Source organism: Acaryochloris marina MBIC11017 (genome assembly GCF_000018105.1).
Classification (GTDB): domain Bacteria; phylum Cyanobacteriota; class Cyanobacteriia; order Thermosynechococcales; family Thermosynechococcaceae; genus Acaryochloris; species Acaryochloris marina.
Map to the genome: position 1 here is coordinate 4,440,008 of NC_009925.1, position 115,343 is coordinate 4,555,350.

General features: G+C 48.4%; 103 protein-coding genes and 1 tRNA gene (1 of these 104 cut by a window edge). 44 read left to right on the forward strand and 60 right to left on the reverse strand.

The features are described from left to right. Nucleotides 1–98 precede the first annotated feature (98 nt). A complete protein-coding gene (locus AM1_RS19990; protein WP_012164715.1) occupies nt 99–407 on the forward strand; it encodes a late competence development ComFB family protein in 309 nt (102 codons plus the stop codon). Between the two features lie 48 nt (nt 408–455). Here AM1_RS19990 and argH read toward each other — a convergent pair whose 3' ends face one another. The 8 genes from argH to AM1_RS20030 all read right to left on the reverse strand — a co-directional run bounded on the left by argH (nt 456) and on the right by AM1_RS20030 (nt 9,403). Then, nucleotides 456–1,886 (reverse strand): argininosuccinate lyase, encoded by a 1,431-nt coding sequence (gene argH / locus AM1_RS19995; protein WP_012164716.1) that lies wholly within the window; start codon nt 1,884–1,886, stop codon nt 456–458. Between the two features lie 36 nt (nt 1,887–1,922). Next, nucleotides 1,923–2,114 carry a hypothetical protein gene (locus AM1_RS20000; RefSeq protein ID WP_236619003.1) on the reverse strand — a complete coding sequence of 64 codons (192 nt, stop codon included), beginning with the start codon at nt 2,112–2,114 and terminating at the stop codon, nt 1,923–1,925. Between the two features lie 121 nt (nt 2,115–2,235). Beyond that, complete coding sequence (locus AM1_RS20005) at nt 2,236–3,132, reverse strand: carbohydrate ABC transporter permease (protein ID WP_012164717.1); 897 nt, start codon at nt 3,130–3,132, stop codon at nt 2,236–2,238. A gap of 185 nt (nt 3,133–3,317) precedes the next feature. Next, on the reverse strand, nt 3,318–3,710 hold the full coding sequence (locus tag AM1_RS20010; RefSeq protein WP_010475670.1) for an AbrB family transcriptional regulator: 393 nt from the start codon (nt 3,708–3,710) through the stop codon (nt 3,318–3,320). Between the two features lie 1,299 nt (nt 3,711–5,009). After that, a complete protein-coding gene (locus AM1_RS20015) occupies nt 5,010–5,996 on the reverse strand; it encodes an extracellular catalytic domain type 1 short-chain-length polyhydroxyalkanoate depolymerase (protein ID WP_012164719.1) in 987 nt (328 codons plus the stop codon). 186 nt (nt 5,997–6,182) lie between these two features. Then, complete coding sequence (gene aspS, locus AM1_RS20020; protein ID WP_012164720.1) at nt 6,183–7,970, reverse strand: aspartate--tRNA ligase; 1,788 nt, start codon at nt 7,968–7,970, stop codon at nt 6,183–6,185. A 520-nt stretch (nt 7,971–8,490) separates the two neighbouring features. Beyond that, nucleotides 8,491–8,691, reverse strand: coding sequence for a hypothetical protein (locus AM1_RS20025; protein ID WP_012164721.1), 201 nt, complete (start codon nt 8,689–8,691; stop codon nt 8,491–8,493). 55 nt (nt 8,692–8,746) lie between these two features. Beyond that, complete coding sequence (locus tag AM1_RS20030) at nt 8,747–9,403, reverse strand: DUF1361 domain-containing protein (RefSeq protein ID WP_012164722.1); 657 nt, start codon at nt 9,401–9,403, stop codon at nt 8,747–8,749. A gap of 103 nt (nt 9,404–9,506) precedes the next feature. Here AM1_RS20030 and tsaB point away from each other — a divergent pair, with 103 nt between their 5' ends. Beyond that, nucleotides 9,507–10,148: a tRNA (adenosine(37)-N6)-threonylcarbamoyltransferase complex dimerization subunit type 1 TsaB gene (tsaB, locus tag AM1_RS20035; protein ID WP_041660038.1), complete on the forward strand. Its 642-nt coding sequence runs from the start codon at nt 9,507–9,509 to the stop codon at nt 10,146–10,148. 89 nt (nt 10,149–10,237) lie between these two features. Here tsaB and AM1_RS20040 read toward each other — a convergent pair whose 3' ends face one another. After that, nucleotides 10,238–10,402, reverse strand: coding sequence for a Sec-independent protein translocase subunit TatA/TatB (locus AM1_RS20040; RefSeq protein WP_012164724.1), 165 nt, complete (start codon nt 10,400–10,402; stop codon nt 10,238–10,240). A gap of 24 nt (nt 10,403–10,426) precedes the next feature. Next, the gene (psb27, locus tag AM1_RS20045) at nt 10,427–10,837 is read right to left on the reverse strand and encodes a photosystem II protein Psb27 (protein ID WP_012164725.1); all 411 of its coding nucleotides are present in this window, start codon (nt 10,835–10,837) and stop codon (nt 10,427–10,429) included. Between the two features lie 132 nt (nt 10,838–10,969). Here psb27 and cbiD point away from each other — a divergent pair, with 132 nt between their 5' ends. The 3 genes from cbiD (at nt 10,970) to AM1_RS20060 (ending at nt 14,279) form a co-directional block, all read left to right on the forward strand. Further along, a complete protein-coding gene (cbiD, locus tag AM1_RS20050; protein WP_012164726.1) occupies nt 10,970–12,118 on the forward strand; it encodes a cobalt-precorrin-5B (C(1))-methyltransferase CbiD in 1,149 nt (382 codons plus the stop codon). Nucleotides 12,119–12,262: 144 nt separating this feature from the next. Beyond that, the gene (gene guaA / locus AM1_RS20055; protein WP_012164727.1) at nt 12,263–13,888 is read left to right on the forward strand and encodes a glutamine-hydrolyzing GMP synthase; all 1,626 of its coding nucleotides are present in this window, start codon (nt 12,263–12,265) and stop codon (nt 13,886–13,888) included. Nucleotides 13,889–13,967: 79 nt separating this feature from the next. Then, nucleotides 13,968–14,279 carry a hypothetical protein gene (locus AM1_RS20060; RefSeq protein WP_012164728.1) on the forward strand — a complete coding sequence of 104 codons (312 nt, stop codon included), beginning with the start codon at nt 13,968–13,970 and terminating at the stop codon, nt 14,277–14,279. Between the two features lie 23 nt (nt 14,280–14,302). Here AM1_RS20060 and AM1_RS20065 read toward each other — a convergent pair whose 3' ends face one another. After that, nucleotides 14,303–16,510 (reverse strand): hybrid sensor histidine kinase/response regulator, encoded by a 2,208-nt coding sequence (locus tag AM1_RS20065; protein WP_012164729.1) that lies wholly within the window; start codon nt 16,508–16,510, stop codon nt 14,303–14,305. A gap of 311 nt (nt 16,511–16,821) precedes the next feature. On the opposite strand from AM1_RS20065, the gene cobN reads away from it, so the two are divergent. Further along, the gene (cobN, locus tag AM1_RS20070) at nt 16,822–20,628 is read left to right on the forward strand and encodes a cobaltochelatase subunit CobN (protein WP_012164730.1); all 3,807 of its coding nucleotides are present in this window, start codon (nt 16,822–16,824) and stop codon (nt 20,626–20,628) included. Nucleotides 20,629–20,710: 82 nt separating this feature from the next. On the opposite strand, the gene AM1_RS39895 is transcribed toward cobN, so the two are convergent. The 6 genes from AM1_RS39895 to AM1_RS20110 form a co-directional block, all read right to left on the reverse strand. Next, a protein-coding gene (locus AM1_RS39895; RefSeq protein ID WP_148215677.1) for an IS630-like element ISAcma30 family transposase occupies nt 20,711–21,828 on the reverse strand; the annotation gives its coding sequence in 2 pieces (ribosomal slippage) (nt 20,711–21,414 and nt 21,414–21,828; 1,119 coding nt in all). Nucleotides 21,829–21,963: 135 nt separating this feature from the next. Next, nucleotides 21,964–24,735 (reverse strand): hypothetical protein, encoded by a 2,772-nt coding sequence (locus tag AM1_RS37675; protein ID WP_148215784.1) that lies wholly within the window; start codon nt 24,733–24,735, stop codon nt 21,964–21,966. Further along, a complete protein-coding gene (locus AM1_RS20090) occupies nt 24,680–25,063 on the reverse strand; it encodes a hypothetical protein (protein WP_012164733.1) in 384 nt (127 codons plus the stop codon). Before AM1_RS20090 ends, AM1_RS37675 begins: the two co-directional genes overlap by 56 nt. Continuing rightward, nucleotides 25,020–26,681, reverse strand: a complete 1,662-nt coding sequence (locus AM1_RS20095) for a G8 domain-containing protein (RefSeq protein ID WP_012164734.1) — start codon at nt 26,679–26,681, stop codon at nt 25,020–25,022. Before AM1_RS20095 ends, AM1_RS20090 begins: the two co-directional genes overlap by 44 nt. 46 nt (nt 26,682–26,727) lie before the next feature. Beyond that, a protein-coding gene (locus AM1_RS39900) for an IS630-like element ISAcma28 family transposase (protein WP_076611764.1) occupies nt 26,728–27,787 on the reverse strand; the annotation gives its coding sequence in 2 pieces (ribosomal slippage) (nt 26,728–27,309 and nt 27,311–27,787; 1,059 coding nt in all). Nucleotides 27,788–28,632: 845 nt separating this feature from the next. Continuing rightward, nucleotides 28,633–28,995, reverse strand: a complete 363-nt coding sequence (locus AM1_RS20110; RefSeq protein WP_012164735.1) for a TfoX/Sxy family protein — start codon at nt 28,993–28,995, stop codon at nt 28,633–28,635. Between the two features lie 72 nt (nt 28,996–29,067). Between AM1_RS20110 and AM1_RS20115 the strand changes: the two genes are divergently transcribed. The 3 genes from AM1_RS20115 (at nt 29,068) to AM1_RS20125 (ending at nt 31,380) form a co-directional block, all read left to right on the forward strand. Further along, nucleotides 29,068–29,460, forward strand: a complete 393-nt coding sequence (locus tag AM1_RS20115) for a DoxX family protein (RefSeq protein ID WP_012164736.1) — start codon at nt 29,068–29,070, stop codon at nt 29,458–29,460. Nucleotides 29,461–29,482: 22 nt separating this feature from the next. Then, the gene (gene gntT / locus AM1_RS20120) at nt 29,483–30,841 is read left to right on the forward strand and encodes a guanitoxin biosynthesis MATE family efflux transporter GntT (protein WP_012164737.1); all 1,359 of its coding nucleotides are present in this window, start codon (nt 29,483–29,485) and stop codon (nt 30,839–30,841) included. 65 nt (nt 30,842–30,906) lie between these two features. After that, complete coding sequence (locus tag AM1_RS20125) at nt 30,907–31,380, forward strand: hypothetical protein (protein ID WP_012164738.1); 474 nt, start codon at nt 30,907–30,909, stop codon at nt 31,378–31,380. 20 nt (nt 31,381–31,400) lie between these two features. On the opposite strand, the gene alaS is transcribed toward AM1_RS20125, so the two are convergent. Further along, the gene (gene alaS / locus AM1_RS20130) at nt 31,401–34,022 is read right to left on the reverse strand and encodes an alanine--tRNA ligase (RefSeq protein ID WP_012164739.1); all 2,622 of its coding nucleotides are present in this window, start codon (nt 34,020–34,022) and stop codon (nt 31,401–31,403) included. Nucleotides 34,023–34,226: 204 nt separating this feature from the next. On the opposite strand from alaS, the gene AM1_RS20135 reads away from it, so the two are divergent. After that, on the forward strand, nt 34,227–34,916 hold the full coding sequence (locus tag AM1_RS20135) for a hypothetical protein (protein ID WP_012164740.1): 690 nt from the start codon (nt 34,227–34,229) through the stop codon (nt 34,914–34,916). 398 nt (nt 34,917–35,314) lie between these two features. On the opposite strand, the gene msrB is transcribed toward AM1_RS20135, so the two are convergent. Then, entirely contained in the window at nt 35,315–35,818 is a 504-nt protein-coding gene (msrB, locus tag AM1_RS20140) for a peptide-methionine (R)-S-oxide reductase MsrB (protein ID WP_012164741.1), read from the reverse strand. Between the two features lie 771 nt (nt 35,819–36,589). Here msrB and AM1_RS20150 point away from each other — a divergent pair. After that, the gene (locus tag AM1_RS20150; RefSeq protein WP_012164742.1) at nt 36,590–38,407 is read left to right on the forward strand and encodes an ABC transporter ATP-binding protein; all 1,818 of its coding nucleotides are present in this window, start codon (nt 36,590–36,592) and stop codon (nt 38,405–38,407) included. Nucleotides 38,408–38,478: 71 nt separating this feature from the next. On the opposite strand, the gene AM1_RS20155 is transcribed toward AM1_RS20150, so the two are convergent. The 3 genes from AM1_RS20155 to petC all read right to left on the reverse strand — a co-directional run bounded on the left by AM1_RS20155 (nt 38,479) and on the right by petC (nt 41,620). Then, nucleotides 38,479–39,804 carry a hypothetical protein gene (locus AM1_RS20155; RefSeq protein WP_012164743.1) on the reverse strand — a complete coding sequence of 442 codons (1,326 nt, stop codon included), beginning with the start codon at nt 39,802–39,804 and terminating at the stop codon, nt 38,479–38,481. Between the two features lie 255 nt (nt 39,805–40,059). After that, nucleotides 40,060–41,007 (reverse strand): cytochrome f, encoded by a 948-nt coding sequence (gene petA, locus AM1_RS20160; protein ID WP_012164744.1) that lies wholly within the window; start codon nt 41,005–41,007, stop codon nt 40,060–40,062. Between the two features lie 73 nt (nt 41,008–41,080). Further along, on the reverse strand, nt 41,081–41,620 hold the full coding sequence (petC, locus tag AM1_RS20165; RefSeq protein WP_012164745.1) for a cytochrome b6-f complex iron-sulfur subunit: 540 nt from the start codon (nt 41,618–41,620) through the stop codon (nt 41,081–41,083). Between the two features lie 309 nt (nt 41,621–41,929). Here petC and AM1_RS20170 point away from each other — a divergent pair, with 309 nt between their 5' ends. Then, nucleotides 41,930–42,247 (forward strand): DUF3067 family protein, encoded by a 318-nt coding sequence (locus AM1_RS20170; RefSeq protein WP_010475628.1) that lies wholly within the window; start codon nt 41,930–41,932, stop codon nt 42,245–42,247. Nucleotides 42,248–42,253: 6 nt separating this feature from the next. On the opposite strand, the gene tatC is transcribed toward AM1_RS20170, so the two are convergent. Further along, nucleotides 42,254–43,027: a twin-arginine translocase subunit TatC gene (tatC, locus tag AM1_RS20175; protein ID WP_012164746.1), complete on the reverse strand. Its 774-nt coding sequence runs from the start codon at nt 43,025–43,027 to the stop codon at nt 42,254–42,256. A gap of 133 nt (nt 43,028–43,160) precedes the next feature. Between tatC and AM1_RS20180 the strand changes: the two genes are divergently transcribed. Both AM1_RS20180 and AM1_RS20185 read left to right on the forward strand, forming a co-directional pair. Beyond that, complete coding sequence (locus AM1_RS20180; RefSeq protein ID WP_012164747.1) at nt 43,161–43,571, forward strand: DoxX family protein; 411 nt, start codon at nt 43,161–43,163, stop codon at nt 43,569–43,571. Nucleotides 43,572–43,653: 82 nt separating this feature from the next. Then, nucleotides 43,654–44,403, forward strand: a complete 750-nt coding sequence (locus AM1_RS20185) for a hypothetical protein (protein WP_012164748.1) — start codon at nt 43,654–43,656, stop codon at nt 44,401–44,403. Nucleotides 44,404–44,464: 61 nt separating this feature from the next. On the opposite strand, the gene AM1_RS20190 is transcribed toward AM1_RS20185, so the two are convergent. Together AM1_RS20190 and AM1_RS20195 are read right to left on the reverse strand one after the other, a co-directional pair. Further along, a complete protein-coding gene (locus AM1_RS20190) occupies nt 44,465–45,220 on the reverse strand; it encodes a hypothetical protein (protein WP_012164749.1) in 756 nt (251 codons plus the stop codon). Between the two features lie 55 nt (nt 45,221–45,275). Next, nucleotides 45,276–46,178, reverse strand: coding sequence for a S1 family peptidase (locus tag AM1_RS20195; protein WP_010475619.1), 903 nt, complete (start codon nt 46,176–46,178; stop codon nt 45,276–45,278). A 195-nt stretch (nt 46,179–46,373) separates the two neighbouring features. Between AM1_RS20195 and thyX the strand changes: the two genes are divergently transcribed. Together thyX and AM1_RS20205 are read left to right on the forward strand one after the other, a co-directional pair. Continuing rightward, a complete protein-coding gene (gene thyX / locus AM1_RS20200) occupies nt 46,374–47,096 on the forward strand; it encodes an FAD-dependent thymidylate synthase (RefSeq protein WP_012164751.1) in 723 nt (240 codons plus the stop codon). Nucleotides 47,097–47,170: 74 nt separating this feature from the next. Continuing rightward, on the forward strand, nt 47,171–48,406 hold the full coding sequence (locus AM1_RS20205) for a S41 family peptidase (RefSeq protein ID WP_041660978.1): 1,236 nt from the start codon (nt 47,171–47,173) through the stop codon (nt 48,404–48,406). A 299-nt stretch (nt 48,407–48,705) separates the two neighbouring features. Here AM1_RS20205 and AM1_RS20210 read toward each other — a convergent pair whose 3' ends face one another. From AM1_RS20210 to AM1_RS20225, 4 genes are all read right to left on the reverse strand, one after another. Next, nucleotides 48,706–49,437, reverse strand: a complete 732-nt coding sequence (locus tag AM1_RS20210; RefSeq protein ID WP_012164753.1) for an LrgB family protein — start codon at nt 49,435–49,437, stop codon at nt 48,706–48,708. After that, nucleotides 49,430–49,792: a CidA/LrgA family protein gene (locus AM1_RS20215; protein ID WP_012164754.1), complete on the reverse strand. Its 363-nt coding sequence runs from the start codon at nt 49,790–49,792 to the stop codon at nt 49,430–49,432. The genes AM1_RS20210 and AM1_RS20215 overlap by 8 nt, the downstream gene beginning before the upstream one ends. Nucleotides 49,793–49,795: 3 nt before the next feature. Beyond that, nucleotides 49,796–51,310, reverse strand: a complete 1,515-nt coding sequence (gene ilvA / locus AM1_RS20220; protein ID WP_012164755.1) for a threonine ammonia-lyase, biosynthetic — start codon at nt 51,308–51,310, stop codon at nt 49,796–49,798. A 96-nt stretch (nt 51,311–51,406) separates the two neighbouring features. Next, on the reverse strand, nt 51,407–52,060 hold the full coding sequence (locus tag AM1_RS20225; RefSeq protein ID WP_012164756.1) for a hypothetical protein: 654 nt from the start codon (nt 52,058–52,060) through the stop codon (nt 51,407–51,409). Nucleotides 52,061–52,676: 616 nt separating this feature from the next. Between AM1_RS20225 and AM1_RS20230 the strand changes: the two genes are divergently transcribed. From AM1_RS20230 to AM1_RS20260, 7 genes are read left to right on the forward strand one after another with little or no spacing between them, the layout of a single operon-like run. Beyond that, nucleotides 52,677–53,390, forward strand: a complete 714-nt coding sequence (locus AM1_RS20230) for a V4R domain-containing protein (protein WP_010475604.1) — start codon at nt 52,677–52,679, stop codon at nt 53,388–53,390. Continuing rightward, on the forward strand, nt 53,387–53,740 hold the full coding sequence (locus tag AM1_RS20235) for a hypothetical protein (RefSeq protein WP_012164757.1): 354 nt from the start codon (nt 53,387–53,389) through the stop codon (nt 53,738–53,740). Before AM1_RS20230 ends, AM1_RS20235 begins: the two co-directional genes overlap by 4 nt. Before the next feature lie 8 nt (nt 53,741–53,748). Beyond that, entirely contained in the window at nt 53,749–54,234 is a 486-nt protein-coding gene (locus tag AM1_RS20240) for a globin family protein (protein WP_012164758.1), read from the forward strand. An 18-nt stretch (nt 54,235–54,252) separates the two neighbouring features. Next, on the forward strand, nt 54,253–54,924 hold the full coding sequence (locus AM1_RS20245; RefSeq protein WP_012164759.1) for a V4R domain-containing protein: 672 nt from the start codon (nt 54,253–54,255) through the stop codon (nt 54,922–54,924). A 48-nt stretch (nt 54,925–54,972) separates the two neighbouring features. Beyond that, nucleotides 54,973–55,455 carry a 2Fe-2S iron-sulfur cluster-binding protein gene (locus tag AM1_RS20250; protein ID WP_012164760.1) on the forward strand — a complete coding sequence of 161 codons (483 nt, stop codon included), beginning with the start codon at nt 54,973–54,975 and terminating at the stop codon, nt 55,453–55,455. 27 nt (nt 55,456–55,482) lie between these two features. Further along, on the forward strand, nt 55,483–55,950 hold the full coding sequence (locus AM1_RS20255) for a globin family protein (protein ID WP_012164761.1): 468 nt from the start codon (nt 55,483–55,485) through the stop codon (nt 55,948–55,950). 45 nt (nt 55,951–55,995) lie between these two features. Beyond that, the gene (locus AM1_RS20260) at nt 55,996–57,012 is read left to right on the forward strand and encodes a tetratricopeptide repeat protein (protein ID WP_012164762.1); all 1,017 of its coding nucleotides are present in this window, start codon (nt 55,996–55,998) and stop codon (nt 57,010–57,012) included. Between the two features lie 80 nt (nt 57,013–57,092). On the opposite strand, the gene AM1_RS20265 is transcribed toward AM1_RS20260, so the two are convergent. The 5 genes from AM1_RS20265 to AM1_RS20285 form a co-directional block, all read right to left on the reverse strand. Then, a complete protein-coding gene (locus tag AM1_RS20265) occupies nt 57,093–57,596 on the reverse strand; it encodes a DUF302 domain-containing protein (protein ID WP_012164763.1) in 504 nt (167 codons plus the stop codon). A gap of 61 nt (nt 57,597–57,657) precedes the next feature. Beyond that, nucleotides 57,658–58,233 carry a TIGR04376 family protein gene (locus AM1_RS20270; RefSeq protein WP_012164764.1) on the reverse strand — a complete coding sequence of 192 codons (576 nt, stop codon included), beginning with the start codon at nt 58,231–58,233 and terminating at the stop codon, nt 57,658–57,660. A 120-nt stretch (nt 58,234–58,353) separates the two neighbouring features. Continuing rightward, complete coding sequence (locus AM1_RS20275; RefSeq protein ID WP_012164765.1) at nt 58,354–59,493, reverse strand: NAD-dependent epimerase/dehydratase family protein; 1,140 nt, start codon at nt 59,491–59,493, stop codon at nt 58,354–58,356. Nucleotides 59,494–59,656: 163 nt separating this feature from the next. Continuing rightward, nucleotides 59,657–60,658 carry a glycosyltransferase family protein gene (locus tag AM1_RS20280; RefSeq protein ID WP_012164766.1) on the reverse strand — a complete coding sequence of 334 codons (1,002 nt, stop codon included), beginning with the start codon at nt 60,656–60,658 and terminating at the stop codon, nt 59,657–59,659. A 38-nt stretch (nt 60,659–60,696) separates the two neighbouring features. Further along, entirely contained in the window at nt 60,697–61,872 is a 1,176-nt protein-coding gene (locus AM1_RS20285; protein WP_012164767.1) for a DegT/DnrJ/EryC1/StrS family aminotransferase, read from the reverse strand. A gap of 222 nt (nt 61,873–62,094) precedes the next feature. Here AM1_RS20285 and AM1_RS20290 point away from each other — a divergent pair, with 222 nt between their 5' ends. Beyond that, nucleotides 62,095–62,640, forward strand: coding sequence for a GNAT family N-acetyltransferase (locus tag AM1_RS20290; protein WP_012164768.1), 546 nt, complete (start codon nt 62,095–62,097; stop codon nt 62,638–62,640). 22 nt (nt 62,641–62,662) lie between these two features. Here the strand turns inward: AM1_RS20290 and AM1_RS20295 are convergent, their stop codons facing one another. Further along, a complete protein-coding gene (locus AM1_RS20295) occupies nt 62,663–63,718 on the reverse strand; it encodes a hypothetical protein (protein ID WP_041660041.1) in 1,056 nt (351 codons plus the stop codon). Then, nucleotides 63,687–65,744, reverse strand: a complete 2,058-nt coding sequence (locus tag AM1_RS20300) for a recombinase family protein (RefSeq protein WP_315875429.1) — start codon at nt 65,742–65,744, stop codon at nt 63,687–63,689. Before AM1_RS20300 ends, AM1_RS20295 begins: the two co-directional genes overlap by 32 nt. A gap of 247 nt (nt 65,745–65,991) precedes the next feature. Here AM1_RS20300 and pxcA point away from each other — a divergent pair, with 247 nt between their 5' ends. Further along, complete coding sequence (gene pxcA, locus AM1_RS20305; RefSeq protein ID WP_012164771.1) at nt 65,992–67,440, forward strand: proton extrusion protein PcxA; 1,449 nt, start codon at nt 65,992–65,994, stop codon at nt 67,438–67,440. Between the two features lie 612 nt (nt 67,441–68,052). On the opposite strand, the gene AM1_RS20315 is transcribed toward pxcA, so the two are convergent. Further along, on the reverse strand, nt 68,053–71,463 hold the full coding sequence (locus AM1_RS20315) for a WD40 domain-containing protein (RefSeq protein ID WP_012164773.1): 3,411 nt from the start codon (nt 71,461–71,463) through the stop codon (nt 68,053–68,055). Nucleotides 71,464–71,754: 291 nt separating this feature from the next. Here AM1_RS20315 and AM1_RS20320 point away from each other — a divergent pair, with 291 nt between their 5' ends. Beyond that, on the forward strand, nt 71,755–72,273 hold the full coding sequence (locus AM1_RS20320; protein WP_012164774.1) for a pentapeptide repeat-containing protein: 519 nt from the start codon (nt 71,755–71,757) through the stop codon (nt 72,271–72,273). 87 nt (nt 72,274–72,360) lie between these two features. On the opposite strand, the gene AM1_RS20325 is transcribed toward AM1_RS20320, so the two are convergent. The 5 genes from AM1_RS20325 to AM1_RS20345 form a co-directional block, all read right to left on the reverse strand. Beyond that, nucleotides 72,361–72,843 carry an HXXEE domain-containing protein gene (locus AM1_RS20325; RefSeq protein ID WP_238549023.1) on the reverse strand — a complete coding sequence of 161 codons (483 nt, stop codon included), beginning with the start codon at nt 72,841–72,843 and terminating at the stop codon, nt 72,361–72,363. A gap of 116 nt (nt 72,844–72,959) precedes the next feature. Next, on the reverse strand, nt 72,960–73,331 hold the full coding sequence (locus tag AM1_RS20330) for a clan AA aspartic protease (protein ID WP_041660043.1): 372 nt from the start codon (nt 73,329–73,331) through the stop codon (nt 72,960–72,962). Further along, the gene (locus AM1_RS20335; protein WP_012164777.1) at nt 73,328–73,603 is read right to left on the reverse strand and encodes a hypothetical protein; all 276 of its coding nucleotides are present in this window, start codon (nt 73,601–73,603) and stop codon (nt 73,328–73,330) included. Before AM1_RS20335 ends, AM1_RS20330 begins: the two co-directional genes overlap by 4 nt. Before the next feature lie 226 nt (nt 73,604–73,829). Then, nucleotides 73,830–74,780, reverse strand: coding sequence for a DUF7003 family protein (locus AM1_RS20340; protein ID WP_012164778.1), 951 nt, complete (start codon nt 74,778–74,780; stop codon nt 73,830–73,832). A 116-nt stretch (nt 74,781–74,896) separates the two neighbouring features. Then, on the reverse strand, nt 74,897–76,225 hold the full coding sequence (locus AM1_RS20345) for an AAA-like domain-containing protein (protein WP_012164779.1): 1,329 nt from the start codon (nt 76,223–76,225) through the stop codon (nt 74,897–74,899). 179 nt (nt 76,226–76,404) lie between these two features. Between AM1_RS20345 and AM1_RS20350 the strand changes: the two genes are divergently transcribed. The 4 genes from AM1_RS20350 (at nt 76,405) to AM1_RS20365 (ending at nt 81,382) form a co-directional block, all read left to right on the forward strand. Next, nucleotides 76,405–78,531 (forward strand): VIT domain-containing protein, encoded by a 2,127-nt coding sequence (locus tag AM1_RS20350; RefSeq protein ID WP_012164780.1) that lies wholly within the window; start codon nt 76,405–76,407, stop codon nt 78,529–78,531. Next, the gene (gene crtA / locus AM1_RS20355) at nt 78,528–79,343 is read left to right on the forward strand and encodes a cyanoexosortase A (RefSeq protein ID WP_238549024.1); all 816 of its coding nucleotides are present in this window, start codon (nt 78,528–78,530) and stop codon (nt 79,341–79,343) included. Before AM1_RS20350 ends, crtA begins: the two co-directional genes overlap by 4 nt. Further along, a complete protein-coding gene (locus AM1_RS20360; RefSeq protein ID WP_012164782.1) occupies nt 79,340–80,020 on the forward strand; it encodes a cyanoexosortase A system-associated protein in 681 nt (226 codons plus the stop codon). Before crtA ends, AM1_RS20360 begins: the two co-directional genes overlap by 4 nt. 336 nt (nt 80,021–80,356) lie before the next feature. Further along, complete coding sequence (locus AM1_RS20365) at nt 80,357–81,382, forward strand: NAD(P)/FAD-dependent oxidoreductase (RefSeq protein WP_012164784.1); 1,026 nt, start codon at nt 80,357–80,359, stop codon at nt 81,380–81,382. A gap of 216 nt (nt 81,383–81,598) precedes the next feature. Here AM1_RS20365 and AM1_RS20370 read toward each other — a convergent pair whose 3' ends face one another. After that, nucleotides 81,599–82,099 carry a YHS domain-containing (seleno)protein gene (locus AM1_RS20370; RefSeq protein WP_012164785.1) on the reverse strand — a complete coding sequence of 167 codons (501 nt, stop codon included), beginning with the start codon at nt 82,097–82,099 and terminating at the stop codon, nt 81,599–81,601. Nucleotides 82,100–82,333: 234 nt separating this feature from the next. On the opposite strand from AM1_RS20370, the gene AM1_RS20375 reads away from it, so the two are divergent. Both AM1_RS20375 and AM1_RS20380 read left to right on the forward strand, forming a co-directional pair. Continuing rightward, nucleotides 82,334–82,927, forward strand: coding sequence for a DNA-3-methyladenine glycosylase I (locus AM1_RS20375; protein WP_012164786.1), 594 nt, complete (start codon nt 82,334–82,336; stop codon nt 82,925–82,927). Between the two features lie 610 nt (nt 82,928–83,537). Then, nucleotides 83,538–84,362, forward strand: coding sequence for a RodZ family helix-turn-helix domain-containing protein (locus AM1_RS20380; protein WP_238549025.1), 825 nt, complete (start codon nt 83,538–83,540; stop codon nt 84,360–84,362). A gap of 2 nt (nt 84,363–84,364) precedes the next feature. Here the strand turns inward: AM1_RS20380 and AM1_RS20385 are convergent, their stop codons facing one another. Further along, a complete protein-coding gene (locus AM1_RS20385) occupies nt 84,365–84,883 on the reverse strand; it encodes an LOG family protein (protein WP_010472010.1) in 519 nt (172 codons plus the stop codon). Nucleotides 84,884–84,962: 79 nt separating this feature from the next. Next, nucleotides 84,963–85,871, reverse strand: a complete 909-nt coding sequence (gene miaA, locus AM1_RS20390; RefSeq protein ID WP_012164789.1) for a tRNA (adenosine(37)-N6)-dimethylallyltransferase MiaA — start codon at nt 85,869–85,871, stop codon at nt 84,963–84,965. Nucleotides 85,872–86,032: 161 nt separating this feature from the next. Here miaA and gyrB point away from each other — a divergent pair, with 161 nt between their 5' ends. Both gyrB and AM1_RS20400 read left to right on the forward strand, forming a co-directional pair. After that, complete coding sequence (gene gyrB / locus AM1_RS20395; protein ID WP_012164790.1) at nt 86,033–87,973, forward strand: DNA topoisomerase (ATP-hydrolyzing) subunit B; 1,941 nt, start codon at nt 86,033–86,035, stop codon at nt 87,971–87,973. A gap of 8 nt (nt 87,974–87,981) precedes the next feature. Continuing rightward, nucleotides 87,982–88,548, forward strand: coding sequence for a Uma2 family endonuclease (locus AM1_RS20400; protein ID WP_012164791.1), 567 nt, complete (start codon nt 87,982–87,984; stop codon nt 88,546–88,548). A 91-nt stretch (nt 88,549–88,639) separates the two neighbouring features. Here the strand turns inward: AM1_RS20400 and AM1_RS20405 are convergent, their stop codons facing one another. The 3 genes from AM1_RS20405 to AM1_RS20415 form a co-directional block, all read right to left on the reverse strand. After that, on the reverse strand, nt 88,640–88,822 hold the full coding sequence (locus tag AM1_RS20405; RefSeq protein ID WP_010472003.1) for a hypothetical protein: 183 nt from the start codon (nt 88,820–88,822) through the stop codon (nt 88,640–88,642). A 22-nt stretch (nt 88,823–88,844) separates the two neighbouring features. Further along, nucleotides 88,845–89,546, reverse strand: a complete 702-nt coding sequence (locus tag AM1_RS20410; RefSeq protein ID WP_012164792.1) for a diacylglycerol/polyprenol kinase family protein — start codon at nt 89,544–89,546, stop codon at nt 88,845–88,847. Between the two features lie 239 nt (nt 89,547–89,785). Next, nucleotides 89,786–91,450: a formylglycine-generating enzyme family protein gene (locus AM1_RS20415; RefSeq protein WP_238549026.1), complete on the reverse strand. Its 1,665-nt coding sequence runs from the start codon at nt 91,448–91,450 to the stop codon at nt 89,786–89,788. A gap of 349 nt (nt 91,451–91,799) precedes the next feature. Between AM1_RS20415 and AM1_RS20420 the strand changes: the two genes are divergently transcribed. After that, nucleotides 91,800–92,261 (forward strand): Spy/CpxP family protein refolding chaperone, encoded by a 462-nt coding sequence (locus AM1_RS20420; protein WP_012164794.1) that lies wholly within the window; start codon nt 91,800–91,802, stop codon nt 92,259–92,261. Nucleotides 92,262–92,432: 171 nt separating this feature from the next. On the opposite strand, the gene leuC is transcribed toward AM1_RS20420, so the two are convergent. After that, entirely contained in the window at nt 92,433–93,848 is a 1,416-nt protein-coding gene (gene leuC / locus AM1_RS20425) for a 3-isopropylmalate dehydratase large subunit (protein WP_012164795.1), read from the reverse strand. 111 nt (nt 93,849–93,959) lie between these two features. Between leuC and AM1_RS20430 the strand changes: the two genes are divergently transcribed. Continuing rightward, nucleotides 93,960–94,301: a translation initiation factor gene (locus AM1_RS20430; RefSeq protein WP_012164796.1), complete on the forward strand. Its 342-nt coding sequence runs from the start codon at nt 93,960–93,962 to the stop codon at nt 94,299–94,301. 67 nt (nt 94,302–94,368) lie between these two features. Here the strand turns inward: AM1_RS20430 and AM1_RS20435 are convergent, their stop codons facing one another. The 6 genes from AM1_RS20435 to purU all read right to left on the reverse strand — a co-directional run bounded on the left by AM1_RS20435 (nt 94,369) and on the right by purU (nt 96,792). Next, a complete protein-coding gene (locus AM1_RS20435; RefSeq protein ID WP_041660057.1) occupies nt 94,369–94,710 on the reverse strand; it encodes a cupin domain-containing protein in 342 nt (113 codons plus the stop codon). Between the two features lie 109 nt (nt 94,711–94,819). Continuing rightward, nucleotides 94,820–95,041: a hypothetical protein gene (locus AM1_RS20440; protein WP_012164798.1), complete on the reverse strand. Its 222-nt coding sequence runs from the start codon at nt 95,039–95,041 to the stop codon at nt 94,820–94,822. A gap of 35 nt (nt 95,042–95,076) precedes the next feature. Continuing rightward, a tRNA-Val gene (locus AM1_RS20445) sits at nt 95,077–95,150 on the reverse strand. 31 nt (nt 95,151–95,181) lie between these two features. Next, the gene (locus AM1_RS20450; protein ID WP_012164799.1) at nt 95,182–95,544 is read right to left on the reverse strand and encodes a low molecular weight protein tyrosine phosphatase family protein; all 363 of its coding nucleotides are present in this window, start codon (nt 95,542–95,544) and stop codon (nt 95,182–95,184) included. Nucleotides 95,545–95,553: 9 nt separating this feature from the next. Further along, nucleotides 95,554–95,838 carry a hypothetical protein gene (locus AM1_RS20455; RefSeq protein WP_012164800.1) on the reverse strand — a complete coding sequence of 95 codons (285 nt, stop codon included), beginning with the start codon at nt 95,836–95,838 and terminating at the stop codon, nt 95,554–95,556. A 99-nt stretch (nt 95,839–95,937) separates the two neighbouring features. Next, on the reverse strand, nt 95,938–96,792 hold the full coding sequence (purU, locus tag AM1_RS20460) for a formyltetrahydrofolate deformylase (protein ID WP_012164801.1): 855 nt from the start codon (nt 96,790–96,792) through the stop codon (nt 95,938–95,940). A gap of 836 nt (nt 96,793–97,628) precedes the next feature. On the opposite strand from purU, the gene AM1_RS20465 reads away from it, so the two are divergent. Next, the gene (locus AM1_RS20465; protein WP_012164802.1) at nt 97,629–98,924 is read left to right on the forward strand and encodes an HlyD family secretion protein; all 1,296 of its coding nucleotides are present in this window, start codon (nt 97,629–97,631) and stop codon (nt 98,922–98,924) included. 8 nt (nt 98,925–98,932) lie between these two features. After that, entirely contained in the window at nt 98,933–101,083 is a 2,151-nt protein-coding gene (locus AM1_RS20470) for a glycosyltransferase (protein WP_012164803.1), read from the forward strand. 6 nt (nt 101,084–101,089) lie between these two features. Here the strand turns inward: AM1_RS20470 and AM1_RS20475 are convergent, their stop codons facing one another. Then, the gene (locus tag AM1_RS20475) at nt 101,090–101,647 is read right to left on the reverse strand and encodes an NUDIX domain-containing protein (RefSeq protein WP_049783762.1); all 558 of its coding nucleotides are present in this window, start codon (nt 101,645–101,647) and stop codon (nt 101,090–101,092) included. Between the two features lie 260 nt (nt 101,648–101,907). On the opposite strand from AM1_RS20475, the gene AM1_RS20480 reads away from it, so the two are divergent. Genes AM1_RS20480 through AM1_RS20490 form a run of 3 tightly spaced genes read left to right on the forward strand, consistent with a single transcriptional unit; the run spans nt 101,908 to nt 105,037 of the window. Further along, nucleotides 101,908–102,858: a hypothetical protein gene (locus AM1_RS20480; RefSeq protein ID WP_012164805.1), complete on the forward strand. Its 951-nt coding sequence runs from the start codon at nt 101,908–101,910 to the stop codon at nt 102,856–102,858. 26 nt (nt 102,859–102,884) lie between these two features. Further along, a complete protein-coding gene (locus AM1_RS20485) occupies nt 102,885–104,198 on the forward strand; it encodes an FGGY-family carbohydrate kinase (RefSeq protein ID WP_012164806.1) in 1,314 nt (437 codons plus the stop codon). Next, on the forward strand, nt 104,195–105,037 hold the full coding sequence (locus tag AM1_RS20490; protein WP_012164807.1) for a 2OG-Fe(II) oxygenase family protein: 843 nt from the start codon (nt 104,195–104,197) through the stop codon (nt 105,035–105,037). Before AM1_RS20485 ends, AM1_RS20490 begins: the two co-directional genes overlap by 4 nt. Before the next feature lie 38 nt (nt 105,038–105,075). Here AM1_RS20490 and AM1_RS20495 read toward each other — a convergent pair whose 3' ends face one another. Next, a complete protein-coding gene (locus AM1_RS20495; RefSeq protein ID WP_012164808.1) occupies nt 105,076–106,518 on the reverse strand; it encodes a PrsW family glutamic-type intramembrane protease in 1,443 nt (480 codons plus the stop codon). Nucleotides 106,519–106,838: 320 nt separating this feature from the next. On the opposite strand from AM1_RS20495, the gene AM1_RS20500 reads away from it, so the two are divergent. Genes AM1_RS20500 through AM1_RS20510 form a run of 3 tightly spaced genes read left to right on the forward strand, consistent with a single transcriptional unit; the run spans nt 106,839 to nt 109,763 of the window. After that, entirely contained in the window at nt 106,839–107,351 is a 513-nt protein-coding gene (locus tag AM1_RS20500) for an FHA domain-containing protein (protein WP_012164809.1), read from the forward strand. Nucleotides 107,352–107,363: 12 nt separating this feature from the next. Continuing rightward, the gene (locus tag AM1_RS20505) at nt 107,364–109,322 is read left to right on the forward strand and encodes an FHA domain-containing protein (RefSeq protein WP_012164810.1); all 1,959 of its coding nucleotides are present in this window, start codon (nt 107,364–107,366) and stop codon (nt 109,320–109,322) included. A gap of 12 nt (nt 109,323–109,334) precedes the next feature. Then, nucleotides 109,335–109,763, forward strand: coding sequence for a hypothetical protein (locus tag AM1_RS20510; RefSeq protein ID WP_010475571.1), 429 nt, complete (start codon nt 109,335–109,337; stop codon nt 109,761–109,763). A gap of 232 nt (nt 109,764–109,995) precedes the next feature. Here the strand turns inward: AM1_RS20510 and AM1_RS20515 are convergent, their stop codons facing one another. The 3 genes from AM1_RS20515 to AM1_RS20525 form a co-directional block, all read right to left on the reverse strand. Further along, nucleotides 109,996–110,391: a hypothetical protein gene (locus AM1_RS20515; protein ID WP_148215786.1), complete on the reverse strand. Its 396-nt coding sequence runs from the start codon at nt 110,389–110,391 to the stop codon at nt 109,996–109,998. Between the two features lie 174 nt (nt 110,392–110,565). Next, nucleotides 110,566–112,209, reverse strand: coding sequence for a hypothetical protein (locus tag AM1_RS20520; RefSeq protein WP_012164813.1), 1,644 nt, complete (start codon nt 112,207–112,209; stop codon nt 110,566–110,568). A 34-nt stretch (nt 112,210–112,243) separates the two neighbouring features. After that, on the reverse strand, nt 112,244–115,343 hold the 3' portion of the coding sequence (locus AM1_RS20525) for a hypothetical protein (RefSeq protein WP_012164814.1). It continues 137 nt past the right edge of the window; 3,100 of the gene's 3,237 nt are visible here — the last part of the coding sequence; the start codon falls outside the window, past its right edge — the gene reads right to left on this strand; it ends in the stop codon at nt 112,244–112,246.

Sequence of the window (115,343 nt, forward strand, 5' to 3'; positions counted from 1 at the left end):
CGTTGATTTTACGCATTTTTGCGGAAGCGAACATGCCTAAAACTTGATATTCCTAGATTAAGTGCACAAACTTGTTGTCCTTTACCCTTTGAGTTGCTATGGTACCCAGCTATGACATAGCCAATAGCTACAAAAACATTATGGAAATTCTGGTTGACGAAGAAATCGATCAGCAAACTTGTGCTTGGTCCTTAGAGGAGGCTCAACGGATTAACCGTATTGAGGTGGCCGCCCATGCCCTCAATCACTTGCCTCCCCTTTATGCGTCTAGTCAAGAAGGAGTGGCGCTCCAGTATGAACGTGCTCAACGGGAGCATCAGGGTGATATTACAACAGCCGTCACTGATGCCTTAACAGCGGTTAAGCGCATTCCTTGGAAAGGGTCTACCCCTTTTGATGTGCGCTAAAGAGAGAGCTTTGAACGCTGCTACTCAATTTTGCCCTGTGATAAGGGCCTACTTTGATTGTGATAGAAGAGTTTTGGCCTGTTCTAGTGCGTTTTGCACTTGAGTGAATCCTGTTCCACCAAAGCTATTGCGGACGGCAACGACTTGTCGGGGTGAAATGGCTGAATAGATATCGTCAGCGAACTGGGGATGAAACTGCTGCCATTCCTCTAGCGTTAAGTCTTTGAGTAGCTTGTTTTGGGAGAGACATGTTTTCACCACAGCACCAACGATATTGTAGGCTTCCCGAAAGGGCACTCCTTGCTTGGATAAATAGTCTGCGACATCCGTGGCATTGGAAAAATCTTCGCCCACTGCAGATTCAAGACGTGGGGTTTGGAATTCTAAGCCCTCTGCCACCAAAATAGTCATGGCCTCTAAACAAGCCTTAATCGTTGTCACACCATCAAAAATGGCTTCTTTATCTTCTTGTAGATCCTTGTTATAGGCTAAGGGCAACCCTTTCATTACAACCAGTAAGCTTTGCAAATGCCCAAAAACCCGCCCTGATTTGCCCCGTACCAATTCGGGAACATCAGGATTTTTCTTTTGGGGCATGATGCTGGAGCCTGTCGCACAGCTATCCTTCAGTTTGATGAATCCAAACTCTTCCGAGGCCCAAAGGATGACTTCTTCTGAAAAGCGGCTGAGATGCACCATGATTAGACTGGCTGCACAGAGAAACTCAATCGCAAAATCGCGATCGCTGACGCCATCCAAACTATTGCGATACAGATCGGCAAACCCTAGCTTGTCGGCGGTGTATTGGCGGTCGATAGGGAAAGGCGTTCCGGCTAAGGCTCCTAAACCTAGAGGAGAAACATTGACGCGCCGATCAATTTCCCTCAGACGCTGCCAGTCTCGTTCAGCCATTTCAAAGTAGGCCAACAGGTGATGGGCTAAGCTGATCGGCTGAGCCCGCTGTAAATGGGTATATCCAGGAATAAGTGTCTGTACATGATCGCTGGCTAAGATGACGAGTGCTTGTTGCCAGTTCCGAATCAGTGTTTGAACTTGCAGAATTTGATCATGTAGATAGAGACGAAGATCGGTACCTACTTGGTCATTCCGCGAACGCCCCGTATGCAGTTTTTTGCCTGTGTCGCCGATCAGTTCAATTAAGCGGTTTTCGACGGCAAAATGGATGTCTTCCGCTTCAATGCCAGGCTGAAATTGACCTTGGCGATATTCTTGCCGAATGGCCTCTAGCCCTTGATCAATGGCATCGGCTTCTGCTTGAGAAATAATGCCACTGTGGGCCAACATCTGCACATGAGCTTGTGAACCCGTTAGATCATATTCAATCAAGGCGATGTCGAAATGAATGCTGGCATTAAAAGCAGCAATCACAGGATTTAAGGCAGATTCAAATCTTTGACTCCAAACTTTGGAGTCAGAAGAGTCAGAGCTGTTTGTAGGAGGTACGGGAGAAGATGTCAATATATCAGGTCCGAAATAATAGAGATTCAGTCGCTGCTAATAGGATGTAATGCTGCGGAACACATAGCCAACAATAAAACCGATGATCAGGGCCCATACCTGTCCCGATTGGATAAAGTTATCCCAGGTAGATTGGAAAGAAGAACCGAGATTATCTTCAAATTGTTGAGCAATCCAGAGGTTGTGGTTGAGCAAATTGAGGCTGGACTGAAGGAGAGAGAGGTTCATCTGCATTGATCCTTCAAAGAATATCTTCATTTGTTATGAAAGCATGCTCAGAGGGAACAGGAACTGTAGATCTTGTGAAGATTTCTAGAGAAATAGAAGGATAGGAGAGGCATGGGGGGCACTACCCTTTTAATCCGCTCCCAGCTTCAGAAGGAACAATATACCGTTGCATAATCAAGAAAAATAGTAAGACTGGAGCGATGGAAATCACTGAACCTGCGGCAATTAAACGCCAATTGAGTCCAAAGGCACTAAACAGATTGGACACTGCGAGGGGGAGGGTGTAATACTCGGGCTGATCCAGAATGATGAGGGGCCATAAAAATTCTCCCCAAGAGCCAATGAAAACGAATATTGCCAGGGTAACTAGGGCGGGTCTAACCGATGGCAACATAATATGCCACCAAATCCCTAGATCTGTACAGCCGTCGATGCGTGCAGCTTCTTCTAGTTCTTTGGGAACCCCTTGGAAAGCCTGTCGGAGTAGAAAGATACCAAACGCAGATGCGATCGCAGGAAAAATCACGCCCAGATAGGTATTTTTGAGCCCTAACTCAACCACTAAGACGTAAAGCGGGATCATCACAATTTGGAAAGGAATCATAATTGTGGAGACAACGACCGCAAAAATAAAATCCTTACCCTTAAAGTTCAGTCTAGCCAGAGGATAAGCAGCTAGAGAACTGAACAAAACGTTGAGGGTTACAGTGAGAGATGAAACGAATAGACTGTTGAGAAAATACTGCCCAAAAGGCTGTTGTTGCCAAACAGAGACAAAATTGTGCCCAGTGGGATGGATAGGAAATAACTGCTTTAAGAAGAAAACAATATTCTCCAGGGGAGATAAAGACAAGTCTTTCGACGCCGCGACGGGGAAAATATTGTCTTCCTGGCCTTTGAAGGCTGTACTAACCAGCCATAATAAAGGCAATAACATAGCCAAGGCAATGACCCCAAGGAGTGCATAGGTTACTCCTTGTGACAACCATTTCCAATATCGATTTTGCTTGAGCACCATTGGGCTATTGGCTTAATTAATCCCATTATCCTACCAGCGTCTCCGAAGTAGCTGTCGCTCTCAAACTAAAAGACGCATTGATATTGATAAGTAGCTAAGCGCACATCAATGGTGCTGGAGCAGTCTTGGAAAGTAATTATAAATCTAATTGTTGTGCCTCTGACATAGATTGGGGCAATTGCGTCCTAGTCTTCATCATCGGTAATCTGTTTTAAATGGATATGCTTTCGTCCAAGGGAAATTTCAAACTCGTCGCCAGGAGCCAACTCCATCTGCTTGGTATAGGTAGACCCAATCAGCAAATTTCCATTAGATTGAACGCTGATTCGGTAACTAGCATTGCGACCACCCCGACCATTGCCATTTTGGCTTTTGCCATCTAATTCTACGCCTTCAGCATCAATCAACGCATTGAGAAATTTCATCATGCTAATGCGTTCTGACCCATCCTCATTTAGGGTAAAGTAACCGCATTCTTTCGCCTTTTCTTCACGACTTAGGTCTTCAAGTTGTTTGACCTTCTCAACTAAGGCTTGTCCGCTTAAAGGCGTCTTACCTTGTTTTTGCTTTTTAGCCATGAGTTTATCAATCCTATTCTGCAATATCACCTGTTGAGACAAGCATAATATATGCTGCTTCTTGTCATCAATAAAGCACAAATGTAATCGCTAAATTTTTTTTAGACCAAATGCATAGTTTCCCCCCTTGACTTGAATGAGATGCGGCGATGATTATCTATCAAAATTTAGGAAAAATGCGAGAATAACAGTCTTGGTGAGTTTTATGAAGAAAATAAATGATATTTTAGGCTGCTCACTAATAAAACTCTCTTCTGCTGAAGACATGCTATTTTCTCTCCCCCTAAGTCTGTGAACCTTCTCATCTATGAGCTTGAAATCCCACTATTAAGGAATGAAGAGCGGGATTTCTTTGTTAACAAAATAGCAATAAACTCTATAGTTTTTCACGTATAGGGACCTAATCTCAAGGGATAAGTGTGGATAGATATTAGGTTATTTAGAAGTATATCGAAGTGCGATATACTGCCCGCCCGTAAACTAACGGTTGCCGGAGGTCAGGGGCTGCCGACTACTATGTGTAGTTTCAAAAAAGCCGATTAAAACGGCTACCATAAATATCAGCTCATCTACTGTCCAAAATAGGTCAGATTTCTAGCCCATAAACTGAGATTGAGCATCGAGTTTATAGATTTTGCCATTGGCCACAATGATAGGTCAATCTGAAAGGCAACTTTCTGAGAATAAGTAAAAATAGTTACAGGAATAAAATAGATGCTCAAGCAAAATTGTAGTCAATATTGGCTCTCCGGGAATTAGCGTGGTAGCCGCTAGATATAGTGTTTAGGTCACATCAAATGTCTGATACCCATTGAGGTCGAGAGAAATCCTTTGGAAGAGTCTTTCAATATCGAAAATACCGTAGTCCTAGAAATTCCCTGTGACCGTGTTTGTATCTTCAATCTGTGAGTCTACATCTAATAGGCTACTTAGCTCCAGTTCCGCTTTAAGTCGTTCGATAGCTTGCCGGAATGGGATACTTCTTATAATTCACCCAAATCTCCAGTGTTGGTATCGTACTTGTCGATTCAGGCGTATAAAGTACTTTTTGGACTTCAGTACAAAGACACTCTGATGTTTCCCAGCGAAGTCATAGAAGTCGATGAGTAATGGAAAGTGTCCTTTCATAGATTATGAAGTGATTTTCGACCAGCCCAGACTATACTACTGCACGTAATCCTTTTCCTCTAACTTTAGGCGTATGCTGATCCGTCCAGCCAAAAGCCATCATTAACCAGAAAAATAGTTTGATCATCAGCAGCAGCAATCGCTTAAGCGTGAATTTTCGCTCGTTCTTACTTACCGCGAATGTTTGAGGAAAAAGTCAATAATCATGGCACTCGCATTGATATCCTTCGACACCCTGCCAATCAATTTGGGTCTCAGGTACTGCGCACCACCAGGCCAAGTGTGCCCCCCACCAATAACTTTTACAAGAGTCACCTCAGTCTGATCAGCACACCCCGTATATTGTTCCATCTCAACCCTTGTATTATCGTTAGGATCCTTATTTGGAAGTAATGTTTTCTTGGACTTAGCGTGACAGTTGTTGCGAAGACGAAAATGTTCAATGGTGTTGGCTGTGGAGAGTATTTCACCGCGACTGCGGCCAAACTTAAACAGACGAACATGCCCACCCTGATAAGGCACAATCGGATCCTCGGTTCCGTTGATGATCATGACTGAAATCGGCTGATTAGAAGTCTTATGCTGCAGGGCGAGGGGAAGTTGTGCAGTTACAGGTGCGATCGCAGTGATTTTGTCCGATAGATCTAACGCCAAGCGTACTGACATAAACCCACCATTAGAAATACCGGTAACGTAGACCCGTTGGGCGTCAACGCCATAGTCATCTATCATGCGGTCAATGACTTTAGAAATAAAGCCAACATCATCGTGGGATTTATTGCGCTTCAAATGCTGCGTTCGCCCATCACTCCATTGGCGGTTCATACCATCTGGGAAAACCAAAATGACGCCTCGCTGGTTAGCAATGGTCTTGAACTGGCCTTGAGAAAGCGCTTGATCAAACTGGCGTCCTGTTCCACCTCCTCCATGCAGGGCCAATACCAATGGCAGTGACTTCTGTCGGTTAAACCCTTCAGGTAAGTAAATATGATAGGTTCGCTGGATGCCTTCATGCCTAACCCGTTCCGTCAGGCTTTTGGCAGAATGGATCTTTGAGTTTGGGGGAGTTATAGAACTGGCCTGGCATCCGACACACAATAGAATGGATGACGCCATCACACAAACGCCACACCCAATGGCCTGTTCAAATCTCCTCATATCAGCGACTCCTCTGCATCTTTTGACAATTGGGTGACTTGAGTCTCTCACCTAAGTGAGTTTCACCTAGGCTTAGACTTGCTGAGAAAGAGTAGGGTTCAATTCAGGCCAGGCCGTTTGGATTTTAAGCGGATCAAGAGATGTCCCTTACAGATGGTTTTTACGGTTGGAGCAGCAGGATGACCACTAATTTTTAGGTTCAGCCGTGGATTTGATCTGCAATTCTTTAAGCTGCTTCTGATCCACACTGGAAGGTGCTTGTGTTAGCAAACAGCGAGCCTGCTGGGTTTTGGGAAATGCAATTGTGTCTCGAATCGATTCTTCACCACTGAGGAGCATCGCCAAACGATCAATGCCATAGGCAATCCCACCGTGGGGGGGAGCACCAAAGTTAAAGGCATTCAGCAAGAACCCAAATTTATCCTGAGCTTCTTCCTCTGATAAGCCAATGGCGTCAAACACTCGCCGTTGTAAATCTGCTTGATAAATCCTCAGGCTCCCGCCGCCAATTTCTAAGCCGTTATAGACCAAGTCATAGGCTTGGGCACGGGCCGTTTTTAGATCCGCTTCATCTTCAGGGTAAGGCGCTGTAAAGGGGTGGTGGAGCGCCTCAAGCCTCTTTTCATCGGCGTTCCACTCAAACATGGGGAATTCGGTAATCCATAGCAGATCGATTTGGTCCGGATCAATCAGCTTCATTTCTGCGCCCAATGCCAATCGTAATCGGGAGAGAGAGGCGTTCACAATTTCTGTGGGACCTGCGCCAAACAGGAGTAAATGACCTGGCTTGGCTCCCGTTCGCTCTAGCAATTCTGCTGTTTGCTCTGGTGATAGATTATCTTTAATGGCTCCAATCGTATCAATCGCACCATCGTCTTTAACCCGGATATAGGCAAGACCTTTAGCCCCACCTGCACTGGCTTCAGAGAATAAATCACCACCGGGTTTAATGCGAACGTTGGAAATCTTGGCATTGCCATCAGGGATAGGTAGAACTTTAACTTGTCCGCCTTTTTTAATCGCCCCTGAGAACACCTTGAATCCTGAATCTTCGAGCAGATCAGAAACATTGACTAACTCCAGATCAAACCGGGTATCTGGACGATCGGTGCCAAAGCGTTCCATGGCTTCGGCATAGGTCATCTGTGGGAATGTCTTCGGCAAGTCAATATCTTTGAGGGTCTTGAAGACATGCCGCATTAAGTCTTCATTGAGCTGAATGATTTCCTCTTGGGACATGAAGCTCATTTCCATGTCCAGCTGCGTAAATTCAGGTTGGCGGTCGGCTCGTAAGTCCTCATCCCGGAAACAGCGGGCAATTTGGTAATAGCGATCAAACCCAGACACCATCAGCAATTGCTTAAAAATCTGAGGTGACTGAGGCAGGGCAAACCATTCTCCCGGATTGGCTCGACTGGGTACCAAGTAGTCTCGTGCGCCTTCAGGGGTGGAGCGAGTTAAGACGGGGGTTTCAATATCTACGAAGTTCTGCTGATCTTCCAAATAGCGACGAATCGATTGAATTAACCGATGCCGCATCATGATGTTTTGATGCATGCGATCGCGTCGCAAATCCAAATACCGATACTTGAGGCGCAGCTCTTCTTTGACCGATTCCACATCAGCCGTAGAGACCTGAAAGGGCAACTGCTGGTGAACCGCATTGAGCAGCTCAATCTGATCAGCGTAGATTTCAACTTCTCCGGTGGGCAAGCGAGGATTGAGGGAATCATCCGGACGACGACTGACCTCACCATGAATCCGAACCACATACTCATTTCGGAGGGCATCTGCTTGGGGATAGGCTTCAGGGGTTCGTTCCGGGTCACTGACAATTTGGATCAGACCCGTTCGATCGCGCACGTCCAAAAAAATCACGCCACCATGATCTCGACGGCGATCTACCCAGCCACAGAGGGTAACCCGTTCACCCACATGATCATTTCGTAATTCACTGCAATAGTGGGTTCGCATACCTGATTGATCCAGCTCCCTCTTCAAACAACAAGATTCCCCAACTCAGGAGGAAATTATCATTGCACCTTGGCAAACTCACCTATTATCGCAGCTATTAACCTTGGATTTAGATCCGGATCAAAATCTATGAGAAAGGTTATTTTCTTGGGACTTCCTAGCTTCTCAAGGATCAAAATAGGAGTGGTGACTCTGGGTAAAAACTACCCCTTCTCATTGCCAACGTTCCTGGAACACTTGATAAATAGGGCATAGTTTCTAATCACAGCTAAATCCCAAAACGATTCATCTTGCATGGGGTAAATGAATCGTTTCAACTGATTAGCCCGTTAGGAAAAAGAACACTCCCAAGTCCAGCTATGGACGACTCTGCCAAACGACTGATGAGCACACGCAAATATTACTCAGACTGTAATATGGTCCCCGTTCTAGAGTTGCTATGTTTGGCTAGGGTTCCTACTTCTACTTGCGCTTAAGCTTTCGACCCTGAGGTTTTTGGGGTGCCTCATGCTCTCTCCTTTTATTCAGCATCATCGGGATTTTCTTCAGATGGAATGGGAGCCCGTTCTACTAGCCCCATAGTGAAGGCTTCATCTGGCAGCTCACTCACCTTATAACGCCCAGGTTGAAACATCCGGCTCGGCGTTAGGCAAAGCTGTTTCAGAATCACAATCTCATTTTGCAAATATGCATCCCGAGACAATCGACGTTCTAAAGGCATCACTGATTCTCCACATGGGGTTCATGCCCCTATTCTGGCATGACCCAACCAGGGTTCAATACAGATCTTGATCTGGCGCCAAACCTCGGTTCGCTCTGCGAACATGCTGAACCCTCAACACAAGACCCAGGGTAATTTGTTTCATGATCCAATAGAACAGAATCAGCACCACCACAGTAATTAGAACCACGACAACCGGAAACTTTGAAGTGAGTTCATTCATGCTGACCAGCAAGACGTTTTTGGGATTGGTGATCAGATCCCAGCTGTTGAAGCGGATAAACCGCCCCAGATAAATGCCAATGGCACAGAGAATATGCACCAGAATCTCTGCCCCCTTCACAAACTGACCTGCCCCCTGTTTCTTCAGGTAATGTCCCTGATTAATCAAAGAGACGACATAGGCTTCAAACCCCGCCAAAATCGCAAAAGTATGGAGGGGGATAAAAAACAAGGTGACAATCCAAATCGATTCCGTACTGCGCGCTGCCCCCACTAAGTGAATAATGTCTGTTAGCAGATAGGGGGCATTGGGTAAAAAGGCAATAAATGAAACTAACGCAATCCACCAGACCAGGGTTCGCGACTGATGGGGCCATCGAAACAGCCAAAAACTCAACGTCATGGGAATAAAGGCCAAAAAAAGATTCCAGACAATCCAACCGCTATATCCGTTAAATTCTCCTAAATATTCGCCCAGAATGCGTTCCATAGTCCTATTGTGATTGTCCTGTCTACTGCGAACTGCAAGGTCGTGCAACCATCATCCCCTGCCTTATTAGAATGAGAAGGTGATCATTATCACGAAGTTCCAAATGCACGTTCTTGGCCTCGATACGACTAGCTCAGCGTTAACCTTAGGGATCTCCAACTTTGCGCAAATTAACCGTTATCAAACCTGGGATTTAGGCCGTGATATTTCCATTCACCTTCATGACTATTTAAAGGACTTCCTAGCGCCCCTCTCTTGGTCTGACTTGGGGTGGCTAGTAGTTGCTCAAGGCCCTGGCAGCTTTACTGGTACCCGTATTGGAGTGGTAACAGCACGAACCTTGGCCCAGCAGCTCAACATTCCTCTTTACGGTGTTTCCACCCTGACGGCTCAAGCGTATGCCTATGCAAGTAGCCTATCAAAAGTACATGAGGATGAGCTGATAGCGGTGGAGTATCCGGGACAGCGTGGATCAGTCTATGGCAGTCTTTTCACTTGGGACGCATCTACTCAGGCGTTATCGACCTACAAACCCCTCCAGTACGTTGAGCTAGAGGTGTGGCAACATCTTCTATCCACTGAGAAGATTCACCATCATCTCTACCCCGACACCGTTGACCCCCAAGGCATTTGCCAAGCCATGATTTCCTTAGCCCATCAACGATGGCAGGCTGGGCAGCAACCCACCTGGCAAGAAATTCTGCCCTACTATGGCTCTCTCGCAGCAAGTCCACCCTCACGCTAACCCATCACAATATGCAATACCCCCCTTTTCTCAGGTAGAGAAAAGGGGGGTATTGCATTAAACCCAGAAAGGATTGCTGCTGGGCAAATCTAATCTTCAGTTGGCTCTTCTTCTGAGTCACCCTGTAATTCGTCTTTAAAACCTCTCAGGGATTTCCCTAACGAGGCACCGAGTTCAGGTAACTTCTTGGGACCAAACAGGACAACTGCCGCAAGGGCAATGAGTCCAACTTCCAACCAACCTAAACCAAACATATGCAGATTCCTTCAAAGAGGGGGTTAAGCAGCATTTTCCCGTTTGAGGGCAATCTTAGCTTGTTTGAACTCTTGCTCCAAACGATCCTTGAGTCTTTGAGGTAGAGGACGATTGGGATAGGAGTTATAGTGTCCAGCTAAGCCGTTTAATGCCGTTGCCATGGTCATAAAGGAGGCAGACCCTGCTAATTTGGGCTTGCGACGATACCGAGATACATACTCACTAATCAGCGCACCGGCTGCTGCTTGATTTTCTGCTTTATTGGGATCATCATCAGGCAAGGTGATCGCGTTACTGAGGTTGTCAATCACGTAAATGGTGTCTTGCTGATAGTCACCCGATAGAAGGGTCTCAGGAGAGAGAAGCGAGCAACCAGTTAAGAACATCGAGGCTACAAGCATTAAGCTGAGTAGACGGGAGACAAAGCGCTTCATAATGATTATGGGATCTCGTATAACAAAATAATGACGTGGGATTTTGATTGACTCCGGCCTGTCAAAAAGTCCACAGTTTTAAAGGATAAAACATTACTGTTCTGAATGCTCTGGCAAATGGGGCATTTCTTCATGCCAACTCCTCCACCCCGCGCTGGCTATACTTTACCCGTTTTTGCTTGCGCTGCTGCGATCGCAGCCCTGCATCACCTCTACGACTCAATTGCGCCTTCCCAGGTGACCCTGGATTTAATCAATCCTCCGCAGTCTGTTGAAATCCCCATTGAACAGGTCTCAAAATTAGGGCCTCGTCAGGCCCTAGCGATTACCCGTAGCGATCCCGGCGATAATTTAGACCTAACGCGTCATACTCCGATCTGGGCCCTGGTGGAATGGGCTTCACCCGAGCAAACTGAATCAATTGTTCTACTCGGAGGAGAGGGGGTTGGTATCAATCGAAACCAAGGCGATCAAGCTGCCATCTACAGCTATGCCCAACAGCTTCTGTACATCAACTTGGAGCAACATCTCCAGCCAGGAGACCGAATTCAGGTTACGCTGATCTTGCCCGAGGGGCGGGCCTTGGCCAAACGCACCTCCAATGAGGCATTTGGGGTGGTGGAAGGGTTGTCTTTACTAGGAACATCAGGGATCTCTCAGCCCTTGAGTGCCCCTCAACAGTTAGATCAATTTCGACTTGAGCTTCAACAGAAAGCGATTGATCAGAAACATCTGGTGTTTTGTGTGGGGGAGAATGGTCTAGATATTGCTCGTACTTTGGGCATTCCTCCCGAAGTTCAGATCAAAACCGCCAACTGGTTGGGGCCGCTGTTAGTAGAAGCTGGCTTTCAAGGCGTCTCTTCCGTTCTATTACTGGGGTATCATGGCAAACTGCTGAAGCTGGCGGGGGGGATTTTTCAGACTCACCACCATTTAGCAGATGCACGCTTGGAAATTTTAACGGCCTATGCCGCTAATTTAGGACTGCCTTCCCCCCAGATTCAATCCCTATTTGCCAGTCCAACAGCCGAAGCAGCGCTGCAATTCTTAATGAATTTCGATCACCAAACCCAGAATCGCTGGGTGGACACTGTCTATGGGGCCATAACTCAAAGAATCGATGTGCGATCGCAAACTTATATCCATACCCATTGCGATCGCACCGTCCAAGTGGGTTCAGCACTCTTTAACCGCAACCGCCAACTGTTTGCAGTCAGTGCTTTCGGCACCCATTTACTGCAGCGTTTTGTCAGCAATCCCCAGATTGACTTAAACTTGTAAAAATATTTATACCTATTTTCAAAGCCTCCACAGTATATTCTTTCATCGCTAGTTATCCATACTTCGGGTTCTAGGGTTTTCTAATTTTTTGTTTAACTTTTCTATCTAAACCCTGCCCCCTCATCACTCAAAGGGATACCTTCCGTGCCTTCTCAGACCCAGCAACCTCTCTCTGCTCATCCTCAAGACTCCACATTTGCCCAGACCCCTGTCGACCGGCAAATGATTGTCATTCTTGATTTTGGCTCCCAGTACTCTGAACTTATCGCTCGTCGCATTCGCGAGACCCAAGTCTATTCAGAAGTATTGTCTTATCGCACATCTATAGAGCAGCTACGACAGCTTAATCCCAAAGGCATCATCTTGTCCGGTGGTCCTAATTCTGTCTATGCCCAACATGCTCCTGCTTGTGATCCCGAGATTTGGAACCTGGGTATTCCTGTGTTAGGGGTTTGCTACGGCATGCAGCTGATGGTGCAACAGTTGGGTGGGCAGGTAGAAGCCTCTGACGCAGCCGAATATGGGAAAGCCTCCCTAATTATTGATGACCCTACAGATTTACTCACCAACGTCGAAGATCAAACCACCATGTGGATGAGTCATGGAGATTCCGTGACTGCTCTACCGGAAGGGTTTAAAGTCTTAGCTCACACCGCCAACACGCCTCAAGCTGCCGTTGCCCACCATGATCGCCAGCTCTACGGCGTCCAGTTCCACCCTGAAGTGGTGCACTCTCAAGGGGGACAGGCCCTGATCTGTAACTTTGTCTATCATATTTGCGAATGTGAGCCGACTTGGACGACAGAGGCTTTTGTTGAAGAGGCCATTCGCGAAGTTCGGGCCAAGGTCGGGAATAAGCGGGTGCTACTGGCTCTTTCCGGCGGCGTAGATTCTTCGACCCTAGCCTTTCTTCTCCATAAGGCGATTGGCGACAACTTAACCTGCATGTTTATTGACCAAGGGTTTATGCGCAAGCTGGAACCTGAGCGTCTAATCAAGCTATTTCGAGACCAGTTTCACATCCCCGTGGAATATGTGATGGCTCGCGATCGGTTTTTAGAACGGCTGAATGGCATCACCGATCCAGAAGAAAAGCGCAAACGGATTGGCCATGAGTTTATCCAAGTGTTTGAAGAAGAATCCCGACGGCTAGGCCCCTTCGACTACCTCGCCCAGGGCACCCTCTATCCTGATGTGATCGAATCTGCCGACACCAATGTCGACCCAGCCACAGGGGAACGAGTGGCCGTCAAGATTAAGAGTCACCACAACGTCGGTGGACTTCCGAAAGATCTGCGGTTCAAGTTGGTCGAACCCTTGCGGAAGCTCTTCAAAGACGAAGTCCGTAAGGTCGGTCGCTCCCTCGGGTTGCCAGAAGAGATTGTCAACCGCCATCCATTCCCAGGACCCGGCTTAGCCATTCGGATTATTGGGGAAGTCACAGCAGAACGTCTGAATATTCTCCGGGATGCTGATTTAATTGTGCGCCAAGAAGTCAATCGATCCGGAAATTACAGTGAGTTTTGGCAAGCTTTCGCGGTATTATTGCCCGTCCGTAGCGTCGGGGTGATGGGGGATCAACGCACCTATGCCTACCCAGTGGTGCTGCGGTTTGTCTCTAGCGAAGATGGCATGACCGCAGACTGGTCCCGTGCTCCCTATGAACTCTTGGAAACGATTTCCAACCGTATCGTCAATGAGGTGAAGGGCGTCAATCGAGTTGCCTACGATATCACCTCCAAACCTCCAGGAACCATCGAATGGGAATAGAGCATCTTCACGGTATGTTCGCCAAGCCTGGCCACAAGGGCTGATAATAGTGTTATTCAGTACAATGACACGTTAGAACATGACTAGTGGTGAAACCACAACTCAATCGAGTGACTACTTAGACGAGATACAGCGCATCGTGTATGCTCAGGCTCAGCGATCCGAAGGTGAGTCTGCTGAGTTACTACAGTTGCTGCGGTTGCTAGAAGCAATGCATCAGCGTATTCGGGAAGACTTATTCATTAAGACTTTACCCACCAATCGGCAAGCGTTACATCTGCTACTCCGGGAAATAGAAGCCGAGGGAGGATGGCCTTATATTCCTCGGATGCGCTTAAAATCTTTGATGGCAAATCTCTATGCTGAGGAAGCCACAAAAGAACTAGAGTAACGGGTGATGGAGTTCTAGAGCAGCTAGAGCACAGACGCAGACTTCAATAACACATTCACTTTGCGCAACAGATCTTCGGGTTGCAGAGACTTCAGTAAGTAAGCATCTGCACCCAGGCTTAAATACCGCTGATGATCTTTGGAAATCCCTTCCTGGGTGAGGACGATGATTTTGATCTTATCCGTGCCTGGTAGCGCTCTTAGGCGACGAATTAAACCCAGGCAGCCTTGGGCTGGCAATTGGGCATCCACAATCACGGCAATCGGCTGCAGCAAGCGGATTTGGTCAATGGCAGCGGACGCTTCAACCATCCAAATCACCTGATAGTTTGCTGCTGTCAACATATCGCACAGCAGGGTCGCATCCTCTTCATGGCCTTCTATCAACACTATGCGTCCAGCTGATAGGGGTTGAGATGAGGTTTCTTGTTGAAACAGAGCCGATTGATTCGGTAACTGAACTGTAAAAATTGACCCTTGTCCTTCCTCTGAACTGACATCAATCCACCCTTGATGCAGGGTCACACATTGCTGGGCTAAGGCTAGCCCTAAGCCAGCCCCTTCGTAGGTGCGATGATAGGACCCATCTAATTGCTGAAACTTTTCAAACAGGTGGGGCAGTTGACTCGAAGAAATGCCAATGCCCGTGTCTTCTACCTGGAACACAACGGTATTGGTTTCAACCCATACGCGCAACGTTACCTTCCCCCCCATGGGCGTAAATTTAATGGCGTTATCCGTCAGACTGATTAGAATTTGCTGGACTCGCCGTAAATCAGCAATAAATCGGTCTCGCTCCGGGGGAATCTTCAAATTAGCCTTGAGCTGCACTTGATGGGCATCCGCCTTATCTCGCATAACTTGCAAGAGCTGTTGAACTAAGGTAGTGAGGGAAAAATCACTGACGTTGAGGGTGGCTTTACCGGATTGCACATGGGAGAAATCCAGAATGTCATTGATCAACTCCAGCAAATGCTCGCCGCTGTCATGAATCGTTTGTAGGCAGCTCCGTTGCTTATCTGTCAGGGGGCCTAAAGACCAGCGCAATAAAGTAGCCGACATGCCAATCACGCAGGTGAGCGGCGTGCGTAATTCATGGCTCATGGTTGCCAAGAAATCGCTTTTAGCCTGATTTGAAGATTGTGCTGCGAGCAGTGCAGCATGGAGTTCTTGAGTGCGTTGTTCTACCTGCTTATCTAAGGTTTGCTTATGTTGCCGAACTTGATCCTGCAAAGCAGCCTGATGAATGGCAATGGCAACATGTTCAGCCATTCGCTTCAGTAAATCTTGTTCTTGAACCTGCCATTGGCGGGGGTGAAGGCACTGGTGAGCAATTAATAGGCCCCAGAGTTCAGACTTGACCAAGATTGGGGTCACCAGCAATGCTCTCACTTGAATTGAGTCTAGAACCTTTGCTAAGGGTTCAGAGACGGAATCATTTTGCAGAACATCATGGATCGCTAAGGTATAGCCCTGCTGATATTTGAGCAGAGACTCAGATGAAGCGATGCCCCACAGCTGTTCCTGATCAGATAACACAGAGGGCAACTCAGAAGAGGCCAAGGCTTCATGGACGACGGAGCCTGATTGAGCAGAAACCGGATGATGAGACTCAGCACCAGAGGGAGCAGTCGGCGACAGTTGATAAATCAGTAGACGATCGGCCTGGAGCAGATGACGGAGCTCTTCTACCACCATCGACAAAAGGGCGGGTAATTCTACCCCTTGGCTCAGCTGAGAGATAATTTGATGGCTGAGACGTTCCTGATTTGCGGTGGGGTGGAGGGTCACCTCCGGGGCTAAGGGAACCGCTTCTGCTCTAGGACCTGGATACATCGCCGCGAGGGAGAGCAGCGTAAATTGTCCCTGAAGCTTGGCATCATTATTTTTGCGAGACTGACGCTCTCGAACTTCAGTAATCCGCTGTTGAAGCGGGGACCCCGCAGGGCAATGTTGGTAGAGGCGCTCCAAGAATGTCGTAATGGCCATTGGTTCAAACGTCAGCTTGAGTTGAGCTTTCTCCGCTTCATAGACCAAGGCACTAAAGCTTTTTGAGGTGAGGACGGTAAACCGCTGTGTCTCCGGAACCATCGCTCCAACCTCCACGCTGGTGAGGAGTTTGGCAACACCAGGAACAGACCGCACCATATCTGCTAGAGACAAGCTCAATTGCGGATAGACGTGCTGCGGCAAGGTATGCTCAAATATTTCTGGTGCTGAAACAGGCATCATCCAGTCTCCTGCACTTGTATCCAGCTTCCCCCGGAGAAGCCTGATGGCTCTTCAAATTCGTGGATACTTTTTCTATGGCATGAACGACTTTAAGTGGCTATCGACATTCACCAACCTAAATTTACCGAGTAGAGATAAGATCATGACGGTTTAATGCCATGACTAATCTGTTTCTATCGTGAACTAGCCTAGATTGGGGAAGTTCAACTGATTTCTTTAAGGCTTTCAATTATTCGCAATATTTGCGTAGAGTCCTTCGTAATCATGTTTACGGATCAGATTCACAGTTCATTGATGGAAGGAGAAAGCTGATGCATCGTCTGGCCGCTATGCCTGGGGGGTGGGAGACAGGTTCAACGGATGGGGTGATTTTTGTTGAGCAGACTCCAGCGCCCATTGTGGTACTGACGGCAGCGGATACGGATATTCAAGTGTTGGCCCAGGCGCAAGCACGTCGACCCGATCAGGCTCCTTCTATCCGGGTTGCTAACTTATTGCAGCTCCAACAGCAGCTCAGTATCGATCATTATGTGGAGTCGGTGTTAAGCCAGGCTAAGGTGATCATTATCCGGCTGTTGGGAGGGCGGGCTTATTGGTCCTATGGTTTGGAGCGGGTGAAAGAAACGGTTGCCCAGACAGGAGCCCATCTCTATGTCTTACCGGGAGACGATCGCCCTGATCCGGATCTGATCAGCCATTCTAATGTCGGGCTATCCGCCGTACATCAGCTTTGGCAGTACTTTACGGAAGGGGGAATTGAGAATTGTGGACAAGGATTACAGTTTATTGCCCGTCATCATTTCGACTCAGGACTGGACCCCTTACCCCCTCAACCCGTCCCCCGTATTGGTCTTTTCCCCATTCATTTGCCCCAGCCAGGGCTGGAGTCTCAGCCGAGGGTGGGTTTGCTCTTTTATCGAGCCCACTATTTAGCCGGTAACGTGGATGCGATCGCATCCCTCTCCCAAGCTTTAACCCAGAACAATCTCACCCCCGTTCCCATCTTTGTGCAATCCCTCCAGGATCCAGCGGTACAGGCTGAACTCGTGGCATTGCTCAACCCGCCAGACCAGCCGGGTATCAGTCTTCTGCTGAACACCACGAGCTTTTCCTTGGCAAAACTGGCTGCTGAAACCCTGAACTTGGAACTCTGGCAGCAGCTGGATGTGCCGGTTCTCCAGGTGATTTGTAGTGGAGGCACTGTCGAGGGATGGCAAACCCAACTGCGAGGTTTAGCACCTCGGGATATGGCCATGAATGTTGCCCTGCCAGAAGTGGATGGTCGGATTATTAGTCGAGCCGTCTCGTTTAAGGCAGTTCAGACCTACAATGCTCAACTTGAAACCGATGTGGTCAGCTATCAGCCCGTGGCAGATCGGATCCAGTTTGTGGCAGCCTTGGCGGCCAACTGGGTGAAATTGAGGCATTGCCATCCATCCAAACGACGAATCGCCTTGATCTTGGCGAACTATCCCACCCGCGATGGTCGTCTTGCCAATGGCGTAGGGCTCGATACCCCCGCTAGCTGTATTGCCATTTTGCAAGCCATGCAGACCGCTGGTTATACCTTAGAGGGACTGCCAACCGACGGCGATCAGCTGATTGAGTGGCTCACCATTGGGGTGACCAATGATCCAGAAGGCTGGCCCCTGCGAAAGGTCTATCAGCAGCTTTCTTTAGCGGATTATGAGGCCGTATTTACCCAACTGCCCTCGGGGGTGCAAGAGCAGATGTGCGATCGCTGGGGACTTCCTAGTCAATCTGCCCCAGAGGGCCACTTTGTCATTGCAGGGATCCAGCTTGGCAATATCTTTATCGGCATTCAGCCTGCCCGAGGCTACGATATTGACCCCAGCCTCAATTACCATGCCCCAGACTTAGAACCCACCCACGGCTATTTAGCCTTCTACATCTGGCTACGACAGCAATTCCAGACCCATGCGGTGATTCATGTAGGCAAGCATGGCAACCTGGAGTGGCTACCGGGGAAAAGCATTGCCTTGTCCAACACCTGCTATCCCGAAATTGCCCTCGGTCCCTTGCCCCACCTCTATCCCTTTATCGTCAATGATCCAGGGGAAGGAGCCCAGGCCAAACGTCGCGGCCAGGCAGTCATCCTTGATCACCTAACGCCACCCCTCACTCGGGCCGAACTCTATGGTCCCTTGCAAAAGCTGGAAGCCTTAATTGATGAATATTATGATGCCCAAAGTTTAGATCCAAGGCGGTTGCCGGTGATCCGCGATCGCATTTTGGCTCTTGTGCAATCCGAACAGCTCGATCAAGAGCTGGGCATTGCTCTCTCTTCAGAGGATCCAAGCGGATTAGAGGTCCTACTCACCCAAGCCGATGGCTATCTCTGTGAGCTAAAAGAAGCTCAAATTCGAGATGGGCTGCATATTTTTGGCGCTTGCCCGCAGCAGACTCAGCTACGGGACTTAGTCGTGTCTTTAGCCCGCCAACCCAGCCCCCATCACCAGGGCCTGACCCGCACCTTAGCCCAGGTTTGGCAGCTAGACCTGGATCCCTTGATCGCCGATCCGGCCCAGCCTCTCACGTCTAGACAGAAAGAAGTTTTGGGCCAAAAATCAGATGCCCTACATATTATTGGCGATGTGATCGCAGTTCTTGAAACGGAAGCAGCAGCGTTCGTCGAACAGCTCCTCGCCTCAGACCCAGTTGATCTATCTCAATATCCTGAAGAGCTACAAGCAGAACTGAAATGGATTCGCGACAGTTTACTCCCTCGGCTATACCAAACAAATCAGGAAATTACCCATCTTCTACACGGCTTAGACGGACGGTATGTCCCTAGTGGAGCCTCAGGTGCCCCAACTCGGGGACGACCGGATGTTTTACCCACCGGGCGCAACTTTTATTCCGTCGATATTCGGGCTTTACCCACAGAAAGCGCCTGGGATGTGGGCCGCAAAGCCGCTGAAGTCTTGGTAGAGCGCTACACCCAAGATCATGGTGAGTATCCCCGCACCCTGGGGCTATCCATGTGGGGCACCGCCACGATGCGGACAGGTGGAGATGACATAGCTCAAGCCCTGGCCTTATTGGGCGTCCAACCCATCTGGGAAGGACTATCGCGACGGATGATCGATTTTGAGATATTGCCCCTCTCCCTGCTGGGCCGTCCTCGTGTAGATGTTACCTTACGGATTTCAGGGTTCTTCCGGGATGCCTTCCCCAATTTGATTGATTTATTTGATCGAGCGGTCAATGCAGTGGCCAACCTAGATGAACCGGATCACGGCAATCCCCTGATATCCCAAGTTCAGCAAGAGCAGCAATATTGGCTGGCGGAAGGGTTGAGTGCTGAAGTAGCAGAGGTGAGATCGCGCTACCGCATCTTTGGCTCTAAACCCGGTGCCTATGGGGCAGGCTTACAAGGCCTGATTGAATCCCAAAACTGGACCGACGATCAGGACTTAGCTCGGGCCTATATGAACTGGAGCAGTTATGCCTATACGGCTCAATCCTCCAATTCATCTGCCGAAGCACCTGAGCAATTTGCCCCGGAAGCCTTTAGCCAACGTCTCAGTCAAATGCAGATCGTCCTCCATAACCAAGACAATCGCGAACACGATTTACTCGACTCCGATGACTATTATCAGTTTCAGGGGGGCTTAGCGACAGCTGTAAGGGCCATCCAGGGCCAAAATCCTGAACTCTACTTTGGGGATCATGCAGTTCCCAGCCATCCTAAAGTGCGAAAACTCCAGGAAGAAATTGCCCGGGTCTATCGGTCTCGGGTAGTGAATCCCAAATGGATTGCTGGAGTGATGCGCCACGGCTATAAGGGGGCATTCGAAATGACGGCGACAGTGGATTACCTGTTTGCCTATGATGCCACCACCCATTGTGTGGCCGACCATATGTATCAAGGGGTAGCGACTTCCTACCTATTTAATCCCCAGGTGCAAGAGTTTATCCAAGCAAAAAACCCCTGGGCTTTGCGGGATATGGCAGAACGCCTGCTGGAAGCCCATCAGCGAGGGCTGTGGCAGCAGGCGGATCCAGAAACGGTATCGGAGTTGAGATCGCTCGTCAACCAAGCGGAAGGCATCATCGAGAACAAATCGTTGCCCCAGCCGGATCCTTCCCTTTAATATTTCCCTGGGAGTCCAACGTTCTTTAGGGACTTTAAACATGTCAGACAAAGGTGAAGGCACTACTGCTTCGCCACAGTGATTATGACAGGATAGTTTGGGGATAGAGTCGGCTGAGTTTAGTTCGTGCATCATCCACCGTAAACAACCAATTAACCGTTGCCTTATCATGGTTCCGCCTTTTTTCCCATGCAGTGACCTCGTACCGGAGTTGTTCAATATCAGGAATCCGCCGATTTAAGCATTGCCTCGAAAGGGCAGAGAACTCAAACTCAATCATATTGAGCCAACTGCCATGTTTTGGGGTGTAGTGAAACTGAATACGCTTGAGAATCCGCAAGGCTTCATCTGGATTGAAGGTTTTGTAAAGTGCTGCGGGAGAATGGGTATTGAGATTGTCCAAAACAACATGTAGCTTGTCAGCCTGGGGAAACAGACCATCCACTAGATATTGCATGCAAAGTGCAAAATCTTCGCTTTTGCGATGCTCAGTCACCTTCAAATGTCGCCAACTTTTGAGCGGTTGAAAAAAGCCAAATATATTACAAGTGCCCTTCCGCTCATATTCATGGTCGTAGCGTTGAGGACGACCGGGCTTCGGTGGACGGGGCACCCGGGTTTCGCCAATCAGTTGGCAAGGCCGTTCATCAAAACAAACAACAGGCTCATCAGGATCGTAGGGTTGGGCATACCAATCTAGAACGTTCTCCATCCGCCAAACAAAGTCTGCGCCTACAGTAGAAAAACACCACTGCTCTTTTAGCCAAGGCTTAAGCTGTTTTTTTCGAGCGTACGTCGCACAGTTTCATCCGATAGGCTTTCGACGACTTTAAGTTCAACCAGCCGTTCTGCCAATAGCTGCATGGTCCACCGGCAACAACCGGTTGGTGGGTCGCTACAAGCTGTCGCAATTAGCAAGGCCTCTGCTTTGCTATCGAGCTTCTTTTGCCCTCCTGGTCTGGGACGCTCATTGAGGGCAAATTCCACACCACCTTCAACAAATTTCTGGCGAGTACGATGCACGGTAGAGATGCCTGCATTGAGCATTTGAGTAATGGTATCGTCTTTGTGTCCCTCATCTGCCAACATCAAAATCTGGGCTCGTTTCATTTTTCGCGCTGACAGGGTTCTACGTCGGGTGAGTTGTATCAGCTCACTGCGTTCTTCAGGCGTTAGCGTCACAATATATTTGTCAGGCATGATTAGTTGGCTAAAAACAGCTAGATTGTTGCTAGCTTACCTATCCAATTCAGTGTGGTCGAGCACTACTGTTTAAGGTCAAGTTATTGTTATAGGCCACAATCGCAACCAGTTCATCCGTTGTTCCTGGGGTATTTAAGAAAATGGCTGTTCCTGATTGCATACCCGCCGGAGCTGCCCCCAACCGATAGTCAGTGGCTTGTCCGTGGAGTTGAATTTTATCCCCACGAGATTGCTTGAATCCTTTGACAGGGCATAATCTTCAGCCCCTAATGTATTATTTTGGCCATCATTGTAGAATGCTTGACTGGCATCTCCCAATACAAAGGTATTGATACCAGTCCAGGCCGTGAGGATGTCTTGCTCACCTCGACCGGCTTGGGTCTGGGTTGCATCAACCCCCATTAGCAAGTCATTGCCATGCCCCCCCTCAACGGAATCATTACCTCGGCCTCCAGTTAGGGTATCGTTACCCCCTTCACCTCTGAGGGTATCGTTGCCAGCATCACCCATTAGCCAGTCATTCCCGTCTTGGGAAGAGAGCAGATCATTACCATCCCCACCATGGAGGGAATCATTACCTGCGCCACCACCGAGGGAATCTTGTCCCTTTCCACCATAGATAAGATCGTTACCAGCAGCGGCCCAAATTTGGTCATTGCCATCTTCACCCCAATGACTGTCATTACCAAGGCCACCGGCTAAGTAATCATCCCCACTACCTCCCCAAAGGGCATCATTCCCGGCCTCGCCATATAGCCGGTCTCGCCCCATTCCACCTCGAATAAGGTCATCTCCTTCATAACCATATAGGCTATCTTCACCGTAGTCGCCTTCTAGAGTGTCATTTCCTAAAGCACCGTAAAGCGTATCATTACCCCAGGAACTGAGTAGTTGATCATCACCACGCCCACCAAATAAAGTATCGTCACCGCTATTACCAAAAAGTTGATCTTGACCATCACCACCATTGAGGTGATCATTGCCATTCCCCCCCATCAACGAATCAGCATCATTACCCCCACTCAAGGTGTCACTTCCAGAGCCACCATAAAGAGAATCATTGCCAACATCTCCGTAGAGAGAATCGTCCCCTCCATCCCCTCGCAGCTCATCATCCCCCGCGGCACCATTGAGCGTATCATTGCCATCCGCGCCGAGGAGTCGATCTTGGCCAATGTCTCCATAGAGGGTATCGTTACCTTCACCTCCTGCAAGGGTATCGTTACCTTCACCACCATTTAGGTTATCGTCACCTAGGGCTCCGTCTAAGCGATCATCGCCTTCTAAACCATAGAGTCTGTCGTTACCTGAACTGCCCCAGAGGGAATCATTTCCTGCACCGCCATTGAGGGTGTCATCGCCATCCCCACCATATAAGACATCAAGACCAGCACCGCCATTGAGGTTGTCATTGCCATCCTGTCCAACGAGGGTGTCATTATCGTTGCCGCCATTGAACTTGTCATCGCCAGTGCCACCATCGAGTAAGTCGTTGCCATCTCCCCCATACAGATCATCGTTACCGACCTCGCCATGCAAGTGATCATTACCGGTGCCACCATAAAGGCTGTCGTTGCCACCTGCACCACGAAGCGTGTCATTCCCACCCCGTCCTTCCATATACTGGTTGCGATCGCTTCCTCGCATCCAGTTATTAGCATCCGTGCCATCAAGGAAAAAGTGGTTATCTCCACTGGGAATGGGAGAAGGCGTTGGTGTGGATATCCCGTTGCCAAACAACCTCACATCATCCAGCCCTACAAAGTCTCCCTGATCTTTCGTTCCTCGGGTATTCACTTGAAACAGTAGAAAGTCATATCCCTGCTTGAGATCAACATTCCAGCGAAACGATTGCCAATCAAAATTAGTACCACCGAGGGTAACGTCCGCCAGCTTCACCCGTTGCATGGGCAACGTCCCTGCTCGTTGTGGGCCAGAGGTTAAATACAGGCTATTTTCAAACTGACCATTAACCCCCCAGAGGGTAATGTCAATATCATTGTTGAGTTTCCCGCTTTCTTCAGTATTCTTGAGCTTCAGCCCCAGCGTTTGCATTCCTCGGCGGATGTGTTGGTCATATATGACTTGAGCGAGCCCTGTTCCATAGTGATTGGGAGACGATAGCACTGCTGCACCGTTCCCGATTGAGGCATTTCGTCGAACACCAGGAGTGGCTAACCAGCTTAAATCAGCACCTGCACTATTCCCTCGATAGGCAGCACCAAATGCAGTTCCTGAGCGAAAATCATTGTTCTGAAAAGGGTTGAGGTAGTTTGCCCTCTGAACATTGAAGGTTTTCGTAAGGGTATGAGTGGCCCCCTGGTTATCCCACACTGTCAGGGTAACGGCTTGACTAAACTGATGGCTGACTTGCCGCCCAAATTTATCGATTTTGCCATCATTATTGAAATCCCAACCGTAGGCTGCAATCGCATTACTCGCTAAAGCCCTGGTGAGTCCCTGACCATCAGGCTTTAAGGGGTCAGTATCGTAGGATGCACCAGCATCAAACGCCAATGCTAAACCACCGATGGTCTTGCTATTGAATAAAGCCACAGGCAAAGCATTATTACCTGCACCAATAAAACGAGTGTTGTTGATTTTTAAATTTTTGGGAAAATCATCTGGGCGAGTACCATTACCAAGGGGTGCTCCGCCTATAGCCGAGATATTGTATTTATTCCGACTGAAATAGCTATTGTTGAGGGAGGATGCAATAAAGTCTTGGTGGTGATTGGGAAATTCAATTTTGAACCCCTCATTAAACCCTTTGACTCGCAGCTTATTGAAGTTGATATTAAAAGAGGCGTGGTTCTCAAAAATTCCTCTACCACGGGGTTGATCAGGATTACCGATGATCAAGCCATTTTTGATATCCGTGTAGGAGCTGTACTGAACTTTCACCCCTGTGCCCCGAACTCCCCATACTTATAAAGTCATCAATGGTGGAGCGTAAATTATGAGCCGTTCGAGGGGAAGGACTATCTAACGAAAGCTGTCCATCAAAATTGGTCTTATGGGCCCATAGGTTAATGCCATCTCGGGTATTGTAGCTTTGGAAACCGGTCAGCTGCCGCAGAGGAATATCCGTTAAATCAACTTCAGTTTGCCCTGATGGAGCAACCAACGCTCGAATCGCTGGCGGCAATAAAGCCACTGAGATCGTACCTTTATCTCGAAAATCCTGGTCAGGTCGCAATGTATCGCCAAAGTATAGATATACCCGCATCATTGGCACTAATCGCAATATTGTCGGTCATGGCCACTTGAGCTGAACCTTGCACCCAAAAGCCTTCACCTCTGAATCCAAAGTCAAATAATCGCTCCCGCGTTTTTACGGTTTGACCAAGGGTTCGCCAGTCTGCTCCAGTGGTTTTAAGCGTGAGATTATTGCGCCAGGCTCCGATTTCATTACCGGATTCAGCGACTATACCAGCCCCCACGACATCGAATACCACATTGTCTTCCAGTACAGCATGACTATCATGGTGGACAATTCCCCAGCCAGGAGTCCCGACGACAGCATTGCCACGAGCTATAGCCGGAATACCAGTGATATCATCTGCACCTGTGCGATGAAAATGTAGGCCATATCGTCCACGACGATTGCTTCCCCCACCTGATGAACCATCTACGTTAGTTCCAGGATCATCAACCACTTTGCTCTTATCTGAACGTCCTAAGTTGTAGAAACCTGCATTGGTAACCACAACATCAGGATTATGCATAAACATAACGTGAGCCCGTTGCTGGGTCGGCACGGTAGCCGCATTCTCAGTCTCGAACGTAACGTTCCGGGTCGTATTGGCCACATACAGTTTGAGCTGTCCTTGTTCGGCAATATCAGGAAACTGATGGTCAAACCGAAGTACGGTATTGTCGCCAGCCGTGATGTCGTTATTGGTGAAATACACTCGATTCCCATCGATACGAGTGATGGTTAACTCTTCATCCTGAAATCGAGAATTATCTGCATCCGATTGACCGTAACGATAATTGGTGCCCCCTAACACAATCTGATCGCCAACCTGCCAGCCTTTCGGCACACTCTTGAGCACCAAAACATTATCGCCTGCACTCACTTCCCCTTGAAGTGCCAGGAAGTCGGTCTTCTCAGCACCATAGATCCTCGCTTTGCCATGGCTGATCAGTCCTCGACTAAGTAAGGTTGAATCCCATGACTGATCAATAGCACCATCTGCAGTAAAGATAATTTGAGTCTTAACACTGGCTTGAACGGGATTGCTTTCTGAGCCAATCATCAGCTCACCCGAGGGTGCGACCACAAAGGTATCCACCAATAGCTTGGTATCTACGTTATGGGCAAATTGCAAGGAACCATCGACCCGTAAGGTCTCTAAGCGAGTATCACTCACACTGTCGTAGGTAACTGAGATGCCTTCTTTAATCAAAACATGGGCATCATCGGTTGGAATTTGCCCCCCTTGCCAGGTAGTGGGATCAAACCAAGATCCATTTTTGATAGCAATATGGGTGGCTTGTGAATGCGGGACCAAATCCAGTAAAGCGCTATGAGTCATCTGCTTAGCTGGATCATGGGGATGAGCACCATGGCCAGATCCTGAGGCCATAGTCATTCCTGAATGCTGGGAACCATGATTCACTGAGGCCATAGCCATTTGAGGCATGGTGGCAGTTGCTGTCGCACTGAGGGACGCAGCGGAACTAGCCATCAGGGCTTGAGGTTGGGAGGTGGAAGTGGAGATGGATTGTGGTGTAGAAGGCGTCCCTGTACCTGAAAGCCCGATTACCCCTGCATTACTATCAACTTGAGAAGAAGTACCTAAAAGGTTTTTGGACAGGGGATTTGAGTTGTGATTGCCAGCCATATAGTGTCTTGTCGTTTAGAGTTTCATGGGTCTTATACCAATTCACTTATTGAGTGACCTTTATAGTCAAAGCATCCAAGATATAAGAATATCCCGTTAGAGAAGCCACCACCTTCTGGGAGAGGGTATTGATATGCTCAAATAAAGCGGTCTCCAGTGCCCCAATAGAATCAAAGTTTTTGCCTTTGAAAGGCTTTCTTAGGTCCTGCCATAATCGCTCTGCCGGATTGAGTTCTGGACTATGAGACGGCTGTACAATCGGCAACACATTCTCAGGCCATCGAACCCAAGTCGCCATATGGGCTGCGGCTTGATCTATTTGCATCAGATTGAGACTCTGGGGAAACGCCAAGCTGAATTGCTCCAGGAAGCGCTCAAAACAAACACTATCGAGATGAGAAAACCGATAGAAGAAACTGTCTCCTGTGAGAGGTTCGACAGCGCCATAGAGCCAGAAAGCCTCTCGGGGCCACTGTACCGTCACCACAGGTTTGACACCCCGCAACGTTAGAACCCGACCCGTGAGTGTCTTGAGTCCCCAGCGGCTTTCATCCATGCACCAGTAGCGCACTGGGTGTCCTTGGGCAAAATAGCGGGTCATTACCTCAATCACACGAGGAAGTTTTTTAATAGGCTTGTTGTTGAGCTTCCTCTGTCTTGCGTGAGCGAGGTCGAGGAACTTTGAGCTTGGCTTTGAGCCGATAATGCACGGTTTGATGAACCGTTTTGTAGGGTACGTCTAATCCACACTCATCTAAAAGCCATTGTTGAATCGCCCCGTAGCTCTCAAAGCCCCTGGGGTCAGCTAGACGAGCTTTCAGCTTTTCGAGGACCTCTCCACCAATCATGGGGGGCTTCCCAGGAGAGGTAGGAATCTCCAGCATTGCCTGTAATCCCCCTGATTTATAGAGTTTGATCCAGCGATACACCGTGGATTCCCCTCGTCCGGTCAGGGTTGCCAACTCCATGCGAGTGGTGACTTGACCACTTTTGAGCCAGTAGAGGGCTTGCAAGCGTTCTTTGCGACGACCGGAGGATTGTTGACGTAATAAACGTTTGAGTGTGTCTTCACTTTCACAGATATCAATTCGTAAGGGTCTGGGCATGAGGGATAAGTATCAGCAACGCGCTACTCCCATAATACAAGTCACACATATATGGAATTGGTATTACTCAGAAGAAGAAAGCTGACTTTTTGAATGCTCTGCTCTATTGCCAAACTTCAAGGAAAAGTAAGCTTAATCATGAGTTAATGGGCCTAACATAGATCCCCCAAACTCGATTATTTTATATAGAAAGAATGAATTTCCCGAGAAGATTGGTGATGATTTATCGTTAATTGAGCAACCACAAAATTGCAAAATTGTCACGATTTATTTTCTCTATAATTTGGGTCAGCCAGTTGCTTAAAAGATAGATTGCTGACTACCTAGAGAATGAAAGACTAGGGCTATAGGTTCCTGGTATATAGAGCAGGACGAGGTAAGCTTTCTCCTCGCACTTAGTATGGCAATACCTAGTTTGAGATCGTGTTTGAGAACAGCAAGTATCGGTATAATTTACGTTGTCGTTTTGTATAACTTAACAATAAAAGTTATACTGCAACCAAAGTATTTTTATTACAACGTCATAGATTAACTCACATTGATTCCCACCAGAATATTCAGTTATCCAGGCCACAATTTAAGAGATTCAGTCTCGAGATAACCAGTCTGACCCTTCAATTTAGCCCAACTACCATTCATCTCTAATTGGCCGAAGTAATAGCTGATCTAGCCTTCTCAATATTGATCATTTGTCGCCTAGATCACAGAAATTCAGTCCCATCTATTGTGGGGCTCTAGATAATATATCCTTTATAAAGATGCCGAATGCCACTGATCAATACAGCGATAAAAAAATGCTCTGAGTAGCAGTTCATCATCAATCTAGATGTGGTGCTCTGACAGCATTACTTAGCCAATTTAGATTTAGGCTTCTTCTTCGCTTGATTGCGAAGAGCAGCTTCTACGGCAGAGTCCAACCACACCTTCAGTTCATCTAAATTCTCGTAAATGTCGATTGGCAAGAGATAGTAGGACATCACCATAGGCTTCTCTTTACGATCGTAGATAAATGGTCTGCTACCTGCTTCAACAAAAAATGGTTGATTTTCTCCATCCGCTTTGAGATAAATCCGTTCATCTGCAATCAAGGCAAACATCACCCCTTCCACGTATAGACCATGTCCTCCAAACATAGGTCGAGCAGAAACGGGGGCCAGATGGTTGAGGCGTTCCAATACTGAACTGACAAATGTCGAGGATGTTGGCATGGAAATGTGCTTTCTCCGAAAGGATAGATATACGGTTGAAGAGCAAGCTTAAAATCTCAGTTGAACCATAGCATGAACAAAACAATAGCTCGATGGTTTCTAGCCTTAGGAATGATGACAGCGGGCACCTTTCATTGGCTGACGCCCCATCCTTTTGTCCAAATGATGCCCACCTTTCTGCCTTATCCCTTGGAGTTAGTTTACATTAGCGGTTTCTTTGAGATTCTAGGGGGTATCGGATTACTCATTCCCCGAGTCAGTCGAGCCGCTGCTTGGGGGCTTATTCTCCTATTTATTGCTGTATTCCCAGCCAATATCAATATGGCAGTCAACGACCTAGTCATCGATGGACTGCCCCATAATTTGGTGGCCTATTGGTTAAGGCTTCCACTCCAAGGAGTCTTAATTGCATGGGCTTGGTGGTTTACAAAGCCAGATTTACCAGCTAGTCAAAACATTCGCTGATTCAGCACCTTTCGCCCCTGCCATGGCCTCGTCCACTCCCATCAATCATGATCTCAAGTCTTTTTTTCGGCTAGCTATCATCAACGTCCTTGCTAACTTGATGGTGCCCCTGGCAGGACTGTTTGATGTTGCTTTTTTGGGGCATCTCGATCAGTTGTGGTATTTAGCTGGCGTTGCCCTGGCCACGGTGCTGTTTAACTATCTCTATTGGACCTTTGGCTTTCTAAGAATGGGAACCACGGGTATGACAGCTCAGGCCTTGGGAAGAAATGACTCCGACGCAATGCTGCTAGTGGGCCTTCGTAATGGGGTAGTCGCTGTAGGGTTAGGGCTGGGTATTCTACTCTTGCAATGGCCGATTAAAGCGTTGGGATTTAGTCTGCTGAGCGCCATGCCAGCAGTCAAAGCGGCCGGTATGGACTACTTTGACGCTCTGATTTGGGGAGCACCCGCAACATTGCTCAATTTTGTCGTGGTGGGATGGTACTTAGGGCGAGCCCAAAGTCGAAAGGTCTTGCTGCTGTCTGGAGTCAATAATTTTACGAATGTCGGCTTCAATTACCTCTTTATTGTTCAGTGGGGATGGCAAAGTACCGGAGCCGGTGCTGCTACAGCTCTGAGCCAATATCTAATGCTGGGGGTAGGATTAGCCTTGATAGGTAGAGATATCTCCTGGCCTCAACTCCAAACGGTCTGGCCCCAAGTGCTTCAAGGAACAGCGCTTCGGCAAACATTGACCTTCAATCGAGACATCTTAGTACGAACCTTTGCCCTGATTTCTACGTTTGCCGTATTTACCAACTTAAGTTCTGACCTAGGTACAGATGTCTTATCAACCAATACCTTGCTGTTACAGGTGGTCACCCTTGCATCCTACTTTATCGATGGCATCGCGTTTGCGATGGAAAGTGTAACGGGGGTTCTGAGCCAGCAAAATCAACCTCAGCGTTTGCGGCAGCTGCTGACCTTATCAGGTTTTACCAGCGTTGGCTTAGGGGTTGGTTTCGCCTTAGCGTTCTATCTATTCCCTCAACCGCTATTTAGTCTGCTCACCCATCATCCAGAAGTTTTGGCCCAGGTCAATCAGTATGTGGTTTGGCTTCTGCCTGTATTGGGTTTCGGTGCGATTGCGTATTTGTTAGATGGTTATTTTCTAGGCTTAACAGCGGGCCAACACCTTCGCCATTCTGTATTAATCGCCACATTGTTTGGGTTCCTTCCTCTAGCAATAGCGTCATGGTATTGGCAGCAAGTTCACTTGCTCTGGTTAGCGCTAGCTCTATTTATGGGCAGCCGGGCCATTGTCATGGTCATCCAAGTTCCTCGGTCACTCAAGCGTGCCCATGGAACACCTGTTGTTCATTCTGGTCAAAAAGGGTAGGGACCCTCTGCTATGGATCTGGCGAGCCTCCCGGTTACTGACGGATAGAGTCCAGGACGTACCCCATGTTCAGAAAAACTCTGCTGGCTTGTTTTCTCACCCCCATCGGCCTCATCCCATTCCTTCAACCTCAAGCTGCTTGGGCCTGTAGCTGTATGCAAAGTACACCAGAAGAGCAGATGGAACAGGCGGATGTAGTGTTTACAGGGCGAGTAATTGATCGGAAGATGAAGGCCATTGAGACTCAGCCGTTTGGTGGTCGTACCTGGGTGCAATGGACTTTTGAAGTGGAATCAGATCACAAAGGATCTGTATCTGAACAAGTGACGGTTGAGAGTGCGTCTAATAGTGCGGCCTGTGGGATTAATTTTCAACTCGGAGAGCGCTTTCAGGTGTTCGCCAATCAGAACAAAACAGCTCTAAGGGCTTCTCTCTGTTCCGGCACACGAGCTTTGAGAGATGGTCAACAAGAGCAATCTCAGGCACCATCCCCATGCGCAGGTGGGCATGGGAATAGGGCACCTGAAGCGACAAACTGATTCGATGGTCAGTTTTCCTCTTATTTCAATTGAGCTAAAAGCTGCTTCTGAGCATCATCCAAAGCATCTGCTAATTTACTTGGATCCCGTCCGCCTGCTTGAGCTAAGTTGGGACGACCGCCGCCGCCGCCGCCGCATTGTTTTGCGATCGCACCCACAAACTTCCCAGCCTGCAGGCCCTGTTCAATCACCTTCGGACTAAATGCTGCCACCAAACTCACCTTGCCTTCCGCAGGTACAGACCCCAGAACCACCGCACCTTCACCCAGTTTTTGAAGTAGCCTTCCTGCAGCCGTTTTCAAGGATTCGGAATCAACCCCTTCCAGTTGAGACACCAAAACTTTAACCTCGCCCGCTGGTTCCGCTTGGTCTAGAAGCTGTTCAGATTTAACTAACGCTAACTGCGCTTTTAGGGTATCCAATTGTTTTTGAGCCGTTTTTAGGTCCGCTTGTAGTGTCGTGATTCGCTCTGGCAGTTCTTCCGGCTTCGCTTTAAACCGATCGCTCAAATCCCGAACCACAGCATCCCGAACATTTAGATACTCTAGGACAGCAGGGCCAGCAATAGCCTCAATCCGACGCACACCTGAGGCCACACCTGCTTCCGTCACGATTTTGAACAGGCCGATTTCCGACGTATTCTTCACATGGGTGCCGCCACAGAGTTCCATAGACACCCCCGGCACATCCATAACCCGTACTTCCGCCCCATATTTTTCGCCAAACATAGCCACAGCCCCTTTGGCCTTGGCCTCCGCAATGGGCATCACTTCCGTTTCAGTGGTATGGGCTTCAGCAATCCAGGTATTGATTTGGGTTTCAATTTCCTGAATCTGTTCAGGGGTGACCGCCTGATTGTAGTTAAAGTCAAACCGCAAGCGATCAAAGGCCACAAGGGAACCGGCTTGGCCGATGGATTCATCGACAATATTTTTCAAGGCCGCTTGCAACAAGTGAGTAGCCGTATGATGGGCTTGCACTTGGCGACGGCAAGCCAAGTCAATCTGAGCTGTTAGCTTATCGCCTACTTCCAAAGTGCCCCGCTCAATCCGACCATAGTGAATAAAGATGTCCGATTCTTTCTGAACATCTTCGATCCGCACCACCACATCCTTGCCATTGAGATAGCCGCGGTCACCAATTTGTCCCCCAGATTCGGCATAGAAAGGAGTTTGATCCAGAGCAATTTGCACCTCAGAACCTGCCGAAGCTTGATCAACGGTTTCTCCCTTCACCAGCAGAGCAGCCACTTTAGCTTTTGCAGAGAAATCGGTATAGCCCAGGAAGTCTGTGGGATGAACGGTGGCAGCTAATTGTTCCAACGCACTTTGTACCGTTAGATCAATGGTCTTATGGGCACTACGACCGCGATCTTGCTGTTCTTTCATGGCTTTAGCAAAGCCGTCTTCATCGACCGTTAGCCCTTGCTCTGCAGCAATTTCTTGGGTCAACTCTAGGGGAAAACCATAGGTGTCATATAGGTCAAAAGCGTCTTTCCCTGAAATCTGCTTGGGCTTTTTCGCCATGATTTCGCCTAGCAGCTTTTCACCCCGATTCAAAGTCTTGAGGAACTGCGCTTCTTCCCGCTCCAATTCTGTTTTGATGATTTTTTCCCGTTCTCGCACCTCAGGATAAGCAACTTCCAGAGACGCGATGGCTGTTTCCGCCACTTGGGTAATAAAGGCCCCGTCAATGCCAATCAGTTGACCATGACGGACCACTCGCCGTATCAACCGTCGCAGCACATAACCCCGCCCCACATTAGAGGCGGTAATCCCATCGGCAATCATCTGCACCACGGACCGCACATGATCGCCCACCACTTTTAGGGACGTTTTGGTCTTCGCCTTGCTCTTCTTATATTTAATACCTGCAATTTTGGCAGCGGTTTCAATAATCGGAAAGATCAGATCTGTCTCATAGTTATTAGGCACCCCTTGCAGGATCTGGGCCATCCGCTCCAGTCCCAAGCCCGTATCAATATTCTTGTTCTTGAGAGGGGCCAGCTTCCCGTCACTATCCCGGTTGTATTCCATAAACACCAGGTTGTAGTACTCAATAAACCGGGTGTCATCCTCTAGATCAATTTTGTCGTCCCCTTTCTCGGGATAGAAGTCGTAATACAACTCCGAACAAGGGCCACAGGGGCCAGTCGGCCCTGAAGCCCAAAAGTTATCCTCGGCTCCCATTCGCTGAATCCGATGTTCGGGGATACCAATTTTGTCCCGCCAAATGGCAAAGGCTTCGTCATCTTCTTCAAATACGCTAGGCACGATGCGTTCGGGAGGGAGCTTGTAGACTTCTGTGGAGAGTTCCCAAGCCCAAGCGATGGCTTGTTCTTTGAAGTAATCTCCAAAGCTAAAGTTGCCCAACATTTCAAAATAGGTGTGATGTCGAGCGGTTTGCCCCACGTTCTCAATATCGTTGGTGCGAATACATTTTTGGGAGGTGGTGGCTCTGGGCACTTCGGCTTCTCGTTGGCCCAAGAAGATCGGCTTAAAGGGCAACATCCCAGCAATCGTCAGCAGGACAGTCGGATCTTCGGGCACCAGGGAGGCGCTAGGCAGGATTTTGTGGCCTTTGGCGGCATAGAAGTCGAGAAAGGTTTGTCGGATTTGAGCACCGCTAAGAGACGCAACCATAAATCTAAAGGAACAACTCGATTAATACGTATATCAATCATGCCCTGTCCTGACTGCTTTGTGCAGGGGCTAACTAATAATGCCTAAATGCTCAACCATTCACTTATTTATTCACAAAGGTAGTCTTGGAATACCTAGACGCTATTCTATATAAAATTTTCAATGTTTTAATCTTGTAGCTTAGTAAATGCTCTACTACGAAAAATGCCTAATCCAAAACTGTCTTCCTTCGCAAATATTTCTCTTCTAGAAAGATTAACAAAACAAGATATATTTAAAACTTTCTTAAATTTAGCGCTTTACTTATCTTTTATTCTTCCGTTGTCAGAAAAAATCCACTTCCCAGATATCAATAGTCCTTGGAAGGATTTTACGCGTGAGATAGCTCTTATTTTTCTCTTATCAGGCTTTGGTTTTAGCTACTGGATATCCGGATTCTATATTAGATTCTGGCTCATATCTATAAGAATAGAACTAGAATTCAGAATCAAAATCATTGGATCATCACTAGGGGTACGCTCCGATCAAGATAAATCGCCAATGGCCATATATGTCAGAAATACTGACTTTTTAATGATGTCTGACATTGTCTCTTACCTTTCAAAAAATGAAAATAAATTCCTGGAAAAAATATATGAAGAAAGGCTAGAGATGAATAAAAAATATAGACTTAATAAAGAAAATACTGTTACTACCTTAACCTTGTGTTTACTTCATTGGTATTTCAAAAGTGAATTGTTTTTATTTTTTGTAAAATACACTCCTGATTTTTTGCCAGCTATTGTTCTAAGTATGCTTCTTTGGGCATCTGCTGAACCTTTTCCTGAAGGTAATAACTATTTTCATGTCCCAGGGAATCCTATACGAGATTCAAAGAGCAGAAAACAAAGTTAATTACATTATGATTTCGGTGAAATTGTATCTACTTTAAACTCTAGGACTGTTTCAAGTTCACTAGAGCTAAATCAACTACCCCGCTGCAAAAAGGCGGGGTATGGAAGATGTTTCATACCAATTTCGTGTGGAGATAGACTGTTTGACTCCAATGATTGGCATATCTTCAATGCTTTCGATGAACTATACAGGTCATTTAATTGGGTAATTGGTATCACTTCCAATCCGTAAGGTTGGACTATAATTCCTGTTCTTAGTTGCAAGCAACAGGAAATTTACCTTGCCTAGATTCAAAAGTGCTGAAAACTTGATAGTCGTACAAAGTATTTATAAGGATCGACACACGTAAGAATGGTAGCTCTAAATTTTCTCTCAGGAATTTGAAAGTATCTGAGATTTTAAGTCGATTCCCCTGGCACAAACTTTAGAGATACGCCGTTCATACAATAGCGTTTTCCAGTCGGCCTAGGCCCATCATTAAAAACATGACCTAAGTGTCCACCACAGCGACGACAGTGAACCTCAGTACGAGGCAACACCAGAACATAATCCGTTGAAGTGTCTACCGCTCCTTTGATAGGTGCATAAAAGCTGGGCCAGCCTGTCCCGCTGTCAAACTTAGTTGCAGAGGTAAACAGAGGTAAATCACACCCTGAACAACGATAAAGCCCCTCGCCATATTCCTTATCTAACAGGCTACTCCGGGGACGTTCTGTTCCTTTCTCTCGCAGAACATGGAACTGCTCAGGAGTGAGAGTTTGGCGCCACTCTTCTTCTGTTTTAGTGACTTCAAATACTTCAGCAGCCATCGCCTTGCCAGATAACCACTTGGGTAAAAAACTCGAAAACCCTGTTGTTCCCATAACTACTGTTCCTACCTTCAGTAAGGCTCTTCTTTTCATAATTCGATCTCTGAACTAATGTGTCACAGCCCGTCCTAAAACAACGACTCGACCCATTTTTCAGGATAAACGAAATCCTCCTAACACTGGTCTAGATATTTCAAGAAACGCGATACCTCAGGGGGTTGATACCACTGTCTAGACTGATTCATCCATCAAACTTGCTTTGGGCAACCTTCTACAAGCATGAGAAACGAATCGAAACTTGCTAAATCATACTCATAACGAGTATGATTTAGCAAAGGCGTTGTCATAACGACTGTGTATCACACCCAAAACATACAGATCACCTAAACGAATTATCTGCCAACACTAACCGCTGGTTTAACCTGCCTCATTATCAATAGCCATGCTACTTATTCGTTCTCACTAATTGGTCAACTGAGGAGGAGCAATGTTTACTCCCTTATTCTCGACTGCTATTTCCCTACATTTAGCTATCCCTTCGCCAACTCAGGGTCGCCCTCAAAAGTTAGGAGCTATTGAGCTCATCACGTTCGGTCTATTGCTATTTGGGATTAAAGTGACTTCTAATCACGTAGCCAATTTGTTGCTGAACCAGTTTATTAGCGGGTAGATATCCTGAAAAAGATCAAGGCCATACAGTAAGCAGACTGGTCTTAGTTGTGATATCTGTGACTTTTCGATTGGCTTGGAAACCTATCCAGAGACAACAGTAAAACATCTGTGCAGAAAATTGTATTATGATGTAGTATGCGATAGGAGCCTGCAAATAGAGAAATTTTCACAGCAGGTCAAGTTTTCCACCTCATGGCCAGCTACAAAGATATTGTCCGATACTATCGGCAATACTGGGGGATTTCTTTGCTCAGCATTGCCGCTGCCAGCCTGTTTGAAGTGATTGATCTGGTGGTTCCTTACGCCATTGGTCAAATCCTCAACGTGCTGTCCAGACAGCCTTTGGATGCCCCCCTGCAAGCCTTAATCGCTCAAATTTCAGCGATCACCCGTTTACCCATCAACCGTTCCCTATCCTTGTGGACGTTGCTCGGTATCATCTTTGTGGTGACGGTGGTGCGGGCTCCGATTCAACCCTGGATTGGTAGCTGGTTTCATTGGGCGATACCGTTAAGGGCAAAACGAGATCGCACACGACAAGTCCTCAAAAAAATCCTCACTCTGCCCTTAGATTTCTACGATGAAAACAATCCTGGGCGTATTGCAGGCCGGGTCGCTAGGGGCGTAACAAACCACACCTGGACCTATCCCGAAATTGCTGGACAGTTCATTCCCAAGCTCATGCGAGTTCTGGGTATTTTCATCATCATTGGTTTGATTGAGTGGCCCATCGCCATCATTTTTCTGATCTCATTTATCGTCATTTTCACCTTTAGCCTGTGGGACTTACGGTTACTGATCAAGCGAGAAGAAGTCCTGGATCGCTATATCGAAAATACCGAGAGTCGCACCTCAGAAATCATTACCAATATCAAAACCGTCAAAGCATTTGCTACAGAAGCTGCCGAACTAGAACGCCAGCAGCAGCGGCTTGATCGTGAAATGCAGGTGGTTCTCTTCCGCATTCACAAAGGCTATGTCAAGCTTGCCACCTGGCAACGAACCATAGTACAAGCTTGTGTGTTTGGAGTTTTGACGCTGACTCTGATTGCAACAGTCCGGGGCGATATTTCTCTGGGACACTTTGTCACCACGCTGACTATCTCCAGCATGGCCTATGCCGAAATTGAGCCCTTAAGTATGGTGGCCGAAATCTTTGCTCGTCGCTATGCCTCCATGTTGCGACTCCATGAATTTATGCAGCAATCCGATGGTGCGGATGCATCCAGTCTCAGTCAAGAGCCAGTCCACCAAAATCCCTATCGGTTCTCTGGCCATCTGGAATTGCAACAGGTCAGCTTTGGCTACGATCCAAAGCAACCCATACTACAAGATATCAATCTGACCATTAAGCCACGCCAAACCGTTGCCCTGGTTGGACGTTCAGGCTCGGGGAAATCCACCTTAGTCAAACTCCTATTTCGCTATTTCGAACCCCATGCAGGACAGATCCTCATGGATGGTCAAGATATCCGATCGCTGGATGTGAGCCGATATCGCCGCCGATTAGCCATCGTTCATCAAGATGTTGATATCTTTAACGGCACCATTCTCGAAAATCTCATCTATGGGAATCCCACCGTCAGTTTTGAGCAAGTTCAATCTGCCTGTGCCATTGCCAAGGTAGAGGAGTTTGTCCACCAGCTTCCTCAAGGCTATGCCACTGTTGTGGGAGAGCGAGGGGTTAGACTATCAGGCGGGCAACGCCAGCGCCTGGGTATTGCTCGGGCCTTGATTGTCAATCCAGATGTTCTGGTTTTTGATGAGGCAACCTCTAGCCTTGACTATGAGTCGGAACGCACGATTCAACTCGCCATGCGTTCTCTTCTCGGAACGCGAACGCTAATCATTATCGCCCACCGCCTGAGCACCGTCCGGGAGGCAGATCAAATTGTTGTTCTTGATCAAGGCCGGATTGCAGAGGTGGGAAACCATGATCAACTGCTGCACCAGGGCGGCATTTACCATCGGCTCCATACTCTGCAAGAAACAGGTGAGTTGCGGGTATAGTCCAGTCTCTGGCTCTCTTTCCCTAGCAAGGGTAAGAGAGCCAGAGACCACAGCAGGAAATTGATTAAGGGTCAGTCTCTAGAAAATTGGTAAAAACTCTGTCCCTTTGGTTGCCTACTAGAAGCCACTGTGACCTTTGAAGCATGCTCAGGTGTAAACTCAACAGCCTGGGTATCAGAATGATCTAATTTGACTACAGGTCGATCTGATGGTGGCAGAATGTGGGTTGCCTTTAACTCAGGTACATAGGTTTCATAGGGATGAAAGGGCTTCAAAATTAGAAATGAATAAAAAGTTGAAGCCCCTAATAACGTCGGCCAAAAAATCAGTTTGGGAATGATGTTGTCTTCATAGGAAATGAACTTGAACTGGCTGGAATACTTATCATGAGTAAATAAGTAGGCATCCACTGCCACCCCGAGTAAAGCCGTATACATGGCCAGATAGAAATACTCTATATAAATAATTCCAGATCCTGGAAACTCTTGCCGAATCTGAATATGGGCAATCAGCACAACGAAGAATAATGCTGAACATACCCCCAACACTCCAGAGGTATTGAAGCCAAAAATATCTGCTTGCCCTTCCCTAGCAGTGATAGTCAGCAATGTCGCAAACAATAAAATGGCTGAAATCAGCAGTGGAACTAAGTTGACAATAAAGGCCCCTAAAAATTCTCGTCTAAGCACAATATTGAAATAGAGTTCTGGTGTTTCTGGCAAGGGTTTGTCCAAGCCAAAATCCATATCATACCGGGGCGTTTTGAAGTCAAAAAATGTCTCTTCGACTTTCCAATCCCCCAGCACAATACTTTTATCAAATCCAAAGGCATCTCCAGGTTGAGTGGACGAATAAGCCTTGAGATCGGGAACCAGGACGTTACTTCGACCAAAGTCTTTACCCCAAATTCGGATCCAAACGGTTTTGTGGTCTAGCGGGTATTTTTGATAGTTAAAGCGCTGCTTTAAGGTTGATTCAAAATACCAACCAATCACCTCTTCTTGATCATTAATGTCACGTCGATAGGCTTGTTGGGGTTCTAGATTCTCACCCGAATCAACGGCTTCTGGCAATATAAACCCAACCGGCACGTCCTGGTCGGCAGGAATATCGGCAAAGACTGATTTATTATACTTCTGCCAAATATAGCCTGTGATATTTACTTCAGTAGCATTGTTGAACTTGAGAGACTGTAAAAAGACCCCTGTTGGAATCGCATCAGATTCTTTGAGGGATACCCCACGCTTTTTTAGGTGGGGAATAATCTCGCCTTCCTTTGCAAGCTGCTCTAAGTTGGGCTGATACGAATGATCAATCCGAAACCACATCAGACCAATCAGCACGATAAAGAAAATTGAGGTCCCTGAAGAAATCCACCACCAGCGTTTTGTATTCATCACTTGCAACCGTTCAAGTTCAGTAGAATCGTGCCACTAAGCGGAAGTAACAGGAATTCTACTAAAGTCGAAGGGCTTGTATTGGCCTGGTGACGTTGAACGTGGCTTCCCAGTGCATCTAAAGTGCCAGTGAGCAGCCAATCTCAAAGGCTAGGAACTATGGGCCAGGGATTCTCCTCTTTCACGCACTAAAAAAGCAGGATTTCCAATGAAAGGAAATCCTGCTGATTTCAAAGAAATGAATCGTGTGATGTGTTAGAAGTTCATTTCGGCAGCTTGGACTTTCTCGACTTGCTTCTTCTTTAGAACCAGAAGTGTTTGAGAAATCATAATGGCTGAGAAGAAGACCATCAACCACTTAATCCGAGTGCCACTCTGCAACACAATTTCGGTATCTTTTTGACCAAAACCACCCACATTGGGGTCAGAACTGAGGGGGGCACCATCAGCCACAGCCTGTCCTTCTGAGACCACAACTTCTAAACCAGCGGGAATCGACTCAGTGACGGTCTGACCATCATTAGTGGTGATGGTCACGGAATTTTCACTGACGCTGCTGACTAAACCGGCAGCAGGAGAAGTAACGGCATTGACGTTCGTCTTGTCACCTGTGGGATAAATCTGACCACGCCCACGGTTACCACCTGCATGAACAGAGTATTTGCCAAAGTGGATATTGGGATCTGTTGCTGGGTCAGGAGAAAGGACGGGGAAGATAATTTCCTGGTGGTCAGCACCCGATAGAGGGCCGACGACGATTACATTATCCGTATCAGGCTTGTACTTCTGGTAAAAGACGCCGTTAATCTCTTCCTTCATCTTTTCAGGAATCCGATCATCGGGGGCAATTTGGAAGCCATCGGGCAGCATCAGAACTGCACCAACATTTAGAGGACCTAGGTCACCGCTACCTAGGACTTGCTGGGCATCCGTGTCATAAGGAATTTTGATAACGGCCTCAAACACTGTATCGGGTAGGACGGCCTGGGGGACTTCTACTTGGGTGGGCTTAGCTGCAAGGTGGCAGTTAGCACAAACAATACGACCGTTGGCTTCTCTAGGGCTATCGTAGGCTTGTTGAGCGTAGATTGGAAAAGCCTGAGCAGCTTGGGGTAAGGAAAAGACGCTAGTGACGACAAGGAAGAGCGCAGCCAGGAGGCGAAGGCTCTTTTTCGTCAAGACGGATAAAAGGCTTTGCTTCATTAGTCTATCAATTGAAACCTGACAAGATGTGACGGGGCAGAAGGGATAAATCAGCTTAAACGTTCAAGGAAACTTAGACCCACCAGGGATCCTTATCTGTACGGAAATCAGTTTCTGTCCAGGTTGTGAACACCAGCTTGCCATCTACATCTTCTGCATGAACGAGGGCCAAAGATAATGGTGCAGGCCCTCGCACCACCTTGCCGGTTGAATCATACTGTGACCCATGACAAGGGCAAATATATTTGTTTTGGCCTGCATTCCAGGGAACAACACAACCCAAGTGAGTACAGACCGCATTTAGACCATAGTCTGCGATCTCATTGCTATCTGTGACAACAACGTAGGTTGGATCTCCTTTGAAACCTTGGGTTAAAGTGCGGTCACCCGGGCTATGTTCTGCCAAAAACTCACTGACCACAACGTCGTTACCAAGGGCGTCTTTGGCGTTCAGCCCACCCCCAGATCCTCCACTCGAAGGAGGAATAAAGTACCTGACGACAGGGTATAACCCACCTAACGCGGTGCCGGTAATTGCACCAAAGGTCAGCAAATTCATAAATTGACGCCGCCCCATATCGGGGACGTCAGAAGATCCAGAGACTTGAGCCATGATTTACGGTGATGTTACTGATGTAATGGACAGCATTAGAGCCTGACCCTATGGAATTGCTCATGCTCGGAATAGTGTATTCCTAACTCAGAATTGATCTGTGATCGATGACTGAGTTAAAGACATGTTGCAAATCACCATCAGGTGTCATAACATTTCTTGACATTATTATCACACTTGATGAGCCCGTATTTCATACGAAATGTAAATTCATTGCGGCCAATCCCAGGATCTACCTTATCTGTGAGCTTGCTTCTCCTTCCCAGGACAGGACAGAATAGAGACTTCACAGACATGGGATGAAGGCGGATGACCGGCGAAGAACTGCATCAACTCCTGATCAATAAATGGGGGCGGTCTTACGATATTCAGCTGCGCCGCACCCAAGGCAAAATCTTTGTTCAAGTCATGTGGCGCTATCTAGAACAAGCTTCATTTCCCATGTCAGAACCCGAATATTTTGAGCATTTAGGTGCGATCGCAACCTATATACGGGGGTGGGATGCGGTCCAGCAAGTCGAAGAATATATTCAAGCCACGAAACAAAGGCCCCGGTTGGGGAAAGCCGTCAGCATCCCCCTAGAACTGGGTGGGAGGACCTCTGAATGGCTGCTGGAGCAGTTCTAGTCTCGACTAGTGGCCCGTCAGTATGACTAAACCAATGCCCCCGAAATAGAGGCCCACTACAGCGCCCCCCAGCAAGCTTTGGGTCAGGGGATCCGTTGAGGGGGTCAGTACTGCACCCAGGATGGCAGCGCCCAGAATCACGTATCGCCACCCAGACAACATTTGGCGACTGGATACAATGCCCGTGAGTCCTAATAGAAGCTGGATCACGGGAATCTGGAAAGCAATCCCCGTACTGAACAACAGCAGCAAGACGAATTCAAAGTAGCGATCAATCGACCAAAGCTGCTCAACCACATCTCCACCGTATTGGATGAAGAAATTGAGGGCTGCTGGAATCAGGGCCACATAGGCAAATAAGATTCCCACAAAAAAGAGCACGGAGGAACCGAGGACAATCGGACCTAACAGCCGCCGTTCCGAACGGGTCAATCCCGGCAACACAAACTGAATAATTTGGTACAGGATAAATGGGCTGGCTACCAGAATGCCGCTATAGGCAGCGACTTTGAGGGAGACAAAGAAGTATTCTCCAGGTGCGAGCTGCAGAAATTTAACCCCTTGAGCTGGGCGCTCTAAAACTTTGACGATTAAGTTGACCTTAAAGAAGCAACCGACGATTGCGATCGCAACCGCGATCAGCGCATAAAAAATTCGAAAACGCAGTTCCTCTAAATGCTCGAACAATGACATTTCCACATCATTAAGCCCATCATCTGGCTGGATGTCGGCATCCGTTGGGGCCTTGGAGGGTGCTGTTTCTAGGTCAGAAGGAGTCACAGGCAAGCTCAAGCGATTAATTCAATCCCCATTATAGTTTTGTGAAGGGGAACGCTCCGGTTAATTCCGTAGTTGACGAATATCCAAATTTGCATAAGGTTAAAGTGAGTCACCCAGTAGTGAGAAATCAGCCATGATTGATCGGCTATTACCTCTATTCGCTAGAGGGTTTCTATCGGCAGTTTTTATCCGTTCCGGCGTTGCTCACTGCTTCAATTTTGCAGGGACTCAACAAGCAATCACTAGCAAGGGGCTTCCTGCTGGTTTAGCCCTCATCATGGCCATTGGAGCGGTCTTATTGTTGCTGGGCGGGGGGCTATCTGTCCTATTTGGCTTGAAAGCGCGTTGGGGTGCGATCGCATTGATCGTTTTTTTAGTGCCTGCGACGTTGATGTTCCATCTCAACCTGGCCGATCAAATGGAACAAATCCAGTTCTTCAAAAACATGAGTTTAATCGGTGGGCTTCTGCTCCTCGCTCAACACGGACCCGGTCGATACAGTTTTGATAATCAAGAACTGCGTCGGAGCTATGGAAAATGGTAGGTTAAACTCGTGTAGAGACTGAGCGCTTCAATTCCCTCACCGTCCCATTCCCATTTTGTAACGACTGCATTAGGTCAAATCCATGACCAAAGTTTCATCTCTCCCTCAAAACATATGGCATTGGTTTGCCGACCATGTGATTTCACCTGTGAGACACACACTCTTGTCTGACTTGGCGGCTAGCGTGTTGGTTCAACTGAAACAGTTTGTTCATCGCTGCTCTCAAGGGATTAGTCGGCAGGGACTAGGGGTTTGGGTCGTGGCCCTCACGGGTGCATTCTGCCTTATGGCTTGGAACGGGATGTTACTGATTGCTCTATCCATAGGCATCGGGACAGCACTGCTCATCCAACAACAGCTGGCAACCCCACTCTTCGCATGGTCTGCCGTTGTCAAATGGTTATCTAGCTCTCACTCCACCACTGTTATAGCTATTGCTGGTGGCCTATTGTCCTTAACTGCTAGTTATTTAACCTTGCAAATCTGGCAAGACACGAATAGCTTTGGACTCGCGTTCGCCATTCTGTTGCAGGGACTAGGTTTGTTAGGGGTTCTTGGTCTCTTTGGCTGGCAACTCCTCAAGCAAGAAAAGGGGCATCCCCCCATCAGCCAACTTGATGGTTGGATCAATCATTTGACTGCCCTCGATCCACTCAAACGACTGATTGCCGTTCGGAGAATTTGTCACTATCTTGAATCATCCCCCTTCAATGATATTCAAGCCCAAGAAATACGAGAGTATTTACAGTTGCTGCAAGAGCAAGAGCAAACCCCCTCGATCCAGAAGGCGATCTCTCAGGGGTTAGAGATAATCGATTTCTCCTTACAGTAAGTTGCCACTGCCTGCAGCCACCCTATCTTTTCTCAGGGAGTAGCTGCAATCAAAATACACGCTATTTTGTAGCTGCAGGTGGCTCAGCCGCATTAGGATCCTTACAGGCTGGATTATAGCTATAGGCTGTTTTCCAATTACTGACTGTCTTCTTATTAATCGGAATCAAGATTTTATTGCCGTTGGAAAGAGTAAGTCGAGCCCGAGTTTCTTTGAGGGGGGCCTGAGACAGAAGACTGGCAATACCCGAATCAACCACAAAGATATTGCGCGTCATATACCAAGTACCGCTGGTTGTTTTATTCCCAAAGAAACTGGTATTTGTATAGTCTTGGGAAAAAACTTTTGGCTGAGATGCCGACTGAGGCGGTAGTTCAACCAGCTGACCGCCAATTCCAAGTTCTAGTAAAGTGGGTATGATTGCCGTGGGATCCACACGCCCTTGAGCGGGGGCATGTTGAATAATCATTTCTACAAAACAGCCTTCGATTTTACTGCCCCATAGGGAGATAAATGCGCTGCGTCCTGGAGCTGGCTTACGGGAACGGCCGAAAATAGACCCGTCTAAGTCATTGCCAACAAGATGCCGATCGGCGGTTACTTTGCCTAAGGGTGTATCAACTAAACTCTCTCGGATATCGACGGTTTTCTTAAAGGGGAGTTTTTTGCCTCCCCACTGCAATCCTTGAGTCGTGGTCAAATTATCTTCATAAATGGCGTCATCTTTTCCCGCTAGAGCGACATCTGCAGTCATTGAGCCAGCAAAAGTCAAGCTAACGGCGGTAAAACCTACAAGAGCTGATTTTTTTAAAGTCATTTTGATCAATTAAGCGAGGTAGAGAGTTTTAAAAATCTATTGAATAACGGTAGACCTAGCATCGACTGCCTGCACAGACGGGAGATTGGCCAGTTCCTTTCGGACGAATCGGTTTGGGGCGTGAGGGGAGCCGTGGTGTTCCTGTCGGCGTCGTGGATGTGGGCTGGAAGCCAGGAGGTTGGACCGCAGGAGTTTGCTGTTGAGCGGTAGGCGTCGGCTTGGGAGTTGGCGGTTTAGCCGTGGGCTGGGCTTTAAAATCTAGTTTTATTCCCACTTTGGGGGCGATAGATAAGAACGTTTTGATGGGAATTCCTAGGTTCAAACCTGCTTTCACTTGCACATCACCCTGGACATCCGTTTCTGCTCGACCATGGATACCCACTAATTCACCGTTGGTATTGAGGACAGGACCTCCACTCATGCCTTTACGGGTAATGTTGGTATAAATCAGGGAATATCCGTCTTTTGCTTTGGGATTGACCCCCGATACTTTGCCATCGGTAAATTGGAAAATCCGATTTTCAATCGCTTGGCCTGGATCGGGATAGCCAGCGGTATAGACCACTGAACCAATTCCTGCTTCTTCGGACTTCGCTAGCTTGGCACTCATGTAGTTTTTATCGCTAGTAAAGGTCACCACTGCTAAATCAACACCGGGGAATTTCTTCACCGTTTGATATTTCACCGGATGTTTTTTCCCGTCTTGGGTGACAACATGATATTCAAAATCCGAATGTCTAACGACATGTTCTGCCGTTAGCACCGTATAGGTTTTATCTTTCTTGTTGATGATTACCCCAGACCCTGGATAATCACTAGCAATCAAAACAGTAAAATTCTTAGCACTTTTGCCAATTTGGCTAGATGGCAAACTCAAAGCAACCTGCGTTTGTAGACAAACAACGCTTGCTGTCAGCATTCCACCCAAAACTACCGTTGGATTATTGTTAAAGCGCATCGTTTTTGCCCACTTACCTTAGAGAAATCATACTCAAGGTCTCCAAGAACTTCAATGATGATGCCTTCCTTAAGAAAAAACTGATCAAGGAAATGTCTCAATTTTCTGGACTTAAGATGACACTGCACCAACCTCTAACCCAAAGGATTTAGCAATCCACTTTTGGGTGAGTTTACTGAAAGTAGCATCACAATTATGGACGAACGGTTTACGGTTGAGGTCATTTCCCACACCCCCAATCCCCAGCAGATTACCTATGCTGCCATGCATCAGGACTATGCTGAACAGTTGGTCGTGACGGATCGGAATCAATGGCCCGAAGAAGCGAAATGCGGAGAGTTGGTGATTAAGAATCTGCTCCAAGGCAATCGTGGACATTATGGCCCCCTGGAGCATCCTCAAATCGTGCTCAACTTTGGCTATTTCCCCCACAGCACCATGCAACAAATGCGGACCCATCGAAATGTATCTTTCGATGTGCAGTCCTTCCGATACACAGGGCAACGAATTTTAGATGTGGTAGCTGGCACCCAAGAACTAGAAGATGTTTTCTACTTGCGTCCTGTGGGCACCTACACCAATCGCCAGGGTAAAAAGTATGACTATAGTCTGGAGCAACGCCAGCAAGATGTAGACTGGTGCCGCCAGGCCTGCCAACGCTATGCCGAAAGAATTGACCAGGGATTAGCAGAAGAGCATGCTCGGGGACTTATTCCCTTTGATGTCCGCCAGCATTGGGTGATGAGCGCGAATGCTCGATCCCTGATGCATCTACTAGATATTCGCGGTAAGTACGATGTCCAGATGGAAACGCGGGTGATGACGGAGCTGATGTTTACTCAGTTTCAGCAGTGGATGCCAGAGGTGGCTGCTTGGTATGAGAAGACCCGCTGGCGCAAGGGACCTTTAGCCCCCTAATGATCGTCAACTGGATCTTGTTGCATGGTCCCATGTACAACGGTGCTATTGATTCCCCCAGTGAAAGGTCCTCCATGTCTAAGGTTCATGTGCAAGTGTTGCGGATGGTGGGAGTTGCGATCGCAACTCCAATCCTGACCTTATCCACCGCCGAAGCCAAGCTAGAAAACAGTCACAAGGCGCTGGTTGATCAAGCCTGGCAAATCGTTCAGGAAGAATATGTCGACCGCACCTTCAATCAGCAGGATTGGCAAGAAGTCCGCCAAGACTATTTAAGTCGTTCCTATACCTCCAAGCAGGACGCCTACGTCGCTGTCAGCAAAATGGTCAGGAAGCTGCAAGATCCTTACACCCGCTTTCTCACCCCCGATGGCATCAAGGATCTCGTCGATAATGTGTCAGGTGGATTTATTGGTGTGGGTGTCACCGTCTCCCTTGATCCCTTAACCCGAGAGTGGCAGGTGATCGAAACTGTAGCGGACTCTCCTGCTGATGCGGCTGGCATTCAACCTCAAGATATTGTCGTCAGCATCAACGGCACCCCGACCTCAGAGATTAACCCCCGTCAGGCCAGCGAATATATCATTGGTGCCGTGGGGAGTAAGGTCACCGTCCAGATTCGCCGAGGCAAAGAATTTTCCCGCTATAAGCTGGTGCGGGAGAAGATTGATGTCAATCCCTTGGTCTATGAAGTGCAGGAAACGTCGAAAGGGAAAGTCGGCTATATTCGGATGCCGGTTTTCACCACCAAATCGGCAAAAGCGATGAAAACAGCCCTGACGGATTTAGAGAAGCAACAGGTCAAAGGGTATGTCCTTGATCTACGCCAAAACCCTGGCGGCGTCTTTGATGCCAGTATTGACATTGCCCGCATGTGGATGGGAAAAGACCGCTTAATTTCTAGTGTGGATGAAAAAGGTAAAAAACAAGACTTTTTTGCCTATGGCCCCGTCTTGACCAACAAACCCCTGGTGATTTTGATCGATGAAAAATCCGCCAGCGCCAGTGAAGTGTTAGCTGCTGCGCTCCAAGATCACAAACGGGCTCAGCTCGTCGGCACCCCTACGTTTGGTAAAGGGGTGGTTCAAGTCCTCAAAAGTCTTGAAGATGGCTCTGGATTGGTGGTCACCGTCGCGAAGTACTATACGCCCAAGGGTAAGAATATTAACCAGATTGGTATCAAGCCTAATATTTTTGTCAAAAGTGAGGAAGGCAAACCTTTTAAGCCGCAACCTGGCCAGGTTTTACCACCGGAATCCGATCCTCAATATACTCGGGGGCTCAAGGTCCTAACGAAAAAGTTGAAATAGCTATAAAAAAAGCTAGCGATTTGCTAGCTTCTACAGAATCAGTCACGTTGTATCTCATTTCGAGGAAGCCAAACTGCGCGTTCCCAGTTGTGCAGCAGGTAAATGTAACATTCCTCACATTTTCTATCGTAATGTAACAACAAACACAAAAGTTGATACATAAACCTTTACGTTCTGAGGGTGATACCTCATAAATTTTGTTTATGAGTAATATTGATAATTGCCGAAAACAATCGCTTCAAGGTGAAGTTAGCGTCACATCTAGGGGATGATCAAAGATAAACTCACCCGACACCCGTTTAAGCGTCCAGATTTAACATTCGTAACAGCCAGGGTAACAGAGCAGCAGAGACAAAGGCTGATAAAGCCATCCCTAGCCCTGAAAAGGCTCCCATTTCCCCACTCACCTGAAAGGCCCGTGCCGTGCCGATGCCATGGGATGTAATCCCCATAGCAATTCCTCGGACGCTATCGTCTCGGATGCCCAGCCAACGGAAGATAGGGGTCCCCAAGGTAGCGCCAATAATGCCCGTCATCACTACTAAAACCGCCGTTAAGGAGGGGAGGCCACCGATTTTCTCAGTAATCCCCATGGCTACAGGTGCCGTAACGGATTTGGGCGCTAGGGACAGGAGGGTTTGGGGCGTTGCACCTAGGAGTGCAGCAGTTGCGATCGCACTCAGCGCTGCGGCACTGATGCCTACCATTAAGGCCAAGGTAACCGGTAGCCATAGTCGTCGTAATTTAGCCAATTGCTTATAGAGAGGAATGGCCAGGGAGACCGTCGCTGGTCCCAGCAAAAAGTGCACAAATTGCGCCCCTTCAAAATAAGTGAAGTATGACGTCTTAGTGAGGGATAACAACCCAATTAGCAACGCCACTGCAATAGCCACCGGGTTCAACAGCGGATGCCCTTTCCCCCATCGGTATATTCTATAGGCCATTTGATAAGCCGCTAGGGTAATGCTCAAGCCCAACAAAGGTGAAGCAGCTAAGTACACCCAGATTTCTGTCAAGTTTGATTTAGGCATCGGAGCGTCTCCTCAGGGTCAATACCTTACTCGCCACCTGCATGGTCCAGGCCGACACCATTAACGTCACCACCGTACTCACCAATAAGGCCACCAGAATCGCCCATCCTTCACTGCGAATTCGCTGAAAGTGAACCATCACCCCCACCCCAGCGGGCACAAACAGTAATGATAAATGGCTCAATAACGTTGTGGCCGCCTTCTCCACATCTTCCGGGATTTTGCCCAGCATCATCAGCGTCAGCAATAGTAAGAACATGCCTACGACCGGCCCTGGCGTTGGTAAATTCAGCAGCAGCACCAATACTTCTCCTAATAGCTCATAGAGAAGCAGCACCAGAAAACCCGTAATCATAATTTATCCCAGAAAGAGCTGGTAGGCAGGGTTTTGACTTTCGTCAGAATAGGGATAGCCCAGGGTATCCAAGAAGGATTGCCATTCATTCATTTCGTCAGGAGGGACCTGGGTTCCGACGACGATACGCCCATAATCCGCGCCATTATTTCGGTAGTGAAATAAGCTGATATTCCAATCGGGACTCATACAGCCTAAAAACTTCGTTAGGGCACCTGGCCGTTCCGGAAACTCGAATCGGTAAAGTAATTCATTGCCAGCCATGGGCGATCGGCCCCCCACCATATGTCGCAGGTGCAGCTTCGCTAATTCGTCATCCGTGAGGTCCAAGGTTTTAAACCCTTGTTCTTCCAAGGCTTGGGCAATGTGGGCCGCATCGGCCCGGTTTTGAATTTGTACACCGACAAAAATATGGGCTTCCTGACGATCGGCAATCCGATAATTGAACTCCGTCAAATTATGGTTGCCGAGACAGGCGCAAAACTTACGAAAGCTTCCGCGCTCCTCAGGGATGGTAACGGCAAAGATCGCTTCTCGTCGTTCTCCTAACTCAGCCCGTTCAGCGACAAAGCGAAGCCGATCAAAATTCATATTGGCACCGCAGGCTAAGGCAACTAGGGTTTGGTCCTGGAGTTGCTCCCGCTCAATATAGGCTTTGGCGCCCGCCACTGCCAGAGCCCCCGCTGGCTCCAGAATAGAACGGGTATCTTCAAAGACATCTTTAATGGCCGCGCAGGTATCGTCCGTATTCACGAGGACGATTTCATCGACATATTTCTGGCAGAGGCGAAATGTCTCTTCGCCCACTTCTCGGACCGCCACCCCATCGGCAAATAGCCCAACATGGGAGAGCCGCACCCGCTTGCCCACCTGCAAGGACTGATGCATGGCTGCCGCATCTACGGGTTCGACCCCAATAATCCGAATATCGGGACGCAATCGCTTGATATAGGCCCCAATCCCAGAAATTAAGCCACCCCCTCCAATGGCAATAAAAATGGCATGAATCGGCTTTTGATATTGGCGCAAAATCTCCATGCCAATGGTGCCTTGGCCTGCAATTACATCCGGGTCATCAAAGGGATGGATAAACGTCAGCCCTTTTTCTGTTGAGAGCTGCCGGGCATGGGCATAGGCGTCGTCATAGGTATCTCCGAAAAGGACCACCTGGCCTCCTCGGGCTTTGACGGCATCAACTTTGACTTTGGGCGTGGTCACGGGCATCACAATCAACGCCGTTGTGCCCAATTGGCGAGCCCCTAAAGCGACGCCCTGGGCATGGTTGCCTGCAGAAGCCGCAATCACCCCTTGATGCAGTTGATCCGGGGGCAGCTGAGCCATCTTGTTATAAGCACCCCGCAACTTAAAGGAAAACACTGACTGCATATCTTCTCGCTTGAGGAGAATACGATTGTGCAAACGGTCGGATAGACGGGGGGCCAATTCCAGTGGACTTTCCTGTGCCACATCATAGACCCGTGCTGTCAGGATGCGTTCAAGGTAATCTGGATGACTCACGGGGCTACCGATCTAAAAGCGAAAGATTAACTCTACTGTACGCTTTCTTACAACCGAAATACGAGTCCTATGGTCGAGGTGATAACAAGTATTAGGTTAGAGCTGCCCTAACAACTGGGGCAGATTCACAATCTCAGGAAACTTGGTGATCACTTGAGAGCAGGATTGGACAAACCCTTTGATCCATTTTTGAGCCAGCTCTTTTTGCTGTTCGTCTAGGGCTTGGGCCGGATCGGCTGCATAGGTAACGGGTTGCGATCGCTGAATTTGAAACTGTTCAAACCAGTCGCTTTGAGGGCGGGCGGCCTGTAAATAATTAGTAGTAATCGCTGCACCTAAAAAAGTAGTGCTACTCTCTTGGAGCTGATTCAAAATTTTAAGCAATACATCCACTGTAACCGTAGGTTTAGGCGGACTGGCAGCTGGTGCAGGCTGAGGAGCATTTGCACCTTGATCCGAGGCTGAAGATTCCCCCAAAATTGCAAAGATCCGCTGTTCAACCTCTTTTAATTGGGGCTGAGGGGTAAACGATTGTGCAGTTAACCCTTGGTGATACTGAACGAGGGTCTCTAACTGCCGGACCATCAGATCAATTTCTCCCCCACTATAGAGGCTCTTTAAGACCTGCTCGAGATCCATAAAGGTGGAAAAGTCATCGCCCATATCCTCTACTTGCGATAAATACGGATCTTTCTGCCGATACAGCTTCCGTATGTAGTAATTGGTCATGGGTGAAATCTTGGTGGGCACAATCGAACCTTTACTGCGCAAATAAGGTCAAAGAAGTAGATTATAAGGTGAAGCTCCTTTATTTAGGTTACACATTTTTTCAGATTGATCAGACACTAAAACAACCGCTAGTGAAAGAAAAAAGTGCCTGGAGGTCAAAACTCGAGAAAACGGAATTGTTGGGCTGAACGAAGACGTTCGAATTTATACGAAAATAGAATAAAAGGACTGCAAATCCGTAATTTCACCGATTTAGCCGCATCGATGAATATGTAATCCTAGTAAATATTATTTACAAAAAAATATTTTTTCATTGTTTGCATAACCAGGCTTCTTAGACTTTAAAATGCGGCTCAAAAGTGAATATTCAAATCCAGTGAGTGATGCTTTGCATATACGACTTATGGGTATTCTGCTAAACGTGTGTTTTCCACAGACAAAATCTGCATCATTAAATCTGCCTGATGAGTAGAATCGAACTTTAAAAAGGGGCATTCTTTAGATAGACAAAGTTCTCTGCACGGTTCGCGATTCCAGAGGACACTTGTTGGCTTATCAGTCTTAGGTCCATTTGAGCCTTTGCTAAGTAACGAATGCCCATTCGTCATTGAAATTACATAAAAAAGGGTTAGTCTCAATGGTTTTTACACCAGCTGAAACCGCTACCAGTGTGCCTGTAGGTAATACTGGTCGTTCATTCAAGCAATCGTACCCTCACAAGCTAAATCACTACCGCTTTGAGGATTTCTTTACCTTCAATCATTCAAAAGGCACTATCGATGATTGGCATGAATCTCGCAATATTCTGGCGAGTGAAGATTTTATTGTGGCCCTGATCGAAGGTTTAGAACAGGAAGTCGGTAGTGCTTCAACGGTCGTGATGTATAACATCGGCCAAGAGTGGGGCAAGCAAGATGCGGTCTTTTTCCAAAATTGGTTTGAAGCCCAATTCCAACAATCTCTGCGCAAATGCCGCCCCTCTCTTGCTTTAGAAGCCTGGTGGTGGCCCTTTACTAGCCAAGGCTGGGGAAACTGGGAAGTTGATTTGGATAATCAGCAAAACGGTTTTATGTTTATCAACATTTTCGATTCTGCGGTTGCTCGCACCCTTGGAGATGTCGGCAAGCCCGTCTGCCATATCTATGCAGGTTTATTCGCCGGTTTCTTCTCCCACCTCGTGAATAAAGAACTGAGCTGTATCGAAACCCAATGCTATGCCATGGGAGAAACCTACTGTAAGTTTTTGCTGGGTAAACAAGATCGCATTGATGCCGCCACCTTTTGGCAAAACGAAGGAGCTACAGCCCGAGATATTGAAACTAAGCTGCAGGGTGGAGAATATCTATCGTGAATAGTTGGAAATATCTAACAGTTCGTGAGTTCTTAGAAGGATATAACTGGTCAGGAGAATCCATTCTCCAAGCTGACCCTATCCCTGAGGCAAGTGAGTCTATTGCGTGGCAACGTCAGACGGTCCAGACATTTTTCAGTCAATTCAATTGGACAGGACGCCTGATAGAGAAACCAATGATGGTTGCTACCGCTCCATCCTTCTCTACACGTTTAAATGTGCAGGCATTTTTTCAGCATTTTATCTGGGAGGGGCAACCTAATATTGCAGCGATGCCCAGCATTCCCTCATCATCCCCAATCACCCTTGAGGATGATCTGAATCTAAATGACTTCTCCGATATGTTTTGAGGATTACCATGCAATCGAACTTTGAAGATTATCTGCGGGCCGCAGAAGATCACTACTTACAGACCCCAGAAATGAACGGTTTCAAACAGCAGGTCGATGCTTTGCAAGATCGACTGGCCCTTTATGAAACCTTACGAGATCAAGAACTGATTATTTTTCAGGCCATTGCCGATCAGTTAAACAAGGAGACCTTCTCTAATTCCCAATCTGATCAGGAGAAGGTGTTTACCCACTGGATGTCGGTGTTGCGCTATAGCGCCATGGCCATGCTCACGGATCAACCTCAAACCCTTACCATCCAACTGAGCTGGCTGAAGGATGTGGTTGGTGACAGTGAATTTACTGCCCTCCACCAGAAGATCAGTGAGCTGCTGCACGCGAGTTTGAGTTCTGTCTTATCGGAGAGCCAACTTGCCTCGCTTGAGCCATTTTTAACGGAGGCAAATCGCACTCTGGTCGGCCAAAGCAGCCCCGAATTAGCAATGTTGAGTTAATGACCAGAGGAAATAAATATGATTGCTGTTGAAGAATTAATTGGTCAAAACCACATCCCAGGTAATTTCTTTGCCCCTGAAGTCTATGTGCAAGGAGATACCGAACTAGGGCTAATCGAGAATCGGGAAGGATCTCGCCTCATTGCCCTTCCGGACACCCTACTCAAATCTTTATACAGTAGCTTAGAACATGAGGTCGGTCCTGCTGCCGATTTAGTTCTACTGCAATGTGGTCGTTGGTGGGGCAAGAATTTTTACCGCCGATTTGCATCAGAAGTCAGCGACTACTATGGAAAGCCCTTGGCAGAGATGGAAATGGTGGAATTCCTACAGTCCTTTAAGGAATGCTGGAAAACCTATGGCTGGGGCCTAATCGATTTTGATTTTAGTCACCACCACCAAGGATTTTTGGTGATCACGACCCAGAATTCGGCGTTCGCCCAGGGCCGGGAAACAGGAGATAAGCCGTCTTGCTTCGTCGAAAGGGGGCTCCTGAGTACCTTTTTTAGCCAACTGACTGGCCGAGAGTTAGACGGCGTGCAAACATCCTGTGAGTCAATGCAAGCCGATTGCAATCGCTTTATTCTAGGCCTACCTGAGCGCATGAAAGCAGCTGAAGCTTGGGTCAAAGAAGCTCAGGATCATGACACTATCCTTGCTCGGTTATGTGATAGCCAAGCTACAGGGTAAACCAATGTTGATGCAGTTGATGAGTATTCCACTTTGGAGAAGTAAGCAATGGCCAAAATAGTTAGGTTAGATCCGATTGGTCAAGAAACAAGCGTGCCGACCAACGATAACTTGCTGTCAGCATTGCTTAAGAACGAGTTGAAAGTCCTCCATGAATGTGGCGGACGTGGGATGTGTGCAACCTGCCATATTTTCATTAAGGATGGCATGGAGCATTTATCTCCCATGAGTCGCCGAGAACGGCGGACTTTAGGGGTGATCACGACCTGCAAACTGAATTCTCGCCTCGCTTGTCAAAGCAAAGTCATGGGGGAAGGCGTCGTAGTTGAACTCCCGGCGGGTATGTACCTCAGTGATGTCAGTGACATCGAGAGCTTAATCGGACGTCGAGCGGAAGAGAATATCCTTCATCCTCTGGATGGTCGGGTCTTAGTTGAAGCTGGAAAGCTGATTACCCGGTCCATGATCAGCCAACTGGAAGAAACTCGCAGTGATGTGTCCACTCACTTAGCTAATTCACAACTTGTATAACAACAGATTTTATCTGGGGGAAATAATATGCTGTCACAATTGAAGCGACTGAATATTGAAACAGATGGTCGCTATGCCACTGAGGCAGATCTAGCCTTTTTGAAGTCCTACTTGCAATCCGTGCGCGACCGTATTAGCGCCTATGAAAAGATTAGAGATGCTGAAGATGCAATTACGGATCAAGCAGACGAAGTTTTAATGGCTGCAGATCCCAAGGTTTTTCATAAGGGGTCGCAGGATTATTCCGAAACGTGTCGCCGAGATCGCAGAAACACATTGCGTCATGCCGCAGCAGCCATGCTATTTAACGATTTAGACCGCCTGCGAGATGGCCTCCTACTCTGGCAAAGAACCATTGTACATGCCGTCAAGGATGAGCAGGCCTCTGCCCTGACTTGGCAAGAGATGCCGGGGGTATTGAAAGACCATCTATCCGATGAGGAAGCAGAGTTAATGATGCCTGCGCTCCGCCTCAATCAGGCCTTATTAAATTAATCATTACAGAACCATTATTGAGCGTTTTTAGGGTTTCTAGAAATTATGTCAGCCTCACAAAATACACCCGGGAGTAACAGTAGCTCCCATTGGCTTGATCTTGCTGAATCATTGGCGGTTATTGCCGCCATCAGTGGCTCGGTAGCCGCCATCGTCGTAGAACAAATCGCTGTTGCTTCGATCCCTTTGGCCCTATCTGCCACCCTAGGACTGGCCAATCGTCGACGTCAAATTGGCGCATTCCAAGATCAACAACGGATGGAAATGGCGCATTTGCTCCAACAGAACCAAGCGGATTTCCAAGCTCAGTTAGACCCAATTAAGCAGGCCAGTGAAGGGGTACAGTCTCAAATTGAGCATCTCACCAAGCAGGATACTCAAACCGTACAAACGATTGCCACCCTCAATACTCAGACTGAAAAACTAGAATCAACTATTGCATCCCTGCAAAACAATCACAAGCAAGGGGAAGCAACAGTCATCTCCTTGGGTGAGCAAAGCCAAGCCACTCAAGCCCAGATGGAGGAGTTGGCAACTCAGGTGCAAACCATACAAGCTGCGATTGCAGAACTGCAATCTTCGGCTACAGACCTAGGAAGTCAGGTGGAAGATCAAAAGAGTAGTGCCCAATATCTCGCGGCTCAGACAGAAGGGGTTGAAGAACTGGTTGATATCCTGCGAGAGATTGATGCCCTCACCCAAACCATTTCAGCCCATCCCAACGTGGCCAAGCATTTCTTTGATCGAGGGATGACCCGTAAGCGCCTGCAGCGACTTGAGGATCAGCGCGTAGCCATGGAAGATTTTTCCCAAGCTATCCGCTTAGAGCCCACCTTCGCCCATGCCTACTATGAGCGTGGGTTACTGAAATCTGAATTTGGTCATAAACAGCATGCTGTCGATGATTTGCGCACCGCGGCTAAGTTCTATTTTGATCAAGGGGACTTAACCCAGTACGAGAAGGCCCGAGAGTTGAGTCAAGAGATTCACGACCTAATTGCCGGGTCTCCCTCCCCAGAAGAGGAAACCGAACAGTTCTTGATCGAGAACCTGTTCGGTTAAAGCCAACGCTTTTATCTCTAAACATCCATTGCCCGTAGCGCTGATTTTACTGCTGCGGGCAGTGTGTTGAGCAACCCTCACTACTGAGTTGCTGCCTGAGCAAACTTAGCGAGCGCTTGCTCAATTTTGGTCAACACCGCGTCACAGCCCTCTAACTGGTGACGTTGTGCCAAATATTGAGGGTTGTTATAAAACAGCCAAACTTTGCCTGTTTTATCTTCCCGAATCAGCGCCTTTTGGGGTAAATCAATGGCTGCGGTGGGACTGCATTGCATCAGCGGTGTGCCCACCTTAGGATTACCAAACACCACCACTTCCGTGGGGGGCAGAGATTTGCCGACAGACTGAGCCCCAGCTGCATGATCAATCCGGGTAAAGACCGTCATACCTTTGCTCTTTAACACCGTAACCAGCCGATCTGCAGTGATGGGCACTGAATATTGGCTTTCCACATGAATTAACCCTTGCTCGTCCGCCATTTCAGCCGAATGCTCAGAGTCAGATTCTGCCATGGCTAGATGAGGAACCGCTCCCAACGATAAACAGCAGGTACAGCCCATCAGCAATAACAGTCTCGACAACATATCCCTTCCTCAAAACAGCTTTCTTTTTCAAGCAGTCAATAACTAGTTGCTTTTATTCTTATTAGCGTCCCATATTTCGCTTTAATTCTTCAAATTCGGCATCCCGTTCCCAGTTCTTAAATTGTTCTTCCAAGGGATCCGGATCACTCAGAGAGATCCGCTTATACCAACCTTTCGAGGGATCGGACGGTTGTTTTGATGAGGGATTGGGCTGAGGCTTCCGAGGGGTTTGCTTAATTTTTTCCTTTACCTCCTTTTGACGAATTTGAATTTTTTCTAGCAATGCCTGGGTTTGCTGGAGGCGTGTTTTGGTCACTTCCATTTGTCCCCACTGCTGGTTCCCTTGACTGAGCAATGAGGCTTCTCGTTCTTTGGCGGCAGTGGCTAAGTCCTGGCGTCCGGCTCGCTCCGCTTTCTTCACACGCTCATGCCAGCGCTGAATTTCATTGGCAGTGGCTAAAATAGCGTCTTGTTGGCGTTTTTCTTCCGCTTGTAGATCAGTCAGTAACTTCATCGTTTTGACTTCTTGCTCGCGGATATTATCAGCAAGAACCTGTAACTCCAGGTGTGGATGGGCTCGGAGAAATTCTTCGAGCTGTTTTTCGAGAAAGCGGCTTACATCATCAAACACGTTCATCGTCAAAGCCTCAGTAACATCTGGCTTGAGTCCACTGTTCTGAGTGTGTCATATTTTCTCAGCGGTGGTCAGCTCCCTTCAGCATTCCCTTTTGATGTCTTTCGTCCTGCAGCAACAGGGCTAAACCACGCTTACTAAGGACTGCTCCCGTAACTGCTCGACAATGGACCAATACCAATCCATGTTACTCAACAGAGCATAGGTAATGAATTTGAGGTTATCGGGATGTTCGGTAAATTGAGGACTAAAATCAGTTCCTAAGAGTTTATGGGGGTTGCCCCAGGTATGGACGACATAGTTTTGAATCTCTTCTGGTACTTCAGATTCAACGATGATCGGCTGACAGTCCGAGGGCAACAATGCCTCGATTTGACCAATCATGGTGCGAATGGCAGTGGGTTGCCCTTGGCCAATGTTGTAGACCAAGTCTGAGATGTTATTAATCTGAGGGCGAGGCTTAGGCAACGTTAATAAGTACAGTAAGGCGCGGGACACTTCCGCAGCAAAAATCGTATCGCGGGTCTGTTCTCCGGGGGAAAACTGACCTTGACGTCCCCAAAGTTCAAAGGGGGTCTGCTCTAAGCTATGCCACAAAATCTGCGTATATAGATTGCCAAACTTGCCCTTATGCTGCTCTGTTACGCCATAGATAGAGAAAAATCGGCAGATTTGAACCGCTAAGTCGTTGCATAGGGCTTGCTGGATGGCCATATCTTCCATCATCAGCTTGGCGGCTTCATAGAGGGAGGCAGGCCACACGCGCTGATCCTCAAGGGACGGGCGTTTTTTGCACAGACTGCTAGTGGAGGCAAAAATCAAGCGGATATTTTCAGCAACACACCATTCCAGAACCGTTTTCCAGCTATCGACTTCATCTAAGACCTCTTCCAGGGTATGGAAGTGGGGCACACTAGAGCGCCCTCCCACAAAAATGACCATATCTGGCTGGGTGCCGGGATTAAGAGCATAGTCTTTGTGGCAGCGGGTATCCACTTGGTCTCTCAGAATAGCTGGTAAATTTTCCCGCCTACCCAGGCGTAAATCATCGTTGATGGTCAGGTGATCCAAGGGATAGCCAAATTCATAGAGCTTGGTCACCAGGTGGGAACCCACCTGACCGCAGCCTCCCATAACGCAAATGCGTTGAGACTGCAGCGCTTGAATCGCTAGTCGATGGGGATCATTAAGGGTTTTGTTGACATACCAATCTTGAATATCCTGAGCATTCAGATCAAAGCGGTCTAGGGGAAACGGTGACATGGGAGAACAGGGGTTGCTCTTGGCACTATACAGAGAATTTTGGCTTTATGGCGTTTTGGGCTGTGTTCTGGAGTGTACCCTACGCAAGGTTGTCAATTCGCGTTTAATCTGATGAATTGCACAAAACGCTACGTTCCGTTATACATTCCCTGGAACAGTAATGCTAGGTGTCAAGATGAGCTGTAAATTCAGCTAGTTTCTGCTGCCAGAACTGGGTCGGTTTTCCTTCTGGAAAATATTGGCTGATATAGTCATAGCCATTTTGTGCCAGGGTATTTCTTAAGGTTTCATTTTCTAGCTGGAAAAGACACTGTACTACTTCTTCAGGGGTCTCTCCCGTCAGGGCTGTTTTGCCCTGTTCCATACAAAAATTAGCCCCTCGTGCCGTTTTGCCGACCACAACTATTCCCGCTGCCATGGCCTCTTGAGGCGGTAAGGCGCATCCTTCAAAATTGGCCGAGGCCAGGAAGGCTTGAGGACGACGGAACTGCTGCCCTAGGGCCTGTAGGGAAATCCCATCAATCAATTCAAATCGCCAAAAACTTCCGCCTTTTTGCTGATAAAGGGTTTGGGTGTCTAGGATAAAGTCTTTTCCTTTGCGGGGAAAGGCAAACAACAATCCCTGTTCTCGCTGGGCTTGGGGGATAAAGGGAAACAGTTCTGTATCCACAATATTGGGGACGATTTCTGCCGGTTTACCTGGGTAGGTCTGGGCGCAAACCCCCTGCATCAAGTCTGAGTCGGTCCAGAGGAGAACGCGATCACTACGGTAGTCGAAATCGGTCTTGGTTTGGAGCGGGGATTGTTCATAGGCGATCGCAACCCCATCTACATCCTTAATCAACTGGGTGGCATAATCGGGCACCAGGCAAATATCCTCGGGCTGTCGATCTTGCCAGGCGATAAAGGGCAATGGGCGCTTCACCCCAAACACATCTCCATAATTATCTTGACCACTCATGGTCGCTAGCACAGCATCCGCACCACATTGGCGGGCCACCCAACAATGACGCATGATATTCAGGGTGCCGCCATAGACTTCCGTTACATATAACCATCGCCGGAGAGACCAATTGGCTGACGTGGGTTTGCGGGACAGGGTCGTCTCTAGCTTTTCCCAGAACCACCCTTGCTTTAAATCTGGAATTAAAAAGACGATGCGCATGACGGATAAAATGCCGTAAAAGAGCAGAATCAGGTCAGTTAGGCCGCGATTGCCGAGGTATCTAAACTTTGGTGGACTGCCGCCACAACATCCTCAACATCTAGGTCGTTCAATTTAGCGGACAAGGGAATGCTAACGGTTTGTTGGCCAATGCGGGTGGCATGGGGATAGTCCTGAGGTTGCCAGCCAAACCGGTGTTGATAGTAGGGATGCTCTGGCAGGCTTAAATAGTGAACGCCAGTACCAATATGTTGGCGATGCATGGCAACCAGGAACTGGTCACGACTAATCCCCGTTTGGCTTTCATCAATGAGGAGGGTATAGAGGTGATACCCATGCACCGTGTTTGGGGCTGGGGGGGTGGGCAGGGTGAGGGGCAGATCGGCCAGCGCCTGATTGTACTGCTGCCAGATCTGCTGCCGTCTATTCCAATAGGGGGTGACCCGTTGGAGCTGGTGAATCCCGATGGCAGCCTGAATATCCATCATGTTGTACTTAAACCCTGCTTCTACCACTTGGTAATGGTTATAGCCATCATCACTAAAGCGCTTCCACGCATCTTGGCTCATGCCGTGGAGAGCCAACACTTTAATCCGATCTGTATCTTCCTGGGTTTGGGTGAGAATCATGCCCCCCTCCCCCGTCGTAATGTTCTTGGTGACGTAGAAGCTAAAGCAGCCAAAGTTGCTAAAGGTTCCGGCTTTGCGTCCTTGATATTCTGTCTCAATGGCATGGGCGCAGTCTTCGATTAGCACCAAGCTATATTGCTCTGCTAAAGCACAAAGGGCATCCATCTCGCAGGGACGACCGGCAAAATGGACGGGAATAATGGCTTTGGTGCGATCGGTAATTTTGGCTTCGACCTGAGCTGGATCGATATTCATGGTCTCCGGATCGACATCCGCCAAGACTGGGACACCCCCTGCATGGATGATGGCATTGGCCGTGGCACAGAAAGTTAACGGCGTAGTGATCACCTCATCGCCGGGATTGAGACCCGCTGCCAACAGGCTTAGGTGTAAAGCAGCAGTACAGGAATTGACTGCGATCGCATGTTGGCTACCTTTATAGGTGCAAAAATCCTGTTCAAACCGCATCACTTTCGGGCCAGTCCCCAACCAGCCCGTTCGCATGCTAGCCATGACTTCTTGCATTTCCGCTTCTTCAATAGCGGGAGAACCAAATACCAAAAATTGGTCTTTTGAACGGGGCATGCATCTCACTCTCTTAGAGGATTTAGGTTAGTCTCGCGGCAACGAAATCATCAAAGAATTGTGTTGAAGGATCAACAGTATTCTCCATACTGTAATATTCCCCATTGCAGTACAGCAGCCTGCAGTTTGTATCACGAATCAAACTCAAAATATGGCATAGGATCGTCTTGCATCGGGAATTCTAGGAAAAGACAGACTTTTCTCTAACCCACCTATTAATTGATGAATCTCAATATTCGATTGGCCTGCACGGAAGAAATGGAGCAGGTCCTCGATATCCAGCAACAAGCGATTAGGATGCTATGCAGTAAAGATTACAACCCCCATCAAGTGGATGCGATTGTCAGATCTCAGCATAAATGGCGTGGGGGCTACGAGCGCATTTATGTGGCAGAGAAGGATCAAACACTGGTTGGATTTATTGCCATTAGCCTCTGCAAAACGAGTATTGCGGGAATCTATGTCCATCCAGATCACATTCGCCAAGGGATTGCCACACAACTACTCCAGTTTTTTGAACATCTCGCCATTGAGAAAAAGCGCCATCGAATCTGGGTTATCTCTTCACTAACCGCTGTGGCTCTCTATCAAAGCCAAGGATATGTCGGAGTTGGCAAAACCAAGATTAACGCTTTAGGGATTTCAATTCCCTGCTTGGTCATGGAAAAATTCACGAGTGTCCCCCCACCTCAATATCCATTGGGAATTCATCCTGTAGTGTTGTGGGGCCTACTCTGTATTTGTTTTATTCTTCTGTTTTTCCGATAAGCGGTTGTCCCATCAACTGACCTTATGGCCTGTCACGCCATACCTTCGGGTCGTAAGCTTCTGGGGACAAGCGAAACCGCCCCTTAACGTTGACAAAGGCCGGTAGCTGCTTCATCGCAAAATAAGTCATTGGGGCTGGCAAATTGGGAGAGCTATCCTTACTGGCCCTCGGTTGGGTCGAAGAATGGCCATAGACCATATACGGATTCCCCTCCTGGCCAAAGACTTGCTCTGGAGGTTGCCACTGCTGTTGGGAATAAGGACGACGATACTCAAAAGTATAGATGTCTGGATTCCATATCTGTTCCAGGGTCTGATGATCGATCAAGCGATAGGGGACATCATCCCCCGCCCCTGCTTTTTCAAAATAAAGCTGCTGATCCACCGCTAGGGCAACATGATCTAAATAGGTGTGGTTGCCATGCTGGTGGTACACCAACACAATATCTCCCGTTTGGGGATTGGCCTGTATCTTCATGGATCTTTGCCACAAGGTGTGCAGCATGGGGTGACTATCAGTCACAAACAGGGTGGGGGCAGGTGGATTATCTTGCTTGGCCAGCCGCAGGATTTCGTAGAGGGTGCCCCAACAGTTGGCAGCAAGCTTAGTAGTGGTCGATCGACGCTGAGATGGGCCAGCGGACATTGGCGAAGCAGTAACCTCTTGCTCGTGAAAGCGGTGTCGGTTCCATGCCTGCATGATCGGCGGCATAAAATCCATCAGCGTGTAGTTGCGATCTCGATCGTAATGCGCCAAATTGCGCCGATTATGCCAAGTCCCATAGGTGGTCACCAACCGTTGCCATTGTCGGTAAGTTAAACGACCAAACTCAAACCCCAGAGCCGCTTCCCATACGGGCAGCTTGGCATTAGCATCGCGATACAGATGGCAGGTATGGGGAATCTCCTCTGCTCCAGCTAAGCGCATGGAACAGGACTCTACGGAAGTCACAGGTATCTTGCGAAACTCACTTTTTGCGGGTTCTACCCAACCAACGCAGCCAAGGGCAAGAGCCAGGCTTAGCTGGGCCGAAGACCGGAGTCCTTTAGACTGTAACAACGTCAGGATTGGCTTCATCTACCTGTTCCCTCTGAGCTTGTGAGTCATTATCCACTAGAGGTGTGGACGCATCAACCAAAGGTAACAATGGCCCCACCTGTTCTTGTCCACTCACGGATAAATCACTGTGGCAGAGAAACACCTTTTCCGTTACTCGGTTCAATAAATCGAGTAACAGTCGCCGCAACTGAGCCTGGTCATTATTCATTTCTTCCTCAACCGTCAAGGGTTCCCCCGACCAATTCCGCAAGCAAAACGGTGCGCCCCAGAGAATCACGGCTCCACCACCATGCCAGAGGGCCGAACCCGCATCTAACCAGAAATGCCAGCGGTGGACCTGACGAGCCATCCGATACTGAAACGTCGTCGCCAGCATCACTGCTCGTCGGGGTTGACCATTCGGATTAACTGGAAAGGGATTGGCCGTTAACGTGCCTTGCCGTAGAAGCTGAATAAACTGACCGACGGTTTCTGGCAAAGGCGGGTGGCGGGTCTGGGTTTGCCGTAACCGCTCATCCACCTGCCAATAATGCTGGGCCGTCTCCATCAGTTCCCGCAACACCGAAAGCTGATCATAACTCAGAGCATGGGGGGCCAGAAATTCCTGGATAGCCCGATCCAAGATAAACACAGGGTTTAAGGTGAGATAGGGCTGTTGCGCCGTTGAGCCTTTTTGCTGTTGTTCCAGCCAGCTCAGCAGGTTGTCATAGGCAGTGGTGGCCTGATGGCCCAAACGATCCCACCGGGGAAAAGTCTGAACCGGCAGCAGTTTGGGGTGTTCGGGATGGGGTTGAAAGCAATAATCCGCAAGTAATCCTGCTCGCACAGGGTCGATCATGCCCGCCGCATTGGCTAAGGAGGGAGTGCGCTGATGGGTGAGAACAACGAACATCTCCGCGATTTGTTCTGCATCGACAAGACGGCCTAAGCCAGGATAGACGAGGGTTAAAAGGGTCAATAAGGCCCGGATGATGGCAGAACTATTCAGGGGACGTTGATCTTTAAGGGATTCAACGGGAATCCCCTTAGCCGTCAAAATTTCGATCAGGGTATAGCGGGCAATTGTATCGAGACCAGGGCCAATCACAGCAATCTCTTCGGGCTGCGCCTGCCCAGACTCAATCGCCTCAATAATGTGATCGGCCGTTTGACGTAAAAGCTGAGCGCGGGAACTGGTCTGCAAACAAGTCAACGGCTCCGGTAGCTCAAACGTTTCTCCACTGACAAAGGCGACGATATTATGGCCGATGACCGCCCCTAAGGAAAGCGTAAAATCCTGACATAAAGATTCCAATTGGCAGACTAGCTTGAGCCCAGCTAAGTAATCAGGATCGGCCCCCAACCCCAGGCGGATCGCACCATCAGGATTAAAACTAAAGACACCTATTGATCCATGATTGAGCCATACCTCAAATAAATCCCGAGTGATGGCAGGATAGCTATCCACATCATCTGCAAACACCCCTTGATATCGCTGTAACAAATGGCCTTGGTAGGCTGGATCAGGCAACAAATAGCGCCAATACAGGGCTGTCAGAATGCCATAGGTAAGCAGGCCATGCTGTAAACACCAGTCCCGCCAATCCATCAGCATTTGGGCAATGGTTTCCGTTAGAGCTCGGTCACAGTTCAGTTCCCCTAAGCCATCCTCCAAACGACGAGGTAAGTCTTCTAAGGCGATACCGCCAAAAGCGGCAAGCTGAAGGACATCTAAAATCCGCCGTACCCACCGATCCGGGGACATATTTTCCAGGTCTTGCAGTTCTTCCCAGGGGGCAGCCTGCCAAAATTGGGCAGCTAACTCTTGTTCTGTTTCTGGGCGGAGACGGAGGGGGAATTGGGCCTGGAGGCCCAGGGCTTTGAGCACCAGGGGCCAAAACAGCATGACTTCATTTTCGAAGAAGCCCAGAGGGGTAGTGGATTGGACGATGATTTTGCCTGTTGTTGCTTGTGCAATCTCTGGCATCAAGACCTGGCGATTATCAGCATTCACCGCAAAAACCAGGGCTGTTTTTACTGCAAGTTGAGGGGGCTCTCCTCCCATTGCAGAAGGCTGATTTGACCAGTCCACTAGATGCTGAATCAACGCAGTGGTTTTACCGCTACGCACTGGACCCGATATCCAAGTAGGAACAGAATTCACCCAGTCAGTGAGAAGCAAATTTGCTACTATACGACATACCTATTATGAGGTTATGTCTAAATTCTGGTAGGTTTTGCTTACATAACGTCTCAGGACATCATGCCCCCATGACCCATACCCCCAGATTGCAGCAGCGAGTAGGGTAATCATGAGTTCTTCTTCTCCAAACCCATTTAGGCGTTCGCTTAAATTTGTTGAGCAATGGTATCGGGAGACTCCCCAGCGAGCTTTAGATGGTGCCTATGAAGCGGCTCGCGCCATCGAAGAAATCGAAAAAAAACATTTTAAAGGTCAGCCTGTTCCGCTCCGCATCCGCACGGAAAGCGTGATGACCAACTACTTTCAATCCGAAGTCCAAAAGAACCTGCAATTTATCCAAACCCGCTTACGAGAGTTCAAGTCCAGCTCCTTAGTAGTCGAAGTTGCTGACAAGCTCAAGCCCCCCAGTATCCCCCCAGCTCCTACCCCCTTAGATACTCCCAACACCATAGATTTTACCGATGAGTACGATGTCACTTCTGAGGAGTACAGTTCCGAACTTGTTTCACCCTCTATTGATGCCCAAGGTTCATTAGATAAATTAGCGTTTATCGATGCAGTCTTGAAACGGTATCGTTCGGCCTCTATTCAGCGAGAAGCAGCTGCAGCGGCCTCTAAGGCGGCAAGAGCCTCGGCACCTAAGTCTGGCTCAGAGATGAAAAAAAATATTCCTCAGCCCCTGCCCATCCAGTCCGCCCAAAACTCCCTATATGAATCTGAATTTATTTCAGATGACATTACTGAAGATCCATCCAAACTAGACAGCAGTAGCTTTATTCCCCGTTCCATTCTGCGTACAGCCACCCGCTTTCGCAAAGAACTCAACCCGGATCCAGGGACGGAAGATGACATCCTCAATGATTTTCGCAACTCTAGGGTGCGCACCCGGGCCGCCGTTAGCTTTGTATTGGGGTTGATGATTGTCCCCTTACTCACCCAACAAGTGTCCAAAAACTTGGTGATTGGTCCTTTTGTCGATAAATTGAAAGGCCCCGAACAAATTGAGATTCGGATTAATCCTGAGATTGAGAATGAGGTCCTGACTGAGTTAGCTCGATTTGAAGAGCGACTCAAATTTGAAAGTTTAACCAGCCCCATTCCCCTTTCGCCGGCGGAGATTCAATTCCAACTCAAGGCCAAAGCCGAAGACCTAAAAGAAGAATATCAGTGGGACCTACGGCAACCCCTAAAAAATGCCATTTCGGATTTATTCTCGCTGGTCGCCTTAGCCATTTACTTTGTCCTGAACCGTCAGAAGATTGCGGTTCTCAAGTCTTTCTTTGATGAAATTATCTATGGACTCAGTGATAGTGCAAAAGCCTTTATCATCATCTTATTTACGGATGTATTTGTGGGGTTCCACTCACCTCATGGTTGGGAAGTGATTGTGGAAAGTGTCCTCAGTCATTTTGGTTTACCCCAAGACCGAAATTTCATCAATATGTTTATTGCAACGTTTCCGGTCATGCTAGACACGGTTTTCAAATACTGGATTTTCCGATATCTGAACCAAATTTCTCCTTCTGCTGTTGCCACCTACCGCAATATGAATGAGTAGAGATATGCCCTTAAACCTTGCTCATACGGCCTTCAATCAACACTTGAACAATCATTAAAACGAAAAAAATCCCCTACAATTTCTTGCAGGGGATTGAAAGCTTTTGTAACCGTTTGGTATAGCCCAAAGAGGGTATATTTCCACTCTCAGTTATTCCCAAACAGCTTTCATTTTGATCACACAAAAAACTTCAATCGCTAAAACCCTCTACTTGTAGGCTTCTTAGGCTTCTTAAATAAAAATAAAGAAGTTAATAATATGAAACATGAATTTGGAGATTTTTTAGCTTATCTTTCAAGATTTCTTTTGATCTATATAAAGGTCTATCTTTCAGGAAAAGTTCACTGTTTCCGCTAATCATCATCATTCGATCAAACCGATGCAAGCTATGGTGTATAGACAACAGAAGGTACTTGATCTCAATAAATTTAAGCATAGGTACCATACTTCCAAAGATGATGCGGTTCTGATCAAAATCAATGCTGCCAAGGCTACCAAAGCTGACAGGGAACTGGGCAATGTTAATTCTGTTGCCCAAACATTACATATTCAGACTTCTTCGAATCACGTAGGATGGATAGCCCCACTTCATATCCAAAACCTTGAACAATATCAGGACCGAGAATGAGTTGGAGTACAGAGTTGACGTTCTTGATCGAGCAAATTCGCCGTTGGATTATTGAGATAGAGCTGTAACCACTCACAACTTCTAATCAGCAGCTTATCTAAACTCAAGGCCTCAACTGCCCAAACTTTCACCCCTTGATTCTCAGACGCTGTGGCCACAAACTGACCATCAGCGCTAAAGCTGAGATCAAACAAACGACTGCTGCCATGCTTAAACTCAGCTAGTTGACGCCCCTGCAGTTCCCATAGCCGCAAGGTACCATCTTCGGAAACCGTTGCCAGGGATTGACCATCAGGGCTAAACCGCACACCTCGAACGGCCCCTCGATGTCCTTCAAACTTGGCTAGAGATTGCCCCTCCAAATCCCACAGCCGTGCTGTGCCGTCATCGGAAGCTGTAGCCAAAGATTGTCCGTCAGGGCTAAACTCCACCGTCCATACTCGGCCTTGATGTCCTTCTAAAATGGCAGTGGTTTGACCCGTCATTGACCAAAGACGAACGGTCTGATCCGCTGAGGCCGTCGCTACAATCGGTTCGGTGGGACTAAAAGTAACGCTCCAAATGGGACTCCGATGTCCCCGCAAAATTGCGAGAGGCTGTCCCTGCCAATTCCACAGTCGAGCAGTACCATCTTTAGAGGCGGTCGCGATGCGTTGAGCAGTGGGGTTAATACTAACGCCAAAGACTTCCGACTGATGCCCACGCAATTCGGTGATTAAGTCTCCAGTATTCGACCAGACCCGCGCCGTGCGATCGCCTGATGCCGTGGCAAAATACTCTCCCTGCTGAGTAATGTCCCAAATTCGACCCGCATGGGCATCAATCCGCAGCCGTTCTTCCCCGGACTGATCCCATAGGCGGATAAACTGATCGCCACCCGCCGTCACCATGGCTGGATCTGAAGACATAAAACTAAGGCTGAGAACGGGGCGAGCATGTTTGAGAACCTGCACTGGACCTTTCTGGCGCAAGTTCCATAAACGGGTGGTGTAGTCTTCTGAACCGGAGACTAACCATTTGCCATCGGGACTAAACTGCACGCTCCTCACCCAATCCTGGTGACCTTTCAGGGTTTCGAGTCGCTCCCCCTCCGAGTCCCAAATATGAATGAGGCGATCTGCTGCGGCTGAGGCCAGTTGTTTACCATCGGCACTGAAAACGACGCTAAACACCTGGGTACGATGACCATTCCAACTGCGGATGAGCTTGCCTGAACGACTCCACAGGTGCAGATAGCCATCATAGGAGCCAGTGGCTAGGACTTGACCATCCGGTCGCCAGTGCAAACTGCGAACGGGGCCATGCCCTACCGGGATTTTCAAAATTCGCTGTCCTTGAAGATTGGAAATTTGGACAGTCTGATCAAAAGAAGCAGAGGCTAGGGTTTGACCATCAGGACTGAACTGAAGAGCTGTAATGGCAGAAGGATGGGGACGAAAATCGGCTAAAGGCTGCCCCTTTTTGTCCCATAGCCAAACCTGACCGTCATTGGTGGCAGTGGCGATCGCACCATCTGCCGTGGGTGGACAGCTCACAGCGTTAACGGGCTGGGGATGGGGCAATGTTGTAAGGAGGTTACCCTGTAAATCCCATAACCGAGCAGTGCGATCTGCTGCGGTGGTGACTAGGGTTTTGCCGCTCAGGCAAGCATCCGTTACCCCGGAGCGATGTCCCACCATTTTGGCTAACAGATTGCCTTCCAAATCCCAGAGCCGCACTTCCTGATCTTGGGAGGCTGTAATGAGCCGTTGACCATCTGGGGTAAAACGAACTCGCGTAATGCCCCGCTGATGCCCGCGAATTTGGTTCTGCTCTCGCATATCTTCCAAGATCTGCTGCAGGGCGAGCAGCGGGGTCAGGGTGGGAAAGTTAGGCGGCTCTCCCCAATCCTGCATTTTTCGTGCTGTTTTTAGGGCTAAGAGCAGGGCTTCTAGCTGTTTGAATTCAGATTGTTGCAAGGCTTGTCGAGCATCGCGCTCAATGGCTGTGACTTCCTGGGCTTTGCGAATGGAGGTGTTGGCCCAGAATGCGATCGCACCTGCTGATACGGCAATTCCCACCAACGCGATCAACCCCGTCAACACCGTCCTTCTGGCCCGTCGCTGGGCTTGAGCCAGGATGGCATCGGCTTCTGCTTGCTGACAGGCCGCTAAATAACGATAGTCTTCATCACTGAGCTGTTTCCCAATCGACCACTGCTGAGCGGCCTGTAAGGGTTCGCCTGATAGAAAGTTGGATTGGTTCTTTTGCCATTGACGGAGGGCAGCGGCATAGAAGGGCGGTCGCAAACGGGCTACGACGTCCTGTACCCAGTCAGCATTAAAAATTTGGGCATAGATGCGATTGGCAACGACCAGTTTTTCAAGTCGGTTGACCACTAGCCCCGATAATCGCAGCTCTACCTGGGCGGGACTGGCATCTGCCTTGATCGACCCCTGCTGCAAAATCTGTTGATAGAGGTCGAGGACTTTGCTGGCGTATTGTTCGTTACTGAGGATGCGATCGCGGATGGTTCTCAAATGCTCTGGTTCATCCTGGGCTTCCCAGTTCGCCAGCAGTTTGTCCTGAATAAACTGGGTCACCCATATGGCAATCGCCTCAGCTTGAGTCGGCAGTTGAGCCGCTGACTGGGCAATCATCTGACAAATTTTTTGGGTCAGAAAGGGCTGTCCCCCGGTCCAAGAGAGTACGGCCTGTAAAACAGCTTGGGCTTGCGGTGTCTGGGCAGTGAGTCCGGCGACTAAAGGCTGGGCTTCTGCGATTTGAAAACCCTTTAACTCAATGGCGTGGCCCAAATTGAACGGGGTGCGCTGTTTATCCTGAATGAGTCGCGACGGGGTGGCAACCCCCAACAGGACAAAGGCTAGCCGCTGGTAGTCCGCATTATCAGTTCGATGGTTATAGCAGGCTCGTAAAACCGCAAAGAAATCATCTTTAAACGGCAGCCGTAGAACGCTATCGATTTCATCGATAAAAATGACCAGCTTGTTTGTACATTCCACTAGCAGGATGGTTTCGATAAAGGTATGAAACCGCTGCACGGGCGACAGCAGGGCCTGGTCACGCCACCATTGCCGTAAATTAAAGCGATCGCTTAACTGAAAGCTGCTGACTAAACTGCGAATCAGTCCGGCATACCATTGGTCTGGCGTAATTTGCTGGCTCCCCATTTGAGTGAGTTCAATGGCGGCGCAGGCAATGCCTTCTGCTTGGAGTTGCTGCATCACCTGGACCCGCAGACTGGATTTTCCCATCTGCCGGGAATTCAACACGTAGCAGAACTCGCCTGCCCTCAGCTTTTGATACAGCTCCTGATCGGCAGACCGGGTCACATAAGAAGGGGCATCAGCAGGTAGACTCCCTCCCACCTGATATTCATAAGAGGAGCCAATCATGTGAGCCTGCTGTCCATTCCATAGTTATTGTCATAGCACCTAAGCGAGAGACCTTCCACCCTAGATGGATGCACGACATGCCGTGAATACTGAAATGACAACGCCCTCACCCTTTGAATGATTAAGGTAGAACGGCGGCTGCACTACGTCTCGAAACATCTCTCCTCGGTCTTTGCAATCGCTCATGATTCAGCACCCTGACGTTACGACATCCACCGTTCTGCCTCACCACTCCTCCGAACAAATGCGAAAATAAAGAGTGAACGGAAAATTTTGGTCTGATATAAATTGATGAACCCAAGAATCAAGCCTTGGTTACGCACTATTTCGGTTGTTTTTGCAGTTGTTTGGCTCGTTGGCTCCTGCCTTGTCCTCAATAGCCAACCCACTTGGGCAGATGATGGTGCCCAAAACTTCACTTTTGCGGACTTGCGTTATGAAGACTTCGAAAATAAAAACTTCGAAGGGGCTTCTTTAGCAGGCGCTATTTTGTTGAAAGCCAACTTAACGAATGCCAATCTCAAAGGCACAATCTTAACAATGGCTACCTTTCAGCGGTCTAACTTAACGAATGCAGACTTAACAGAGACCTTTGCTGATCGTGTCCTCTTCAATGAAGCAGATTTAACAAATGCCATCTTTACGGATGCCATGCTCACCAGCAGCAAATTCTACGATGCCACCATCACGGGCGCTGATTTCTCCTATGCCTTTTTAGATCGCGATCAGGTGACGATGATGTGCGAATATGCCGATGGTGTTAACCCTGTGACAGGCGTTTCCACTCGCGAAAGTTTAGAGTGTCCGTAAATTACGCTTGAGTTAACAAGTCCGTATGCGGTTACGTATGGCAGTTGGAGGGGTATGCACAGTCAACCCAGTAAATGATTTTTGGGGTCACTTAGGTAGACTTTTCATCTCTTGAACAACCATCCAATACAACCAGATTGAGATCGCGAACCCGATTGCCCCGCTGATCACTAATTCATAAAGTTTGAAGAGGTTATGGGTGTTGGCTAGGCTATAGGTCCAGACGCTGAAGGGAACCATCAGCAAGAGTCCTGTCCAAATTCCAGGTCGCAGCTTTTGGCCTTTCCAACTCAATCCCACATGATCTAGAAATGGGTGGGTTAATCCTATGGCAGGCAAGATACCGCTGAGGATCGGCCATCGCCAGCCAGCAATAGCTAAAGCAATTACGAAAATAAAGATAATTGCATTTTCCAGAATAAAGAAGCGAGTGGATTTTACGACTTGCGACTTTGAGGTCGCTTTTTGATATTCGGGTAGCCAGCCTTCCTCAACTGTATGGATGATAATTGCGAGAGCGACTAACCAAATTGCTAAATCTTTAACAGCCATAAGCATTGCATTGCTCATCGTTGTTGTATTTGCCTATTCTACTGAGATTAAGCTGGATAGGCAGAGGTTTGCGGTGCCGATTAGACTCCGTTCATCTATCAATTGTTACGCCAAACTTGTAGCATCACCATACTTTAGTTTATAGCTGCAATCGTTACCGTTCCGCCTGTAGTGACATCAACGTGCAACTTAAATCCATATAGCAAGCTCATGCCGATTAGCGGATCTGCTTCAGACGCTGCCACATCAATAATCTGAGGTTTGCCATCCCAAATTACGGTTGCTTTATGCATATCAAAAACGACCTCACTGCCATCGCCTAAAGTTCCAATATCACGGAAATACCAAGGTAGGCCAAGGCTGGTAATGGTTGAAGGTGGAAGAGATAAAAAGCCTGTGAACCCTGTATCAATCACGGCTTCAACGATTTGTTTGGGTGCATCAGCATGACCCACTGCAATGCGAAGGATGGCTTCACAACGTTGGTTGACGAAGCCGTGCATCATACGGTGTTTTTACGACTTCGGGAGCCAAAACGATAGACGGCCTGATGACCTATCCGAATCACCCAGGGTTGAGCGTTCGGAAAACGTTCATAAAGTCGATCTGTTGCTGAAATAGGGGTATCAGCTACCTCAAAAGCGCCCGTTTCGATATCAATTGCCACAATTTTGCCATGATTGCCCGCTTCAACTTGAGAGCGTACCTGGGTTTCATAAATCTCATTGCCTTGTTTAGCAAACTCTTCTTTACTATAGCGAGGGTGTTGAACGGTCATTGGCTGGTGACGTTACGCTAGTTATGCTCACTATTCTAACTTTGGAAATGGTGCTCCAGTGCTGTTGGACCAAGTTGTCAAATCTTGAATAGTCATAAGCCTGCCACCCATCATTACGCTCGCTTGCTGGTCTTGGCTCTATGGACCCGAATGCCTTGCACCAGCATGAGTAGTAGTAAAACTCAACTGTGTACCAAGTTTTTATACAAAGATCTTTAGTAAAGCATTATTCATAGGTTGTCCACTCAAAACCTAACTGCCTGACTGATGGTAAGTCACACAAATCGAAGTATTGTGTTTCCAAAATCCTTGCAATAACTTCCACCCCCAAGGTGTAACTAGGAATATGGAGTTTATCTTCTTTCCAAACACCCTCCTCTTCACCCTTGAGGAAATTATATTTATGATGCCAATCATCCAAATGAACAAGCTTTTCTAAATCTTTTGAAACATACAGAGATAGCTCTTCATCTGTTGAATATAATTCCTCTCCATAACTTTCTACTAGATGAACTAAAAGATCAAAGTCAAACTCGGGCGCTCGGTTTTGTCTGACTACATCTTTTGATGGAATTTCAACTAAGTCATTACGAATATAGACCTCTAATTCTTGAGGGATAATAGGCGTGTGACTTTCATCATATTCAATTTCCCATTTGTACCATTCAAAAGGGGAATGCAAAACTGGCGTGTCAAATCCTTGTGCTACTTTTACACCAGGTCCATAGGCACGGAGCATCAGTCCTATCCCATCTGAAGACGGGTAGTTCATAAGTAGTTCATATACAATCGCCCAGCTCTCTTGATTGCAAAACCCTGTTACTCTAACTGCTGCGATATCAACGTTCAGAGTGAGTAGAGGGTAATCACTCTTATCCAAATATTGAAGAATCTCATCTGCAGTGAAGCCCCTCGATTTCTTCTGAAGCGAATATTCAGGTAGGGCCGATGAGAGTTCTTTAAGAAAAGCACTTTTAGAGCTTTCATAGCTCTGAATCCTGCGCACCTCATCCTCAAAATATTCCGGAACGATCTTGGCTTTAGCGTCATCTTGCACATTTTCAAAATCTCCCAAAATCTGTGCTGCGACCGCATCTTGCATATTAGGAGGCAAAGTCAAAAGCGAAGCTTTGATCTTAGCAATGGCTTGTTCAGCAAGTTCTGTAAGTTCTGTCATAACTTCAATCCCATGCCAAGGGGAAACTGCATTTTATTTAAGTACTATTTAAAGGCTAGAGATCGTGTTTCTGTAGATAATAAGCACTCTTGTTTCTAACATCTTTGATAGGGATTTCAGCTCGAATATATCCTTTGAAAATAAGATTCATAGAGGTCATTGCGGGGAATAACTTGATTATTCTCTCGCTTAATTAACCCCATACTGTGGAGTTTATAGGCTTGCACAGGGTTAAGGGATGCTGTAGCCGTTAGCACACCTTGAAACGCCTGCATCAGATCAGGCGTCTGTTGCAAAGTGACCCAGTGGTGTAGGAGATGAGCACTATAAATCCCCTCATCACTAGCAGCCATTTGCACAAGCTGCATAAACGTCAGTTCCCGCGTACTTAGGGCAGATAGCGCCACCCGAACCAAATAGGGATGCCCCCCAATCATCGCCATTAATTTAGACAATTCACCCTCACTGAGAGCCACCTGATGCAGTTGGGCCAGATGTTGGATTTGGTGAGCAGTAAACTCCGACAGACCAATAGGCACCCCTGTATTAAAAGGGGATTGATGATAATCCAGGGGAATATAGGCTTCCGTTGAATGAACCAAAATCAGACGTAATTGCTGCCATTGCTGAGAGATACGTCCCTTCTCATGCCAGCTCCGCAACATGCCAAAAAAGTCTTCAATAATGTCTTGAAAGGGAAACAGACGATCGACATTATCGAGTCCTAAAACAAACGGCCCCTTCACTTCTGGGAATATATGATCTTCAAAATAAGCCGTGCAATTGTCATTACTGCCAAAAATCTCTGAATCCCAAAGTTCTGACAGGCGATTCGTTAGATGGAGTTGGCGGCTGCTCATGGCGCAGAGCCACTTTAATAGCTTCTCCAAGCTCGCCAACACAGACTTATCGATACTACCCATATCGATATAAACCGTGGGATAGGCTTGCTTTTGGGCAAAGGCCATCAAGTGATAGAGCAACGAGGTTTTACCCATCAGTTGTGGTGCTTTAATCCGCAGTAATGCTCCTGGTTTGAGCAAGGTCTGACAGCCCAATTGCTCGACCCCCGACCGTTCTAAATAAAACGGGGACTCCGGCGAAATCGGACCTTCAATAATTGGGGCTGGACTTGAGATTACGACAGGTGGAGCGTGGACCTGCTGTTCCCAAGCCCGTCGTAACGCCTCTTTGAAATTGGTTTTACTGACCTTCTCGTTGAGTGCCTGCCCCAAGCGTTTCCACAAAGGATTGCCAATATCCCGATTGAGGTAGGCCGCTCCATAGTGCAGCTGCTCCGCCATTTGCTCATAGGTTTGGTGATGCCAAGACCCTTGCAATACCTGGACTTCTAAATCGCTGAGATGCTTGGCGGTCGCCGCAAAAATGAGTTGATTGGCAAAGTCCCGAGCCACGGGCCAGCTAAAGTCTGCGTCGTTCTCCATACCCAATTTTTGGCAATGCTATAGGCGCTGTTAATGCCGGAACCCACTTCCCAATTAAAACCTATAAATTCCAATAATTTGCGATCGCACTCCGTTCCAACACCCAATTAATTCCCCTTGGTTCTCCCGTTTACCTTGACCAGAATGGGGGCAATTGCATTTGGTGTAAGGAGTCTCATATGTCTTATCCCAGTCAACAACCGAGTTCTTGGCACAAACCCATCTCTACTTTGCTATTACTCTCAGGCATGGTGGCGGGAACTGTGTTTGTCAGTTCCAATGTGCTGCGATTTGAATCCAAATCCCATGCCCAGTCCCCCCGGTTATCTCAATCCAAACCAGAGGTAAAGCAGAAATCAAAACCATCTCCATCCACCGGAGGGCTTTTTGCTGAGGTGGATGGCAAGAAACTATCCTTTCCCCTTAAACAAACCGATGTCGAAGCCAATATCTCCGGTAATCTGTCGCGGGTAGAGGTGAAGCAAACCTTTACTAATCCCTACGACCGACCATTGGAAGCGATTTATCAATTTCCGCTACCCGAAGATGCCGCCGTAGACGATATGGAAATTCGGATTGGCAATCGGATTATTCGCGGTGTGATCAAAGAGCGGCAAGAAGCCAAACAAATCTATGAAACGGCCAAGCAGGAAGGCAAAACCGCTGCCCTTCTAGAGCAAGAACGAGCCAATTTATTTACCCAATCCCTTGCCAATATCGTGCCAGGGGAAACCATTGAAGTGGTGATTCGCTACACCAACAGCCTGGAGTTCGAAGGGGGCGATTACGAGTTTGTCTTTCCCACGGTGGTCGGGCCTCGCTATATTCCTGGCGACCAAATTGATGCAGCGGGCAATACCACTCGGGTCGCAGATGCCGCTAAGATTACGCCTCCCTTACTGCCGCCTAGTCAACGGTCTGGTAACGATATCAGTATCACCGTCAATTTAGATGCAGGAGTGCCGATACGGAATTTGAGATCGCCCTCCCATCCCATTCTCACCAGCAAAAAAGGCGAGCAAACCCAGGTCAAACTAGCCAATCAAACCACCATCCCCAACAAGGATCTAATTCTCCGCTATCAGGTGGCCAGCAAGCAGACCCAGGCCACGCTCCTGACCCAGTCTGACCAACGGGGCGGTCACTTTGCCACCTACTTAATTCCAGCCCTGAAATACAAGTCGAATCAGATTGTCCCCAAGGACGTAGTATTTCTGATCGATACCTCCGGGTCTCAGAGCGGGCCGCCCATCGTCCAATCTAGAAAGCTGATGACCCAGTTTTTGGACAAGCTCAATCCCAATGACACCTTTAGCATTATCAACTTCTCCAATACCACCTCTAAACTGTCTCCAAAGCCCCTCGCCAATACCCCGGCCAATCGCAAAAAGGCCCTGGAATACATTAAAAAACTGGATGCTAATGGCGGCACAGAACTGATGAATGGCATCAATACCGTTGCCGCCTTCCCCCCGGCTCCAGATGGCCGTCTGCGCAGTGTGGTGTTACTCACGGATGGCCTGATTGGTGATGACGAAACCATCATTGCTGCCGTGCGCGATCGTCTGAAGCCGGGAAATCGAATTTACCCCTTTGGGGTCGGTTTCTCCACCAATCGGTTTTTGCTGGATCGACTGGCAGAAGTCGGTCGAGGAACTGTTGAAGTGGTTGCTCCTAAAGACTCTGCTGAGAAAGTGGCTGCCAAGTTTGTCCAAACCATTAACAAGCCCGTCTTGACCGATATCGAAGTCTCCTGGGTGGGGCCTGGCAAAGGCCCGGATATTTATCCCCTGCGAGTCCCGGATCTATTTGCCAATCAGCCCCTGGTTCTCCACGGACGCAAGCAGGATAGCCAATCTGGCAAGCTAAAAATTACGGGCCGAATAGCAGGAGGCAAGTCCTATGAGCAGGAGTTGGACGTCAAATTTGATGCCTCTGGTAATGAGGCCATTGCTCAACTCTGGGGCCGAAACCGCATTAAGAGCCTAATGAACCAAATGTATGGCCGGGAAACAGACCCCGCTGTTAAGCAGGTAGTTGATACCGCCCTTGCCTATCGCTTGCTCTCCAAATACACCGCCTTTGTCGCCGTTACCGAAGAGATTCGCGTCGACCCCAACAATCCCAACCTAAAACAACGGGTACCAGTCGATCTACCAGAAGGCATGAAGCTGACCAATCCAGCAGCCCATGCCACCCCGGAACCCAGTGAAATCCTCGGTTATCTGATTGCCCTATTCGGTATCTTCCTGGTTATGGCCAAAAAGCATGGCTTAAAATGGCTGCCCACCCGGAGGCAGTCATGAGTCTGGCTCAGTCCCAAAAGGGGGCGAAGACATGGCTGATTGCCATTGGTATGACCCAAATCTTGCTCCATCTCCTCTTTATTCGTCGCAGCCAATATCCCTACCTCTTACCAGCCAGCAGTATCTTTTGGGCCGCCACCGCTATGCAGCTTTACACGCAGCGCCATCATTTATCCCTTCGCGACCATCGAGCCATCTGGGGTGGGCTGTTGTTGCTGGCAGGCGTGGTCTATCGAGGGCTCCATACCTTTGAATCTGACTATTTTCTGCGGCTCTATCCCTTACTGGTACTGGTGAGTCTAAGTCTCTTGGCTTCGGGAGTGCAGGGATTGGCGCAATATCAAGGGGCATTTTACCTCTTAGGCTTCTTTGCCATGCCTTGGGAGCTGCTCTACTTGCTAGATTTCACCACCTGGACCACACAGCTTTCTACAATGCTGCTGCGACTAATGGGTTTTGCCGTCCATCAACAGGGCTTTACCATTGCCCTGCCAGGAGGTGCCATTGAAGTCTATAACGGTTGTTCTGGGGTACGGTCGATTACCCAGCTTCTGGGCTTGGCCTGGATATACGTCACTTTAACCGCGACGCAGGGCCGACAGAAATATCTGATCTTGCTAGGGGCAGTCAGTATTGGCTTCTTTGCTAATGGCTGTCGTGTGGCTCTCCTCGCTATTCTCTCCAGTCAGCCGGATACCCTGCACTACTGGCATCAAGGTGATGGGTCCCTCTTATTTTCGCTATTGGCCGTATTGCTACTAGGGTTGCTACTCCTCAGTTTGCCGACTCGCCAAGGGAGGTTTTCATCATGATCAGATGGTGTAGAAACAACCCGCTAGCGGTGGTTTGGGGAATCACGGTTCTGGTATGGGGAGTTGCGATCGCAATCTTCCAACCCCAAATCCCTCAAGTTGCGCCCTACCCATTTCCTCAAGTCATTCCCCTTGCAGATTGGACCTTTACCGATAGTCAGCCCCTCACGCCCGATCAAACCCCAGACTCCCAAGATATTCCTGGTGAAGTGGTGTCTGGGCAGCGGTATGACTACCACCAAGGCGATACCCATTTACATATTGAGATGAGATATCTGGCCCAGACCAATGGTGATCTCAAAGCCCTGATTAAACATCAGACCGGCAGTTTAGGCACCGTACTGAAGTCGGTAGAAAGCGTGGGGGAATTCAGCCTATTTACTCAGGGCGATGCTAGCCAGCTAGATGCCTGTATCAATCCTCAGGGAACCAGTACTGTCACCAGCGATCAGTTCAAGCGCAACCGTACCCTATACGATTGGCGATCTGGGCGTTTCCTCGGCTGGATTCTCGGCCAAACGCCTCTCCATGACAATCGTTGTCTATGGACCCGGATGACCTTCTCGACCTCAAGTGATGCGACCTCGGCAGCTCAGGCTCAGGCTTTAGCGTCTACCTGGAAAGACTGGCATCAATGGTGGCAATCTCACTTTCCGCCATCAGCTAAGACCCCGTGATGCTCTCGGAAACCTTACTCCATCGCCTCTAAGGGTCGCATCTCTATTCCCCCGTGATTGGGGGATTCACTATTAGTGCCGATCGTTTTTAGGTCTTTCTTAAAGAAACGGGGATGCCAACTTTTTCGTTCAACACTATTTTTTAAGATTTTATAAGGAATTGAATCAAACAACCTTGACTGGATTGATGGGGGTACCATACGTAGCGAACTCTTGAATGCCAACGGGGGGAACTGTATATGGCATGTATTGGAGACGCGCAGCCACTGTGCGATCGCAATCTTTGCGTTTTAGCGGATAACCGATCCGTTAGCAGCCATAGAGAAGGGGGAGTTCATGGCACCACTCTCTAAAACGAATGTGGTCGTCATTGGTGGAGGACCAGGTGGCACTGCAACTGCGATTCGTTGTGCCCAGCATGGATTACAGGTCACTCTGATCGAAGGGGCCGAAGTATCCCGACCTCATACGAGTGAAACCTTACATCCCGAGATTGAGCCGCTATTGAAGAAGCTCGGGGTTAGAGATCAAGTCTTAACGGCAAACTTCCCACAATGTCCCGGACGTTGGATCGCTTTGCAAGGGGAGCGCCAATTTTACGGCTTTGGTGAGAATAAACATGGACCCAAGTTAGGATTCCAAGTCAAGCGATCACAGTTCGACACCCTGCTTCTGGAACAGGCTAAAGCGATGGGAGTCAAGGTTCTTCAACCCTGTCGGGCCATTGAGCCCCTGGTCAGCCGAGGACAAGTCCAGGGGCTGATCACCACGGCAGGGGGAATCGAGGCCACTTATGTGGTGGATGCGACAGGACGCCATCAATGGCTAGCGCGAAAACTGAAACTCAACACCACACCCTACTCTCCCTCGTTACAAGTAGAATACGGTTATAGGATCGGACATTGTCCCGAGCAAGATTATTCTCCCTTGATTGCCTCAGCACCAGGGGGGTGGGTATCCGTTGCGAAGGTCCAACCCTTACGTTATCAGTGGACTCGTTTGAAGTGGTTCCAGCCATCGGACACTCCTTGGTATCCCCCCCACCTAGCCGAGCTTTTGCCCAGTGATACCACCCATGTTATGGATATGACTTGGCATCTGATCAATCCAGCGGCTGGCCCTGGTTACTTTTTAGTCGGTGATGCGGCAGCTGTTCTCGACCCTATCTCATCCCAGGGAGTCCTAAACGCGATTGCTTCAGGGATGATGGCCGCCCATCTAATCAATCAACAATTTCAGCAAGCGAAACTGCCACTTTCCATAGCAGACCGTTACGCGACTTGGTTCCGGACCAATTTTTACCAAGATCTGATGGCATTACAGCAGTTGTACACCCCTATCCTGTCGAAGGTCACGGCTTAAACAAACTTGCTGTATTGATCGGTGCCATTCTGGCACCCAGTTGATTTTTATCTATGAATCAGCTGATGAATAGCCCTGTTTCACCCCAACCGCTTACTCCAATCGACTTTTAGAAGCTAGGAGTAGATGTTGATATCGGTCAAGTCAAACAGACCAGAAATCACAGGGTGGTCTGTTTGACTCAGTGATGCCCATGGGTGGAGGACGTCGAGGCCACTAGCTGTCCAAAACCCCCGGCCAATTTTTATCAGCTTCAGCAATATTCCCTGGAATATCTCCCTCCCACTGCTTTTGAACATCAAGACTGTAATTGAGATACAGTTTCCCCTCTACAATCTTCCAGGCTTGAGGATCGATAGAGGCCGTGGTGCCTTTCTTCACTGCCCAAGCGCAATAGCCCCCATACTGAGGCGCATACTTTTCTGGGTCGCTAGCAAAAGAGTCCCGATTTTCAGCACTCGCAAATTGCCAAGTGGCTCCCTGCCACTCGTGGGAGAACTCTCCTGTGCCTTTGACAGGCTTACCCTCTGTAAAATAGGCCACCGGATCATATCCTCGGATGGCTGCACCATCTGCCGAGAAAACAGCAGGCTTTGTATTGGCTTGGCTCTGTTCAGCCCCAGATCCTGCGTTAGACGTTGAAGGATCTGTACACCCCATGCTCAGGCCCATGCCGAGCAATAACACTGCAGGCCAGAGTGCAAATTTAAATTTCATAGACAACCCTCATAACGGATCACGGCAAGTTAAACCTGCCCTCAGGATAATACTGTGTCTTAAATATGAGAGTAATGTGAATCTCCCCTAAAAAGATGCCGTCATCGTGGTCGCATTTTAATCCACCCTACTCTTGTGCATGATGTAGCGATACAGTTTGAGAATACTGGCTTGAGACTTGATCACGGTTTTGATACTCAACCTTTCTAGCACGCCAAGCACGAGGTGATTCTAGTGATTTCTTCCGATCAGATTTGCCGTTGTTCTTGGGTGGATCTCAGCAAGCCCGATTATGTTCAATATCATGATCAAGAATGGGGCATTCCTGTCTATGACGATCAGCACTTATTTGAACACTTAGTCCTAGAGTCTTCTCAGGCAGGCTTGAGTTGGTATACCGTCCTGCGTAAACGCGAAAACTACCGAGCCGCCTTTGATCAGTTCAATCCCCAAAAAATTGCCCATTACGATGAAGCCAAAATAGAGATCCTGATGGGAAATGCTGGTATTATCCGCAACCGCAAAAAAATAGAAGCCATCATTGGCAATGCTCGCGTCTTTTTACAAATTCAGGTCGAGTTTGGCAGCTTTGCTGACTATAGCTGGCGCTTTGTGGGCGGACAGCCCATCGTTAATTCCTTCAGTGCATCTGATACCTGGCCTACCACTAGTCCAGAATCCGATGCTATGAGCAAGGATCTACGAAAACGAGGCTTTAAATTTTTTGGCTCAACTATCTGTTATGCCCATATGCAGGCCACAGGCATGGTGAACGACCACAGTCTGGAGTGTTTTCGTCGCCAAGAGATTATCGACAGCTATAAGTAAGCTTCCACTGTTTGGACTATTGAGTGATTTAGTCTAAGGCTGGATGTTACAAATGTTGAGAATGGGCAAATTTGCACTTATTTACTAGAAAAAGAGGGGCAATCTTAACAATTATCCACTTCTCTAGAGAACAGGTTCTGATAGGAGTGTGGTCAGTGGGATGGGCTGAACATATCGGCATTCGTCCTCCATTGATAGAACTTAATAAATCTAGAAATGCTTAGCTAGAATAGCCGCCAGAAATAGGTTGGCTTTTAATTTTGCCGTAAAGAAATAAAAATACAGATTAAAAATACAATATCTGTCCCAAAATAGAAGATACTTCACCCATAAACTGAATCCTTATCTCTATCAATTGATTATTGGTTGCTGTTGTGAGTTTATTACCCTTATTGCCGTGTTTACACGCCTTAGACCCTCATTCTCCTGGATATAGGAGGTTCAACGTATCTTGGTTTGAAGCTTGATGCTTAAATCAGATACCGATGAGTGTGCTTTTTCCGCAATCCTGAGGCAGATTGGGTATTATAGTGTGAACTTCTTTCTTTAGTGTCCCATCCTTCGAATTGCCATGGCTCGATATACTCGTTCGCTATCAGTTGCATTATCTTTGAGCAACTGTCTTACACAATTGAAGGCTGTGTTAGAGAGTTGTGATTTGGAAGCGCTTTTCTCCAAAGAGGACTGCATCATTGCCCGCGAGAAACCGGGTAAGGTCCCCTTTGCCAAACTCGTTACCATTGAAGTTTTAGTGGATAGCACTCGGGCAACCAGCAACGTCACGAATATGGATGTTGTCGTTAAAAATGAGGAATTACCGCTACAAAGTAATAATCATTGTTTCCAGATTTTTGACCAATTTAGTCAAGCCATCGATCAACATTCTGGCTGGCTAGTCATCGCCGAAGAAGATAAGTCTGAGCAACCTCAAACAGCATCTTCAGTAGAACCTCCAGCGGCTTCACCAGCCGCCACTGTGCCTCAGATCCCCGTAACGTCAGAGACAAGTCCTGCGGCCAAGCCCATCGCCTCAGATCCCCTAGCGCCCTCGGCCAATACTCAACCTGAGCCTGTTGTGCAGTTACCCAAGGCCACTGAGCTTCCTTTGCCACAGCCTTTCACGGATACCACAACTTCAGAACCAGCTACTCCCCCAGAATCCCCCCTACCCAAGAACAGCGACTCGATTAACCTAGAGTCAACTGCAGAAAAACGGGTGCAAACAACGGCAAATTTAGAGGAGCTGCGGCAAAAACGCGCTGAAAGCGTAGCCAACTTGGAACGTCTCAGACAAAAACGCGCTGAAAGCATTGCCAACCTAGAAAAGATGCGACAAAAACGAGAGCGTATGTTTGCAGCTAATGAGCGTGAGGGTGCTGGAGAGGATATTAGTCCCCTCGATTTACCTGAGCGGCCTTCGACCTCCCAGGCATAATCCTAATCAAAATAGAACAGGGTCACTAGCTTACGCAGTTCTTCAGCTTCTTGACAGGTCTTGAGCAAAGTATGGCTGTCATGGAAAGCAAAGCAAATGAGCTGATCACATCGAGAGACGATCTCCTGGTTGCAGATCGCACTTGCTTCTGCCAGGGACAGGTTGTCATGTTCTGGTTTTTCCACCAGATGCATCACCTTCTCCAATAGCCGTTGAGACTCTGGGGGCTGCTCCGTCATGCTTTGGGGAAGTACCACCGTTAATAACTTTGGATCCGCTCGCATCGCACCTCGAATGGCCGCAGCATTGGTGCCAATCGCACCCGATGTGAGGAGGCGGTTTCCAGAAAGGGCTAATGCATAGCTCATCATTTCGATGATGTGCTGATGCATGAGGGGGACGTGGCGAGAACCCAAAATGGCAATGCGTTTGGAACTGGTCTGTTGAATCGCTGCTAGTTCTTGTAGAAACTCGTCAGCTTTGGGGTCGCCAACCTGAGGTAAATCGAGAGACTGGCTCAAAGAGGTACTGTGCCGAAACAACCCAGCTATTTTAACAAAGGTCAGTCAGATTTTGGGGGTGATGGATGGAGTTTATTCTTTACAGCCAAGGTTGACCTTGAATATCCTTCCAAACTAGAGAAAGTAAGTCAGAATTCGTGGCATCAAACCAGTGAATGCCAGAATTCGCTCTAAACCAGGTGCGTTGGCGCTTGGCGAATTGACGAGTATGAAGAATAGTTTGGGCGGTTGCTTCTTCTAGGGTGATTTGCTGATGCAGATAGGCCTTCATTTCTTGATAGCCCAGGGTTGCTAAGAGGGGGAGTTCGACCCCATAGTGGTCGATGAGTTTTTGGACTTCAGTCAACCAACCCTGCTCCACCATGGCAGCCGTGCGCTGCTGAATGATGTCGGTATGCTGGTCCAGATCACTAATATCTAAGCCAATTTGCAAGATGGGATAGGACGGGGGATTCTTGCCTTGCTGTGCTGATAGGGGGATGCCCGTGGTGTAAAAGACTTCTAATGCTCTTAGGGTACGGACTTGGTCATGGGCATGAATTTTTTGGGCTGCTGGTGGATCGACTTGCTGGAGCCATTGGTAAATCTGGACCTGGCCTTGGGATTGGAGTTGCGATCGCAACTCCAGTTGCGGCGGTACCCGCGGAATCTTCAGCCCCTCCACAATCGCCCGGATATACAGTCCAGTCCCCCCCACGAGAATCGGCGTTTGCCCCTCAGTATGAAACTGAGCAATGAGCGCCTGAGCCTGCTCTTGGTAGTCGGCAACCGTCAAAGTCTCAGTAGGGTCACATATATCAATGAGATAGTGAGGAACATCTTCTTGATCCGTTACAGAAGGTTTCGCAGTACCAATATCAAACCCCCGATAGACTTGCCGAGAGTCTGCACTGAGAATGGGAGCACCTAAACGTCGGGCCAAAGCCAATGCCAGAGAGGATTTTCCGGTAGCCGTTGGCCCACAAATTACGATCAACCCTGGCGTCATTCCTACTGAATCCTAAAGAATTAATAATGCAACCCCACGGTAAACAGCCCTTAAGACAGGTCTAAAATCGCTTAAAAGGCATTTGTGATAGAATTTGGGGGGTTTTTTGTATTTGCCCAAATCAACACTGCTTTAAGTCGCTTATAGGAGCGCTTCACTACATGGCCACAAACTACAGTGCAGATCAGATTCAAGTCCTGGAGGGATTGGAACCGGTTCGGAAACGTCCTGGGATGTATATCGGCAGCACTGGCCCCAGAGGTTTGCACCACTTAGTGTACGAGGTGGTCGATAACTCTGTCGATGAAGCCCTTGCGGGTCACTGTAAGCATATTCACATTTATTTAAATGAGGACGGTTCTGTTCGAGTCACCGATGATGGCCGCGGCATTCCCACCGACAAGCATCCTACTACAGGCAAATCGGCCCTAGAAACCGTGATGACGGTTCTCCATGCTGGCGGAAAGTTTGATGGTGATAGCTATAAAGTGTCGGGCGGACTCCATGGGGTAGGTATTTCCGTTGTCAACGCCCTCTCCGAATGGGTGGAAGCGAAAGTCTGGCGTAATGGCAAGGTTCATACCCAACGATTTGAGCGAGGCATTCCGAAATCTGAGTTAGTCGTCGAACCCACCGATCGCAAAGAGTCGGGAACGGCCATTACGTTTTTACCCGACGACACGATCTTTACCGTTACCACAGAATTTGACTATAAGACCCTAGCCAGCCGCTTGCGAGAACTCGCCTACCTGAATGCCGGGGTAGAAATTTCTTTCCACGATAACCGTCTGGAACTCCTAGAAGCCGACGAGCCCAAGGTTGAGACCTACCGCTACGATGGCGGCATCAAAGAATATGTGGACTATATGAACCGGGACAAAGAGCCCATTCATGAAGAATGCATCTATGTAGAAGGGGAACGCAATAATGTTCAGGTAGAGGTGGCCCTACAATGGTGCCGAGATGCCTATTCTGACAACCTCTTGGGGTTTGCCAACAATATTCGTACCATTGATGGCGGTACCCACTTAGAAGGTCTAAAGACGGTGCTTACCCGGACCATGAACTCCCTGGCTCGAAAGCGCAGCAAGCTTAAAGATGGTGATTCTAACCTTGGGGGTGAACATATCCGGGAAGGCTTAACCGCCGTTATCTCCGTCAAAGTGCCGGAACCCGAATTTGAAGGCCAGACTAAAACCAAATTGGGTAATACAGAAGTGCGGGGGATTGTTGATTCCCTCGTGGGTGAAGTACTAACGGAGTATTTAGATTTTCACCCCAATGTCGCTGATTCTGTAATTGAAAAAGCCCTGCAAGCCTTTAACGCCGCTGAAGCCGCTCGTCGGGCACGAGAGCTAGTCCGCCGTAAATCGGTACTGGAATCCTCAACTCTACCTGGGAAGCTCGCAGACTGTAGCTCCCGCGACCCTAGTACTTCAGAGATTTACATTGTGGAGGGAGATTCTGCGGGAGGGAGTGCGAAGCAAGGACGCGATCGCGGATTCCAAGCCATTCTGCCTTTGCGAGGTAAAATCCTCAACATCGAGAAGACCGATGATGCCAAGATCTACAAAAACAATGAGATTCAGTCTCTGATTACTGCCTTGGGGCTCGGCATTAAAGGCGAGGAATTCGACGTTTCCCAGCTTCGCTATCATCGGATCATTCTGATGACGGACGCTGATGTGGATGGCGCCCATATTCGGACGCTCCTACTCACCTTCTTCTACCGCTATCAGCGAGAACTGATTGACCAGGGCTATATCTATATTGCCTGTCCACCCCTCTACAAAATTGAGCGAGGTCGATCTCACTACTATTGCTATAGCGATCGCGAACTTCAGAACCTGGTTCAACATGAGTTCCCTGCGAATGCCAACTACACGATTCAGCGGTTTAAGGGCTTAGGGGAAATGATGCCAACCCAGCTCTGGGATACCACCATGAATCCCGAAACCCGAACCCTCAAGCAAATTGATATTGAGGATGCGGCGGAGGCGGATCGGATTTTCACGATCCTGATGGGCGATCGCGTCGCTCCTCGCCGGGAATTTATCGAGACCCACGGTCCCCGACTCAACCTAGCTGAACTAGATATCTAGGAGCCGCCATGACTCAATCCATCAAAGATCCACTCCGTTGGACGACAGCAGATATTGAGTCCTTAGCAGCGGATGAATGGAAACGTTATGAAATTATTGATGGAGAGTTGTTTGTGACTCGGGCACCGCATATTGGTCATCAAGGTGCTGCGGGACGCATTTATGCCAGATTATTATTGTGGTCTGAAGAAACAAACCAGGGTCAACCCATCCTGACTCCGGGCTTGATTTTCTCTGATGCCGATAATGTGATTCCCGATGTGGTTTGGGTCAGCAATCAGCGTCTGGCAGCGATTGTTGATGAAGAAGGCCATTTAACGGGCGCACCGGAGTTGATTGTGGAGGTGCTGTCAGCAGGGGGGAGCAATGAACGTCGAGATAAAGAAGCGAAGTTGAAATTGTATTCCTTAAAAGGAGTGCAAGAATACTGGATTGTTGATTGGCGATTACAACAGTTAGAAGTCTACCGACGAGACGATGCTCAACTTCAGCTTTATCAGACGCTTCTAGCAGACGATGAAATCTCATCCCCTTTGTTACCCAGCTTTTCCTGTGCAGTCAACCGTTTCTTTTAGAGACGTTTTAATTGCCCTATAGGATGTCTGCTCAATCAACCTCTCCAGAGTTGAATGGTATCGGATTGATATTTGCAATACCCGGCATTAATCAGCGAAGATTCTCTAAAGCCGCTAGTAAGCCGGCAAGGATGGCTAATAAGACCAAACCCCAAATTACAAAGCCAGGGAAAAAGGTAATTACCTCTAAACCGCGAAGGACATAGACAGCGATCGCACCGGACAGAAAGAAGAAAAACCACTTTGCGGCCCATGATCGTGCAAACTGTCCCATGTTCTCTCCTCTGCTGCTAGGTCTATGTTAGCCAAAACTCATTAAAAACAAAGCCCAAAGCTGCGCTAGCAATGGGAACAGTGAGATTATCAATACCCCATTTGGAAAAAGCTTCTAGGGTCGAAACAATCACGGAAATAGCAACGGCACTAATCCAAGTTGCCGTGATATTCCCCTGAGTAATCCACAAAATTCCGTAGATGATCAGACAGCTAACGCCTGCCATACTCAAAGAGCCTTCCCAGCTCTTTTTCATCCCCCAGACTTGATAGGGATGTCGGCCAAATCGCTGACCAATCAGAGCAGCTAAACCATCTCCCCATGTCATGGTCAAAATACCAATGGCAGCATATTGGGGCAGCTTTAAGGGCCAAAACCAAGCAATCAAAATACCAATGCTTAAAGCATAGAAAAAAGTACCCAGACTTTTCCGCCCCACGCCACTGACACTAGACAAAATAGGGTAACGGTAAGACAACAGCGTCACAATGCTGAAGATGACTGACGCTGCAATCCCAACCCAGGTAGGCACATCCAGCCACCAAGCTAACAAAATGACATTGCCCGTACCAATGTGAACCACCTTACGGGTGATTTCAGGATCGGTGGTAATCAGCCGCTTGAGGAGTTCAGCACTCCCGATCACAATTCCCAACCATATTCCCACCAGCAGCAGTTGTAGGGTGATAGACGTAGGAGGGCTTGGTAATGCGAGCACGGTCAATGCAATAATCCACTATCAATTCGGTCAATGACCTTCACTGTAGTGGATTCTGCTAGTCCTGAAAAGTGGATTGATTGTACTGACAACCCTTGCGAGAGATCTCTGATCAACACCAATGAGAATGTTCAGATCTCTCGTGGTGCTAAAAAGTGCTCATGCTCAGAATACCGCTCATGTTTGTATCATTAAGGTTTCATTCCCCACCTTCCATCACACTCCAAATGTTTAAGGTATTTACCTCATATAGAGGTACGAACTACACGAAACCCAAGCTGGCTGCTGCTCTCATCCGGGGCATTAGAATCGCGTGATGCAGAATAACAGTTCATGGAAGATGAGAACCAATCCCCCCCTCTTTTGACACATTGAGAGCGGCCATTATGCATATCAATCCAAGCTGAACCATCTGCCGGTGCTAAGTCATAGGTTGTTTGATACGTATCAAGACACCATTCAGAAACATTGCCATGCATATCATAGAGGCCAAAAGCATTGGCGACCTTAAAGTGGCCTACAGGCGTTGTCTCTCGGCCTACCTTACCTGCTTCTTCCCGGAATATATTGACAAAGGTCATGAGGATTGTGGAATCATAGTTAGCAAATTCAGGGCTGATTGTATTGCCAAAGTGAAAGATAGTTTCGGTTTTGGCCCGACAGGCGTATTCCCACTCCGCTTCGCTCGGCAAGCGGTAAGCCATTCCCGTTAGTCGAGAGAGACGATCACAAAACTCGACGGCCTCATACCAAGAAACACTCTCAACGGGCAGTTGACTTCCCTTAAAGTGGGATGGGTCAGCCTTTAATTCAATAGAAATTTTCTCTAGCTGGGCAACAGCACGCCACTGTTCTTGAGTGATGGGATACTTACTCATGTAGAACGGCGGAAGTTCTACAACATGCTGTGGCTTTTCATTTTTATCATGATATTTGTCATCATCTGTGGATCCCATATGAAATTTCCCCCCAGGAATTTCGGCGAGCTCTAGGTCCACGTCAGACACCAATGTCTCGACATAATATTGAATTTGATGTGTTGTGCGCTGTTTTTCTTTTCCTTCCTGGTTTATCAACACCACATCGAATGGTGTATGTGTATCTGGCTCTGAGGGGGGCCACTCTTTCAGTATTTCCTGCTGAATTTGGCCAGCGACGTCCTCCGAAATTCCTAATGCCAGACGCAGGTCATTTAGAACTTCTTGAGCTTTTTCCAACTTTCCTTGCCGATGTTGGAGTTCAAGCTGCACTGCGTTTCTAAATTCCTGACGATTAGACTTTTCAGTGTCATAGGCGGCCTTCAGCTCAATCCTGATCTGATCGATATCCCTATCAGACAGTTGATATTGTTCAGCCAACCGAGCTAACATTTTTCGCTCAGCCGGAGAGATATCACCATCTTGGAAAAACTTCTCTGCTAGCTGCTTATACTCCGTAATGCCTGTCTGCCTTCTCTGGGCTTGTTGTGCTGCCAGAATCTGTGCTTGAATATCTTGGGCGATTCGACTCACCTCTTGGACAACGGGTGTCCAAGAGGGGCCTTGAGTCATATGGGCAAACTGGGGTTGAGCCGTTTCAAGTTCTTGATCTTGAGCCACATCTTGGAGCTTGGGTAATGAAGTCTGCTCGAAGTAGCTGGAGCGGATAAAGATGGAGAGGGTTGGTGTGGCTGTTAAGAACAAAATCACATCAGCCTGGTGAAGGAGACTATCACTGGGGTGTTTTATAGGGACTCCTGTATCAGACCTGCGATCGCACCCCAATTCAATTAACCCTTTCTGCTGCAAATCCCTCAGATGCAGTTCCAGTGACTGGCATAACTCAAGGTGCTGATCAGCATTCGAGATCATCACTTTAACCGGCTTAAGTGCCTGGTCTAAGCAGGAATTGGGCATGGGACGTTTCACCATTTCTCGTTAATGTTCCCCGGCCTTTATGTCTCGTGATCAACCCTGCAGACTAAACACCTATTTTGAGACAGATCACCAATCTGACTCAGATAGGAATGTCCAATAGGCTATCCCTGCAATACCTGGAGTTTTAGCGAACTTATTAGGTTTTCTTATGCCGTTTAACCTTGACCCTCAAGCCAGCTTTAAGGATTAGCCTAAGAACATGGCAATAGTCCTTTGTACCCAGACAAAATTAGTACCCCATCTCGCAAGAGTTAAGTCTTTAGATCCTGGTATCACCCCCAAGGGATTGAATAGGCTGGGAACAAGAAATACAACCCATCCAGTCAGGAGTCACTCTATACCTATGAAGTTTCGTTCTTCGTTTTTAATCGCAGCAGTTCTTTTACCCGTCATTGGCCTAGTTGGCATGGGGCAACCCTCTCAAGCCCAACCCGGCCAGAACTCATCGACTGTGCTGGCACAACGCCAAAAGCTGAGTCCAGAAGAACGGGCGGCTAAACGAGAAAAGCGAGCTGCACAATTTAAGCAGACCCTAGGTTTAACGGATACCCAAGTCACTCAAATTAAATCTATTCGCGACTCCTATCGACCCAAGATCAAAACCTTACGCCAAGAGGCTAAAACGCTACGGGAGGGGGGTGCCACTCAAGACCAACTCCAAACCCTTCGCCAGCAACGAAAAGAATTGCGCAAGCAAATGTACAACGATATCAAAGCTGAGCTGACTCCAGAGCAAGCTCAGAAGTTAGAAGAGCTTAAAGCTCAAAGAAAAGCCCAGAAGCGCAATCGTCGCCGGGACCAATAAGGCTGAATAATCGGCACTAACCTCACCCAAAATACGCTTGCACCTTTTACTCTCACTTTCCCCCATGCCCCAGAAGACTGATCAGCTTTTGAGGTATGGGGGGGTTATCTCAGAATGTCCCGATCAATCACACTGCTCCAAATGCAAAGGCAAGATGCTGACTAGGCCGAATTAAGGGCTTGCCTTAGGGATTTGGCGGACATCTGCAACTTCGCCTTTGATGGCAGCTGCCACTACCATCGCCGGACTCATCAGCAATGTTCGCCCAGATGCAGACCCCTGGCGTCCTTTAAAATTCCGATTGGAAGAAGACGCACTGAGCTGCCGCCCTTGGAGCTTATCGGGATTCATAGCCAAACACATGGAACATCCCGGCTCTCGCCATTCAAATCCAGCTTGTTCAAAAATATGGTGTAAACCTTCCGACTCGGCCTGCTGTTTAACTTGCTCTGATCCGGGTACCACAAAAGCTTTTACCCCAGCGGCAACCTGGTTGCCTTTAGCAAACTGGGCAGCCTCGCGTAGATCACTGATTCTGCCATTGGTACAACTGCCAATAAAACAGACATCCACCTTGGTCCCTTGAATCGGTTGCCCCGGCTGCAAGTCCATATACTTGTAAGCTTCAGAGGCAATGGGCTGATCGGCATCCGTAAAATGGTCGAGGCCAGGAATCGCCTCATCAATACCAATGCCCTGACCTGGCGTAATGCCCCAAGTCACCGTGGGTGAAATATCCTGGGCATCAAATACAACCACATCGTCATACACAGCATCAGCATCACTGCGAATACTCTGCCACCACGCCACCGCTTGGTCCCAATCTGCCCCCTTAGGTGCTGCTTCCCGTCCTTTGAGATACTCAAAAGTGATGGTGTCAGGATTGACGTAGCCACAGCGTGCTCCACCCTCGATGGACATATTGCACACCGTCATCCGCTCATCCATGGTCATTTGCTCAAAGGTAGTTCCAGCAAATTCATAGGCATACCCCACACCCCCTTTTACTCCCAGGGTGCGAATGATATGCAAGATCACATCTTTGGCATACACACCAGCAGGCAAAGTCCCGTTGACTTCCACTTTGCGCACTTTGAGTTTGGCAAGGGCAAGGGTCTGGGAAGCCAGCACATCTCGTACTTGGCTTGTACCAATCCCAAATGAGATGGCACCAAACGCCCCATGGGTTGAAGTATGGCTATCACCACAGGCAATCGTCATGCCTGGTTGGGTTAAACCTTGTTCAGGTGCAATAACATGGACAATCCCCTGCTTACCTGAGCCAATGTTATGAAAGGTAATGCCATGGTCTTGGCAGCTCTGCTCCAATGCCTGCATCATTTCTTCTGCCAGAGTATCGGCAAAGGGACGCGCCTGATTTTCTGTCGGGACGATATGATCGACTGTCGCCACCGTTCGTTGTGGATATAAAACGTTTAGCCCTCGATCTTTCAGCATCGTAAATGCTTGAGGACTCGTCACTTCATGGATAAGATGGAGGCCAATAAATAACTGGGTCTGACCAGAGGGGAGTACATCTACGGTATGTAAGTCCCAAACTTTATCAAATAGCGTGCCCTGGCTCATATATCGAAGTCAATAATGGTATCATCGGACTCCAATTTTATCTCAATTATGGAAAGGGGTTAGGGCAGATTCTGGGGGGTAGTGACGGTTCAGTAGGGAAAGACAGGTTCTATGGGTAAGAAACAGCGTCCTCAATCCGATCGCCGAGTGTATAGTGAATTTGGTAATTCTCCAGCACCCGATCCAACCTCCCGTCCCGATCCGCCTCCTGCTCAACAGACTTTGAAGATTCAAGTCTCCCGTAAGGGGCGTAAAGGCAAAACCGTAACCATTATTAGTGGCTTTCAAGCCCAACCGACCACCCTAGCCGATTTAACAAAAAAGCTGAAAGCTCAATGTGGTGCTGGTGGCACCCTCAAAGACAAAGAAATTGAGGTCCAAGGCGATCATCGCCAAAAACTCGCAGACTACCTCAAGAAACAAGGATATTCCGTTAAATTCGTGGGTGGCTAAGTCTAGGTTACAGACGTAGGTTCCCGGAACAAGGGAATCAGAAACATTGAGGTATCCTCTTCTGCCCTTAAATGTCGGCTTGCAAACCAAAATAGGTTAATACCAGGTCTTCTTGCCCCGTATTTACCACTTCATGAACTTCATGGGGTTCTACCGTGATACAAATCCCCGGTGTTAGGGTGTGAGTGATGCCTTCAATCTGCATTGTCCCAGTCCCTGCTTCAACAAAGAACACTTCATACATATCTGGATGGGAATGAGCCTTGGCCATTTGACCGGCAGGGAAACGAGCTTGAGAGAATTGAGTCAGTTGAGAAATCTCTCCCGATCTCAACATCACCTTTTTAGAGATGGCCGCATTATGGCGAACAATTTCGTTAGGCAGGGTTTGCATTTGGGTGATTTTCATCGCAGTAATGAGGATTAGAGATCTCAGCACACAGGACTTACAAACCAATGGTGCCTAGCCTTAGTGATAGCAAAAAATCACCTATCAGAGTTGCTGTGCATGAGGGGTTCTAATTTTTCCCAGAAGGTTCTGAGCGTACTTCTGATAAATAAAAAATTCCTTCTCGATCCAGGTCGATAACGCCTTGACCCCGCAAGTTTTGGCAAACCCAACTCACCTTTGCCGAGGTTGAATGGGTGTGGCCAATCAATGAGACTAAGGTCTGGGGCTCGTTGGAAATAAGTTCAATGATTTGAGCGGTCAGTGAGTCTTCTTCCTTCCCAGATACCATTGAACCCCCAATCTACCCTGATCAGAAAATGGTAATGGACACATCCCGACTCGAACGGGAGACCCCCACGATGTCAACGTGGTGCTCTAACCAACTGAGCTATGCGTCCGTAGACATTAAAATTATCACACGTAGAGAGTTTATGTAAACTGAGCATCACTGGAGTTCGCGCTCAGCCCTTTCTCTACATACTCAGATACGACATCTTGGAGATGCTCAACTAAGTCTGGGTCCATGTACTGATAGTCATCTGGGATATCCAGAATATGAATGGGGGTGTGGTCTGCCCATTGCTTAAATTGGGCCAGAATTCGATTTTTATGCTTTTTCTCCATCACTAGGACCAGATCGGCCCAGCGAAGATCGGCCATGGACAGAGTCCGCTTAGCTTTGGGGCTGGTGCCTGCGGATCGCACCTGCAAGCCTGGATAATTTTTCCAGACTTGCTCTGCTGTTGGACTGCGCCACTGGTTACGACTACAGACAAACAATATCTTCAGCATCTTGTGATGTTATCCAACGTCTTCCACCTCTAAAAGCAAGTCTCGCCAGGGTTTACGGGGATATTCAAACCCGAGCTGTGCCGCTCTTTTTAGCTTTCTGGACCGCCAATATAATAGCCTCCAGTCTTTACTGGGACGGATCTGGGCTGGCTCTCCATAGGATGGACAGCCTTTCACTTTCGCAAATCGGCCACGCTTGACGGTTTGACCACCTAACAGCCGGACTTGGCGATGTCGAATTTTGACCGCTCGCTGCCGTCGTCTCCATGCGCGATCGCGTTTGGTATTTATCATTAATCTTCTCTGATTTATCAGCAGTAGCAGCCGCGATAAGACCCAGAGAAATGGCTATTCAGGTGAGACCGGACTCTATCCTAGCCTAAGGAAACTGACTCAATCAAAAACAACGGTGCGATGGTTATAGACCAAGACCCGGTTTTGCAGGTGAAGACGAACTGCTCTGGCCAATGCGGAACGTTCTACATCTTTGCCCTTACGGATAAATTCATCACTGGAATCCCGGTGACTGACTCGTACGACTTCTTGTTCAATAATGGGGCCTTCATCCAGCTCTTCGGTCACATAGTGGGCTGTCGCACCAATAATTTTGACGCCACGCTTATAGGCTCTTTGGTAGGGATTTGCCCCCGGAAAGGCAGGCAGGAAGGAGTGGTGAATATTGATGGTGGAAGAGAAGGCGGCGATGAATTGAGGGCTGAGGATTTGCATGTACTTGGCAAGGACCACTAAGTCAATGTTGTATTGCTTGAGTAAGGCAAGCTGTTGTTTCTCCTGCCGCGCTTTACTCTCTTTGTTGATGGGTAAGTGGTAAAAGTCGATGTTGAATTGTTCGGCAATCGGTTGCAGGGTGTCATGATTGCTGATGATCAGGGGAATTTCGACGGGAAGATCGCCAGCCTGTTGTCGCCACAGTAAATCCAGCAGGCAGTGATCCTGCTTGCTTACCCAAATAGACATGCGAGGTTTGCAGTCGGAAAAGTGCAGTTGCCAGTTGGCCCGTAAGGATTCTGCCAGTTCAGAGAATTGAGTACCGATTTGCGATCGCGATAACTGAAACCCCTCTAAACTCCATTCCAGACGACTGAGAAATAATTGATTGGTGAAATCCGTATGGTGATCGGCATGGATGATGTTGCCATGATGAGTTGCAATAAAGTGGGCAATTTTAGCCACTAGCCCTTGTTGATCTGGGCAAGAAATGAGGAGCGTTGCTGTTGGTGCAGACATAGCCGATCCCATTGTTTTAACTGCTGCCAAGCTTACACATTTTGTCTCCCAGTGACTAGTCCATGCATTGAGCCGATTGAGCTTGCAAAGACAAAGCGTGAGGACAACCACACGAATTGTTGGGTAAGTATGTTCAGCATTCCCTTATACCAGGAGAGTTCTACATTGCGGTATAACTTCAACACACCAGCATGGGGTTGGAGAGAATTGACTGAATTAACTGAATAGATAAATTCTGATCATGGAAGTTCAAACAGGAAAACTTTTTCTGAGTGGGATCACCCAGTTTTTAGAAAAAGATTAAATCAGGCTTCAATGATAAATTTCTATGCGTACAAGATACTAAATCAAACATTTAGTATACATAGGAAATAATAGGGCTAAAATGGGAGGCTCAATATATGATCTATAGCATGAGAGTTTTTCCAATAAATGATAAAAGTTTCGATGGCATAGATAATAATTTAAGTTCATGAAAATTTCATTAATGTAGGATAATTTGTTAATTAAAATATCCTTAAGTACTTGTATATAAAGGGTTATAGCCTTGAAAATTTCATATCTTTGTCTAGATAAAGACGTTTTTCTGCTTATTTTGTCTGTAGGAATTGATTTTTGATTTTAATTTAATTATTCTAGATTTATATCTAATTCGATAATAGATTATAGCTTAAGTGATTACACTGAAATTCTAATATATATTCTAGGCAATTTATATTTTGATTATACATTAAGTTGAATCGATCGTTTTTTGATATTAAGTAATCGCACTGAAGAAAATAGAAGATTGGTAAGCCAAAATAGGGGTAAGAGAGATGGCTTAGAGTTCGCGAGTTATGACCACCGGAATTGAGAATTTCCCCAATAATGAATCAACTTACCAATTAGACAAAGAGAAACAAGCCCCGACTCCGTCTAAGCCTTTATCTTTGCCTTCCCGGCAAACCGTCTTTAAGTTCCTACGTCTAGGCACTGGTATTGGTGTTTTAGCAATTTTAGGTTCCTATTTATGGCGGAGCCAAACCTCAGTGGTTAGCCACCAAGCCTATATCAATGCCCCTATCCTGTCCTTGCACTCCCCAATGCAAGGACAGCTAACCCTCAACAATTTAATCCCTGGGGAAACCTTAACCGCCGGCACTCAAATTGGACAAGTACAAAATTTGCGTACCCCTGAGATCGAAGTTAATCGTCAGCAACTTCAGTCGCAATTGCGATTAGACCAATCTCAGCTGCTGCTCCTACAACAAAAAATTGCCAATCGGCGACAACTCCTGGCTGACTTCTCACAAAAGTTAGTGTTACAGCAGAACTACCAAGCCACCTATCATACTCAGCAAATCAGACTACAAGAAGCCCAGTTACGGGATGCTCAGCATGCAGCCAAACTAGCTGATGTGCAAGCTGAGCGGTATGGTTCCTTAGTCAAAGCAGGGGTCGTATCTCGCGATCGAGCAGACCAGGCTATTACTGCGGCTCAACGGGCCAATGAGGTAGTGCGAAATCGCCAGGCCGATCTGAACCAAGCCCGGGCAGAGCAGGCGGCCAGTACCAATGGCTTACAGCTCAGTGGCTCTAAAACCTTTAGTCTGCCAGATATTCGAGCCCGAGAACTGCGAACCGAGATTGCTGACTTAGAAGAGCAAGTCCAGGTCTTACGCACCCAAATTGAGCAAGATAATCTCAAAATCGCTCATATTTCCCAACAGCTCACCCTCAGGCAAAATGCTCCTATTACGGTTCCCACAGATAGCGTAGTGTGGTCAGTAGAACGGCGCGGTGGGGCCTTAGGTCAACATGTGGATAGTGGTGACCCACTGATTAAGCTCCTGGATTGTAAGCAGGTCTGGGTCGATGCCTTTATGGCTGAAGAAGATGTGCGTAGCCTGCAAATCGGCTCTGCTGTGAATGTCCGGTTACTGACCGATGGCCAGCAAGATCAAATTGAAGGTCGCATCCAATCCATTCGCTCAGGAGTCGGTCGAGTCGTCACGGGACAAGACGTCGCTCTGCCACCCCCGGAATTAGTGAAGCGCGCTGTTGCCGTAAGGATTATGCTGGCCTCCGATGACCTGAAGCCTGAGCGGTTCTGTAGTGTCGGCCGCAGTGTCGAAGTTGTCGTCTCTCGCTAAGGCCATCCATGTTGAAACGAACTGAGATCGATGGGCTGGAACGGATTGTCTGGGGCTTAGTGATTATCCTTGGGGGCTTTTGGCTATGGAGCCAGTTTCAAGAACGATTGATTCTGGCTGATTTAGCTACACTGTGGCAACAGATGCAGGCCGTATTCACCCCTGATGCGAATCGTCTCGATCGGCTATTGTTGCCAACCGCAATTGGCGGTACCTTTGTTTTTTGCCTTAAAACCATCAGTCCCAGACCTCTTTTGTGGAGCCGAGCCACCATTTCCATCCTGTTGGTGGGGCTGGGCGTTCGTTATGAGCTGTGGCGCTTATTTAATACTTTGAATTTGTCCGACCCTCTCAATGGCACTCTCAGCATTTTGCTGTTTGTCATGGAGTTAATGGCCTTCACCAACACGGCAGCGTTTATGCTGCAAACCATCCCCAGCATTGATCGAAGTCCAGAAGCCGATCACCTGTCTAAGGCCGTCATTAGCGGAGCGTATCAACCCTGGGTGGACGTTTTAATTCCCACCTATAATGAACCACCTGACGTCCTCCGACGGACTATTATCGGCTGCCAGGCCATGAAGTATGACCACAAGCGGGTTTTCCTTTTGGATGATCTGCGGCGTCCTCATATTCGCGAGCTGGCTCAAGAGCTGGATTGCCACTACATCATCCGTCCCAATAATGACCATGCGAAAGCTGGAAATCTCAACCATGCGATCGCAAAAACAGACGGAGACTTAATCGTTGTTTTTGATGCCGATTTTATCCCCACCACCAACTTTTTAACTCGGACAGTCGGGTTCTTTCAGGACGAAAAAGTCGCCTTACTACAAACCCCTCAGAACTTTTACAACGAGGACCCCATTGGCGTCAATCTAGGGCTGCAAGAGGTACTCACCAACGAACAAGCCTTGTTCTTTCGCTATATCCAACCCAGTCGAGATGTCACCAACTCTGTGATTTGCTGTGGATCTTCCTTTGTTATTCGGCGCACGGCATTAGCCGAGATTGGCGGTATTCCCACCGAAAGTATCACCGAAGACTTCTTTACTTCTTTGAAATTACAGTCCTTGGGCTACAAGATTAAATATCTCAATGAAGCCCTCTCGGCTGGCATGTCTCCTGAGAATATGGGCGCTTACATTGACCAGCGCTTACGGTGGGGGCAGGGAACCTTGCAGTCTATGTTTTGCCCGGCCAATGTCTTCACCATTCCCGGATTGAACCTCTTACAGCGGGTGTCCCATTCCCTAGGATTACTGTACTGGTGCCTTTCTGTCCCTCGGTTCATCTTTTTGGTGATGCCCCTGTCCTACCTACTGTTTGAACTCGCCCCTCTGCGAGCAACGATTGATGGGGTCCTATTTTTCTACCTACCCTATTTTGTTTGTAATGCCATCTCTTTTTCATGGATGACCGAAGGACGGCGTTCTGCTTTTTGGTCCGATGTTTATGAGACCATCCTCTGCATTCCGATGATGCTAACGGTGATTCAAACCCTGAGGAACCCCTTTGGCAAAGCCTTTAAGGTGACCCCCAAAGGAATCGCGGCCAATCGCTTACATATCAATTGGCACCTCCTCTGGCCCTTGGTGCTCTTGATCGTCTTGTCCTTGTTTGGTTTGGGCATGCGTATCTTTTATGCCCCTTGGAGTACGGCCAACCCAGATAGCCTCAGAATTAATATTGTGTGGACCACCTATAATCTGATCCTCCTGTACATTTGCGTTCTGGTGAATATCGATGTGCCTCAGCGGCAACACTCTCGATTTGACCGTCAGTTTCCCTGCGAGCTGCAAATTAACGGGGAATGGTTATTAGGGCGCAGCATCAACATCTCAGAAGGGGGAGCCGCTGTTCGCTTAAATCGGAAATGGAAACAACCTCCCACCGATAAGTTAGGGGTATTGAGGATTCCTGGCTTGAAAACGGAACTAAAAGTTGAAATTCGCTGGAAGCAAAATAGCGATGCCGGACCATTTTTTGTGGGCTTGCGGTTTATTGAATGTGATGTCGTGCAGTTGCGATCGCTGATCCCGTTTCTCTACTGCCAACCTAACCAATGGATCGAACAAAAAGTCCCCGAGCATTTAACCGTTTGGGCTCTCTTTCAATCCGTTTTCCGCCTCTATGCCTTAGCCGAAAGCCGTGGATAGATCCCATCATGAAGCGGGGAGGGCGGGAGACCAAATATCTTTGTAGTAGCTTTCTAAACAGTGCTTCATAATGCCGTTATGGTTAAACGCCAACTGCATATTAATGGCCTCTCCCAGCTCATACCAACGGGTTTCAGCTACTTCATCTACGGCAACTTGGGGTTTTAACGGCGGCAGCTGAGTCATATTTTCTAAGAAAAACATCAGGGGAAATCGCAAGGACACATTTTGCAGCCGTAACGGCCGAGACCCCACATAGTAGGGCTGGTCTAAAGCTCCTTGAAACGGATACTGGCTCTGAAGATGGGGAATATTGAGTCCCAGTTCTTCCCATATTTCTCGAACCATCGCTTCTCCAGCCGTTTCATCATAATCGAGATACCCCCCCGGCAGCCCCCATTTTCCTGGTTCTGTTGGCATTTGGTCCCCTCTGAGTCCCAAGGGAACATATGCCGTCTCGCCAATCACAAAAAAAATAACGCCTAAGACCGTCACATCTCGACTAATCCAACAGGTCTTACCGGATACTTCAATACAACGATTGGGGCGATTGTTGAATTTCACTGCAGTGGGTACGCGAATAGAACGGGAATGTAATTTTTGACAGAACGCTGAGGTTTCGCCAGTTCAGGAGAAGCAATAAACCTCTTACTTTCGAACATATTATGGATCACCCTGTCTAATTCATCCATTTTTCTATTGTTTTCCTTCCGCATTCCTCCTAGAGACCAGATTGCTGATCAGACATATTAAAAAATCCCCAACTGGAGAAACACAGCAGTACAATCGACCCATTCACCAGCGACCGAGCGAGGGGTGCCCTTATGAAACCATATCGACCTAGCAACAAAGTGCCTGGGACAGGATGGGTATGGTTACTAGCCCTATCAACCCTGGGGGGTGCAGTCGTAGGGGGTGGCATTGCATTTATCGCCCGTTGGATTTATTTATTGCTGATCTTCCCAGCCCTGATGGGGTTTACCAGTGGCAGTGCCACGACGGTCGCCATTAAAAAAGGCAAAGTTCGCAGTCCCCTGGTGGGCTTGTTGTTTGGGGTCTTAGCAGGCTTAAGCACCTATGGTGCCTATCATGGGGGTGAATATTTTTTTACTCGCCAGTCCTTTGCCAAAGAGATTGAAGCTGAGCTGGGTCAAGACATGGAGCCGGCAGAGATTGATGCTCTGATGGATGCTTTTTTTCAAGAACAAACTGGCTCATCTGGCTTTGTAGGGTATCTTAAATTTTCCGCCAAACAGGGACTCAGTATCGGTCGGGCGGGCAGCAGTAGTGAGGGTGTCCCTCTAAACGAAACCTTTACCTGGATCTATTGGTTGATTGAGTTAGCCATCATTGAGGCCATTAGTGTGGTCATGGCCAAGTCTGCAGCTGAAGACCCTTTTTGCGAAACCTGCGATCAATGGTATGGCCTGGGCCAAAGGATTGGCATGGTCGAAGATGATCAGTCCCAGGTATTTCTCAAGGCTTTAGAGGCCGATCAGATCGTCCAAGCCGCCACTCATATTCAACCTAGAGTCACGACCATTCCTCATTTAGAAGTGGATCGACGGCAATGTCCAGGGTACCCCCAGGAAGATGTGGTGCTTGAAGTACAACGGTATTCTGAAAATAAAAAAGGAGAGGGTAAACGCTCTCCAGTCTTACTTGGAATGTTGTCCCATCGACAAAATGTACAGTTGACTGAAGCAATTTCCACCTCGTCACAACCTGACCCCAAACCTGATACCAATGAGCCGGATACTAGTCCTGAGGGCTAGAGCCCTATCCAACTATCGCAAAAATCATGGGGTATTCCTTAGGCATTGACTTTGGCACATCGGGGGCCAGAGCCATGGTGATTGATCACCAGGATCAGGTTCTGGCAGAAGCCAGTTATCGGTTCCCAGACCTATCCCCAGAGGAGCGTACGGACTGCTGGCAAGAGATCCTATGGGCCTTAATAGGTGAGATCCCGGCAGACGTGCGATCGCACCTCCAAGCCATTGCCATTAACGGCACCTCTTCCACCATTTTGCTGTGTGATGCTGAGGGCAAGCCCCTTTATCCACCGCAGATGTATAACGACACCTGCGATCCAGCCAGTTTAGAACTGCTGACCACCTTGGCTCCTGCAGGTCATCCCGTACTCAGCGCTAGCTCTAGCTTGGCGAAACTGTTGGGTATGAGTCGGACGGTGGATATGACTTCCGTTTGTTATCTGATGCATCAAGCTGATTGGCTCGCCTTTTTGTTGCATGGTCGCGTAGGACTCAGTGATGATCACAACAGCTTGAAACTGGGATACGATCCAGCGCTGGGGCAAGACCGCTCTACGTCCAGAGGACGGGCTATACCAACAGACCTCGTAGGCTATCCCGACTGGTTCCACCAACCACCCCTCAACCAGCTTCTGCCTTTGCTACCACAAGTTATTCGACCCGGCTCAAATATCGGCCCCCTACAACCTCACCTTGTCGATCGCTTTGGTATTCCCTCAACCTGTCAAATTTGTGCAGGCACCACAGATAGCATTGCCGCGTTTATCGCTAGTGGCGCCAATCAACCTGGGATGGCGGTCACCTCCTTAGGATCTACCCTCGTTCTCAAGCTATTAAGTCCGACCCGTATCGATCTGGCAGACTACGGCATCTATAGTCATCGTCTCGGAAAGTACTGGCTTGTCGGCGGTGCATCCAACACCGGGGGCGCTGTTCTTCAGTCTTTTTTCTCCCCTTCAGAACTGACTGAACTGAGCCAACACATCGACCCTCACCAGCCCAGCTCCTTAACCTACTATCCTCTGCTCAAGCCAGGAGAACGATTTCCCATTAACGATCCCTGCCTGGAACCGCAGCTCACCCCTCGCCCAGAAGATCCTGTCGAGTTTTTGCAGGGGCTACTCGAAAGCTTGGCCCGTATTGAAGCCCAGGGATATCATCTGTTAGTCGCCCATGGTGCGCCGCCATTAAAGGTAGTTTATACTGCTGGCGGTGGTGCCCAAAATATCGTTTGGCAAACCATCCGTCAACGCCATCTTCAGGTCCCTTGTTATGCCGCTCAGCACCAACAAGCCGCCTATGGCACTGCCTTACTTGCTGCCCATGGATCGCCCCTATGATTGTTCCGTTACCAACCCTGGACTATCAATCTGCCGATGCACCACAACAGTTTGCCCTATCTTTGCAGCACTCTGGGTTTGCGATTCTCCGCCATTGTCCAGTGGACCATGAATTAGTGGCGCATACGTACCAAGATTGGCAAACCTTTTTTGAGGGGGATGATAAGGTCCACTATACCTTTGACCCCAAAATACAAGTGGGCTACTACCCATTTCAAACGGAACAAGCTAAGGGACATACCACCCCGGACCTCAAAGAGTTCTTTCATATCTATGAAGGTCATCCTCTGCCGAGGGGCATAGGCGATGCGACTTGGAATTTATTTGACCAACTCAAGCAACTGGCCATCGAACTACTAACATGGATAGAAGCGCAAGCCCCCCTTAGCATTCGTTCGGACTTTACAGAACCGTTAGACACCATGATTGCAGATAGTAAGGAAACTCTGTTTCGGCTCCTGCACTATCCGCCTCTACCCGATACCATCCCACCCGGAGCTATTCGGGCAGCGGCCCACGAAGATATCAATTTAATTACGCTATTACCTGCAGCGACGGGAATGGGCTTAGAGTTATTGGATGCTGAAGGGCAGTGGCAATCCGTAAAGTGCGATCGCGGCGATATTGTCGTCAATGTTGGCGATATGCTGCAGCTTGCGAGCCAAGGGTTTTACCGCTCCACCACCCACCGTGTCGTTAATCCTGACGGTCCAGCTCGACATCAGTCCCGGTTATCCATGCCCCTGTTTCTCCATCCCCGGCCCGAGGTGGTACTCGCAGACGGCAAAACAGCCCGACAGTATCTGCAAGAGCGGCTGCGGGAGATTGGCCTCGTTTAAGGACATCACACCTATTAATGTTGAGGGTTTCATACCTATTAATTCGGGGGAGCGATACGGGTCGCAAAATTTTGTGATCGCGTTGGTGACAGCTGGCGCGCTTTCAAAATAGCCGCAGTTAAGAAGACGTAAGCCAACACACCCACCGTCATCAGTGACAGCACAGCTGCCAATTCTCCAAAATTCCGCGCCAAACTCCCTGACGCATTCCAAAAGGCATGAATCCCGGAAGACACCAGAAAGCCAATTCCTAGGATCTGCCATCGCTGGGCTGGCTTGAGTATACTAAGGCCAATAAAATAGCCAAAAATACCGCTATAGGCCATATGGCCGGCAACAGAACCCAAGATCCTGGGAATCAATAGCTGTACAGCAGCCAATGCTCCCGCAAACTCATTGGCAGACGATCTGGCCACATCTGCCGCAATCCCCGGCACATATTGTCCTAAGGTCTCCACCAATGTAAATCCAAGGGCTGAAGCTGCTCCAATTAAAATGCCGTCCAAGGGTTCCCAAACGCCAACTTTTTGCCGACTGGGGGGACGCAGCTGTGATCCCAAGAAAAAGAAGCCAAAAATTGGCAAGGCTTTCAGTAACTCCTCCATTAAACCCGCCCCAAAGAAGTGGCTAATCAGTTGTGAAATAAAATCTGGAGAAGCACCTTGAACATTCCCTGGCAAAATTCCTCGAAACACCAAAATAAATAGGCTTAAAACCGGCGTTACCAGAATCACCATGGTGAATATGGTACTGAGAAGCAGCACCCACCAGGGCTTCTGTTTACCGCACAGCCGATAGATAAAGTAAAAGCCGCCTCCCCCCAGATACAGCGCTAGGAGCAAATTAAACACCGGTGGGTTGCTGGCAAAGATAAACAGCAACACCACCATCATCACGGTCAGAATGCCGGGTATCAGATACCCTTTGCCCAAGAGATCTTTGCGAGCAGACACGATGGGAAACAGTTGACTTACGGTCACCTGATTCGACACCGCGCCCGGTGTTGGCTGAGGGGGGTAAACCGGTGGTTGAGGGGGATAAGATGGTGGCGTTGGCGAAGGATAGGAGGGCGGTGCAGGCGCAGGAGAGCCCGTTGCCGCAAACTGATCCACTAGCTGGGTGGCGCGATGTTCAAATAGAAATTCAGGGCCGTTATGGCTCAACATCACCCGATCCCCCACATTCAAGGTTTGACACCCCTGAATCTTCTGGCCGTTTACATAGGTGCCATTGGCACTATTGAGATCGCAAATTTGCCAAATGGGAGCACCCTGAGGCGTTCGAGACCCCGTGGGTTTTACCACTGCATGACGACGGGAGACGCCACCAAAAAGGTTGGAATCGATAATGACTTGACAGTCCGCTGTCCGGCCAATTGCCGTTTCCTCCGTTTCCGATAGGGAATAACAGGACTGGGCAGCATCAGCATTGGACTGAGCCGAAATAAGTCTGAGTAAACCACTCTGCCGATCGTTCACCATAGGTTGGTCCACTGCTGATTAATTCTCATGATGGCGCTATTGGTATTGCTGTCTTGAACTAGGAGTCTGTCTTATTTCTTAGCAGGATTGGGATATTGCTGCAATCCTAAGAATGCCCACTATTCAGCCATCTATAGCCTGTAGAAGCTTGAGATCGCGGTGATGATTGTCACGGCGGCACGGGTATGCTGAGGGGAAGGTAAGGATCTAGAGAGTCCTTAAAACAATTGGTACCTTATCCTGCTGTAAGCAAGATCCTGACTATTAATAGGGAATACTGCTTCTGCACTTGATTCAGACCTTACGAGCTGGCGGCACCCATGAGTGAATTAACACTCCAATGGTCAGAATTCGGCCAAACCAAAATCCAAGTTTTACGGGATCAACAGCCCAGCAAGCAGCTGGGGAAAATCCGTTTAGGGCGTGACCCCGCCTTATGCGATATCGTTTTTCAGGAGCGCTCAGTCTCTGGGCTACATGTAGAAATTTTCTTTCAGCCCCAAGCTCAACAGTTTTTTATTCGCAATCTGCGCCAACAAAATCCCCCTCTCGTGGATGGCACCTTACTCAAACAGGGGGATTTGCCCGTGCGAACCGGGAGTCGGATCAAACTCGGACGGGTAGAGCTACAAATCACGGCGATGACCATTACCCCCGCTGCCACGCCACCCACTTTTCCCAAAAGTGGTCCCCCTTCAACGGCAGCCTATGGATTGCAATGTCCCCAATGTCACCATGTCGCTGCCTATAGTAATGATGCGATTAAGCAAGACTGTCCCATGTGTGGTCATTCCATGGCCACATCTAACACAGTTTTTATTGGCAAACCCTAAGAGTGGTGAAACATGAGCACTATTCCTGGGCAAGTACGGTTGAACTGGCAAGATCCCGTTACAGGGGAACAACGCACCCCACTTTTAACCTGTCCGATTGCCTTTGGTCGCGAATTTGCGCAGATGCCTGCAGAACTCAACCATCAGCGGGTCGCTCGAATTGTCCTCAATAGTAGCCAAGTCTCCCGTTATCACACCCTGATTGAATGGGTCCAAGGCCATATTCGCGTCACCGACCAAAACAGCAGTAATGGGACCTGGGTGAACGGAGTCCTCCAACCTAGCTGCAACGTCAGCAATGGTGATCAACTTAAAATTGGTCCCTACGAAATCACCTTGATGTTTACCCTGGACGGCACAGGTTTACCCACCGCCGAAGCCAGTGAGCAATCCATTATCCAGGTCCCCGAGCCAGACTCTCCCGTTCCAGCTGTACCTGCTGCAGCTTCACCAGTCAACATTTTACCCCCTAACTTTCAAGCTCATCAGATTGTTGTTCAAGATCTATATGCCACTCAGCTCCCGGTGGAAGAGATCGATTACTTAGCCGTGGGTGCAGGACTCGGCAGCTTTATTTGGGTGAATTTTCTGCGGATTTTTGGTGCCGCCCCCCAGCAAATCCGAGCCCTTGGCATCGAAGATCGTCCCTATGCGCGTTACCAGCGACTCTGTCTCAACTCCCAGATCCCCCCTCATGAACGCCTAAGGTCCAACTCAGATTCTTGCCCTGACAACATCTGGGGATGGCCAGGTTATGCCTTACGAGAAGCGTGGCATGAGTTTAATAAAGGCAAACTCAATCCTGCCCTGCAGTATTTGTGGCAGGTCTTTGCGGAACCCACCTTTACCCAAACCTATACCCCCAGGGCAGGCAATGTATTTGCTTCCATTGATCGGGAAGCGGTTCGGATTGGCTGGTCTCAAATCTACCGATTTGGGCGGGTCCGAGCCATCCGCAAAACCAACGATGGCCGCTATGCCATCGCCTATTCCCCCGGTCGCAAGCAAACCGCCTTTGTGGTTGCCCGTCATGTCCATCTGGCAACGGGTTATCCCGTTTTACAGTTTTTACCGGACCTGAAAGCTTATCGAGAACAAACCCGAGACTTTAAATCCGTTGTCAATGCCTACGAAGACCATAACCATGTTTATGAAACTCTAGAGCGTCAGGGGGGCACAGTCGTTCTGCGGGGGCGAGGAATTGTCGCCTCTCGCATTATTCAACGGCTCCATGAGGCCCGTCAGCGCAATCCCAATATTTCGATTTTGCACTTGATGCGATCTCCAAAACCGAAAGGCAACCGATTTCGCAAGGCGCAGCGATCCGTCGATAATCACTTTGAATTCCAGCCCTTTAATTGGCCCAAAGCCTGTTGGGGAGGTACCTTGCGAGAAGAGTTAGAGCAAGCGACCCCTGACCAACGCACGAATTTGCTAGCCGACTGGGGAGGGACCACCACAGCAGACCGCAAAGACTGGAAAGAGCTGGTCCAAACAGGACTCGATCAAGGGTGGTATCAAATCACCTTTGGCGAAGTTACCCGAGTTGTGCCTAATGCCCAATCTCGTCCCACAACCTATATCCAAGAGAAAGGACCCCGGGGTGAGATCAAGCTGGAAGCGGACTTTATCATTGATGCCACTGGTTTAGATAGCAAAGTCAAGGCCAGTCCACTCCTCAATGATTTGGTCACTCACTATAATTTGCCCTTGAACCCAGCAGGGCGCTTGGCCGTCGCCAATGACTTTGAGCTATTAGAAATGCGTAACCAAAATGGTCGCATGTATGGTGCAGGTGCCATTACCTTTGGGGGACCCTATGCTGCAGTAGACAGCTTTTTAGGATTACAGTACACCGCCCTACAAGCCGTCGATGGCTTAGTTGCAGCCCGAGCCCCCAATCTCCGTCGGCTCAATGGCCTTAGCTCATTATTGCAATGGCTGAAATGGGCCCAAAACAAAACTCCTTAACGATATCCAACCATGACCCCCACTCTGCTCGGACGCTGGCAAACCCGTATTCTGCTTATGGAAACTGTGGGTCTTGTGATTACCCTCTTGTTTTGCAGTGGTTTTTTCGGTAATCCTGAAGGCTCAGATTATTTTTGGTTGTTGCAATATATTGTTGTCTTTGGTTTAGGCTGGGACTACCTTTATATCCAAATCCAGAACTTCCGTTGGGACCAAGATTGGCCAGCAGCCCTGCAATGGATCGCAGCGTTATGGGAAGGGCTTTTTATTATTTTGCTCAGCGATGTTGCTGAGATTAAATTACCAGGAACCGATGCCTGGAATTTAGGCTGGTTTATCGTTCACTATAGTTTTGTCTGGATAGCCGTTTTTATCACCTCACAAAGTTTGATGCGCCTTATTTTTCCTCGTTGGCGATTCCGTGGAGGCCAATGGTTCTAACGCTATGGTGACGGATCAACCCCTAGCTTTAGCATGCAAGAATCCCTAGTTTAACCTGAGTTCAACACAAGTTAGCCCTTTCCTAATCCCGCAACCATTGTCGTGGAGAGAGAGTCTCTTGATAATAGTGAACAGAATTATCTCAGGTTAAAAGTTAGAAATCCGTTGTTTAGGAAGGTTCAGTGATTAAAGGAGTCGATTAAATCAAAATTATGGCCTATTAGGCTTATATTTAGTCTCTAGACTTAGCATTCGAAGCATCAACTAGCGTAAGTTGAAATTTATCCATTTTCAATTCTGTTCCATTGACCCAGGCAACTTGCTTCCCGCTCTGATTAAAGACAGTGATGGTTTTATCCTGCTGCATTTCCCAAGAAAATTCCCCCTGATTTTGAAGCGCAAACAAATGCTTTGTTTCAGGAGTATCCAGGTTGTCTGCGCTTGCTGGCAAAGAACGAAAAATACAATCTCCGACTGTATTACCCACCATAAGTAGAAAGCCAAGATGCTCTCCATTGGAGTTTTGAATAGCAAACGTTAGACCTGATTTTTGGGGCACACTAGTTTCTTCCTTTATGATGGGCTCTTCCTTTATGATGGGCTCTTCCTTTTGAGAACGAGTATTCACCTCTTTAGTAGATGTACATGAAGCCAGCAAAATAATCCCAATTGAGAGCAAGAGTCTTATCAACATAGGTAGGGTTGTCTAACAGCAATAGGCAGTAGTGATAAAACATGAATGCAGCTCCAAAACCCACATTCAGGCAGAGTGGCTGCGGTCAATAAGGAATAGATGCAGGTTTTAAGAAGTGGCCCGATTGTGCTGCATGCGCAGAGCCAGAATATGCTCACAGGGGCCTTTGAAAAGCTTATTTTGCTGATGCCAATTACACGTACATTCGCCGTGAACCATTCGTTCATCTCGATCAATGGCCACAATCGGCTGAAATGTCTTATCCCGATGCTGAACCGTTCCCTGTAACAGCAGGGTGCCCTTCCCATCCACCGAAGACTGACTGACCCGCACCGCATTTTGATCCAGGAATCGCGTGGCTTGGGCTTCCCGTTCATTGCTAAAGCGCAGTTTATCCATGGGGAGTGGATCGCGGGCGAGTTCTCTTACCCGATAGACCTGCTGGTTGAGATCATAGATGGCTCGTCCCGCTTGGGTATAGGCACTGAGTGCTCCTAACACTATCGATTGATCCAACCCCAAGCGTTTAGCCAGAGTAGCAGGAGCCTCCACCCAATTTTGCTTCAATGCTTCAAAGACCTGGCGCTTGGTCCAATCATCCACTTGGGCGCGGGGGGCCATTAGGTCGAAATTGCCTGCCCGTGACCAGTCATTGGCCGTCCATCCCGATAGCCCTAACGTGAAGGACATATCGTTGAGATCAGCCACATAAAACGAGGGCAGTCCTGTTCCCAACAGATGCACCGTAAACTTCCGGGCGACAGGAATCAAACGCTCTAAAGTCAGCAATCGTCGTCGCCCCCAAACCCTGACCATTTCTGGTTTACTCCCCTGATAAATAGAGCGGGCACAGACGATCTCTTGGTCCCAGGGCTCAAGGACCATGCGAATTGGTTCTCCGGGGGTAAGGTGATAGCGGAGGCTGCGCGGGCCATGCTTTTCTCGACGACGGCGGAGGGCAAAACAAAGGTTGTAAATATCCATCGGATGCAGGTCGAACTGAATGGCGGGTAGAGCCATGGCCGAACTGACTTGCAAAAAGCCTCGCACCCAAGTGTCGGGCAAATCGATTTTGACCTCTTTGTAGGCCGCCATGCCTGTGGTCTCGACTTCAAAGCCAGATGGATCAACTTCTAAGAGGGTTTGCCGATAGCTGCGGATTTTTTGAAATTCGTCGTATAGTGCTGCGGAGTAGTCAACATTGGTGGTGCCACAGGCAAACTCATTGACCTGATCAAAGACGTTATAGCTGGCCCCTAAGCGACCGTAGCTGGACTCATCCTGACTAAAACACTCAAAGAACACCTCATCTGGGTGGACCGTAATGACGGGGTCGAGGACAAACCAGGCATCGTAGTCTCTGCGATAGAGGTAGTCAAAATATTGTTGTCTGGCCCGATAGAAGGGGGCTAACCGACTTGAACTGCGGTGGTGTAGGTCTGTGAGTTCCGATTGGAGGGCTTGGAGTTTGTGGGTGACTTCTTGGCGTTGAGCCGCTACTAATTGCCAATCAATCTCATCCCGTTGCGCTGCCCAAGCTTTGTAGGCGGTTTTATCTTGGGGCTGAAATCGCAAGTCAGAGACCACCACATCATGAAGGGCACTAATGGCTTCGCGAAAGGCAATATTTTGCCGCAAGTGCCCCCGAAAATAGGTCGGTTCGCGGGTCAAATCCGGGGAGAAGGACATTTGGGCTTGATTGCCCTGTCCCGATACCCTGCTATTCCGCTTGTAGTTGTAGTTAAACTCCATGCAAACTCTCTCGGCTAATAGACGGCTCAATGATTTAGGACAAGGCAGCAGGCTCTCGCACAGCAACTGGCTTGACTTGCAAGGGTACTGAGATCTGGGGATAGGCGCTGTGAATCTTTAATAAAATCTCCAATGCCCGAGCGCGATCGCAAATGGCAATCGTCACGGACTGGCGAGTCAAAATTTCAGCGATAATCTCTGCAGCTTCCAGACTTTTGGTTGCTTCGGTTTCCAGAAAGGCATAGACCCGCTGCTTGGTGATCCGACCGCGATTGACTTGGGCCAAGACCCGCGTAAAGTAAGGCTTCAGTTCTTGCAGTCGCTGGGGATTATCCACCACATAGGTCTGCAGATATTGGGTAGCAAAAAGCTGCATATCGGTGGCGGGATGCTCACTAAATTTGAGCAAGTAGCTGTCTCCATCGGCATCGCGGAAACAGCGACCCACCAAATCGCGACCCAGTTGGCGAACCTGGGGAAGGTTGCTATCGCAAATGCTAATCACCACCGCAGGGGTGAGTTCATCGGGCTTTAGATCATCGCGAAACAGCTTAAAGCCAAATTGGCGGGTGTCTTCCCAGGTGGACTCCAGCACTCGTACGATATCCAGCAAATCCAATTCGCTCTGCCGCAACCGGGGCAAAATCGCTTCTAGCATTCGCCATCCGGCGGTGCGCACGGATAGCATTTCATGGTGGGTGAATTGGGCAATCTCAGTGGTGGGCAGGGTAGCCGACCAGCGATCGCAATGATGTTGCAACACATAACCTGCCATTTCCTGGGCTGCGGGGGATTCTGATTCTAGGAGTGGGTGAACCTGCTCAGGGATAATAGGGTCCATCCATCCCGGCAGATCCTGACGCAGTAGCTCCGTTAAAAAGCGATGGATGCCCTCTGCTTCTTCCGGTGTTTGCAAGACCTCCAGTAGTGGTTGGGCCAGGTGCTGACTAAAGCTTGGTTGGGCCGCAGCCATACGCTGAATGGCTGGACGAATGGCCGAACGCATGTCAGCGAGGGGATGAGCGATCAGGGTGAGTAATAGTCCTGTTTGTTCCATCAACACCGCATCGGGCAATTGACTGAGGAGCCGTACCCCAACCACCCGCACGGAATCGAAGGGAGAATCAATCAGAGCATCAATCAGACCCGGCGGCAGTTCCGTCACCGGAGTGGTGTGGTTCAGCAGAATCCGCGCTCCAAAGGTCTGCATCTCTGCAGTGGGGTAGCGCAAGATATCCAAAACCACTTCCAAACCGAGGGTCCGCAACTGAGCCCCAAAACTGAGAAATAGGGTTTCGCTAATATCGATGACCCAGTCTTCTGTTGGGATGCTTTCAGGCGCTTGGTTTAAGAGAATGGCAATCACCTGATCCAAAATCGCCCGTGCCCTTGTATCCTCCAGTAAGGCCGTGCTTAACAGTCGGCGACTAAAGGCCCGCATATCGGCAGGTTTACAGGTTATCAACTGGGCAATTAGCTGACTGTCGTTGAGGAACACATCCCGCTGAGCCATAATCCAGTCTTGAGCTTGCTGACGAGCGGGGGCATAGTTACAGGCTGCGATCGCAAGTATCAATTCCCGATTGGGTTGGGCTGGGTTATAGCGAGCCTGGGCGATCTCAAACCCCAACTGGGCCGTGATTTCATAGGGACGTTCCAGCAACCGGATCACGCTCTCTAAGGGTAAGTGCTCCAGAAATGATCGATTGGACCGAAGGGCTTTAACCGCAAACCCATGAACGGGCTGGCAGCAGCTGTCCAACAATAAGCGCAGTAATGCATTAGGCTGCTGGTCCCATAAATGGGGAAATGCCTCTTCCCGTCCAGGGGGAGCCGGATCACCCGGTTTATAGGAGGGCTGACAACGCCAGGCTTTATTGGCAGGCTTAAGGACATAGCGAGGGCTTTGTTCATAGAGAACATGGTTAAAAGCGAGATACCCCGCAAAGAGATCCCAGTTAACCCGCCCCGTTTCCACTCGGCTATAGCTATTCCGCCAATCCCAACGATAGAAAACCGATTCCCGAGTGCACCCGGCATCCTCATCGGCATATTGCAACAACAGATCCACGGCAAAGGTGACATAGCTAGGGTCGCCTGCTTGACCAAGCTTGCGCAAGGTCCGCCAAACTCGACGCCGCAGGTAGGCGCGGGTTTTGTCGCTGTAGGCTAAGCGAGTATCTGGACGCCGTTGTTCTGCGGTAATCGGATTATCCGTGGTCCGCTCATACCGTCCTGTTCGGGAATTATAGGTATACCCGGCATAGAGATATTCCCCATCCGGCAGTCGTACCCCATAGCCTTGGTTGCGGTAGAGGGCCTCTTCTTGCTCAAATCGGTAGGCCAATAGCCCAAAGACTTCAGTATCCTGGCGATATTCGGCCATCTTGAAAATATGGCGGAGTCGCTGGAAGTAGCTGGGGCGCAATGGGGCCGATTGAATCACCTCAAGTATGGCAGGCCGGGTTAGCTCACTATCAATTTGGTACAGGATATCGAGCACGGCCAAGGTCTGGGGAGAGGCATTCGCGTCTAAGGTGCTTCTGAGGGTCTCTGTTAGTGCGTTGGCTGGGCCTTGGCGAGCCAGGGTACGCAAATCTGGCGGCAATTGTAAAATTCGCTCTTGCCGCAGGGCATCCCGTTGAGCCTCAGTCCCCAGCTTCAGGAGCGCTTCCAGGGTAATGCGCTGCACAAACTCTGCCCCAGGCTGGCGATAACGCTGTTCTAACCCCGCGTAGGTGGTCTGATCGCCACATTGCCCCAGTGCCCAGGCAATACAGTAATTTCTCAGATCTTCTGGACTCCAAAGTTGCAGCAATAGGGGCGCTGCAGCTTGAATTTTTAATTCGCCCGCCCGCCAGATTACCCGATTTAGGGACCATTGCTTAGCCCCAGGACGGGGGGCTGCAGAGGATTGAAGAGCAGCGGCTAAGCGATTTAAGACGGCTTGCGATCGCGCATTCGGATCAACCGGTGTCTCGATTGGGGTGGGTGCCGGGACCGCCGTCGTCTCTGGTGGGCTAGCTTCTCCCGTACTGACGCGATACCCTTTGCGCAATTTGGCATTGATTAGTCGATCAAAGATACGCTGCGCCATTTCTAACGGCACCGCAGACACCGTTTCGGAACCTTCC

Excerpts from the sequence above, each read along its gene's own strand:
- AM1_RS19990 (WP_012164715.1), top strand. The coding sequence starts at position 99 with ATGGTACCCAGCTATGACATAGCCAATAGCTACAAAAACATTATGGAA.
- AM1_RS20000 (WP_236619003.1), bottom strand. The coding sequence starts at position 2,114 with ATGAACCTCTCTCTCCTTCAGTCCAGCCTCAATTTGCTCAACCACAAC.
- AM1_RS20005 (WP_012164717.1), bottom strand. The coding sequence starts at position 3,132 with ATGGTGCTCAAGCAAAATCGATATTGGAAATGGTTGTCACAAGGAGTA.
- AM1_RS20010 (WP_010475670.1), bottom strand. The coding sequence starts at position 3,710 with ATGGCTAAAAAGCAAAAACAAGGTAAGACGCCTTTAAGCGGACAAGCC.
- AM1_RS20015 (WP_012164719.1), bottom strand. The coding sequence starts at position 5,996 with ATGAGGAGATTTGAACAGGCCATTGGGTGTGGCGTTTGTGTGATGGCG.
- aspS (WP_012164720.1), bottom strand. The coding sequence starts at position 7,970 with ATGCGAACCCACTATTGCAGTGAATTACGAAATGATCATGTGGGTGAA.
- AM1_RS20025 (WP_012164721.1), bottom strand. The coding sequence starts at position 8,691 with ATGCCTTTAGAACGTCGATTGTCTCGGGATGCATATTTGCAAAATGAG.
- AM1_RS20030 (WP_012164722.1), bottom strand. The coding sequence starts at position 9,403 with ATGGAACGCATTCTGGGCGAATATTTAGGAGAATTTAACGGATATAGC.
- tsaB (WP_041660038.1), top strand. The coding sequence starts at position 9,507 with ATGCACGTTCTTGGCCTCGATACGACTAGCTCAGCGTTAACCTTAGGG.
- AM1_RS20040 (WP_012164724.1), bottom strand. The coding sequence starts at position 10,402 with ATGTTTGGTTTAGGTTGGTTGGAAGTTGGACTCATTGCCCTTGCGGCA.
- psb27 (WP_012164725.1), bottom strand. The coding sequence starts at position 10,837 with ATGAAGCGCTTTGTCTCCCGTCTACTCAGCTTAATGCTTGTAGCCTCG.
- cbiD (WP_012164726.1), top strand. The coding sequence starts at position 10,970 with ATGCCAACTCCTCCACCCCGCGCTGGCTATACTTTACCCGTTTTTGCT.
- AM1_RS20060 (WP_012164728.1), top strand. The coding sequence starts at position 13,968 with ATGACTAGTGGTGAAACCACAACTCAATCGAGTGACTACTTAGACGAG.
- AM1_RS20065 (WP_012164729.1), bottom strand. The coding sequence starts at position 16,510 with ATGATGCCTGTTTCAGCACCAGAAATATTTGAGCATACCTTGCCGCAG.
- cobN (WP_012164730.1), top strand. The coding sequence starts at position 16,822 with ATGCATCGTCTGGCCGCTATGCCTGGGGGGTGGGAGACAGGTTCAACG.
- AM1_RS20090 (WP_012164733.1), bottom strand. The coding sequence starts at position 25,063 with ATGATGCGGGTATATCTATACTTTGGCGATACATTGCGACCTGACCAG.
- AM1_RS20095 (WP_012164734.1), bottom strand. The coding sequence starts at position 26,681 with ATGGCTGGCAATCACAACTCAAATCCCCTGTCCAAAAACCTTTTAGGT.
- AM1_RS20110 (WP_012164735.1), bottom strand. The coding sequence starts at position 28,995 with ATGCCAACATCCTCGACATTTGTCAGTTCAGTATTGGAACGCCTCAAC.
- AM1_RS20115 (WP_012164736.1), top strand. The coding sequence starts at position 29,068 with ATGAACAAAACAATAGCTCGATGGTTTCTAGCCTTAGGAATGATGACA.
- gntT (WP_012164737.1), top strand. The coding sequence starts at position 29,483 with ATGGCCTCGTCCACTCCCATCAATCATGATCTCAAGTCTTTTTTTCGG.
- AM1_RS20125 (WP_012164738.1), top strand. The coding sequence starts at position 30,907 with ATGTTCAGAAAAACTCTGCTGGCTTGTTTTCTCACCCCCATCGGCCTC.
- alaS (WP_012164739.1), bottom strand. The coding sequence starts at position 34,022 with ATGGTTGCGTCTCTTAGCGGTGCTCAAATCCGACAAACCTTTCTCGAC.
- AM1_RS20135 (WP_012164740.1), top strand. The coding sequence starts at position 34,227 with ATGCCTAATCCAAAACTGTCTTCCTTCGCAAATATTTCTCTTCTAGAA.
- msrB (WP_012164741.1), bottom strand. The coding sequence starts at position 35,818 with ATGAAAAGAAGAGCCTTACTGAAGGTAGGAACAGTAGTTATGGGAACA.
- AM1_RS20150 (WP_012164742.1), top strand. The coding sequence starts at position 36,590 with ATGGCCAGCTACAAAGATATTGTCCGATACTATCGGCAATACTGGGGG.
- AM1_RS20155 (WP_012164743.1), bottom strand. The coding sequence starts at position 39,804 with ATGAATACAAAACGCTGGTGGTGGATTTCTTCAGGGACCTCAATTTTC.
- petA (WP_012164744.1), bottom strand. The coding sequence starts at position 41,007 with ATGAAGCAAAGCCTTTTATCCGTCTTGACGAAAAAGAGCCTTCGCCTC.
- petC (WP_012164745.1), bottom strand. The coding sequence starts at position 41,620 with ATGGCTCAAGTCTCTGGATCTTCTGACGTCCCCGATATGGGGCGGCGT.
- AM1_RS20170 (WP_010475628.1), top strand. The coding sequence starts at position 41,930 with ATGACCGGCGAAGAACTGCATCAACTCCTGATCAATAAATGGGGGCGG.
- AM1_RS20180 (WP_012164747.1), top strand. The coding sequence starts at position 43,161 with ATGATTGATCGGCTATTACCTCTATTCGCTAGAGGGTTTCTATCGGCA.
- AM1_RS20185 (WP_012164748.1), top strand. The coding sequence starts at position 43,654 with ATGACCAAAGTTTCATCTCTCCCTCAAAACATATGGCATTGGTTTGCC.
- AM1_RS20190 (WP_012164749.1), bottom strand. The coding sequence starts at position 45,220 with ATGACTTTAAAAAAATCAGCTCTTGTAGGTTTTACCGCCGTTAGCTTG.
- AM1_RS20195 (WP_010475619.1), bottom strand. The coding sequence starts at position 46,178 with ATGCGCTTTAACAATAATCCAACGGTAGTTTTGGGTGGAATGCTGACA.
- thyX (WP_012164751.1), top strand. The coding sequence starts at position 46,374 with ATGGACGAACGGTTTACGGTTGAGGTCATTTCCCACACCCCCAATCCC.
- AM1_RS20205 (WP_041660978.1), top strand. The coding sequence starts at position 47,171 with ATGTCTAAGGTTCATGTGCAAGTGTTGCGGATGGTGGGAGTTGCGATC.
- AM1_RS20210 (WP_012164753.1), bottom strand. The coding sequence starts at position 49,437 with ATGCCTAAATCAAACTTGACAGAAATCTGGGTGTACTTAGCTGCTTCA.
- AM1_RS20215 (WP_012164754.1), bottom strand. The coding sequence starts at position 49,792 with ATGATTACGGGTTTTCTGGTGCTGCTTCTCTATGAGCTATTAGGAGAA.
- AM1_RS20230 (WP_010475604.1), top strand. The coding sequence starts at position 52,677 with ATGGTTTTTACACCAGCTGAAACCGCTACCAGTGTGCCTGTAGGTAAT.
- AM1_RS20240 (WP_012164758.1), top strand. The coding sequence starts at position 53,749 with ATGCAATCGAACTTTGAAGATTATCTGCGGGCCGCAGAAGATCACTAC.
- AM1_RS20245 (WP_012164759.1), top strand. The coding sequence starts at position 54,253 with ATGATTGCTGTTGAAGAATTAATTGGTCAAAACCACATCCCAGGTAAT.
- AM1_RS20250 (WP_012164760.1), top strand. The coding sequence starts at position 54,973 with ATGGCCAAAATAGTTAGGTTAGATCCGATTGGTCAAGAAACAAGCGTG.
- AM1_RS20255 (WP_012164761.1), top strand. The coding sequence starts at position 55,483 with ATGCTGTCACAATTGAAGCGACTGAATATTGAAACAGATGGTCGCTAT.
- AM1_RS20260 (WP_012164762.1), top strand. The coding sequence starts at position 55,996 with ATGTCAGCCTCACAAAATACACCCGGGAGTAACAGTAGCTCCCATTGG.
- AM1_RS20265 (WP_012164763.1), bottom strand. The coding sequence starts at position 57,596 with ATGTTGTCGAGACTGTTATTGCTGATGGGCTGTACCTGCTGTTTATCG.
- AM1_RS20270 (WP_012164764.1), bottom strand. The coding sequence starts at position 58,233 with ATGAACGTGTTTGATGATGTAAGCCGCTTTCTCGAAAAACAGCTCGAA.
- AM1_RS20275 (WP_012164765.1), bottom strand. The coding sequence starts at position 59,493 with ATGTCACCGTTTCCCCTAGACCGCTTTGATCTGAATGCTCAGGATATT.
- AM1_RS20280 (WP_012164766.1), bottom strand. The coding sequence starts at position 60,658 with ATGCGCATCGTCTTTTTAATTCCAGATTTAAAGCAAGGGTGGTTCTGG.
- AM1_RS20285 (WP_012164767.1), bottom strand. The coding sequence starts at position 61,872 with ATGCCCCGTTCAAAAGACCAATTTTTGGTATTTGGTTCTCCCGCTATT.
- AM1_RS20290 (WP_012164768.1), top strand. The coding sequence starts at position 62,095 with ATGAATCTCAATATTCGATTGGCCTGCACGGAAGAAATGGAGCAGGTC.
- AM1_RS20295 (WP_041660041.1), bottom strand. The coding sequence starts at position 63,718 with ATGAAGCCAATCCTGACGTTGTTACAGTCTAAAGGACTCCGGTCTTCG.
- AM1_RS20300 (WP_315875429.1), bottom strand. The coding sequence starts at position 65,744 with ATGGGAGGAGAGCCCCCTCAACTTGCAGTAAAAACAGCCCTGGTTTTT.
- pxcA (WP_012164771.1), top strand. The coding sequence starts at position 65,992 with ATGAGTTCTTCTTCTCCAAACCCATTTAGGCGTTCGCTTAAATTTGTT.
- AM1_RS20315 (WP_012164773.1), bottom strand. The coding sequence starts at position 71,463 with ATGATTGGCTCCTCTTATGAATATCAGGTGGGAGGGAGTCTACCTGCT.
- AM1_RS20320 (WP_012164774.1), top strand. The coding sequence starts at position 71,755 with ATGAACCCAAGAATCAAGCCTTGGTTACGCACTATTTCGGTTGTTTTT.
- AM1_RS20325 (WP_238549023.1), bottom strand. The coding sequence starts at position 72,843 with ATGAGCAATGCAATGCTTATGGCTGTTAAAGATTTAGCAATTTGGTTA.
- AM1_RS20330 (WP_041660043.1), bottom strand. The coding sequence starts at position 73,331 with ATGATGCACGGCTTCGTCAACCAACGTTGTGAAGCCATCCTTCGCATT.
- AM1_RS20335 (WP_012164777.1), bottom strand. The coding sequence starts at position 73,603 with ATGACCGTTCAACACCCTCGCTATAGTAAAGAAGAGTTTGCTAAACAA.
- AM1_RS20340 (WP_012164778.1), bottom strand. The coding sequence starts at position 74,780 with ATGACAGAACTTACAGAACTTGCTGAACAAGCCATTGCTAAGATCAAA.
- AM1_RS20345 (WP_012164779.1), bottom strand. The coding sequence starts at position 76,225 with ATGGAGAACGACGCAGACTTTAGCTGGCCCGTGGCTCGGGACTTTGCC.
- AM1_RS20350 (WP_012164780.1), top strand. The coding sequence starts at position 76,405 with ATGTCTTATCCCAGTCAACAACCGAGTTCTTGGCACAAACCCATCTCT.
- crtA (WP_238549024.1), top strand. The coding sequence starts at position 78,528 with ATGAGTCTGGCTCAGTCCCAAAAGGGGGCGAAGACATGGCTGATTGCC.
- AM1_RS20360 (WP_012164782.1), top strand. The coding sequence starts at position 79,340 with ATGATCAGATGGTGTAGAAACAACCCGCTAGCGGTGGTTTGGGGAATC.
- AM1_RS20365 (WP_012164784.1), top strand. The coding sequence starts at position 80,357 with ATGGCACCACTCTCTAAAACGAATGTGGTCGTCATTGGTGGAGGACCA.
- AM1_RS20370 (WP_012164785.1), bottom strand. The coding sequence starts at position 82,099 with ATGAAATTTAAATTTGCACTCTGGCCTGCAGTGTTATTGCTCGGCATG.
- miaA (WP_012164789.1), bottom strand. The coding sequence starts at position 85,871 with ATGACGCCAGGGTTGATCGTAATTTGTGGGCCAACGGCTACCGGAAAA.
- gyrB (WP_012164790.1), top strand. The coding sequence starts at position 86,033 with ATGGCCACAAACTACAGTGCAGATCAGATTCAAGTCCTGGAGGGATTG.
- AM1_RS20400 (WP_012164791.1), top strand. The coding sequence starts at position 87,982 with ATGACTCAATCCATCAAAGATCCACTCCGTTGGACGACAGCAGATATT.
- AM1_RS20405 (WP_010472003.1), bottom strand. The coding sequence starts at position 88,822 with ATGGGACAGTTTGCACGATCATGGGCCGCAAAGTGGTTTTTCTTCTTT.
- AM1_RS20415 (WP_238549026.1), bottom strand. The coding sequence starts at position 91,450 with ATGGTGAAACGTCCCATGCCCAATTCCTGCTTAGACCAGGCACTTAAG.
- AM1_RS20420 (WP_012164794.1), top strand. The coding sequence starts at position 91,800 with ATGAAGTTTCGTTCTTCGTTTTTAATCGCAGCAGTTCTTTTACCCGTC.
- leuC (WP_012164795.1), bottom strand. The coding sequence starts at position 93,848 with ATGAGCCAGGGCACGCTATTTGATAAAGTTTGGGACTTACATACCGTA.
- AM1_RS20430 (WP_012164796.1), top strand. The coding sequence starts at position 93,960 with ATGGGTAAGAAACAGCGTCCTCAATCCGATCGCCGAGTGTATAGTGAA.
- AM1_RS20435 (WP_041660057.1), bottom strand. The coding sequence starts at position 94,710 with ATGAAAATCACCCAAATGCAAACCCTGCCTAACGAAATTGTTCGCCAT.
- AM1_RS20440 (WP_012164798.1), bottom strand. The coding sequence starts at position 95,041 with ATGGTATCTGGGAAGGAAGAAGACTCACTGACCGCTCAAATCATTGAA.
- AM1_RS20450 (WP_012164799.1), bottom strand. The coding sequence starts at position 95,544 with ATGCTGAAGATATTGTTTGTCTGTAGTCGTAACCAGTGGCGCAGTCCA.
- AM1_RS20455 (WP_012164800.1), bottom strand. The coding sequence starts at position 95,838 with ATGATAAATACCAAACGCGATCGCGCATGGAGACGACGGCAGCGAGCG.
- purU (WP_012164801.1), bottom strand. The coding sequence starts at position 96,792 with ATGTCTGCACCAACAGCAACGCTCCTCATTTCTTGCCCAGATCAACAA.
- AM1_RS20465 (WP_012164802.1), top strand. The coding sequence starts at position 97,629 with ATGACCACCGGAATTGAGAATTTCCCCAATAATGAATCAACTTACCAA.
- AM1_RS20470 (WP_012164803.1), top strand. The coding sequence starts at position 98,933 with ATGTTGAAACGAACTGAGATCGATGGGCTGGAACGGATTGTCTGGGGC.
- AM1_RS20480 (WP_012164805.1), top strand. The coding sequence starts at position 101,908 with ATGAAACCATATCGACCTAGCAACAAAGTGCCTGGGACAGGATGGGTA.
- AM1_RS20485 (WP_012164806.1), top strand. The coding sequence starts at position 102,885 with ATGGGGTATTCCTTAGGCATTGACTTTGGCACATCGGGGGCCAGAGCC.
- AM1_RS20490 (WP_012164807.1), top strand. The coding sequence starts at position 104,195 with ATGATTGTTCCGTTACCAACCCTGGACTATCAATCTGCCGATGCACCA.
- AM1_RS20495 (WP_012164808.1), bottom strand. The coding sequence starts at position 106,518 with ATGGTGAACGATCGGCAGAGTGGTTTACTCAGACTTATTTCGGCTCAG.
- AM1_RS20500 (WP_012164809.1), top strand. The coding sequence starts at position 106,839 with ATGAGTGAATTAACACTCCAATGGTCAGAATTCGGCCAAACCAAAATC.
- AM1_RS20505 (WP_012164810.1), top strand. The coding sequence starts at position 107,364 with ATGAGCACTATTCCTGGGCAAGTACGGTTGAACTGGCAAGATCCCGTT.
- AM1_RS20510 (WP_010475571.1), top strand. The coding sequence starts at position 109,335 with ATGACCCCCACTCTGCTCGGACGCTGGCAAACCCGTATTCTGCTTATG.
- AM1_RS20520 (WP_012164813.1), bottom strand. The coding sequence starts at position 112,209 with ATGGAGTTTAACTACAACTACAAGCGGAATAGCAGGGTATCGGGACAG.